Origin of the sequence: Wenzhouxiangella sp. XN201 (assembly GCF_011008905.1) — a bacterium.
Lineage (GTDB): Bacteria > Pseudomonadota > Gammaproteobacteria > Xanthomonadales > Wenzhouxiangellaceae > Wenzhouxiangella.
In genome coordinates this window covers 1-115,343 of record NZ_JAAIVI010000020.1, presented here as the reverse complement: position 1 = coordinate 115,343, position 115,343 = coordinate 1, and the positions used below count along the sequence as shown (strand labels likewise).

Sequence of the window (115,343 nt, the reverse complement as noted above, 5' to 3'; positions counted from 1 at the left end):
CGATGGCGAGCGCATCTGGACAGGACCGGCCGAGCGCGGCGAGATGCTGCACGAGGTCTCGGCTTCCGGCCGCCTGGTTGCACCGCGCATTCGTGCCGTGACCAACCGCAATGCCGGCGTGGTCGAGGAAGTCCTCGTCCTGCCAGGCGACCGGGTCGACGCCGACGACACTCTGGTGGTCATGAGCAGCCCGCAGCTGGAGGAAGAACTGACCCAGGCTCGCTGGGACCTGGCGGCGGCCGAGGCCGAAGAAGCCGTCGAGGAAGTCGAGGCCGAAAATCGCCAGCTCGACATCATCGCCCAGTTGGCCAGCGCAGAGGCCGAGTACACGGGCGCGCTAATGGAACTGCAGGCGCAGCAGGAACTGAGCGAGGCCCAGGTGTATTCGGCCATCGAACTGGAGCGACAGCGTCTGCGCGTCGAGCAGCTCAAGAAGCGACTCGAGGCCGAGCAGGCACGATTCGACCGTTCGCCCCGCTTCAGAGCGGCCAAGGAAAGTGCAACGGAGGCGCGCCTGTCACGGCAACGCGATCAGGTGGCACATCTGGAGTCCCTGGTCGAGCAGTTGCAAGTTCGTGCCGGCACGGCCGGCGTGATCCAGGAAGTCAACATCACCGAAGGCGAGCAATTGTCCGCCGGCGCGCTGGTCGCCCGCATCGTCGACCCCAGTCACCTCATCGCCCAGCTGAGCGTGCCCGAACGCGAAGCCGCCGATATCCTGCCGGGCTTCCCGGTCACCCTGGAACTCGGGCAGACGAAGATCTCTGGCGAGGTTGCCCGGATCGACCCGGTTGCGGCCGATCGCAGCATCACCGTAGATGTCGCCCTGACCGACGAGAACCTGCCCACCCTGCGACCCGATCAGAGCATCAGCGGCCGCATCGAGCTCGACCGACTGGATGACGTGGTGCACATTCCCCGGCCATCAAGTCTGCGCGAGGAAAATCAGTCAGCGACCCTGTTCGTGGTCGAGGACGACGTGGCCCGCCGCGTGACGGTGGAGATCGGTCGGCTGTCGGCCACCCGGGCGGAGGTGCGCTCGGGTCTCGCGCCAGGCGAGCAGGTCATCTTGGCCGACATGAGTGATTACGAGGATCGGGAAGTGGTCAGAATCGAGTAACGACATATCCTGGCCCAGGCGAGATCAAGAGACCCCTTCGACGGGGAGATTCAAGGAGATTGCGTGACAGAACAACAAACATTGATCCACCTGCGCAACTTGCGCCGCATCTACACCACTGATCAGCTCGAAACCCACGCCCTGGACGGGATCGATCTCGACATTCACGAGGGCGAATACGTCGCCATCGAAGGCCCGTCGGGATGCGGCAAGTCCACCCTGCTTTCGATCCTGGGCCTGCTCGACGAACCGAGCTCGGGCCACTACACGCTCTCCGGTGTGCCGGTGACCGAGATCGATGCCGAAGAGCAGGCCCGCCTGAGAAACCGCGAGATCGGCTTCATCTTCCAGAGTTTCAACCTGATTCCCGAAATGAGCGTGCGCGAGAACGTCGAGTTGCCTTTGCTCTACCGCGGTGGACTGAGCGCCATCGAGCGCCGCGTCGCCGTCGATGAGGCGCTTGAACGCGTCGATATGAGCGCGCGCGCCGATCACCAGCCTGGGCAGCTCTCCGGCGGCCAGCAGCAACGTGCCGCCATTGCCCGGGCGCTGGTGGGCAAACCGTCGCTATTGCTGGCCGACGAGCCAACCGGCAATCTGGATACTGAAACCGGCGAACAGGTCATGGATCTGCTCGGCGAATTGCATCAATCCGGGGCGACGCTGGTGATGGTCACCCACAATCCCGACTACGCCAGCCGCGCCGGTCGCCGCATCCAGCTCAGGGACGGGCGGATCGAGCGCGACGGAGCCCGCGCGGCATGATGTCCGGCCTGATCGCGGACCTGCGACACGCCTTCCGTGTCTACCGCAGAACGCCCTGGCAGAGCGCGCTGGCGATCCTGATGATGGCCGCCGCCATGGCCCTGGTCGCGGCCACGGCCACTTTGTGGTCGGACCTGTACCTGAGCGCCACGCCTGGCGTTGAAGACGATCGCGGCCTGGTCACCATCGGTCTGCGCCGCGACATCCCCACAGGGCTGTTCGACCACACTGCGCTGGAAAACTTCGAGACGGTGACGCAGACGCTCGAGTCGGTGGCTGCCGCGGCCCTGTTCGGCAGCTTCAGCAACGTCGACTTCGAGGGCGAGCCGCTGACCCAGATTGCCGAACCGGTGCGCTCGGGTTATTTCAAGACCCTGCGCCCGCGCATGCATCTGGGTCGGGCGCCGACCACCGCCGAACTCGAGGGCGAAGGCGACCGGGTGTTGGTTCTCAGTCACGACTTCTGGGAGGAACACCTCGACGCCGATCCGGGCATCCTTCAGCGCGAACTCGATCTGGCCGGCGAGCGCTGGCGCGTAATCGGCGTGGCCGACCCGGATTTCACCGGCCTGCGCGGGCGGACCCCCGCCTTCTGGATACCGTGGCGACGCTTCTTCGCCCACGTGGTGCCGAACTTCCCCGAAAACATGATCGATCGCTTTGCCATGTGGCAGGTGGCCGGGCGCAGCGCCACCGGTGCCAGCCCGCGGGCCGTGGAGGCTGAAGTCAACCGCTTCGTGGCCGACTACGATTTCTCCGCGCGCCTGGGCTCCGCTCTCCGCGCTGGGGAGGTTCTCGTCCTGCCTGGGCTTGTTGCCCGTCCCCAGGCGCGCCAGGCCGCCCAACGCCAGGTGTCGCTGCTGCTGGCCGCCAGCGTGCTGGTCGCCACCGTGGCCGCCGTAAACATCGGCATCTTCCTGTTGGCCCGCGCCCCCGCCCGACGCCGCGAGCTGGCGCTGCGACAAACCTTGGGTGCGACTCGCAGTCGCCTGGCCCGACAGTTGATCACCGAGGCCGGACTGCTGGTCTTTCTGGCGACCGCGGTCGGCATGCTGCTGTCGATCTGGCTGACCGCCTTGATGCGCGAGCTGGCATTTCTCGAGCGAGCCGGCTTTTCCGACGCGGTGCTGAACCTGCCCGCCTTGGCCATGGCCGCCGGCCTGGCGGCGCTGTTTACCGTGCTGGTCGCCCTGGTGCCGATATTCATGGTGCGCGGCCGCCGCCTGGGCCAGATGGGCCGACAGACCAGCGCCCGACCGGGGCCGTTCCAGTTCGCCGCCGGGCTGATCCAGCTGAGCCTGGCCGGCCTGGTCGGCGCCGCCGCCCTCGCCTTTCTGGCTCATGTCTGGATGATGGAGCGGCGCGACCTGGGCCTGTCGACCGAGGGCGTGCTGGTCGCGTCGGTCACGTTCAGCGAGCAGCCCGGCGGCGGCTACGAGCATCCTGGTCCGGAAGCCGTGCAGGCCTACCGAGAGGCCGTGCGCGAGCGACTGGAGGGCATCGCAGGCATCGAGCGTGTCAGCTTCGGTGCACCGGTGCCGGGCCAGATCATGCGCGCGTCAATGAGCCTGGACATCGAAGGCCGGAAAATGACCGCGCGGATGATCAACGTCGACGCCGGGTTCTTCGATCTGCTCGACATTCGGTTACTGCACGGGCGCGGATTCGAGCATCACGGTGAACAGGGCGTGGTCGTGTCGAGAACCCTGGCCGAGCAGGCCTGGGGCGAAATTGACGCGATCGGTCGCTTCATCTTTCGTACCGACGATCCGGACACCGGCCAGCGCGGGCAGGTGATCGGTGTCGTCGAAGACGTCCACTACGACCATCCCGACCGTCCGCACGAGCCTTTGCTGTTCAGCACCCACAGCGGCGTGGTTGGCGTCACCGGTTCGATCCTGATTGAGGGATCGCCCGATGTCGACGCGATCGAGACCGCGGTAAACGAAATCCTGGCCGCGCGCTTCGACATCCTGCACGTCCACCAGGTCACGGCCCTGACCGAAATCGTGGGCGAACTGACCGCCCCCGACCGCGCCCGAGCCATGCTGACCGGACTGTTCGGATTGGTGGTCGTGCTGATGGCCGGCTTCGGCTTTTTCGCCATGCAGCGTTTCCTGGTCGACGCCGGCCGGCGCGAGACCGCCATTCGCATGGCCCTGGGCGCCGGGCCGCGCCTGACTCGCCGGCATGTGCTGGTTCAGGGCCTGAAGCTCGGCCTGCCTGGCCTGGTAATCGGCTCGCTGCTGGCGCTGATCACCGCCGGCTGGCTGAGCGACGATCTGATCAGCGCCGATGTGTCCGTGATCCTGATCGGCACCGCGGTCAGCATCACACTGCTGTTGCTGATGCTGACAGCCAGCCTGCAACCGGCCATGCGGGCCGCCCGATCGCAGCCGGGGGAGCTGCTCGGGGAAGATTGATCGAGACGCCTGGGGCGCGGCTGGTCCCTTGAACTAGCGGCGATATTCGAGCTGGTCGAGCAGGCCTTCGAGCAATAACGCTGTACGCCGGCGCGTGGCGCGGAAGTTGCGGCTCATCATGAATGGCGCCAGGACGGCACCGACCACTGCGGCGCCGAACAACAGCGCACCCAGCCAGGTCGACTCCGTCCAACCCAAAACGACGGCGACGACCAGTAACGACGCCAAGCTCCAGCCCCAGCCCTGCAACAGCTTTGAACGATCCTCGGATTGATCGGCACTGAGCGTGACCATGGTCTGATCATCACCGGCCGGCGCGGTCACGATGCTCAGAGACTGAACCTCTGAGAGCGCATCATTGCGACCTTCCTCATCCAGCATCCACGACAGTCCCTTGCGCAGGGTAGTGGCCAGCCCGTCGATTGGCTCCCAGAAGGATTCATTGGCCCGCATTCGAATCGGCCGCATATGCTCGGTTTCGCGGAGGTGTCGTTCGAACCGGCGATGTACGGCGGCCGCCTCCCCTTCGATGACCCGGCGGACCCGGACATGGGCCGGGCCGACCAGGCGTGTCGCGATCGGATCATCTTCCGGTGCCGGTGGTGCAAGCGTGTCGGCGCGCCACTCGGCCAGGGCACGGCGGACGTGACCGGGCGACAGCCCTACCTCCTCACCGATGCTGATCACCTCCTCCTCGCTCAGGCGACGCTGCTCGCCCTCACCGCTGGCGTTTTGAAACACCGCGGCGCGGGCGATGATGCGCTCGAGCTGATCGGCCGGGACCTCGAACGCGTCGCCGGAGCGACCGCTGCCCAGCTCATGAATATTCGACGAAGATTTCCCGCTGTCCATGTCATTCCTTCGATTCAGGTCATTTGCGTCCAGAAGATGCTATGCAAGACGCGCGCCAGCTTCAGGGCCTGGATATCTGTTTGATTATAGGCCACTTTTCTGACAACAGAACCAATCCTGAGTCGGCATTGGCCAATACTGCCAAGCTACTTGGTAAAAAATACCGAAATTCAAAACCAGAAGGTCAACACGCTTTCCATCTTCAGTCATCGCGCCGGTCCAGGCGCCGGAGCCAGACAGTGATCACCTTTTCAGCCTGCTTGTCGCCGTTGGCCCCGGCCGCTTTCAGGCCCCGCTCCCAAGCTGCACGGGCACCATCCGCATCACCCGACTCGTTGCGGGCCTTGCCCAATTCCTGCCAGGCCATGGTTTGTTCGGGCTTGTGAGCCGTGGCCTTTTGAAGGTGATCGATGGCCCTATCGAGATCGCCTGCCTTCAGCCGCGCCTGCCCGGCAGCCAGGCGGGCTTCGTAGGAATCGCGGCCCTGGTCGATGAGTTTTTCAATGACTTTTGGATCCATCAGGATAGTGTGAAGTGATAAGCGTGAAGTGTGAAGGGGTAGTCTTGGGGTTCTGTACTGCTTAACACTTCACACTGAACACTTCCCACTTGTTTCAGTGTTTCCAATAGGTCGGCGTCAACAACACCAGGATGGTGAAAATTTCCAGCCGTCCGAGAAGCATTGCGAAACTCATCAGCCACTTGGTCATATCGCTCAATCCGCCCCAGTGCGGGCCAGCCTCTCCCAGCGCTGGGCCGAGGTTGTTCATAGCCGAAAAAACCACCGACACAGCAGTGACGAGGTCGTACTCGAGGCCGGAAACAATGAGCGTCAGTACGACGATGCATAAAATGTAGAGCGAGACGAAACCCCAAACGGCATTGGCCACTTCCTGATTGAGAGTACGCCCACCGAGCTTGAGAGGCACGACGGAACGAGGATGGATGAGTCGTTTGAGTTCGCGGATACCCTGCTTGGTCAACAGGTAGACGCGGATGATCTTGAACCCGCCCGTGGTCGCACCCGCACAGCCGCCCAATGCACTGATCAGCAAGAGCAGCAGAGGTAAGGTGCCAGGCCATAAATAGACGGCATCTGTCCCGTAACCGGTCGTCGTCATGTAGGAAACTGTCTGAAAAACCGCGTGCCGCGTAGACTCCCAGAAATCATCAAAAACGTGCTGCTGCCACAACAGAACGGTCGCAAGGGCCCAAACCACCAACAGCAATCCCACGAACAACTTCAGTTCAGGGTCACGCAAATAGACTTGAGCGGTTGCTTGCCTGAGCGCGAGAAAATGCAATGTGAAATTGATGCTGGCAACAAACATGAAGAGGACGACAAGCCATTCAATCAGCGCCGACTCAAAAAAACCAATGGAAGCATCGTGCGGTGAAAATCCAGCAGTCGAAACGGTCGAAAAAGAATGCCCAATAGCGTCAAAGAGATTCATGCCCGCCGCCCAGTAGGCAGCTGCACATATAACCGTCAATCCAATGTAAATCAGCCACAATGCCTTGGCCGTCTCGGCGATGCGAGGCGTCAGGCGACGCTCTTTGACTGGCCCTGTCACTTCTGCCTTGTAAACCTGCATCCCGCCGATGCGCAGCATCGGCAGGATGGCCACAGCCAACACAATAATGCCCAGACCACCCATCCACTGCAGCTGCTGGCGATACCAGAGGATTGAAATAGGCATCTTGTCCAAGCCTGTAAATACTGTTGCTCCGGTCGTGGTGATGCCAGACGTCGATTCAAAAACTGCATCGGCCGGACTAGCGCCAATGGCGAGCATGAACGGTAAAGCACCGGCCAGACATACTGCCCCCCAACACGCGACCACGACCAGAAAGCCGTCGCGGATTCGCAACTCCCGCCTTGAACTGCGAACGGGTAGGTACATCAACAAGCCGGCTATCGCAACGAAGACCAAGCTCACGAAAAACGCGATTTCCGTGCCATCGGCCGAAAAAATGGCAAACAGCAAAGGCGGGACAAAACCGAGGCTGAGAAACAGCAGCAGCACCCCGACGATGCGCTGAACCGGTGCGTAAGTTCGCAAGTTCATCGACGATCTACACGAACACGGCGTCGACCGCGAACAACCGCTCGACGCGCTTGATGGAGCGCTGGTCGGCGACGAACAGAATGACATGATCGTCGGTCTCGATCGTCACATCGTGATGGGCGATGATCACCTGTTCGCCGCGGATGATGCCGCCGATAGTGGTCGCCGGCGGAAGTTCGATCTCCTCGATGCGCTTGCCGACCACTTTCGACTGCCCCGGTGTGCCGTGGGCGACCGCCTCGATCGCCTCGGCCGCACCACGCCTGAGCGAATGCACGCGCACCATGTGACCCTTGCGGATATGCGTCAGCAGCGCACCGATGGTGACCTGCTGCGGGCTGACCGCCACGTCGATGCGATCGGACTCGACCAGGTCGACGTAGGCCGGGCGATTGATCAGCGCGATGACTTTGTCGGCGCCCATTCGCTTGGCCAGCATCGAAGAGAGGATATTGGCTTCGTCGTCGTTGGTCAGGGCGCAGTAAACATCGGTCTCGTCGATCCCTTCCTCGTGCAGCAGATCCTCGTCGGCACAGTCTCCGACCAGCACGATGGCGGTATCGAGATCCTCAGCGATGCGCTCGGCCCGGACCGGGTCGCGCTCGATCAATTTGACGTGATGGCTGCGCTCCAGCCGGCGCGCCAGGTTGGCACCGATGTTGCCACCGCCGGCAAGCAGAATACGGTGGCCCGGTTCGCTCATGCGCCTGAGCTCTCGCATCACCACGGGAATGTCGTCGCGGGCCGCCAGGAAGAAGACGGTGTCATCGACCTCGATGACCGTATCGCCCTCGGGAATGATCGGCACGTCGTTGCGGAAAATTGCGGCCACCCGGGCATCGACCCCGCGCGGCAGCTTGTCGCGCAGCGCCCTGAGTTCATGGCCGACCAGCGGCCCGTCATGAAAGGCGCGCGTGCCGACCAGCTGGGCGCGGCCGTCGGCGAAGTCGAGCACCTGCAGGGCGCCGGGATAGTCGATCAGTCGCTGGATGTGGTCGGTAACCAGGCCTTCCGGGCTGATCAGCAAGTCGATGGGGGTATTTTCGCGATTGAACAGCTCGGGGTGGGCGAGGTAGTCGGCAGCGCGCACCCGCGCGACCTTGGTCGGCGTGTTGAACAGCGAGTAGGCCACCTGGCAGGCGACCATGTTGGTCTCGTCTGAATTGGTCAGCGCGATCAGCAGGTCGGCATCCTCGATGCCGGCGCGAATCAGGGTTTCCGGATGCGCGGCGTGCCCCAGCACGGTGCGGATATCGAGCTTTTCCTGCAGCTCGCGCAGGCGCTCCGGGTCGGTGTCGACGACGGTGATGTCGAAATCCTCGGCCGACAGGCTGCGGGCCATGCCGGTGCCGACCTGTCCCGCTCCGAGAATGATGATCTGCATGGTGCGACTCCCCTCGGTATCCCGTCCCTAGAACTGCTTGGGGTCGATGCCCAGCTGCTTGAGCTTGCGATAGAGATGGGTGCGCTCCATCTCGACGATTTCCGCCAGCTTGCCGACACTGCCTTCCACCGACTGCAACTTGAAGGTCAGGTACTGGCGCTCGAACTCCTCGCGCGCTTCTCTCAGCGGCAGATTGTAGAGGGCCGGCACCTTGCGGTCGCCGACGGTCTCGCCGGTATCGGACTGAGCCAGGGCCTCTTCGACCTCAGCCACGGTCACTTCCTCGCCGCCGCCGAGAATCAGCAGGCGCTGGACCAGGTTGCGCAGTTCGCGCAGGTTTCCAGGCCAGTGATACTGCCTGAGGCGGTTCTGCACCGCCACGGGAAAGTGTCGGTAGGGCGTGCCGTCGCGACCCGGATAGAACTCGGCATAGAAGCGCACCAGGTCGGGCACATCCTCCTGTCGTTCCCGCAGCGGCGGAATCTCGAGCGGCAGGACGTTGAGCTGGTAGAACAGCGACTCGTCGAAGCGGCCTTCACGTACCAGTTTCTCGAGCGGCTGGCCGGTGCCGGCGATCAGGCGCAGATCGAGCTCGGCGCTGTCGCTCTGGTCGGGCGACAAGCGGCCCGACTCGAGCACCTTGAGCAGCACCGTCTGGGCGCTGCGGTCCAGGCGCGAGACGTCGTCGATGAACAGCACTCCGCCCTGGGCTTCGGCCAGCAAGCCGCCGGAGCCGTTCTCGCCGACCAGCATGACCTGGAAGGACTGACCGTCGACGCGGGTGGCGGCACTGACAAAGGGGCCATCGCTGCGGCGCGAGTGGGCGTGAATCCAGCGCGCGGCCTCGAGCTTGCCGACCCCGGGTTCGCCGGTGACCAGTACGGGTGCCTCGTGCTGGGCCACCCGTTCCAGCCGCTGGCGCAACTGCTGCACCACCGCCGAGCGGCCGATCGGCTCGAGCACGGCCGGCTGGCTGCGCTTGAGTCCCTCGTTCTCGCGCTTGAGGCGACCGGCCTCGAGCGCGTTTTCGATGGTGACCATCAGGCGCGCCATCGACACGGGCTTCTCGATGAAGTCGAAAGCGCCCAGGCGCGTGGCCTCGACCGCGGTCTCGACCGAGCCGTGGCCGGAGATCATCACCACCGGGCAGTTGAGGACGTCGGCATCGCGCCACTCACGCAGCAGGCTGATGCCGTCGGTGTCCGGCATCCAGACATCGAGCAGGATCAGTTCCGGTGCGGATTCGCGCAGTCGCTCGCGCGCCTCGCCGGCGTCGGCCGCAAAGGCCACTTCATGACCTTCATCGGCCAGGATTTCGCCGATCATCTCGCGGATATCGGGTTCGTCGTCGACGATGAGAATGCGGGCGCTGCTCATGTCGTTATTGTGTCACCGATCATGGCCGCAAAGGATAACCCAGGCGCACGTCGATCACCCGGCCGGCAACCAGATGCGGACTTCGGCGCCGCCGGCGGCGGAATTGGCGACACGGATGCGGCCACCGTGATCCTCGACAATGCGGCGAACAATGGCCAGACCCAGACCGGAACCGCGCGGCTTGGTCGTGACATAAGGCTCGAAGATGCGCGCGAGCACTTCGTCGGAAAAACCGGGGCCGTCGTCGTACAACAACAGCTCAACGCCGCGGCGCCCACCCAGATCAGCCAGGCGCAGATCGAGCCGGATATGCGGCTGGCCCTCCGGTTGCGCTTCCTGGGCGTTACGCACCAGGTTGATCAACAGCTGGCGGATCTGTCCGGCATCGGCCAGAACGAAGCCGGCCTCGTCATCGGCATGCAGCTCGAACTGGATCGGCATGTCGCCGGTGGCGTAGAGGTCGATGACTTCGCTGATGACCTGGCGGAGATCGATGCGCTCGACCTTCAGCCGGGACGGCCGGGCGTAATCGCCGAAATTGTCGACCAGGCGCCGCAGGGCATCGACCTGGGCGCGGATGGTCGAAGTCGAGCGCATCAGCAGGTCGCGCTGTTCGGACTCGAGCACGGGTTCGAGCTTCCAGGCCAGGCGTTCGGCCGCCAGCTGAATCGGTGTGAGCGGGTTCTTGACCTCGTGCGCCAGGCGCCGCGCCACTTCGGCCCATGCCGCCTCGCGCTGTGCCTGGTCGAGCACGGTCACATCGTCGAATACCACGACGTGGCCACCGGTCTCGGCGGGCAGGTCGGAGCCGCGACAAACCAGCACCAGCGGCTGCTCGGCCGTGCCCAGCTTGATCTCCTGGCGCCAGTCGGCGCCCGGCGCGGCGTGGCGTCCGATGATCAGTTCGAACAGCGGTGCCAGGTCCGGACGTCCGGCCGCCAGCTCTGAGAGTGCATGACCGCGGCAGGCTGCCGGATCGAGCGAGAGAATTCGGGTAGCCGATTCGTTGAACGCGCTGATGCGGTCTTCGGTATCGATTGCCAGCACCCCGGCCGACAGCCGGCCGAGCACGATCTCCAGGTAGCGGCGCTGGGCTTCGAGTTGCTGGCGGCTCGAGGCCAGCTCGCGCGTCATGGTGTTGAACGAGCGCACCAGGAATCCGAGCTCGTCGCGGGTCGTGACCTCAAGGTCCTCGGGGAAGCGACCTGCGGCCAGTTCCTCGGTCGCCTGGGCCAGCTCACGAATCGGCTGGGTCAGACGCCGTGCGGCATTGAATGCCAGCAGCATTGCCAGCAGCACGGTCAGCAGCAGCACGAGTGACAGGATCAGGACCAGGCTCTGCTGCAGGCGCACCCGCAGATAGGCCACGTTCTGATAGCGGTGATAGGCCGACTCGATGCGGCCGGCCAGTTCACTGAACTCTTCCGGCAGCGGATAGAGCGCCTGCAGGATCAGGGTTTCACCGTCGAGCGTCTGGCGTCCGAGATCGTTCAGGACGCGAATGCGGATGCCGCCCTCGACCGGCTCGGCCGCAGCGTATTCCTGGTCGTCCAGGGCCTGACTCAGGGCAAAATCGTTGGGCCGGTCGGTGACGATCCGACCGGGATTGATGCTTGCACTCACGCGCGCCGATCCGGAGGCGTCGAGCACCGAAAGCTCGGTCGGACCGGAACTGCTGACCTGGCTGAGCAGCTGACGGAACAGGCGATCCTCATCGCCCATGTCGAGTCGCCCGGAAATGCGCGCGATTTCGTCGCGCGCATCGCGCGTTCGAAGATCGAGAAACATCTGCCCCAATTCTATCGAGTCGGCCAGCGCCTGCTCGGCGGCAATATCCATCCAGCCATCGATGGTGTCACTCAGGAACTGGATGGCGAACAGATAGAGAATGACGACCGGCGGCAAGGTCAGGGTCACGAACACGGCGACCAGTCGCGCGGTCAGCCGCGCGCCGGGCTCGTCCCGTCGCAAACGTCGGAACAGGCGCACGACCCGGCCGACGATTACGCCCAGCAGCACCAGCACGGCCACGCCGGTCAGGGCAAAAATCCACTGCGCCAGGCGGCCGAGCTGGGTTGCCTCCTGCTCGACCGTCGAGACCAGGTAAAGCGCGGTCAGCAGCATCAGCAGGACTGCGGCGATGGGAATGGCGCGCAGGATGCGCAGTCGGCCGCGCTTACCGATCACTTTCAGTTGCCTCCGGCGGCACCAGGGTCTGCCAACCGCTGCCCAGCCGCCACTGTTCCTCGAACCAGGTCGGCAGGCGCATTGGTGATGGCAGGCGTGTGCGGTCGAGCTGGATGCGCGCCCGAACACGGCTGACCTCGTCGCCGGGTTCGAGCGGAATCGACCAGGCCCGTGGCGCCCGCAGGGCCTCGGTGAGCATGCTCAGCCGCGGAAAGGTCACGCGCGTGTCGTTATGGAAATCCACCAGCTGGAAATGCTGGCTCAGCGGCAGGTAACTGATCTCGAAGCGGTGCCGACGGCGCTCGTCCAGCCCGGGCAGCCAGACCTTGCCGGAGGAGGCGCGCAGCGCGACCAGAAAGGTCAGCGCCACGCCGCGGTCGAGTGCGTCCAGCATGGCCGGGCTGGGCTCGAGATCAACGCCGGCGATGAAATCCAGGCCTTCCCCGGTTCGGACCAGGCGCGGCTCGATGAAATCGACCTGCCACTGACCGCGATCGGCGTCACGGCACCCGGCGAGCGGCAAGGTAATAAAAACCGTCGCAATCACGCTCGCCAGGCAGAATCTGGCGGCCCGGCCGAGCCGGCCGACCGGGCATGTCGGGATTGTCGATTGCGCGGGCATCGGCATGGCGCTCCAGAAAGGCACGGGCCTGTTCGTCGTTTTCGACCCTCAGCAGCGAACAGGTCGCGTAGACAAGGATACCGCCGGGACGGAGCAGGGACCACAAGGCGTCGAGGATTTCGCGCTGGGTTGCGACCAGGTGCTCGATATCCTCCGGCCGCCGCAGCCAGCGGATATCCGGATGGCGCCGGATGACCCCCGTGGCCGAACAGGGTGCGTCGATCAGGATGCGATCGAAGTGCCGGCCGTCCCACCAGCTGTCGGGGCTGGCTGCGTCGCCTTCGACGAGGCGAGCCTCGAACCCGAGCCGGTCGAGTGTGCTGCCGATCCGAACCAGTCGCTCGCCGTCGATATCCAGTGCGGTGAGCTCGACCTCGGCGCGCTCGAGAATATGCGCGGACTTGCCACCGGGTGCGGCGCAGGCGTCGAGCACGCGTTGACCCGCTTCCAGCTCGAGGTAATCGGCGGCCAACTGGGCAGCGCCATCCTGGATCGACACCAGGCCCTGGTCGAATCCGGGCAGGCGGCTGACGGCGATCCGTTCGGCCAGTACCAGGGCATCGGCAAAGCCGTCGACGGCACGGGCCTCGATCCCGGCCTGCGCGAGCTGCTCCCGATAGGTCTCGCGCGCGATGCGCCGACGATTGACCCGCAGCCACAGCGGCGGCGACTGGTTGCCGGCGGCCAGGATGGCTTGCGTCTTATCGCCCCGATCCGCCTCGATCGCCTCGACCAGCCAGCCCGGATAACCCAATCGAAAGGCGGCGGTGTCGGGCAATTCGGCCAGCAGCGCCTCACGCCGGCGACCGAAATTCCGCAACACGCCGTTGGTCAGTCCAGCCAGACGCGACCCGCACAGGGAACGCGCAGCAGCAACGGCTGCATGCACGACAGCATGATCGGGTTCGCGCCCATCGCGCAGCTCGTGCAGGGCGACAGCGAGCAGGAAATGCAGGCGGCGATTGCGGCCCTTCAGCGGCTTTTCCACCAGCCGCCCGATCAAGCGGTCCAGCGCCGGCCAGTCGCGCAGAACCCCATGGCACAAGCGACGCGTCAGCGCCCGGTCGCGGGCCTCGCCAAGCGGTTCGAGCAGCGGCGCCAGCGTGGCATCGAGCGCGCGACCGTTGTCGAGTACGGCCGTCAGTGCGCGTGCAGCCAACTGCCGGGGCAGTGCACCGTCACTCGCCATGGCACCAACTCCGGTTACCCATTCACGCCTTTCCACGTCGGGCATTGAACCAGTCGCGCGCCGCCACCGGCTTGCGACCCGGGCCCTGCAGTTCCAGAATTTCCAGCACCCCTTCACCGCAACCGATCGCCACAACATCCGGCCCCCGCGCAGGCAGCAATTCGCCGGGAGCGGCCCGACCCTCTCCGGGGCGGGCACGGTGAATGCGCCAGGTCACGCCCTCGATCTCGCCGAACGCCACCGGCCAGGGATGATAGGCGCGCACCATCCGGGCCAGTTCCACGGCCGGGCGCTGCCAGTCGAGCCGGGCATCATGCTTGTCGATCAGGGGCGCATGGGTGGCCGCGGCTTCATCCTGCGGCTGCGGCGACGGCAACCGGCCCTGCTCCAGGCGACTCAGGCCTTCGACCAGCACTTCGGCGGCCAACTCGGCGAGGCGATCGTGCAGTTCACCGGCGGTCTCATCGGTGCCGATCGGCGTCGCACGCTGCAGGATGACCGGACCGGTATCGAGGCCGGCTTCCATTTGCATCAGCGAAACGCCGGACTCGGCATCGCCGGCGAGAATGGCCTGGTTGATAGGGCTGGCGCCGCGCCAGCGCGGCAAGAGCGAGGCGTGCAGGTTCCAGCAGCCGTATTGCGGCAGGTCGAGCACCGCCTGCGGCAGGATCAGGCCATAGGCCGCCGTGACCAGCAGGTCGGGGCGACACTCGGCCAGCAAGGACTGCACCTCGGGTTGCTTGAGCGAAACCGGTTGCAGCACCTCGATGCCGGCATCCAGGGCCCGCTGCTTGACCGGGCCGAAGCGCACCCGGCGCCCGCGTCCGGCACCGCGGTCAGGCTGGGTCAGGACCGCTGCCGGCCGCCAGTCTGCGGATTCGATCAGCACTTCCAGAGCCGGAACGGCGAAGGCCGGGGTTCCGGCATAGAGAATCCGCATACCCGTTCCGGATCAGGCCGTGGCTTTTTCGCGCTGCTGCTTGCGCAGGCGCTTTTCGACCATGCGCCGCTTCAACGGCGACAGGTAGTCGATAAAAACCTTGCCGTCGAGGTGATCGATTTCGTGTTGAATGCAAACCGCCAGCAGGCCATCAGCCTCGAGCTCCCGGGATTCACCATCCAGGTCGAGCGAACGTACCGTGATCTTTTCGGCCCGCTCGACCTCGGCATACACACCCGGCACCGACAGACAGCCCTCTTCGCAGGTCTGGCTGCCATCCCGCTCGACAATCTCGGGATTGATGAACACACGCGGCTCGTCGCGCTCTTCGCTCAAGTCCATGACGACCAGGCGGATGCCCTCGTTGACCTGGGTGGCCGCCAACCCGATACCACGGGCCTCGTACATGGTCTCGAGCATGTCTTCGGCCAGCTGGCGCTCGCGCTCACCGACCGTTTCGACCGGTCGGGCGACCCGCCTCAGGCGAGGATCTGGGAATTCGAGGATATTCAGTTTTGACATGGAAATTCAAGAATCCGCGTTAAGGGTGCGTTTTGCAATGATAATGTTTATGATAGTCTGCGAAAAATCAAGCCTGTGGGCATTGCTGGAGGGAGTCGCTCCGTGAAACGCATAATCATATTGACCGTCATTGTACTGGCGGCGTTCACCGTACAGGCTCAGGACGTGGAACTGCGCGATGATCATCCGCGCGAATACGTGGTTCAGGAGGGGGACACGCTCTGGGACATCGCTGGTCGCTTCCTGACCCGGCCGTGGCAGTGGCCGGCCATCTGGGACGCCAATCCGGAAATCGAGAATCCGCATCTCATATACCCCGGTGACGTCATCTCGCTGGTTTTCGTCGGCGGCGAGCCGCGACTGCGAGTCGACGATTCGGTCCGGCGGCTGTCACCGGAGGTGCGCCGGGAACCAATCGAGGGCCCGATCTCGACCATCCCGTTCGATGCCATCGAGGCTTTCATCCGTCGGCCGCGTATCATCGGCGCGGAAGAATTCGAGCAGTTGCCCTACGTCATCGCCAACAATGAAGAGCGCATCTATGCCGGTCCGGGTGACCGCACTTACGTGCGTGGCTTGGAAGACGCCCGGGTCGGCGAAGAGTTCGTTCTGGCACGCGTGACCTACCAGTTCGAGGACCGCAGCGTCGATCCCGACAGCGAGATCAAAATCAAGCGCAACCGCATTCTGGCGACCAAGGGGCAGGTTCCCTCGGACGTGCGCCCGCCGAGCGCCATCTGGAAGGCCACGATCGGCCGGATGGATCGTTTCAATTACCCGATCATCGGTTACGAGTTGTGGGAGACGGCGCGGGCGCGTGTGCTCAAGGCCGGCGATCCGGCCATTCTGGAAATCGTGTCCGGTCGCCGGGAAACGGTTGCCGGCGACTTCGCGCTGCCGATCGACGACTACCAGTACGACCCGCACTTCTACCCGCGCGCCATGGATTCGGTGCCGGATCACGCGCGCGTGCTGGCGATGACCGAAAGCAGCTACGGCGCGGGTCACTACCAGATCGTGGCGATCAATCTGGGTGCCTCCGACGGCGTGGAAGCCGGGCACGTATTCTCGGTCTTCCGGCCGGGTTCCACCGTGCGCGACGAGCGCGGATACCCGGCCTGGTCCAGGAAGGCCGCACAGAACCGCGACGAGCGCTACGTCGACCTGCCTGACGAGTTCGCCGGCCAGCTCATGGTGTTCCGGGCCTTCGATCGACTCAGCTATGCCATCGTGCTCGAAGGCAGCGCCAACACCGTGAGAGTCGACGACCACCTCGATCACCCCGACCGGCGTCTCTGAACGCGGGCCGTGCCCGCACCGGAGCAAGCACGGCAGTGGCTGACACTGGTCCTGGCCGATGGGCTGGGACCAAAGCGTCTGGCCGGTCTCTACGAGCATTTTTCCGGCCCGGGCGAGTGGCTCTCGGCCAGTGACACCGAACTCGCGCGCGCCGGACTGTCGGCCAAGCATATTCGGCAGTTGCGCCATCCCGACGACGAGCGCCTGGAACGCTGCCTGGCCTGGCTCGAGGGCGACGACCGCTGGCTGATCACCCAGGACGACCCCTACTATCCGCCGCTGCTCAAGCGCATCCCCGACGCGCCGGTGGCGCTGTTCGTCACCGGCCTTCCGGAAACACTGGTCAGCCCGCAGATCGCCATTGTCGGCAGCCGCAACGCCACGCGCGGCGGCCTTGACCACGCCCGCTCCTTCGCTTCGACGCTGGCGCGCGCGGGCTTCGTGATCACCAGCGGCCTGGCCGCCGGTATCGACGGTGCGGCGCACCAGGGCGCCCTGGACGGGGGTGGCCGCACCCTGGCGGTGGCCGGAACGGGCCTCGACCAGGTCTATCCGGCCCGGCACCGGGACCTGGCCCGGGAAATTGCCGCCTCCGGCGCCCTGGTCAGCCAGTTCCCACCGGGTTTTGGCCCCCTGCCCGGCAACTTCCCGGCCCGCAACCGCATCATCTCGGGCATGAGCCTGGGCGTGCTGGTGGTCGAGGCCAGCCTCAAGAGCGGATCGCTGATCACCGCCCGACTGGCCAATGAGCAGGGTCGGGAAGTCTTCGCCATCCCCGGATCGGTGCACAATCCGCTCTCGCGCGGCTGTCACCGACTGATTCGCGACGGCGCAAGGCTGGTCGAGACGGCCGACGAAGTGGTCGAGGAACTCGCGCCGCTGGCGCAGGAGCTGGCCGGTGAGATCGAGCACCTGCTGGCTCCACAACCAAATCCGGTGGCGACAGGGCTTGAGGAATCGACTGAATTGCCGCATATGGAGAATGACCCCGAATATTCGCGCCTGCTCGATGCGATCGGATTCGACCCGACGCCGGTCGACGTCATCATCGAGCGTTCACAATTGACACCCGCCGCTGTATCCTCGATGCTGCTGATGCTGGAACTGGACGGCAGAATCAGCGCCCATGCCGGTGGACGCTACAGTCGAAACGCCTGAGGAAGGTCTCTGAATGAAGGAAAACGTGCTCGATCTGCTGATGTACCTGTTCGAGAACTATATCTACGACGAGCCGGAAGAAGAGCCGGACCGCGAGTCGCTGAGCCAGAGCCTGGAAGAAGCCGGCTTCTCCAGCGGCGAGATCGATCGGGCCTTTCGCTGGCTCGACGGCCTGGCCGAACAGCGCAAGTTGCCCGAGCTCGGCGGCCACGAAGACAATCCCATCCGGATTTTCACCGATGACGAAAGCCAACGGCTGGACGTGCACGCCCGCGGCTTCATCCTGTACCTGGAGAACGTCGGCGTGCTCGATCCACTGCGCCGCGAAATGGTCATCGACCGCCTGGCCGCGCTCGAAACCGAGGACATCAGCCTCGAGGACGTCAAGTGGGTAGTCCTGATGGTGCTGTTCAACCAGCCCGGACAGGAAGCCAACTACGCCTGGATGGAGGATCTGGTGTTCGACGAAGAGGGAGAGTATCGGCACTGAGAACGCCGATCGAACGTATCTGATGTCAAAAAACCTGCTGATCGTCGAGTCGCCTGCAAAGGCGACTACCATCAACAAGTATCTGGGGCCGGACTTTCAGGTCCTGGCCTCCTACGGGCATGTGCGCGACCTGGTGCCGAAAGAAGGCGCGGTCGACACGGAAAATAACTTCGAAATGCGCTACGAAATCATCGAGCGCAACAAGAAGCATGTCGACAAGATTGTCGCGGCGGCCAAGAAAGCCGATGCCGTCTACCTTGCGACTGACCTCGACCGCGAAGGTGAAGCAATCTCCTGGCATATTGCCGAGATTCTGAAACAGCGCGGTGTCAACTCCGGCATACCCGTGAAACGGGTGGTTTTTTCCGAGATTACCGAGCGCGCCATCAAGAAGGCAATGGACGAGCCGCGCGACCTGGCGGTATCCCTCGTCGATGCCCAGCAGGCACGCCGCGCGCTCGACTACCTGGTCGGCTTCAATCTCTCGCCGCTTTTGTGGAAGAAGGTTCGGCGCGGCCTGTCGGCCGGCCGCGTGCAATCGCCGGCGCTGCGCATGATCGCCGAGCGCGAGGAAGAGATCGAGAAGTTCGATCCGCAGGAATACTGGACCATCGAGGCGGACCTGGGCCAGAACGAAGACGAGGCCTTCAACGCCAACCTGGTCAAGATCGACGGCAACAAGCTCGAGCAATTCGATATCACTGCTGCCGACCAGGCGGACAAGCTCAAGACCCAGATCGAGCAGGCCGCTGACGGCCGCTTCAAGGTCGCCCGTGTAAAAAAGAGCCAGCGACGCCGCCGGCCGCAGCCGCCGTTCATCACCTCGACGCTGCAGCAGGAAGCCGCGCGCCGGCTGCGCTTTACCACCCAGCGCACCATGCGCCTCGCCCAGCAGCTCTACGAAGGCGTGGATACCGGCAGCGGTACCCAGGGCCTGATCACCTACATGCGTACCGACTCGGTTGCCCTGGCCGGAGATGCGATCAGCGAGATCCGCCAGACCATCGCCTCCGAGTTCGGTGAGAAGCTCGCGCCGGAAAAGCCCAACTTCTACCAGTCGAAGTCGAAAAATGCGCAGGAGGCCCACGAAGCCGTCCGCCCAACTTCGGCGAAGCTGACCCCGATCAAGCTGAGAAGCCATCTCAGCGACGACCAGTACCGCCTCTATGAGCTGATCTGGAATCGCACGATGGCCAGCCAGATGATTCCGGCCGTGTACGACACGGTCAGCGCCGAGTTCGACGTTGGCGACACCACCTTCCGCGCCTCGGGCTCGACCCTGATCGAACCGGGCTTTCTGAAGGTCTATCGCGATGCGCGCGCAGAATCCGACACCCGTCTGCCCGAAATCAACGAGGGCGACGAGATCCCCCTTATCCAGATTCGACCCGAACAGCATTTCACCGAACCGCCGCCGCGCTACTCCGAAGCCAGCCTGGTCAAGGCGCTGGAGGAACACGGCATCGGGCGGCCCTCGACCTACGCCTCGATCATCCAGACGCTCAAGGACCGCGAATACGTCGAGCTGGAAAACCGCCGATTCACGCCGACTTCCACCGGCCGCGTGGTCGCCAAGTTCCTGTCGCAGCACTTCGAGCGCTACGTCGATTATGACTTCACCGCCCGGCTCGAAGACGAACTCGACGCCATCTCCCGCGGCGAGCACGACTGGGTACCCCTGCTGAAAGAATTCTGGCAGCCGTTCATAGACCGTGTCCGGGAAAAGGACGAGACCGTCAGCCGCAAGGAAGCCCAGCAGGCGCGCGAGCTCGGCACCGATCCGAAGTCCGGCAAGCCCGTGATCGTGCGTCTGGGCCGCTACGGGCCGTTTGCCCAGATCGGCAGCGCCGAGGACGATGAAAAACCGGAATTCGCCGGCCTCCGACCGGGCCAGAAGATGGACAAGATTACCCTCGAGGAAGCGCTGGAGCTGTTCAAGCTGCCGCGCCATCTCGGCGAAACGTCAGAAGGTGAACCCGTCCAGGCCAATATCGGCCGCTTCGGTCCCTATGTGCGCTACGGCCAGCGCAATTTCGTCTCGTTGAAGGAACACGATCCGCACGACATCACCCTCGATCAGGCGCTGGAGCTCGTCGCCGAGCACAAGCAGAAAATGAAGGAACGCATCATCCGGGAGTTCAGCGACGAGGGCATCCAGATCCTCAAGGGCCGCTACGGCCCGTTCGTCACTGACGGCAAGCGCAACGCCAGCGTACCCAAGGATGTCGAACCGGAGAATCTGACGCTCGAGGAATGCCAGAAGATGCTGGCCGAGGCCCCGCCGAAAGGCCGTCGCGGCAAGTTCGGCAAGAAAAAGGCCGGCGGCAAGAAGGCAGCGGCCAAGAAGGCGGGCAAGAAGAAGGCTTCGAAGAAGAAAAAGAAGAAGAAGTCAAAGAAGAAAAAGGCCGCAAAGAAAAAGACTTCGGTCTGACGGGGATCAGGGGCAGGCAGCAGATGGCGGGCACAGGCACGGACGTCAAACAATATCTCCTCGACCTGCAGAACCGCCTGTGCGCGGCATTCGAGGCCAGTGATGGCCAAGCGCGCTTCCACGAGGACGCCTGGGATCGTCCCGAAGGGGGCGGAGGCCGCACGCGCGTCATCCAGGACGGCGCGGTGTTCGAAAAGGGCGGCGTCAACTTCTCGCATGTCCACGGCACGGAACTTCCGGCAGCCGCGAGCGCACGACGACCCGAACTGGCCGGCCGCAGTTTCCAGGCCCTCGGGGTCTCGGTGGTCATGCACCCCATCAACCCCTTTGTTCCCACCAGTCACGCCAACGTACGCTTCTTCATCGCCGAGAAAGACGGCGAAGCGCCGGTCTGGTGGTTCGGCGGCGGTTTCGACCTGACGCCGTACTACCCTTTCGACGACGATTGCCGTTTCTGGCACCAGACAGCCCATGACCTGTGCGCACCCTTCGGCAAGCACGTCTACGCCGAACACAAACGTTGGTGCGACGAGTACTTCTATCTCAAGCATCGTGACGAGACCCGCGGCATCGGCGGGCTGTTCTTCGACGACCTCAACGACTGGGATTTCGACACCTGCTTCGCCTACATGCGCGCCGTCGGCGACGGCTATCTGGCCGCCTACCAGCCGATCGTCGAGAAACGCAAGGATCATGACTACGGTCAGCGGGAGATCGATTTCCAGCGCTACCGCCGCGGTCGCTACGTCGAATTTAACCTGGTCTACGACCGGGGTACGCTGTTCGGACTGCAGTCCGGTGGGCGCACTGAGTCGATTCTGATGAGCCTGCCGGCTGTGGCTCACTGGCGTTATGACTGGCAACCCGAGGTGGGGTCGCCGGAAGCGCGGTTGAAGGAATACCTTCAGGCTAGGGAGTGGGTTTAGTAGTCGGCGCGTCCTGCCCGCAGGCGCTAGGTTTTTCTTTGTTGTTCCACGCTGTGGAGGCCTCGACAAGTCAAAGGCGGTTTCGCCCGGCGCGCTTCGCGCGCTCTTGCGGCGAGGTACTTTTTTGTCGCGCCAAAAAAGTACCCAAAAAATGCGCTTAAAAGATGACGGTCACGTTTCAGGAATACCTGGTCGGAGTGGCTTCACGGACTGCGACTGGGGCTTTGCTTGGGCCCGGCTGCGGAACATGCTGGCGTGCGATGACGCCTGTAGAGGCCCGCATCTGGCACTGTGACTTCGGGTGGCGTTCCACCGTGGGGGTTTGTCCCATCCTCAATCGAAGCCGACCCCGATCGAAGTCGTGCTGTCTGGGTGCGGGCTACGCCAAGCCTTTATCGAGAACGCCATGTTTCACGACCGAGCATTAGCGAAGGCAAGAGCAGTATCTCCGTTAAGCCCCGGAGCCATCTGGTGCTGCGCACCAACCGCGTCTTCTAAGAGCGTTTTTGGTGACTTTTGTCGCGACTGACAAAAGTTACTCGCCATCAGCCTGCGAAGCAGGCGGGCGAAATCGCTTTTGACTTGTCGAGGCCCGCGCCGCGACCAGTGGCGCCCACCTAGTACCAAGCCTCGTCAGGGAGACACTGCAGCCTCCACAATCCTCGCCACCACCCGCTTGATGCGAGAAAAATAGCTACCGTTCGATGGCGGCGAGGGGTCGGAGATGACCACAATGGTCAGCCCCGCCTCCGGGATCACGAACAGCGCCTGTCCACCGTAACCGCGGCCATGATAGGACCGCGTTCCGGCCAACTCGGTAATAAACCAACCGTAGCCGTAGCGGTCACCGCTCCAGGGCGAGCGCCCCCGCGGTGTCCAGGAGGCCTCGATCCACGCTTCGGGAATCACGCGCTTGCCGTCGATGACGCCGCCTAGCCGATAGGTTTCTCCAATTCGAGCCAGTGCACGTGGACTCAGGCGCATTTCGTTGCCGCCGAAATGAATACCTTGCGGATCCTGCATCCAGTCGGGAATTCGGATGTTGAGCGGCTCACCCAGCCATGCTCGCGCCAGTGCCAGGAGCGATTGACCGCTGGCCTCGACCAGCGCAGCACCGGCCAGGTGCGTCGAACCGGTGGAATAGATCATGCGCCCGCCGGGCTCGGCCACCATTGGGCGTGTCAGTGCATGCGCGACCCAGTCGTCGCTCTGTACCCAGGTACCGTAATGACGTCCGGAGGTTTTTCGCAGGCCGGCCTGCAGCGACAGCGCATGGCCAAAGGTAATGTTACGGACCTCGGGAGCGATGCCATCGGGCACGCGTGATCCGAGCAGATCCACCAGCGGTTGATTTGGGCCATCAACATAGCCTCTCTCGATGGCAATACCGGCCAGCGCCGAGAGCACTGTCTTCGACAGGGATTTGAGGTTGGCCGGCGCAGACAGCCCTGGCCCCTGGCGCACATACTCCACCACTGGCTCGCCTTCATGCAGCACCAGCAGACTGTGCAGTCGGGAGAGAGAATCCGTGCGATCGATGATGTTCTGCCGCTCGCTTGCCGAGATTTCGCCGGCGTGAAGCCAAGCGGCTGGCCCCAGCGCTAGAATGGCGAACAGGCCCAGCATGGACACGACCGGCCGCAATTGAAAAAGACGAGTCATGGATTCCAGCATGCACGTTTCAGGTCAACTTTTTGACAACACTGACGCAAGAGGTTCGGCCGAATGGCTCTCGGAAGGCGCTGTGCTGTTTCACCGCCGGGTTGCCGAGCAGGCCGAGGCGATCGTCGAGGCCATCCGCGACATCAATCGCGACGCACCCTTTTGGCACCTGGTCACTCCGGGCGGCCACACGATGTCCGTGTCGATGACTTCCTGCGGTGAGCTGGGCTGGATGACGGACCGCAAGGGTTATCGCTATACCTCGACCGACCCGAGAAGTGACCAGCCCTGGCCAGCGATGCCCAAACTGTTTTTCGAACTCGCGCAATCCGCTGCTGCAGACGCGGGCTTCCCCGGCTACGAACCTGATGCCTGCCTGATCAACCGCTACCGACCCGGTGCCAGACTGTCGCTGCACCAGGACAAGGACGAGCAAGACTACGCCCACCCGGTCGTGTCGTTTTCACTCGGACTGCCGGCTACGTTTCTCTGGGGCGGGTTTCGACGCAAGGACAAGCCGAAGCGACTGTTGCTCGAACACGGCGATGTCCTCGTCTGGGGCGGCCCGGACCGCCTGCGTTACCACGGTATCCTGCCGCTACCCGAGGGCGAACATCCGCTGCTTGGTGCCCAGCGCATCAACTTGACGTTCCGTAAAGCCGGATAGGGAATTGCGGGCGATGGTGGGTGGGGGTGGCTTTTCCGGAAAGCACAGCGAACGCCCTCGTAAGCTCATCGAGAATCGGGGGCTCTTGGGTGCTGATCGAATGGGCGAATCTCGATTTCAAAGCGGACAGGCTCCGAACAGCCCGGCAAAAAATCCGAGTTCGGATGGCTTGCAGCTCATTCCCGCGCTGCACTTTCCGGAAAAGCCACCCCCACCCACCATCCGGAAGGGTTGGAGTTTTATAACACCCGTCAGAACGGGTGGTGCCGGGCGTGAGGGGGCAGAAGTCGGCCCGGCGGCGGGCACAGTTTCAACCGCAATCTCAGATGCGGCAAGGCCAGATCGATGCCTGGCATCGATGGTCGGCACTCCGTCAATTTCACCGGCACCAAGGCGCCACCTCATTTGGAGAAGACGGAGTGGGCGTTGGCCGACTGGCGCCCGCTCACGCCCGGCACCACCCGTTCCAGCCACCCTCAGTCGAGGTCGGCCGGATACGCACCATCCTCGCCGTGGACTTCGCGGCCGGAAACCGGCGGGTTGAACACACAGACCATGCGCATGTGCGAGCCCTTGTTGGCACGCAGGATGTGCTTGTCGTGCTGGTCGAGGGCATAGATGGTGAAGGCTTCCAGCGGGTAGACCTTGCCGTCCTCGACCGTCTCGATCTCGCCCTTGCCCTCGATCAGGTAGACCGCCTCGAGATGGTTTTTGTAGTGCATGTGCAACTCGGCGCCTTCCTTGATCACGGTGTCATGCACCGAATAGCCCATGCCGGCGTCTTTCAGCAGAAGCCGGCGGCTGTTCCAGCCTTCGGTATCGACGTCGTCCTTGGTGCCTAGAATGTCCTGCAGTTTCTTGACGATCATATTGGGTATCTCCTGAAATTCGATAAAAAAGTCGCGCCGGTCGTCCCTGACGCGACTGTTATCAATTGGCGTACGTCAGAGGGCGCGGCCTGCTAGCCGCCTCGACTGGCAGATCAGGCGACCTTGCGGTCCGTCGAAGCTTCGTTCGCCACCTTGGTCACTGCTTTCTCGATGATGCTCAGACCCTTTTCCAGGTCTTCATCGGAAATGGTCAGTGGCGGCAGCAGCTTGAGCACCTGGTCGTCGATGCCGGCGGTCTCGATCACCAGGCCCAGCTTGAAGCACTCGGCCGAGGCCTTGCCGGCCAGCTCGGCATCGTCGAAGGCGATACCCTGGATGAATCCCCGACCACGCAGCGTTGCGTCGACCGGGATGCGCTCAGCCAGCGCGCCCAGACGTGACTCGATGATTTCGGTCTTGCGCCCGACCTCATTGGTCAATTCGTCATCGGTCCAGTAGTCGAGTGCCTTGGTCGCCGTCACGAAAGCCAGGTTGTGGCCACGGAACGTGCCGTTGTGCTCACCCGGCTGCCACTGATCAAGCTCGGGCTTGAACAGGGTCACGGCGAAGGGCAGACCGAAGCCGCTCAACGACTTCGACAGGCAAACGATATCCGGCTTGAGGCCAATCGGCTCGAAGCTGAAGAACGGCCCCGTGCGGCCGCAGCCGACCTGGATGTCGTCGACGATCAGCAGCACATCGTGACGCTTGACGATCTGAGAGAGTTCCTTGAGCCATTCCATGCGCGCAACGTTAACGCCACCTTCGGCCTGCACGGTCTCGAGAATGACCGCCGCCGGCTTGTCGATACCCGAGCCCTCATCACTGAGGATATGCTCGAGTAACTCCAGGCTGTGGTCGCTGCCCTGCTCCAGATAACCGTCGAAGGGCATCTGCGAGGTATTGCCGAGCGGGACGCCGGCACCGGCGCGCTTCATGGCATTACCCGTCACCGCCAGCGAACCCAGGGTCATGCCGTGGAAACCGTTGGTGAACGAAATCACGTTCTGCCGCCCGGTCACCTTGCGTGCCAGTTTCAGCGCAGCCTCGACCGCATTGGTACCGGTCGGCCCCGGGAACTGGACCTTGTAGTCCATGCCGCGCGGCTTGAGGATGACCTCCTCGAAACGCTCCAGGAACTTCGCCCGGGCGCTGGTGGCCATGTCCAGGCTGTGGACGATGTGATCCTCGGCCAGATAGTCCATCAAGGCGGACTTGATCTCGGGATTGTTGTGCCCGTAGTTGAGCACGCCGGCGCCGGCAAAGAAATCGATGAATTCGCGACCGTCTTCGTCTGTCAGGCGTGCGCCGCGCGAATGCGTGAATACGGTCGGGAAGTTGCGCACATAACTGCGCACATCCGATTCGAGCCGATTGATTGTGTCGAGATGATGACTCATGTCTTTACTCACTTACTTCAAGTTTGAATTCGTTTTGAACGGTCCGATTCGGAATAGCTCTTCCGGCTCGTGACCGTCGGGAAAATGTTCGGCCAGCATGAAATCGCTCACCTGGCATTCGACGCCGTGGTCGCGGGCGACTGATCGGAACAGCTTGCGCGACGCCGTATTGCCCGGCGTCACCGACGCTTCCATCCAGCGAGCGTCCGGATTCTGCTCCAGGAACGCTTCCAGCAACCGGCGCGCCATGCCCCGCTTGCGCATGAAGGGTGCAACGCCCACTTGCCAGACGAACACCGCATCCTGGCGCTCCGGCGGCCGGTGGCCGAGCACGAAGCCGGCCAGCTTGCCGTCGACCTCCGCGACCACGCAGGTGTCGGCAAAGTCGATGCAGAACAGCACGTAGAAATAGGCGGTGTTCAATTCGAGACCACCCATCTCGCGCACCAGTTCGTACATGCGGGCCCCGTCTTCGGGGCGCGCCCTGCGGAATTCCGGTTCAGCGAGGACTTGTGCGCCTTCAGGCGACATCGGCCACCTCGGTGTCGGTAATCTCGAAGCGATCGTGGAAGATCCGCATCGCCCGTTCGACGGCATTGCAGTCAATCAGGCAGGTGACTGCATGTTCAAAGCGCATCGACTCGTGCACGGCGATACCTTCGGCTTCCAGTTCCTCGCGGGCGATGACCTCGGCCCTGGCGTCTGTGCCGGCCTTGTAGCCGACTGCCGAGACGCTGGCCAGCGGTCCACTGACCACCACACCATGATCGAACTCATCGCGGATGGAATTGGCCAGGCCTTCGTCGTCGGCCAACTGCCCGATCGAAATCAGATAGCGACCGGATTTGCCTTCGGCCAGCTCGGGCACGAACACGTCCAGATCATCAAGACGCTCGGACAGCGTGGCATGGTCGGCCGTCTCATCGAACTCGACCTGCATCAGTTCGTCGTGGCAGGCCACGCCGACAATGCGTGAACGGCCCAGGCCGGGTTCGGCGCGAACGATGGTTTCGCCACCCTCCCCATGCGCCTTACGGCAAACGATGGTCACCCCGTGCTCGATGGCATAGTCGATGGCCCGCTCATTGAGCACGCCGGCGCCGTGGTGCGCCAGGGTCTTCATCTCGGCCAGGCTGATCATGCTCAGCCGTGTCGCGTCGGGAACCTTGCGCGGATCGGCGGTGTAGACACCATCCACATCGGAATAGATCTCACAACGTCCGGCGCCAACGGCAGCGGCGATGGCCACGGCCGTCGTATCCGAACCGCCCCGGCCCAGGGTGGTGATGTCGCCTTCCGGGCTTTCACCCTGGAAGCCCGCGATCACGGCAATCTTTCCTTCCTCGAGCGTTTCGAGCATGCGTTCGGGGTCGACGCACTTGATGCGCGCATTCAAGTGCGCATCACAGGTCTTGACGCCGGCCTGAGGGCCGGTCAGGGCCATGGCTTCGTGGCCCAGGTCGTGCAGGGCCAGGCTCAGCATCGACGCCGAGGCCTGCTCACCGGCAGCCAGCAGCATGTCGAGTTCGCGATGCTCGGGATTGGAATTGAGCTTGCCGGCGCGCGCGAGCAGCTGGCTGGTGGTCTTGCCCCGGGCCGAGACCACGACCACCACGCCCTTGCCTTCCTCGCGACAACGCGCCACGCGTCGGGCAACGTCCCGCAACTGTCCGTCTTCTGCCAGCGAGGAGCCGCCGTATTTCTGAACGATAATCTCCATTTCTTCCTGTCTTCTCGATTTGAGTGTCTGAATTTGTTGTTCTGTGCCGGCGTTGCGGCAATCAATCCTTGCCCGGATGCATGGGCGACATCGCCGAGCCTTCGTCCTTGGTGTGCAGGATGTCGACCAGCGCTTCCAGGCCCTGACTGAGCTCGTCAAGCTCGTCATTGCGCAGGCGGGTGAGCGCATCGAGCAACGCGCCCTGGGCCGGCAATGGCGCGGTCGCCAGCAGCTTCGCACCTTCTTCGGTCACGAAAAGCTGCACCACGCGCTGATCCGGACCTTCGCGCGAGCGTCGCAGCAAGTCCTTGCCTTCGATCTTGTCGAGCAAGTTGCTGGCCGTGGCCGGCTTGATCGAAAGGCGGCGCGCGATCTCGGAAACACTGATGCCCGGCGCACGATCGACTTCCCACAGCGCCCAAAGCTGGGCAGCACTCAAGCCGCACTGGCGTTCGACCCACGCCGAGTGCGCCTGGACGGCACGCACGGCGACGCGGAAATTCCGCACCACGCCGATGACGCGCGTGTCGTCGGGTTCATTGACCACCGGCCCTTCACCCGCGGTTCGCAATGCGGGATTTCGACCGTTGGCCGCTGTCATTTTTACGTCGTCTGATCTCATTTGCAGCTAATTATATGCCAAAAAACAGCTTTGCGGCTAATCATTTGCCGAAAAAGTACCTCACAACCGCAGAATCCGGAAATAAATCTTCACTATCAGTAGGATATGGGCTTTCTGATCAAAGCCCTCGCAGCGGTCAGCGAGACCGCTTGCCCCGGCTTCCCCAGTAGAGGATCAGGCCGAAACCGAAAAGCATGCCGCCGAGATGGGCGAAATGCGCCACGCCGGCCATCGTGCCGGTCATGCCGAAAAACAGGGTCAGCAAACCATAACCGACCACGAAATACTTGGCTTTCATGGGGATCGGCGGAATCAGCAACATGATGGTGCTGTTGGGAAACATCAGGCCGTAGGCCAGCAACAGCCCGAATACCGCACCGGAGGCGCCGATGGTGGGATAGACATCCCCGGAGATCGCGGCCACCAGCAGCTGGATGATGGCAGCCCCAACCAGACAGACGAAGTAGTAAATCAGGAAACGCCGGGCGCCCCAGGCGCGCTCGACCGGCAGGCCGAACATGTAGAGCGCGAACATGTTGAAAAACAGATGCATCAGGTCGCCGTGCAGGAAACCGTAGGTCACCAGCTGCCAGGGCGCAAAACCGGTCTCAATGGCCCCGGTATCGGCAAAGCGGATCATCTCGGGGGTGGCCAGCGGCCACAGGGCAAACAGGCGAATCACATCGGTCAGCGCAGTCATCTGCACGAAATAGGCCGCCACCGTGATGCCGAGCACGATCATTGACGCCGGTGGCCCGTTGCGCTGTCCCTGGGGAAACGGCTGATTCATGGTCGTTCCCCGATCAATTCGTCAAGCCCCTCGCGCCCTTCCAGCGGCCCGCGGCCGGCAAGGCTGGCACGCAGCTCGGCGATGTCGGCCGGCGCCAGCTCCGAGCCGGAATCGGCCCACTGTGCGGTCATGAAGTTGACGATGGCAGCCAGTTGGGCATCGTCGATATGCTTCAGCGGCGGCATGAAACCCCGATAACGTTCGCCCGCGACTTCGATTTCGCCGCGCAGGCCGAGCAGCACGATGGCCGCCAGTCCCTCGGGCGCAAGCTCGGTCCATTCCGAGCCCGCCAGCGGCGGAAAGCTTGGCGGCCGGCCCTGCCCCTGATTGCCGTGACAGGAGGCACAGTAGCGCAGGTACGGCTCCTGTCCCGGCGCCAGCGATTGTTCTTCATCGGACTCGGGCTGGCAGGCGGTCAGGCCGACTACGACCAGCAGCGTTATGAAGAGAGTCTGTTTACAATGTGTGCTCATTGCGCCGTCCGTTGCGGGGAATCCATGTCGATCAAGTCCGTCACCGTCTATGCCGCTTCCAGCCAGGCGCTCGACCCGGTCTACGTCCAGGCCGCCGGTCGTCTCGGCCGCACGCTGGCCGAGGCCGGCCTGGAAATCGTTTACGGCGGCGGCAGCACCGGCCTGATGGGCGCGATGGCTGACGGCGCCCTGGCCGTTGACGGACGGGTTCACGGCATCATCCCCGAGTTTCTCACACGTGTCGAGCGCGGCCACCAGCATTTGCACACACTCGAGGTGGTGGGCGACATGCGTGAGCGCAAGGCCCGCATGCTCGAAAAGGCCGATGCCGTCGTTGCCCTGCCGGGCGGCTGCGGCACCTTCGAGGAACTGTTCGAGGCCATGACCCTCAAGCGCCTCGGACAATTCCTCGGGCCGATCGTTCTGGTCAACACGGCCGACTACTACGACGGTCTGATCAAGTTCCTGCGCTACAGCACCGAACAGCACTTCATGAACCCCGCCCATCTCGACCTCTGGCAGACGGTCGACGAGCCCGAAGCGGTGATCGAGGCGATACGCCGCGCAACCAGCTGGTCGGCACGCGAGGCCCTGGCAACCGCATCGGTCAAGCCCGTCCGATGAACTCGTTTCCCTATCACAAGGCCGGGTTCCTGCGCGGCTTGCGCTGGCTGCCGGCCGCGGCCGAACGGCTGTTTTCCGCTTTCGGCCCGATGGCCGGGCTGGCCGCCTTGTGGATGCTGATCAGCCTGCTGGCGGTCGTACCGCTGATCGGCCAGCTGCTGCTGATGCTGATCACACCGAGCCTGACAGCCGGCGCCATGGCGGCTTTTTCCGAAGTCGAGGCCGGCCGGCGACCCGTGCCCACGGCGCTGGTCTCGGCCTGGCGCCACCCAAATCTGCGCAGCCGGCTGCTCGGCATTGGTGGTTTCTTCCTGGTCGGCAGCCTGATCGCCCTGGTCCTGCTGGCGGCCTGGCTCGGCGGTCAGGCAACGCCCGAACAGATCGAGGCTGCCCAGACTTCACCGGAAGCCATGGCCGAACTGTTGAATGCCATCTCGTTCGGGCCGGTCCTGCTGCTGGCCGGCGTGGCCATGGCGATCGTACTTTCGGCGATGTATTTCGCCATCCCGCTGGCGGCCTTTGCGGACGCCCCGGTCGGGCAGGCACTGTGGATCAGCCTGCGCGCCGTACTGGCCAACTGGGCAGCCTTTCTCGGACTGGGCCTGGCCCTGATCGCCCTGGTGTTCGGGCTGGGACTGATATTCGGGTTACTGACGCTGAGCCTGGGCCTGGCCCTGGGCGGTGCCGGCCAGATGATCGGCCAGGTTCTGTTCATGCTGATGGCCATGCTGGTGCAAGTGCTGATGGCCGGCACTCAGTGGGTGGCCTTCCGCGAGATCTTCGGTTCGGATGATAAGCGGCCGGATCCGCCCGAAGACGATCAGCTGCTGGCCTGATCGCCCGAATCTTCGGGCTGCCGGACCAGAAGCCGGGCAGCCACCAGGCCGAGTTCGAAAAGCAGCAACACCGGTACCGCCAGCAGGGTCTGGGAAATCAGGTCGGGCGGGGTGATCAGCATGGCGATGGTGAACGCACCCAGGGCGATATAGCCGCGCATGCGCCCCAGGGCCCGGGGGGTGGTCACACCCAGAGCGACCAGGATGACCGTGGCCACCGGCACCTGGAAAGCCAGGCCGAAGGCGATGAATAAGGTCAGCACGAAATCCAGGTAGCTGTTGATGTCGGTCATCACTGTCACGCCTTCAGGCGCAACGGCGGTGAAGAACGCGAACACGACTGGAAAGACGACGAAATAGGCGAATGCACATCCTGCATAGAACAGCAGCACTGCCATGGCCAGCACCGGGCGCGCCAGGCGCTGCTCGTGCCGGTACAGACCCGGCGCAACGAACGCCCAGAGCTGGTAGAGCACCACCGGCATGGCGAGCAGCAAGGCCAGGACCAGCGCCAGCTTGAAGGGCGCCAGGAACGGCGAGGCGACATCAATGGCGATCATGCTGGCGCCTTCGGGCAGGTGGCGGGCAAGCGGCTCGGCCAGCATGGTGTAGAGAGTCCGGGCGAAAGGCGCCAGCACGAGCAGTACGACTACGACCGCGACCGCCGCCTTGAGCAGCCGGGAACGCAGCTCCAGCAAGTGGTCGATCAGGGTCGGCTCCGGCTCAGTCGGCGTCGGTTCGGTGCTCATTCGATCCCTTGGCATCGGCCGAGGCGGATGATGCCGGATCGCTGCCGGTCTGCTCGGCCTCGAGAATACGCCGGTTGTGATCGCGATCCATCTCGGCGTCGAACTCGGACTTCAGGCCGTCCCAGGCACGACGCGCCTGGCGCGTCCAGCGGCCAATCGTCCGGGCCGCCTCGGGCAGGCGGCGCGGTCCCACCACGAACAATGCAATCAGTGCCAGCAGCAGCAGCTCGCTGAAGCCGATGCCGCCCACGAATCAGGAATCCGGGTCCGAGGCCGAACGCTTGCGCGTTTCCTCGGCGGACTTCTTGTCTCCCGATTCCTGTTGCGAGTCGTCCTCCTTGTCATCATCGTCGCGCACACCTTGGCGAAACTCGCGGATCGCACCGCCGAGATCGCTGCCGATGTTGCGAATGCGCTTGGTGCCGAAAATGAGCAGGACGATCAGGAGAATGATCAGAATCTGGGGCAGACTGATACCGCTGATACCCATGCGCCGCGACCTCTGCTGGAGCCTAAGCCCCGTGAAAACCGGACCCTGAGTTTATCAGTTTGTCGCCCGGAGGCGAAGCTGGCGCATGGCCAGGATCAGCATCAGGGCAGCGAGAAACAGGAGGCCGGCCGGTGACAGCAGCGGTACATCGACCGAGCCCGTCGGTGGCGCCAGCCCGCGGTCACAGGCCCCGGGTGATGCAATGGCCAGCGACTCGATGCCGACCAGGGTCTCGGCGACCCGCGTCGCTTCACCCGAATGAGGATCGATGCGCAGGATTTCGCTGGGCAGCCGGTCCTCGGAAGGTGGAACACTGTTGCGGTCGGTAATTGCCCAGAGCTGGCCGTCTTCGTCGGCGGCCAGCCCGGCCTGGATGTAGGGGCTGGCATCCGGGCCAAGCGCCCCGATCAATTCGGCTGCCGGTGCTTCCGGATCAATCCGGTAGAGGTTGGGCGCGGCCACGCCACCTGCCCCATCGGTCCCCAGGCCGATGCCGAAGACCGTCTCGCCGATGACGGTCAGGTCGACGATGGGCACGCCCAGCGAACCAATCAGCTCGACCTCCCCGGTATCCGGGTCGGCGCTGTAGAGCGACTCGGTGCCTGACGAGGAGACCAGCAGATCGCCCTGGCAGGTGAATGTCAGCCCGAAATCCATGCTGGTGCCGAGCCGGATCCCCATATTGGAACGCGAGCCCCCCACGGGAATGGCGTTGCCGGTCTCGGTTCCGATCAAAACAAGGGTGTGGGTGCTGTCGTCGGCACCGTAGAGCCGACCGTCTTCACTGAAACCGAGGCCCTCGACATCGATGAAGTCGCCCCGCCCGGTCCAGCCGATATACTCTTCCGCGCCGGTGGCCAGATCGATGCGCCACAACGCTGCCACGCGCGAGTCATCGAGATCGTAGCCCTTGGAATTGATCGCGTAGCCGTAGGGCTGCGCCCACGCCGAAACGCTGGCTGCCATAGCGACAACCAGGATCACACTTCTCCAACAGAGAGGCGTGCAGACGCGCATTCTTCTTTTTTATCCTTCTACTCCGACATGACCGATCATAGCAGAATTGTCCAGAAATCCCCACTCGCAAGCTCTTCGGGGATATTTCGTCCCTGCCCTCACGCCCACTCAGTACACTAAGCCAATTGTCATGCAACGGGGAGCCCCCATGTCCGGTTCACGCGAGCACCTGGTCGAGTCGATCGATGCCACCCGCCAGGTCAAGCCCCACCGCGAGGCCGCCAGGGCCGCCGTGCTGATGGTCAATCTCGGCACACCCGAGGCGCCGACTGCCAAGGCGTTGCGACCCTACCTCAAGCAGTTCCTGTCCGACCGGCGGGTCATCGAGGTGCCGAAATTGTTGTGGTGGTTCATCCTGCACGGCATCATCCTGCCGTTTCGTTCACCGCGTTCGGCCAAGGCTTACGCCCGCGTCTGGACCGAGCATGGCTCGCCACTGCTGGTCACCAGCCGCAATCTGGCCCACAAGCTCGAAGCCGAATTCCGCAAGGATCTGCCCCGGGTCAAGGTCATGCTCGCCATGACCTACGGCCAGCCCGACATCGACTCGGCCATCGACCGGATCCGGCGCGAGAACATTCAGCGGCTGCTGGTTCTGCCGCTGTATCCGCAGTACTCGGCCACCACCACCGCCTCGGTCTTCGACCGGGTAACCGACTCGCTCAAGCGCCTGCGCTGGCTGCCGGAAGTTCGCTTCGTCAACGACTTCCATCACGACCAGAACTGGCAGGCGGCGGTGGCCGGATCGATCCGGCGATTCCGGCAAGCGCGCGGCGCGCCCGACAAGCTGCTGTTTTCGTTCCACGGTATTCCCAAGCGCAACCTGCTCGCCGGCGACCCCTATTACTGCCAGTGCCAGGCCAGCGCGCGGGAGATCGCCGGGCAGCTGGGGCTGGCCGACGAGGCCTGGACGCTGACGTTCCAGTCGCGCCTGGGCCGGGCCGAGTGGCTCAAGCCCTATACCGACCAGACCCTCAAGGCGCTGGCGCGGCAGGGCGTGAAGAAGCTGCAGGTGGTCTGCCCGGGATTCTCGGTCGACTGCCTTGAAACGCTCGACGAGATTGCCGTCGAAGGGCGACAGGAATTCATCCAGGCCGGCGGCGAATCGCTCGAATACATTCCCTGCCTGAACGACTCGCCTGAGCACGTCAAGGTATTGAATGGGCTGTGCCGGCGGCACGGTCAAGGCTGGCCGGAGTTTGCCGGCGGCCGCGACGCCGGTGAATCGACGCTCGAGGCCCGGGTCGAACGCGCTGCGGCCGCCGCCGAGCAGCTTGGCCTCGAGTAGCCGTAACGTTGCGTTGCAGGCGCTGGCCACGCTGGCGCTGGCCGGCGCGCCGCTGTACTGGCTGCAAGGGCGGCATGTACGCCGCAAGACACCGCACCTGGATGAGGCGCCCGGCGAACGATCCGGAAGCGTCGCCGGCCCGGAGGCAGTCATGCGGATCGCCGGCCTGGGTGAATCACCGATGGCTGCCGTGGGCCTGGCCGACCAGGCCGAATCCGTCGTGCCGCGACTGGCGGCCGAAGTGGCCTCCCGCAGGAACCGTGGCGTCGATTGGCAAACCGCCGCCCGCAGTGGCGCCACGATCGATTTCACGCGCACCAGGCTGCTGCCGCTTCTCGATGCCGACCCGACCGATGTCGTGATCGTCGCCCTGGGAGTCAACGACTGCCTTCGGCTGAGCTCCGTGCGCCGCTGGCGTGTCGAACTGGCACGATTGATCGATGCCATCCGGTCCCGGCTCGAACCGGGCCGGATCGTGCTGGCCGGCGTCCCGCCGATGCAACATTTCCCGGCGCTGCCGATTCCGCTCTCGGCCATGCTGGGCTTGCGGGCCACCCTACTCGACGCGGCCACCCGGCAATTCGCCGAATCCGAAGATGATGTTTTGCATGCGCCGATGAATTTCGTCGAACATCCGGACGGGCTGTTCTGCCGCGACGGATTCCATCCCAACGCCCGCGCCCACGCGCTTTGGGCCCGACAGCTGGCGGACCTCCTCAATACGCCATAGCGGTTTTCCCACAGCCGGACGAGTCGAATTACCGACCCCGAGGAGATTGCTTTGTGGCAGTCTGTGACGCGTGATGGTCACTCCCCGCACCCCCAGAAGATGAGCGCCGCAGTCGAGGCCGGAATGCCCGGAAACCCCGAGGACCTGTTGCGCCAGGTCTTCGGCTACAGCGCCTTCCGCGGGCGCCAGCGCGAGATCATCGATCACGTCGGCGACGGCGGCCATGCGCTGGTGCTCATGCCCACGGGTGGCGGCAAGTCACTGTGCTACCAGGTTCCGGCCCTGATGCGACCGGGCACGGCCATCGTCGTCTCGCCGCTGATCGCCCTGATGCGCGACCAGGTCGAAGCGCTCAGGCACAACGGCGTGGCGGCGGCCGTGCTCAACTCCTCGCTCGACGCCGAAACCCGGCGCCGCACCGAACAGGACCTGATCGAGGGACGGCTCGACCTGCTCTACATCGCGCCCGAGCGACTGCTGCGCGAGTCGACCCTGCGCATGTTCGAACGCTGCGAGATCAACCTCCTGGCCATCGACGAGGCGCACTGCGTCTCCCAGTGGGGCCATGATTTCCGCCCCGAATACCTCAAGCTCGACGTGCTCGCCAGGCGTTTTCCGCAGGTACCGCGCATCGCCCTGACGGCCACCGCCGATCATCGCACCCGCGGCGAGATCGTCGAGCGCCTGCTCGGGCGCGAGGCGCGCGTGTTCGTCGACAGCTTTGACCGGCCCAATATTCGCTACACCGTCGGCCTCAAGCGCAACGCGCGACAACAACTGCTGTCGTTCATCCGTCGACGACACCCCGGCCAGTCCGGCATCGTCTACTGTTTCTCGCGGCGCAAGACCGAGGAGACGGCCGGCTTCCTGGTCGAGCAGGGTCTCGACGCACTGTCCTATCACGCCGGCATGGGGTCAGCCGAGCGCCAGGCCGCCCAGGACCGCTTCATCAACGAAGATGGCCTGATCATCTGCGCGACGATCGCCTTCGGCATGGGCATCGACAAGCCCGATGTGCGATTCGTGGCGCATCTCGACCTGCCCAAGAGCATCGAGTCCTACTACCAGGAAACCGGCCGGGCCGGCCGCGACGGCCTGCCGGCGGATGCCTGGATGGTCTACAGCCTGGCCGACGTGGTCCGCATTCGCCAGCTGCTGGAACAGTCAAATGCCGGCGACGAGCAGAAGAAACTCGAACGCGAGCGCCTCGAAGCCCTGCTGGCCTACTGCGAACAAGCCGGCTGTCGCCGTCCCGCCCTGCTCGGTTATTTTGGCGAGAACCATCCCGGCAACTGCGGCCACTGCGACAACTGTCAGGACCCGCCCGAGACCTGGGACGCCACCGAAGCAGCACGCATGGCCTTGTCCTGTGTCTACCGCACCGGCCAGCGCTTCGGCGCCGGTCACGTGATCGATGTGCTCACCGGCAAGTCGACCGAGCGCGCCGAGCAGCTCGGACATGACCGTTTGAGTACCTGGGCAATCGGCCGCGACACCGATCGATCAACCTGGCACTCCGTGCTGCGTCAATTGCTGGCGGCCGGCTACCTGGTGCCCGACCCGGAAGGCCACGGCGGGCTACGTCTGGGCGCCGACTGCCGCGCCCTGCTGCGTGGCGAGACCGACATCGAAATGCGCCGTGACGCCGTTCCTTCCAGCCGCAAGAGTCGTTCGAAGAAAGCCGTCGATATCGATACCGAGTCGCCCCTGTGGCAGGCGCTCCGACAATGGCGGCTGGAGACGGCACGCAGCGAAGAAGTGCCGCCGTACGTGATCTTCCACGACGCCACCCTGGCGGCCATCGTCGAGGCCCGGCCGCAAACGCTCGACGAACTTGCCGATATCAGCGGCGTGGGCGAACACAAGCTGGCGCGCTACGGCGAGGCCGTCATCCGAACACTCGACGGCGCAGATGACTGATCAGCCGGCCAGGCGGAAGAACACGACCAGCGGCGCGAACAGCACCATCAGCACAAAAATGCTGCCGAGAACGATCAGGGTGATTTTCAATGGGTGCCGACGAGCGACCGAAGCCAGCGTTTCTGTCTCTCCCCGATCGCGCGTGGCCTGCCACTCGGCACGTACACGCTCTCTGCGCTCGTCCTGGTAGCTGTCCATGAGTTCGCGGGCGCGCGTGTAATCGTCGGGGTTCTTCAGCCAGATGCCACCGGCCGTAATCCCGAAGGGCCCCGGCGGCGTGTCGTAGCACTCGATGCCGTGCGCGTCCATCAGGGCGCGCACCTCGTCGATCTCGTCGTCGGGAACGTGACGCAGATTGAGCAATAGACGGGGCACAGTTCGGATCTCCGTGTAGGGGTCGAGCGGACCGAAACACCCTGTGCGTATAATTGATCGGGTCGTTTCGCAGGCTTGTAGGTCGTGCGCACGACCACCGCAAGAAGGGAGCCTACCATGTCGGAACTCGGCCAATCACTCAAGCAGTGGGGGATCCCCGACTGGCTGAATTTCAACGGCAGCGTCAAGATTTGCGACTGAACCGCCGCCTTCAAGCCTCGCGACCGGGTGCTCTCCTCGCCCGGCGATTCCTCGCGGGCATTGCACTGGCCCTGGGCGTCCTGGTCAATGCCCAGGCCACAGGCGAGGACTCCCTCGGTCGACAACTCGAGCGGGCTCACGAACTGAGCATCACGGCCCCGTGGAACGAATCGGAAGCCCTGCTCGAAGAAATCCAGACACGCCTGTCGGAAGCGACACCAGAGCAACGCGCCCGTTTCTGGCTGATCCGGGCGCGCAACCAGTCGCTTTCGGGCCGGATGGAAGCGGCCCTGGAGACGCTCGAGTCCCTGTTCAACGAGCCGATGACGCGCAAGCAGGAGGTCCGGGCCTACTCACTGGCGGCCAATGTGGCCATGCTGCTGCGCCGCTGGGAGGAGACCTTCGACTACCTGAACCGGGCCCTTGAACTGAGTGCGGAACTCGATCCCTCGGAGTTTTCTGATCAGCCCTTCAGCCTGGCTGCCTACGTATACGCCAAGATCGGGGAGACGGATCAGGCCATCGACTACGGCAAACGAGCGGTTGCCATCGCCAGGGAGCACGGCACTGCACGCGATCTGTGCGTGAGCCGGGGCCGTCTCGCCTTCGTCTACAAGACGGCCCGGATGTTCGAGCTGGCGCGCACCGTCTACCGTGAAGCCGTCGAGACCTGCCGGGAATCGGACGACGAATTGATCACCGGCATCGTGGAGAGCGGCCTGGCCGACCTGCTGCGCGCCACCGGCGAGTTGGAGCAGGCCGAAGACCTGTTCCGTCAGGCCCTGGCCAGACTGAAGGAAACCGACTACCACTTCGGCCTGGGCGAAGCCCGCTTCTACAAGGCCCGGCTCCACTGGGAGCGGGGCGAACAAGAGATGACCGAGAATCTGCTCGAGCAGGCGCTGCCCCCGCTGGTACAGGATCAGGCCTGGGACTATGTCGCCGAGGCGCACCAGGTGCTGGGCGAGATCGCCATGGCTCGCGGCAATCATGAACGGGCCCTGGAACACATGAGCCAACAACTCGAATCGCGCGAGCGCTACCTCGACCTCGACCGCGCCCGCCAACTCGCTCACCTGCAGGTCGCCTTCGACATGAGTTCGCGCGAGCAGGAACTGGCCCTGCTGCGCGAGCAGCGCAGGGCCGACGAACTCGAGAACGAGTCCAGGCACAACCGTGACCGGTTGCGCTGGCTGGTTTACGCGGTCACCGCCTTCCTGGTCCTGATCCTGGCCCTGCTGCTCGCCCATGTGCTGCGCGAGCGGCGGCATTTCCGGCGTCTGGCCGGACTGGACAGCCTGACCGGACTGAGCAATCACACGCGCCTGTTCGATACGGCACGCATGATGGTCGACAAGGCCCATCAGGATCATCGTCCCATGGTGTTCGCCGTCGGAGACATTGACTACTTCAAGCGGGTCAACGACGAGTTGGGGCATATCGCCGGCGACCGGGCACTGATCGAAGTGGCGCGCGTTCTGGAGGAAGCCTTCCCGGAGCCCGGGCTCATCGGCCGAATCGGCGGCGAGGAGTTCGCCATCTGCCTGCCCGGCAAGACCGCCGGCCAGACGATGCCTAAACTCGACGAAGTCCGTGCGGCGCTGGCGCGAATCGACTACGGTGGAAACCAAAGCCCGCTGTCGATGAGCTTCGGCTTGGCCGAATTGCAGCCGAACGAGCCGCTGGAAAAATTGCGCCAGCGCGCCGACGACGCGCTCTATCGCGCCAAGCACGGCGGCCGCAACGTCGTGGTCGTCGCCGATCCACGTTAGCGGGCGGCTAGAATCGACGCTGCCAGGGAGGGAGACGGCTATGGATGCATTTCAGGACGGGAAGAGATGCGGGGACTGAGTCCACGCGGCAATCGCTTTCTCATGTGCACGATTCCAAGGCTGCTCCCGGCGTGCCTGACACTGACACTGGGACTCCTGACGGCACAGGCCTTCGCCGACAACGATGACGATCTCGAAGCGGCCATCGAGCGGGCCCGCCAGCTGAGCGTCACCGAGGCAGTCAATGCCTCCCAGCCGAAGATCGACGAGCTGATGCGACGGCTGGACGAGGCGACGCCTCGCCAGCGAGTCGAGATTCGCCTGCTCGACATCCGCAACCAGGCGCTGCGAGGCGGCTATTCCCAAGCCATCGATCGGCTTGCAGCGCTGCTTGATTCGAAGCTGGACAAGGACCAGAGGCTGCGCGCCCTTCGCCTGGCCGCCAACCTCGATATCAACATCGGGCGTTATGAGTCGGGCTTCGGCCACCTCAAGGCGGCACTCGGCCTGGTTCCGCAAACGGACGATCCCGTCGAGGCATCCCGGATCTACAGCCTGGCCGGTTTCACGCACAGCCTGGCCGGCGACCATCAAAGAGCCATGCGCTACGCAACCCGGGCCTATCGGATCGCCGTGGATTCCGGGGACATCTCCCAGCGGTGCTCGGCCGGACAGCGGCTTTCGGTCGCCTATCGCTATGCCGAACGGTTCGACCTCGCCGAAGAGGCCGCGAAGAGGGCGCTGGACGATTGCAGGCAGGCCAACGATCAGGTCTACCTGGGCACGGTGGAGCTGGAGCTGGCCTACCTCGCCCTGGAGAACGATGAGCTGGAAGCCGCGGAAGCCCGGATCGACCGCGGAATGCAACGTCTGCGCGATGCAGTCTGGGCAGACGGCATCCTGACGGCCGAACAGCTCCGCACCCGCCTGGCCGCCGCCCGCGGCGAACACCAACGAACGATCGAATTGGCCGAGCGTTTGATCGACCGCGTCGGTGACCGCGAATTATGGGAGCGAAAGGCTTCGCTGCACCGTCTCGCGGCAACAGCCCACGCGGAACTCGGGGAGTACGAAGCCGCATACAACCATCGGATCAAGCAAGTCGAATCACGTCGTCGGTTCCTCGACAAGGACCGCAACCGGCGGATGGCGATGCTGGAGGTTGCATTCAACGTTGACCGCCATGAACAGGAGCTGGCGCTGCTGCGCGAACAGCAGCGAGTGAGCAAACTCGAGGCAGAATCGCGCCGCCAGCAGGCCCGGTTCCGAATGCTGCTCACGGCGCTGGCGATAGGAATGGTCCTGATGCTAGTAGTCATCCTCAGGCGCGTCCTGCGCGACCGGCGGCATTTTCGCCGCCTGTCGCGAATCGACGGATTGACCCGGGTAAGCAACCACACCCGGTTCTTCGACACCGCTCGCACGACGGTGAATGACTCGCATCGAAACGGAAAACCACTGGTGCTCGTGCTGGGCGATATCGATCACTTCAAGCGGGTTAACGACCGGCACGGTCACATCGCGGGCGATCGCGTGTTGCGCGCAGTCGCTCGACTCCTGTGCGACCACTTCCCCGGCGACGGAAAGGTAGGCCGCATCGGTGGCGAGGAGTTTGCCGTTTGCCTGCCCGGCGCAGACCTGAACACGGTGCTGGCCGGACTTGAAGTTTTCCGGAGAGCACTTGCCGCCATCGAGTACGGCGATGACGCCGATCGGCTGACCATGAGTTTCGGCATCGCCCAACTGGCTCCTCACGAGTCACTGGAGCAACTGCGAGAACGCGCCGACGCGGCCCTTTACCGCGCCAAGCGCGGCGGGCGCGACACCGTCGTCGTCGCCGACAGTTTCGGGCGATGATGCGTGTCACCGAAGGCTGGTGTGGCGCGACAATTGATTCGTCATGGCCGGGGCCAGGTGATGATCAGTCGCCGGTAGCGCCTGTCCGCGGACGGCATTAACGACTACAATCGGGACGGTTCGAATCAGAACACTCGTGGACCCGCAGCGGCCGTGATGGGCTTTCATGGGTCATCGCCGTCGGGGGAGCCCCGCGACACGGCACCAACAGAAAGGGAGTTAAGTTATGTCCAAGCTTGCAGATCTGCTCATCGACCTGGGAAAGAACGCCGACCTGAAGGATGCTTACGAAAGCGACCCGAAGGAAGTCATGGCTCGCTACGGGCTCTCTGACGAAGAAATGCAGGCCATGCTCGAAAAGGACCTCGACAAGATCAAGAAACTGAGCGGCCTGGATAACCTCAAGAGCAACGGCAACGTCCACGCCTACGATTCCTGAGCGCGTCGAAACCCGGCAGTCATGAAATCGAATCGCGAAACTGCCGGCAGCCCACGAAACCTCGAAGCGGATGCCGGCTCGCCCGCCGGCTCCGCACACCGGTCGAAACGGTGCCGAGAACGCGGTCTGCGCGCGGCAGTTCTTCTGGCAGCGTGGCTGCTCGCCGCGCTGCCGGGGCTCGCCGTGACGGACCAACTCGATCCCGCTGACTCACGGAGGCTCCTGCAGGAACGGCTCGATCAGGCAGCCAGGCTCAACGTCACGGCACCGTGGCCGGAATCCCAGGCCATCCTCGATGAGATCGAACCGCTGCTCGAATACGCCACACCCGATCAGTACGCCACCTACAAGCATCTCAGGATTCGTAACCTGGCGCTGGACGGGGACTTCCAGAAGGCGCTCGAACTTACAGAAGAATTGCTCGAACAGGACATTCCCGACCACCAACGCCTCAATGCCCTGATGCGCGGCGCCAACCTTGCAATGAACCTCCGCCGCTTCGAGGAAGCCTTCGACTATCTCGATCGCACGCTGAAGCTGGAGCCGCAAATCGACCATCCCGACCTGCCGGCCGACGCCCACAGCTTGGCAGCCGATATATTGCGTTCGATCGGCAAGTTCGATGCCGCCATCGAGCACGGCAACAAAGGGGTCGAAGTCGCGGCGGCACGTGGCAATGTCCGAACTGACTGCGTCGCGCGAATGCGCCTGTCGGCTGCCTACAAGGCCAACAACGATCTCGAGTCCGCCATGCGTGAGTACCGCCGGGCAATGGAACGCTGTCAAGACGCCGGTGACCCGGTCTACATCGGGATTGTCGAATTCGGCCTGGGCGACACGCTCAGAATGACGGGGCGATTGGACGAAGCGCGGGAGCTGCTGGAGTCGGCGCTCGAGCGCCACCGCAAGAACGATTACGCCACGGGCGTGGCGGAAACACGCATGGTGCTCGCCCGCCTGCATCTTGAACGAGGCGACCTCGATCAGGCCGAGGCAATGCTGCCCGAGCTGGTCGAACATTTCACAGAATCCGAACGTTGGGACGATCTGGCGAAAACCCATGAAACACTCGGCACCATCGCGGAAAGGCGTGGCGATCATGAGCAGGCCCTGCGTCACCTGAAGTCACAGAAGGCGGCACGTGAACGTTTTCTCGACATGGACCGGGCTCGACAGCTGGCCTACCTCGAAGTCGAATTTCAAACGCAGATTACCGAGCAGGAACTGGCACTCCTGCGGGAGCAGGCGCGCGTACGCGATTTGCAGGAAGAATCTCAAAAACAGCAACGCCGGCTGATGTACATGGGCTATATCGTCGCCGCCTTCCTGGTCCTGATCCTGATACTGCTGCTGGCCCATACCACGCGCGACCGCCGCCGCTATCGCCGGCTGTCCCACCAGGACGGCCTGACCGGTCTGAACAACCACACGCGGTTTTTCGAGATCGCCGATCCGGCGTTCTCTTCGGCCCGCGCGAACGGTAATCCTTTCACGCTGATCCTCGCTGACATCGACCTGTTCAAGCGCGTCAACGACGAACACGGTCACCTGACCGGCGACGAGGTGCTTCGCCGGGTTGCAGCGCGCTTGCGGGAGGTGTTCGGCGACACGGGCATCGTAGGCCGTATCGGGGGCGAGGAGTTCGCGATCGCGCTCCCCGGCTATGAACTGGCGGATGTTCGCGAACCACTGGATGAGTTGCGTGAAAAATTGCGATCGAGCCGGAGTGAAGATGACCGCATCAGAGTCTCCATGAGCTTCGGGGTGGCACAGTCCAATGATGAGGCGTCGCTGATCGAGTTGCGCCGCCGTGCCGACGAAGCCCTCTATAAGGCCAAGCGGGAAGGGCGCGATCGCGTCGTGTTCGTCGATGCCTCGTCCTGATCGCCGGCACGGGAAGTTGATCGTGGTCGGCTGTGGCCTGCAGCCTTCACGTCATACCGGCGAAAGAACGATCTCCGAGATTCGTCGCGCCGATGTAGTATTCGTGCTCGCCGATCCGTTCGCCATCGACTGGGTTCACTCACTCAACCCCAACACCCGCAACCTGAGCGAGTACTACGACGATCAACGCGACCGGCGCGACAGCTACCGCGACATGGAACAGGCCCTGCTCGACGAGGTCAGGGCCGGCTCGCTGGTATGTGCCGTGTTCTACGGCCATCCCGGGGTGTTCGCCCAGGTTCCGCACACGGCCATGCGCCAGGCTCGGGCCGAAGGATTCGAGACCCGCATGGAACCAGGGATTTCGGCGGAAGCATGTCTGTATGCCGACCTGGGAATGGATCCCGGTCATCGCGGTGTGCAGTCAATCGAGGCGACGCGATTTCTGGTCTTCAAGTACGCGCTCAACCCAAGCTCGCTGCTCCTACTGTGGCAGGTCGCCCTGGCCGGCAGCCTCGACTGCACCGGCTTCACGGCCAGACCCGATCGTTTGCAGGTTCTGGTGGACAAGCTCGGCCGTTTCTACCCGCCCGATTCGGAAGGGATTCTCTACGAAGCCGCCTGGCTGCCGATCGAGGACTTTCGGGCCGAACGCCTGGCTTTGTCCGAGTTGCCGAGCGCCGAACTGCACCCGCATACCACCCTGGTCATCCCGCCGGTACACGAGGCCGAGCGAGACGAACGCTGGATTACTGCCCTCGAGGCGCTCGACTGAGCCAAACGCTCAGTCACCCCCCTCGGCTTCCGCTTCCTCGGCAAGAATGGTCTCGCCCGAACCAAAGGACACTGGCGACTGGGCGCCCAGCCACGCCAGCACCGCATAGGCCGCGGCATTCTGCTTGAGCGCCTCGGGCTCGATCTTGTCGAGGGTGTCGTTGACTGTGTGGTGGTAATCGAAATACTCGGTGCCGTCCTGATGCAGATCCACGGCGGCCACGCCAAGCGGCCGGGCCGGCGAGAAATCCGGTCCGCCGGAAGCCTGGCGCCGTCCCAGTTCGATTCCCAGGGGTTCGAGTTCGGCCTGAATCGCCTCGATCATCGGCCAGGCTTCGTCGCGCACGCGGGCGCTGATGGCGTAGATCTCGCCGGCACCGAAATCCGATTCGGCCACGAGCTGGTAGTCTTCGATGTCTTCGGCGCGCGCCTCGGCCCAGGCGCGACCGCCCCACAGGCCGATCTCCTCGGCGGCAAACAGGATGACGCGAATCGAGCGGTCCGGACGCTGCTCCAGTTCATGGATCAAGCGCGCCGCTTCGGTCACGATGGCCACACCGGCGCCGTCATCAATGGCACCGGTTCCAACATCCCAGGAATCCAGGTGCGCGCCCAGCGCCACGATCTCTTCGGGCTTTTCGGCACCGGTTATCTCGGCAATGACGTTTTGCGAGGTGTAGGACTCGACCGTCTCGGCATCGACCTCCACCTGGATGCGCACCGGCTCGTCACCGCCCATCAGGCGTTCGAGCAGGTCAGCATCGGGGTTGGAAATAGCCACGGCCGGCAGCAACCGTACGTCGGAATCGAAGCGCTGCATGCCGGTGTGGGCGAAGCGGTTGTTGGAAGTGCCGATCGAACGGATGACCAGCGCCAGGGCGCCCTTCTCTTCCGCCACCCGGCTGCCGACCGAGCGCGCGCCCACCGCGCGGCCGTAACCCGCGCCCGTTCGCGTGCGCTCCATGCGGTTGCGGATAAACACGATGCGGTCGGCAACCTCGGACTCGTCGGCCGCCTCGAGCGCGGCCAGGTCGTCGAACATCGCCACTTCGGCCTCGATGCCGCCCTCGGGGGTCGCCGGAGAAAACCCGAGCGCCAGGGTGACCAGTTCGTGATGTGCCGGCGACACGATTTCGGTGCGCTCCAGCCCCCGATGCCAGGTCGGAAAAGTCGCCGGCTCGGTCCAGACGCGGTCGAAGCCCATTTCCTCGAACATCTTTACGGCCCACTCCACCGCCCTTGCGTCGGCCTCGCTGCCGGCCAGACGCGGCCCGATGCGGGTGGTCAGGTCGGCGACGATCTCGTAGCCACCGTCACCGGCCAGTGCCGCCTCGCGCAGCTCCCGCGCGACGACCAGATCATCTTTGGGAAAAGTTTCGGCAGCCAGCGGACCGGCCAATAGCAGGCCGGCGGCCAGCAAAAGCGTGAAATTCATTTCGCTCCTTCTCCTTGGAAATAGACTTTGGACTTCAGGGAACCGCAGATTCGCGCAGATTGAATGAGACTTACCCCAACACGCAGGTGGTTTATCTTCTTCAAGCAGACACCATCGTGAAAATGACCCCGAGTGTTCGCTGATCACACAGTCGCCCTGCACACAGATCAGGTTTTCAACCAGCAGATAATCGCCATTCTCAAAAATCTGCGTCCATCTGCGAAATCTGCGGTTTCACGAACACTCAGCCAAAATTCGACTGCCCCGGAACATCGGGCAACATCGGCTCGAGATGCCGCAATGCCCGGACATAAACACGCCGTTTGAACGGAATGACATGACGCACGGGATACCAGAAGTCGACCCAGCGATAGCGATCGAACTCCGGCCGCTCGCCGGCGCTGAGGTCAAAGGCATCATCGTCGGCCAGAAAGCGCAGCAGGAACCAGACCTGCTTCTGGCCCACGCACATGGGCTTCTGGTGGCGTCGCCGATAGCGCCGCGGCAGGCGGTAGCGCAGCCAGCCGGGCGTCTGTCCGAGCACATCGACGTGGTCCGGGGTCAACCCCGTCTCCTCGCCGAGTTCGCGATACATGGCTTCGATGGGCGTTTCGTCGGTGTTCATGCCGCCCTGGGGAAACTGCCAGCCATCCTTGCCGGCACGGCGCGCCCAGAAGACGCGCCCGTCATCCCTGGCCAGCACGATCCCGACGTTGGGTCTGAATCCGTCCGGATCAATCATGGTGATGGTCAGCGCGGCCAGCTATCATGGCGGACCGCGAAATATTCAACTACCCCGAATGGTAATCAATTCATGCGCCACACACCAGCCAAACGGCGGCTGATTATCTGGCCGGCGCTGCTGGCCCTGCCGCCGCTGGCCCTGCTGCTGGCGGCGAGTTGGGGCAGCGGCGGCTGGGTCTGGCCGTTTGCCGCCGACGGTGCCATGCAGCGCGTGGTGCTCGAACTGCGCCTGCCGCGTGCGATTGCCGCGCTGGTCACCGGCGCAATGCTGGCCCAGGCCGGTTGCCTGATGCAGGTGCTGTTGCGAAACCCGCTGGCCGATCCCTACGTGCTGGGCCTTTCGGGCGGGGCCGCGGCCTTCGCCCTGATCGGTATGAGCCTGGGCCTGAGCTTTCTGCCGGTGCCGCTGTTGGCCTTCGCCGGCGCCATGCTGACGATGATCATCGTCTTCGTCCTGGCGCGCGGCCGCGGGCCGTGGAGTACCACCCGCGTGCTGCTCACCGGCGTGGTGATCGCCGCCGGCTGGGGCGCGCTGATTTCGCTGATCCTTGCCACCGGACCCGATGCCAGCCTGCGCTCGATGCTGTACTGGCTGATGGGCGACCTGAGCCAGGCCGGGTTGTCGGCACTGTGGCTGCTGCCCTTGGCCGCCGGCGTGGGTCTGCTGTGGCTGCGCGCCCGCAGCCTCAACGTGATGAGCGGCGGTGAACTTCAGGCCGCGCTGTTGGGCGAATCGGCCCGGGCGCGCTTCTGGGAAATCTACGTGGTCGCCTCGCTGCTGACCGCCCTGGCCGTGTCGCTGGCCGGAGCAATCGGCTTTGTCGGCCTGATCGTGCCGCATCTGATGCGATTGCTCGTGGGTGCCGATCATCGTGTCCTGCTGCCAGCCTCGGCGCTGTTCGGTGGCGGCTTCCTGGTGCTGGCCGACACCGCCGCGCGCAGCCTGCTGGGACCAAGACAACTTCCCGTGGGCGTACTCACCGCCTTGATCGGTGTCCCCCTTTTCCTGCTATTGCTCTATCGCGCGGCCAGGATTCGCTAGGCATGAACGCCGCAGCCATCAAACCGTTGATCGTCGAGGATCTCGATGTACGCATCGGCTCGGTGCAGGTCGTACGTGATCTCAACCTGGCCGTCGGGCAGAGTGAGTTCTGGGGCCTGCTCGGGCCCAACGGTGTCGGCAAGACCACACTGTTGAAGACCTTCGCCGGCGTGTTCGAGCCCGAACGCGGCGGGATTCGTCTCGACGACCGCCGCCTCGACGAACGCAAGCGCCGCGCCATCGCCCGTCGCCTGGGCATGCTGCCCCAGCACACACACTACGCCTTCGACGCCACCTGCCTGGAGACCGCGCTGGTCGGTCGCCATCCGCATCTCAAGCCCTGGGCACGGGAAACCCGGGCCGACCGTGAGCGGGCCAGCGATGCGCTGGCCGACCTGGACATGCTGGACCTGGCCGGGCGCAGCTGCATGGATCTTTCCGGCGGCGAGTCGCGGCGCCTGGCCCTGGCCACGCTGCTGGTCCAGGACCCGGCCGTGATGCTGCTCGACGAGCCGACCAACCACCTCGACCCTGCCAACCAGGTGACCATCCTCAACGTGCTCCACCGACAGGTGTGCGAACAGCGCAAGTCAGCGGTGATGGCGCTGCACGAAGTCAACCTGGCCACCTGCTACTGCACACACGTGCTGCTGCTCTATGGCAACGGCGAATGGGAAGCGGGCCCGACACCGGAACTGCTGACCGCCGCAAACCTCTCGCGCCTGTACCGCTGTCGGGTCCGATTGGTCGACGACGGCCGACAGCGGGTATTTGCTGTCGCCGGAGGCGCAGGACAGAGCCGCGATTGAGTGGTCGGCCGGGGGCGCGATTAGCCGTTGGCGATTTCCACCGTCTGGCCGTCCCTGAGGCGTTCGTTGCCGCGGATGACGACCCGGTCGCCCGCCTGAACGGGGCCGGCCACTTCGATCCAGTCGCCCTGACCGATGCCGGTCGATACAGTGGCGCGCCGGGCGGTACCGTCATCCTCGATCACGAACACGGCCGTTCCCGACCCCCGCAGTACGAGGGCGTCGCGCGGCACGGCGAGCACTTCGCGCAGCTCGGCGGTGGGAATGGTCACACGCACGGTCTGACCCACCGGGAGCGGCTGCTCGATATCCAGCCTGAGCTCGAACACGTGAAGATCCTCATTGCCCACGCTGACGACGGTCCGAAGCGGCGCTTCGAAGACCTCGTCCTCGGCGTCGATCGCGAGCTCATCGCCCGGCTGGACATAGCGGTAGTAACGAAGGGGGGCACGCGCCACGACCTCCAGACTGTCCGGGTCGACCAGGCGCAGGATGCGCGCGCCGACACCGACCCGCTCGCCGGCCCGGGCGACACGCTCGACCACCACGCCGGAAAACGGCGCGCGGACACGGGAGCGCTCGATCTGATCCTTGAGCTGAGCCAGGCGCGAGCGTGTGACCGCCAGGTCGCTCTGCGCCATGTCGCGCTCCGAGCGGGTCTGATCGATCTGACTTTCTGCGGCCAGATTGGTCTCGGCGAGTCGCTCGACGCGGGCGAGCTCGGCATCGAGAAATTTCAAACGAGCCTCGCCGCGGGAAATTTCGGCCTCGAGCTCCGAAAGGCGCAGGCTGAGCACCGTGTCCTCGATCCGCGCGATCACGTCGCCTTCGGCCGCGCGCGTGCCCACGTCGGCAACTTCGACCAGGCGGCCCTCGACTTCGGCCGACAGGCTGGCATCGGCGCGCGACAGCACCGTGCCCGAGACCTGCATCGTCGGCGCCATTTCGCGTTGTTCGGCCACAGCCACTTCCACCGTCGGCTCGCCACCGAATTGAGCCCATAGCGGCGCAGCCAGCAGCAGACCGGCTGCGGCAACCATCAATCGTTTCATTCGATCATCCCTTGTCATGCCGGCACCACCTCGCCTTCGGCGGCGCCTTGTGTGTCCTCATTGGTTCTCAAAAGCGACGGCAGCAGCACCAGGGTAAACAGGGTGCTGACCGCCATGCCGCCGACGATGACCGCGGCCAGGCCACGATACAGTTCGGTACCCGCGCCCGGCAGCACCAGCAAGGGCATCATGCCGAATACGCTGGTGGTAGTGCTCATCAGGATCGGGCGCAGGCGCAGGCGCACGGCCGTCTCGACCGCCTCACGCCGGCTCAGGCCTTCCTCGCGCTCGCCTTCGCGGGCGCGATAGACCAGCAGGATGGCGTTATTGACCACCAGGCCGAGCAGGATCACGAAGCCGATCATGGTGAGCATGTCCATGGCCTGGCCGGTGATCCAGCCGGTGATGCGCAGCGCGACGATGCCGCCGACGGTCGCCATCGGAATGGTCATCAGGACCAGGATCGAGTCCTTGAACGAGCGGAACAGCGCCGAAATCAGCAGGTACAGGATCACGATTGCCAGCAGGAAGCTGCCGGCCAGGTTCGACAGCGTCTCACCCAGGGCTTCGGCCGTCCCACGGTAGGTGATCACGCCATCGGGCGGCAAAGCACTTCGAATCTGTGGCTCGACCTCTTCCTGCAGGAAGGCGAGCGCGGTCTCCATCGGCATGCCCGACGGCGGCGTGACCTGCAGCGACAGCGTGCGGCGCCGGTCGACGCGGCGGATCTGGTTGGGCCCGGCCGTGCGTTCCAGGTCGGTCAGTTCGCCCAGCGTGGCGATTCGTCCTGACGGCGTGGCCAGCGGCATGCTCATCAGTTCTTCGGGCGTGACCCACTCGGTGCCACGCAAGATCACATCGAGGCGCCGGTCGCCATCGAAATAGTCGCCCAGGTAGGCACCATTGCCGAAAGCGCGCATCAGGGTGGCGACGTCGCCGCGGGTCCAGCCCATCTCGGCGATGCGCCGGTCGTCAGGCTTGAGCCGCAGTTCCGGCTCGGCCAGCTCCAGCCCGGGCTGGGGCCGGATGGTGGCACCGGGCATCTTCTCCTGGATCAGCCCGAAGGCCAATTGCCCGGCGCCGAGCAGCTCCTCGACGTCGGCCGCCTGCAGGTCGATGTCGATCTGCCGGCTGCCGCGGCCGCCGAAAATCGGCGAACGGTTGGCGCGGCCGAAAGTATCGGGAAACCCGGTCAGGATCTCCTCGTTGACCACGTCGATCAGTTCATCGACCTGATCCTCGTCGGCAGCCCGCATACCCAGGAAGGCGCCGCTGCCAAAAAAGCCGAGGAAGGTGTTTTCGATCGCCGGCTCCTTTTCACCATTGATGTACGGAATCAGGCGTTCGTTGATCGGTTTGATCAGCTCTTCCTCGGCGGTATCCGGCCCCATCCCCGAGGGCGTCTGCAGGAATCCGAAGATGAAATTGCGCTTGCCCTCGGGCAGGTAGTCGGCCGGCGGAATCAGCAGCGCCCCAACCAGGATCGGCACGATGGTCAGGCCGGCGATCCAGCCCCAGCGCCGCCGCGGTGTATCGGTCAGCGACATGATGAAGTCCGAGCCGCTCTGCCACCAGGACGCGTGCCGGTCCGCCAGCGAAGCCTTGCCCAGCAGGCGATAGCTGGCTGTAGGGAGAACCACGATAGCCACCAGCAGGGAACAGACGATGGCGGCGGAAATGACCACCGCCAGGTCGGCGAACAACTGGCCGGCCTCGTCCTGCAGGAACATCACCGGCAGGAAGATGGCCACGGTCGTGGCGGTGGAGGCCAGCAAGGCACCCCAGACCTGGCCGGTGCCGCGATCCGCGGCTTCCATCGGCGCGCGGCCCTGTTCGCGCTGGCGCACGATGTTCTCGAGCACGACGATGGCGGCATCGAGCACCATGCCGGTGGCAAACGCCAACCCGGCGAGCGAGATCACGTTGAGCGTGCGCCCGACCCCGCTGAGGACCAGGAACGCGAAGCAAAGACACAGCGGAATGGCCAGCGCGACCATCAGCGTGGCGCGCAGCTTGCGGAAGAACCACCACAGCACGAGGACCGCCAGACTCATGCCCACGATCAGGTTGGTGGCCACCATGCTCACGGACTGACGGATGTAGACCGTGTCGTCACTGACCTGCTCGATCTCCAGCCCGGCCGGGGTGAGATGGCTGCGTCGCAATTCCTCGACGGCCGACTGAATCTCGCCCATGACATCGAGGACGTTCACGCCCGGTTCGGCGGTCACGTTCATGGCGATCGACGGGCCGCCATTCTGGGTCATCACGCCCGAGGAGTCGCGCATGACACGCTCCACGCGGGCGACGTCACGCAGGTAGACCGGCCGTCCCTCGCGCCAATCGAGTACGAGATTCTCGAGATCGGCAATTTCGTACTGCCCGGCAAAGCGCAGGGTGTACTGTCGCCGCCCGACTTCCTGGAAGCCACCGGAAACATCGTTGTTCTGACCCAGGCGCTGGCCGATGCGGGTCAGGTCAACACCAATGGCGGCCGCCTGGTAGGGGTCGAAGGTGATGCGGACTTCGAAGGGCCGGCCGCCACGCGGATTGGCCGAGGACACGCCCGAAATCCGCTCCAGGCGCTCCTTGACGACTTCATCGATAAAGTCCTGGTACTCGATGATCGACCGGTTGTTGTCCGGCATCGGCCGGATGGCGAACCAGGCGACCGTGTCGCCGAACTGATCGGAACCCACCCGCACCGTCGGCTCGGTGACGTCGGCCGGGTAGCGTGGCACCTGGTTGAGCCGGTTGATGACTTCGATCAGGGCGCGATTGAGATCGGCGCCGACGTCGAACTCGAGGTTGATCGAGCCGTTACCCTGTCCGGCCGACGCGGTCATGCGTTGCAGACCCGGGACGTCGCGCAGCTGGTTCTCCTGCGGTTCGATGATCTCCGACTCGACCTCAGACGGCGCGGCCGCCCGCCAGCCGGTGGAAATCGAGATCGTCGGCCGGTCGATATTGGGCGTCATCTGCACCGGCAGGCGCGACAGGCTCAAAAGCCCGAAGATCACCAGCAGGATGCAGCCCACGGCCACGGCTACCGGGTTGCTCAATCCGAGTCGAGTGAGAGGCAAGGCGGGTTCTCCGATGTTGTTCTTGTAACGAGGGCGGGCATCATGCCGCACTCGCGATCAGTAAATTGACAACGAACAGAACAAATGGTGCCGGCGGATTGATGAGATTTTCACGCTCGTGAGAGGGCGGCTATACGCCGAACACGTTCGGTGTGGACCGCCTGCGCGATGGCGGGGCCTTCCAACCCTTGCTCGACGAAGGGCCGGGCCTCGACCGCGGCAGCCTCGGCGTGGGCACGACGCAGGAAATCGGCCTGCGGATAGGCTTCGTCTTCGCGGCCCGTGCGGCCGCGGCGATCGGCCTCGCAGGCCAGCAGGAAGGGTTCGAGGCGTTCGGGACGACGAAAGGCATCGAGGCGCTCGAACAACCGCACCACCGTCTCCGGCCGCAGCTCGGCCGCCCGATGGGCGACGAGATGATGTTCACCGACCTGCAATGCCAGGTCGCGGCACTCGACGCTCACCCGCAAGCGCTCGCACACGGCGCGAATCGGCGCCAATCCGGCCTTTTCGTGGCCGACGTGCCGGGGCAACTGGTCGGCCGGGGTCAGACCCTTGCCGAGATCGTGCACCAGCGCGGCGAACCGGGCCGGCAGGGAACCATTCATCCGCGCAGCCTGATCGACCACCATCAGGGTGTGAATGCCGGTATCGATCTCGGGATGGTGCTCGGCCACCTGCGGCACACCGAAGAGCCGGTCGAGTTCGGGCAGCAGCACGGCCAGGGCGCCGCATTCACGCAGCAGTTCAAAAAAGCGCGACGGCCGTGTGGCCATCAGCGCCCCGGACAGTTCCTGCCAGACACGTTCGGGCACCAGGTGCTCGACTTCGCCATCGGCCACCATGGCCCGGCACAGTTCGCGTGTTTCGTCGGCGATGCGAAAATCCGGCAATCGCGCGTGGAAGCGGCCCAGGCGCAGGATGCGCACGGGATCCTCGCGAAACGCCGGCGAGACATGGCGCAGTACGCGGGCTTCCAGATCACGGCGACCGCCATGCGGATCGATGATCTGCCCGTCTTCGGTCTCGGCCATGGCATTGACGGTGAGATCCCGGCGCGCCAGATCGTCTTCCAGCGAGACGTCGGGACCGGTGTGAAAGACAAATCCGTGGTAGCCGCGCCCGGACTTGCGCTCGGTGCGCGCCAGGGCGTATTCCTCGCCGCTGTCGGGATGCAGGAACACCGGGAAGTCCTTGCCGACCGGCCGAAAGCCGCGCGCGCGCATGTCCTCGGGCGTGGCACCGACGACGACATGGTCGGCATCCTGCGAATCGCGCCCCAGCAGGCGGTCGCGGACGACCCCGCCGACCCGGTAGACGGTCAGGCCGGCAGCCGGATCCTGGTCGCGGTCAGGACCGCTCACGCCGGGCCTGGCGCCGGTAGTGCTGGTAACGGGCCTGCTTGCCACGCCCTTCCAGCCAGCTCGGCGCCCGTTCGGACAGCCCCCACGGTTCGATGCCCAGGGCCGAGAAACCGTTGGATGAACAGACACTGTCGAGCTTGAGCGAGCGGAAATTGTCGCTCGAGAACGGCTTGCCGGGGACGAAATCGAAGGCCAGGCCCTGGGCTCGCCCAAGGATGTCCGGCAGGCCGATCACCGCCCGTCTGAGCGAAAGCTGATCACGCAGCCAGCGCACCAGGTCGACAAGGGCCCAGGTCTCCGAACCGCACAACTCAAGCGTCTTGCCGGCATGGCGACCCTCGAGCACGCGCGCGAAAGCCTCGACCACGTCATCGACATAGACCGGTGCGAACTTCGCCTGCGGCCGCGCCAGCGGCAGTACCGGCGAGAGCTTGAGCAAGGTGGCGAAGCGATTGAGAAAACTGTCGTCGGGCCCGAAGATGGTCGAGGGCCTGAAGATGGTGCCCGTTATCCAACCCTCCTTGGCGGCCGCGCGAACCCGCGCTTCGCCCTCACCCCGAGTTCGCAGGTAATGGCTCTCACCGCGCCCGGCGTTGAGCGAACTCATCTGGACCAGTCGCTCCACGCCGGCCTCGCGACAGGCGCGAAGCAGGCAATCGATGAGCGTGACATGCGCCCGCTCGAAGCCCTTGCCGCCGAATCCGCGCTCGTTGAGGATGCCCACCAGGTTGACGGCGGCATCGTGACCGGCCAATTCCTTGGCCAGGCGACCCTCGTCGTAGGGATCGAACTGGCGGATGGTGGTCTGCGGGACCACGCTCAGATGCTTGCAGCCCGGCGCGTAACGGGTAACCACGGTGACGGCGTGCCCGTCCCGGGAAAGACGGCGCGTCAGATGCGAGCCGACGAAACCCGAGCCACCCAGAATCAATACCTTCATCAGTCAGTCCAGCAGAGACCTGGACTCATTCTACTGGTCCCGGCCTTACGGCGGGCAGGCAAAGCCCGAGGGCGCCGGCTGGCCGGGCAGGACCTGGCCAGGCAGAAGCCCGGGCTGACGCTCGAGCTGCCACTCATAGATGGTGGCGAAGGCCAGTACCCGCGGTACGTAGTCACGTGTCTCGTAGTAAGGCAGGGTCTCGATCCAGACGTCGGGAGCCAGTGCCGGACGCTCATCGAGCCAGCGCCGGACGGCGTTGCGCCCGGCATTGTAGGCGGCGGCCACGCGCACCCAGTCGCCATCGAATTCTTCCTGCAGTTCGGCCAGATGAGCGACCCCGAGGGGCACGTTGGTCTCGGGATCATGCAGGGAACCGGCGCCGCGCCATTGCAGTCCTTGCCGCCGGGCCACAGCCTGTGCCGTGGTCGGCATCAGCTGCAACAAGCCCATCGCCCCCGCCGAGGAGCGGGCATCGGCCTGCATCGCAGACTCGGCCCGCATCAGACCATAGACCAGGGCCGGATCGACGCCATGGCGGCGCGCCTCGGCCAGCACCGTACCCTTGGCCGCCATCGGAAAGCGCCAGGAATAGGCCTGTCGGCGACCGGTCTGGTTGAGCGCGGTGATGGCCAGGTGGTGCCAGCCCTGGCCAGCCGCGATCAGGGCTGCCTGTTCGAACTCGCGCGCGATCAGGCGCTGCGACAGGTGGCGCCAGGTACTGCGCCCATGCCAGGGCAGCCCGACATGGAACAATTCGAGGACCCGCTCGAACTCGGCATCGCGCAACAGGCGACGCTGGATGGCGGCGTCCGGCTGGATGGTTTCGGGACAAATCACCAGCGACTGCCCCATCAGGCTTGCGGCGAGAAAACCGTAATAGTCGGCCTCGGCACTGAGCGAGCTGAAGGCGATCAGGGCATCCGGACGGCCGAGTTCGGCCAGCGCACGACCGCGCCAGTAGCGCCAGCGTGAGCGACCCTGCTCGCGCAGGGGCATGGCTTCGATGCTGGCCAGCACTTCCCGCCACTCGCCCTCGGCCATGGCAGCGCGCGCACGCCAGGCCAGCATCTGCTCGTCGCGGCCGGACTCGGATAGCGCATCGATGGCCGACAGGGCATCCCCATCGAGTGCCACGGCCCGGAACAACGCGATCTCGCGCTCGATCGGAGTCCGTTCGGACTCGCTCCAATCGAAACTTCCTGACAGGGCTTCCCAGTGATCCTGCGCCATGGCCCAATCACGGCGCGCCAGGCGCATCAAGCCCCAGCTCACCAGGTTGCGCGCCTCCTCCAGGTCGCTCCAGCGCCGCGCATCGCGCAATGTTGTCGGTATACCGCTGGCCATCGACAGCCAGCGATCGGCCCAGGGCTGCGCCGACTCGGGCAGATAGCGTTTCAGATAGCGGGCCAGGCGCAGCTCGCCAGCATCGATGGTAAGGCGAAACCGCTGCCAGGCCGCCTCGGCATCCAGGTGCCCCTGGCGACGCCACCAGGCAAAGACCGGATCGCAGGCGTCGGGTTGTGACCTGCCGGCAAGCCAGAGCTCGAGAACGTCCTCGGCCAGACCCTCGGTCTGTCCGCGTTCGATGCGAGCGCGCGCCAGGTGGCAGCGGACTTCAACATCACGACTCTCGCCGCCGTGCTCGATCAGCAAGTCGAAACGATCGTTCTCGCCCAGGCTGCGCAGCCAGGCGCGCTCAAGCGCGGGCGAAAAAGACCAGTCACGATGGCGGGCCAGGAACTGCGTAACAACCGCGGTGGGAACGCGGTCGATCCGTTGCCGGAACAGCTCGAACTGCAGATAGGGCGTGAGCGGGTAATCGGGCAGTTGCGAAATGGCCCGGACGATACCGGCCTGGTCGCCGCGTTCGGCCGCGGCCCAACCCGAACGGAAGGTTTCGCGCTCGCTCGGGCGATCGGCCATGGCTGTCGCGCTCCATGCCAGGACGACCAGGATCGCGGCCAGGGCCTGCTTCACGCTTGCTTTCATCGCGCCGGCCCGCCAACATGCCCAGCACGCGCCCCTGTCACGGCTGGCCTGAATGTGCTGATCTCCATTGCCATCCTCGTTCTGATCGGCCTGGTTGCCGGCACCCTGGCCGGATTATTCGGTATCGGCGGCGGCCTGGTTATCGTACCGGCCCTGACCGCCTTGCTCATCCACCGCGGTTTTGCCGCGGACCTGGCCGTGCCCGTCGCGGTCGCAACCTCACTAGCTACCATGTTGCTGACTGCCGCGAGCGCCGTCTGGTTCCATTATCGGCGCGGTGCGGTCGATATGGCGACACTGCTTCGCCTCGGCCTGGGCGTCGCCGTCGGCGCTGTCGCCGGGGCGGCCCTGGCAACGATCATGTCGGGCCAGGACCTGGCGCGGGTGTTCGCCGTGATCGCGGCGCTGATCGGTCTGCGCATGATGCTCAGCAAGACGCCCCGTCCGCGCCACCAGCAGGCCCGCCCACGGGGCTGGTGGCTGATCGGGCCCGTCATCGGCGCGGCCTCGGCGTTGGTCGGGATCGGCGGCGGTACTTTCAATGTGCCCTACCTGGTCTACAACGGCTACAGCATGGTCCGCGCAGTGGCCAATGCCTCGGCCTGCGGCTGGCCGATCGCGCTGGCCGGAACCGCAACCTTTGCGCTGGTCGCGCCGGCGGGCGCGCCGCCGAGCGCGAGCATGGGGCACGTCTGGTTGACCGGCGCCTTGCTGGTCGGGCTGGGGGGGATGCTGGCGGCGCCGGCCGGCGTAGCCCTGGCTCACAGGCTGCCGGCCGCCGGGCTACGACGTCTGTTCGGCGTCGTGCTGGTACTCGTTGCGCTGCGCATGGCCTGGTAGTTCGACCTCATCACCCAGGTCTACAATCATGGACAGGGGCTGGTGATCGGAGTAGGTCACCGGCAGAGCACGCAGTTCACTGACATGCATGTTCGGCGAGACCAGAATGTGGTCGATGGCGCGCTGCGGCTGCCAGGAGGGAAACGTCAGAACCGGTTCACCCGGCAGGACCAGTCCGGCGCGATCGCAGAAGGCGCGCACCTCACGCGAGCCGGGCCCGCTGTTGAAGTCGCCCATGACGACCACGTGCGGATAGGTCCGGACCAGCGAGGCCACGTAGTCGAGCTGTTGCCAGCGCGCCCGGCGTCCCAGCGCCAGGTGCAGCACCACCAGCCATAACGCACGATCGCCTTCACCGAAACGCACCACCATGGCGCCTCTGCCCGGAATGGCTCCGGGCAGGCGGTGCTCGTCGATCCAGCTCGGCTCGATCCGACTGAGCAGGCCGTTGCCGGCATGGGCAACGATGCCGACCTTGCGGTTGCCCTGGTGATTCCAGTGGGGAAAGCGGGCGTGGGTGGCCAGGTACTTCGCCTGGTTCAGGAACCCCGAACGCAGGCTGCCACAATCGACTTCCTGCAGCGCGACGATGTCGTAGTCCTCGACCAGGTCGGCAATGGCGTCGAGATTGACGACACGCTGGTTGTTGGGCAGGACCTGGCGCCAGCTACGCGTTACGTACTCGCGATAACGTCCGGTGGAAGTCCCGGCCTGGATGTTGTAGCTCAGCAGCTTCAGCTGCCGGCGCGGCCCGCCCACGAGCTTCAGGCGTTGTCGTCAGCCTGTTCCGGCTCGACGACCTCCTTGTGCGCGTCGGCAGTCTCATTACCGGCATCGGTGAGCCCGAGCGCCTCGGCTTCACGCTCGACCAGGAATTCAATGACTTCGAGCATTTCCTCGTAGCTGCCGAAGCCGTTGGGGCTGACACGCCACTTGCCCTGCACGATCACCGTGGGTGTACTGCGAATACCGTAGGTGCGCACGTCGTTGCGGTTCTGTCGCAGCTTGGCGTCGACCGCAAACGACTCGGAGGTGTTGCGGAAGCTCGAGGCTTCGACCCCGTAATCGGCATAGAAACCGGAAATATCTTCGAAGCTCCGGAACTGGCGGCGTTCGTCGTGCAGCGCCTTGAACATCGCTTCATGCGTCTCGTCGGCAATGCCCATGACTTCGGCGGTGTAATAGGCCCGCGCGAACAGGTCCCATCCCGGCTGCAGTGCGATCGGCAGATGCTCCACCTCGACATAGTCGGGCTGGCCTTCCTTCCAGGAATCCATGAAGGGCAGGAAGCGCCGGCAGGCCGGGCAGGGATAACCGAAGCCGTCGGTGACGACGACCCGGTCCTCGGGCATGGAAACCGGGCTGCCGATCTTCTCGTAATGCTGCCCCTCCTCGAAAGGCTGGGCGAGTACCGAGCCGCTGGCCAGCAGGGCCAGGCCCGAGACGATGTTCACCAGGTTGCGCATAGTGATCTCCGAGATAATGTCATTAGTCGAGCCTGTCAGACCCACAGGATTCGTGCGAGTTCCAGCACGGCACCCTGACTGAAACGGTTTCCTACCTTACCACCGAGCCTGGTGGAGCCCCTCGATATAGGAGCTGACGGCTTCGATTTCCTCGTCGCTGAGGTTCTTGGCCACCGCCACCATGATGTTGCTGTAGGCATCGTCGTCGCCGCTGTTGACACCGTCGCGGTATTGGTTCAGACGCTTGGCCGTGTAGTCGGCATGCTGACCGGCCACGCGCGGATAGTACGCGCCGGGAATCCCCATCCCCGCCGGTCCGTGACAGGCCGTACAGGCCGGTACGCCGGTCTCGTCATTGCCGGCGTTGTAAACGGCTTCGCCGGCATCGACCAGGGCCTCGTCGGCGACACCCGGTTTCAGGGACTGTTGCTCGTAGTAGGCGGCGATGTCGGCCAGTTCCTGATCGCTCATATCGGCCACGATCGGATACATTTCCGGCACCTCCCGTTGCTGCTCGCGGATCAGAATCGACTGGCGCGTGGCATAGTCCTCGTGCTGCCCCGCCAGCTTCGGCCAGATCGGAACCTGGGAATTGCCGTCCATGCCGTGGCAGGACGCACACACGGCGGCGTTCTCCTCACCGGCCTCCGGATCGCCGACCAGCTGCGCCTGGGCCAGAAGCGGCACCGATGCCAATAGCATCACCAAGAATCGAGCCATTTCACTACTACTCCTGAGTCAAAGTCTGAACCTGATATTATCGCCTCTACGCTTCTGCCGTGCCAGCCTGAATCCCGATGCAAGCCATCCAGACGCTGCTCCAGCGTGCCGAATACCTGATCAGCGTCCACAACCCGTCGCAATTGCCGGCCGATCGCGGCGTGGAAGTGGCGATCGCCGGGCGATCCAATGCGGGCAAGTCGAGCCTGATCAACCGCCTGTGTCGGCAGAAATCGCTGGCGCGCACCAGCCGTACGCCGGGTCGCACCCGCCAGTTGGTGTTCTTCCAGCTCGACGAGGACCACCACCTGGTCGACCTGCCCGGCTACGGCTTCGCCCGCGTCGGCGGCGAGCTCAAGCGTCACTGGAAGGGATTGATCCAGGGCTATCTCGAAAAGCGCCAGGCGCTGGCCGGCCTGGTGATCGTCATGGATGTGCGCCACCCGTTGAAGCCCGGCGATGTCGACCTGGCCAACTGGGCAGGCGCCCAGGGTCTGCCGCTGCACCTGGTGCTGACCAAGGCCGACAAGCTCGGCCACGGCAAGCAGAAGGAAGCCTTGATGACGGTGCGCCGTTCAGTCGACGCTTCGGTGGGCGTTCAGCTGTTTTCGGCCACCACCGGCCAGGGACTGGAAGAACTCGAGGCTGTGATGAGCAACTGGCTGGCGTGGGTCGACCATCACGGCGAGTCGTCGTCGGGAGAGACCAGCGGCCAGTAGTCGAGCTGGGTCAACTCCCGGTCGAGCAGCGAGATGTCGCCGAGGTTGTCGGCCACCAGGGTTTTGAGATGGTCGAAACTGTCGGCATCCATTCCCGAGAACCGGCAGGCAATACGATCGCCCTGCACGCGCACGGCGCGGACCAGGGAAGATATGTCGACCCGGTCTCCGCGCACCAACCCGGTCAGGTGCAGTTGCAGATCGCTTTCGCGGGCTTCGTCGAAGAGCTCGGGGTGTTGCAGGGACACCAGCGCGCCGTTGATCGACAGGTCCAGCAACTCGCAGTCATGCCGGCTATTGTCTGGCAGAACAAGTTCGCATTCGGCTTCGAAGGGAAACCGGTGGAAGCGGCGACGTTCGGATTCGTTGTTCATGATGGCGACTTGCTCCCTTCACTTGGCGCCCGCGTGGAGTCTCCCTGACGCTCATCGTACAATGAAATGCTCGGGACTTCGCGGGCACTTGAATGACTCTTGATTTTCAAATCGGCCGCCACCGGATCGCGCCAGGACTTGGCCTGGCGCCGATGGCCGGCGTGACCGACAAGCCATTCCGCCTGCTGTGTCGCCGGCTCGGGGCCGGCATGGCAACCTCGGAGATGACCAGCTCCGATCCTTCGCTGTGGCACACCCGCAAGTCACGCGAGCGCATGGATCACGCCGGCGAGCCGGGCCCGGTCAGCGTGCAGATCGCCGGTACAGTGCCCGCGCGCATGGCCGAGGCGGCCCGCTTCAATGTCGACCACGGCGCCGAGATCATCGACATCAACATGGGTTGCCCGGCCAAGAAGGTCTGCAAGGCCTGGGCCGGCTCGGCCCTGATGCGCGACGAGCCGCTGGTCGCTCAAATCCTCGAAGCGGTGGTCGCCGCCGTCGAAGTGCCGGTCACGCTCAAGATCCGCACCGGCTGGGATGGCGCGCATCGCAACGGACCGGCCATCGCCCGCATCGCCGAGGAATGCGGCATCGCCGCCCTGGCCGTCCATGGCCGCACGCGCGACCAGAAATACCAGGGCCAGGCCGAGTACGACACCATCGCGCGCATCGTTGCCGAACGGCGCATCCCGGTCTGGGCCAACGGCGACATCGATTCGCCGGAACAAGCGCGGAAGGTACTCGCCTACACGGACGCCGCCGGGCTGCTGGTCGGTCGCGCTGCCCAAGGGCGCCCCTGGATCTTTGCTGAAATCGCGCACCATCTCGCGACTGGCGAAACCCTGCCGGAACCGGACCCGGCGGCCGTCCGCGACATTTTGCTGGGACATCTGGAAGCGCTTTACGCATTTTACGGCGAGCCTCGGGGCGTAAGGATCGCACGCAAGCATCTGGGCTGGTACGCCAAGGACCGGCCCGAGAATGCCGGATTCCGACAGATCGTCAATCGCGCCGAGTCGACCCGCGAGCAACTGGCGCTGACCCGCGACTACTTCGACGCGCTGGCCGCCGGCATCAATCCGACACTGTCGGCCGCCGCCTGAGCAAGCCTTCAGCCTGACAGGGCCCGAACCGCTTCGGACAGCGCGCGCTCGCACCCGGTATCCACCTTGAAGCTCAGCAAGGCATCAGCTCGCGTACGCCCCTGGTTGACCGCCGCCACCGGCAGGCCGCGACGGGCAGCATCGCGCACCAGGCGGTACGCCGATCCCACCACCAGCGAGCTCCCCACCACCAGCAAGGCGGAGGCTGACTCGAGTGCTTCAGCCACGGCCTGACGGGTGGCCGCCGGCACCGACTCGCCAAAAAACACGACCTGTGGCTTGAGCGTACCGCCGCAGGACAGGCAGTCGGCCACCCGAAACCCCGGCCAGTGCTGATCATCGAGCCGCGCATCGCCGTCGGCGTTGATGCCGCGCACCTGGGCCGTCCAGCCACGATTGAATTCCAAGAGGCGGTCCTGAAGCTCGGCGCGGCAACCGCGGGTCCCGCAATCGAGACAGCCGACACGATCGAGCCGGCCATGCAGCTCGATCAAGTGCTGCTGACCAGCGCGCCGGTGAAGGCCGTCCACGTTCTGCGTGATCAGGCCGGCAAGCCGGCCCGACCGCTCGAGGGCGGCCAGCGCCTGGTGCGCAGCATTGACCGAGGCCTGCGCCATGACCGGCCAGCCAAAATAGCTGCGCGCCCAGTAGCGCCGGCGCGTGTCCCGGCAGCGGACAAAATCCTGGTAGAGGATGGGACGCCGTTGCAGCCAGCGCCCGCTCCCATCGCGGTAAGCCGGAATACCCGACTGCGTCGAAACGCCCGCCCCGGTCAGAACGAGCAGACGCTCGTGCCCGGCAATGAACTTGACCAGGCGTCCGACATCCCCGATCGGTACGTCGACGGCATCGTCGAGGCGCATTTCAGGAATGCGGATGGTGGTGACCATGCCGGGGAGATTAGCATCTCCCCGATGATGCTTTCATCGGTGGTGGGGATGGCCTGCTTCGCAGGCGCTAGATTGGCTGTTGCCACGGGTCGCCGTGGTGGCCTCGACAAGTCAAAGGCGGTTTCGCCCGGCGCGCTTCGCGCGCTCTTTCGGCGAGGTACTTTTTTGTCGCGCCAAAAAAGTACCCAAAAAATGCGCTTAAAAGATGACGGTTGCGTCTCAGGAACCCCCGAGCAAAGTGGCTTCACGGACTGCGACTGGGGCTTTGCTTGCGCCCGGCTGCCGAACATGCTGGCTTGCGATAACGCCTGCAGTGGCCCGCGTCTGGCACTGCGACTTCGAGTGGCGTTCCACCCCGACCGCTGTCCCACCCTCAATCGAAGCCGACCCCGATCGAGGCCGTGCTGTCTGGGTGCGGGCTACGCCAGGCCTTTATCGAAAACGCCATGTTTGACGACCGAGCCATCGCGAAGGCAGATGCGGTATCTCCGTTAAGCCCAGGAGACATCTGGTCCTGCGGACCAACCGCGTCCTTTTAGCGCACTTTTGGGTACTTTTGTTGCAACCGACAAAAGTACCTCGCCCAAAGAGCCTGCGAAGCAGGCCGGGCGAAACGCCTTTGAAGTGTCGAGGCCCGCCACACGGCCGGCGATCGCATGCCAACTAGAGCCGCCTTTATAATGACCTCACTGCAAACACCGGCCAAAACGATGAGTTTTCCTGCAACCCGCATGCGCCGCACTCGCGCGAGCCACTTCGCCCGCGAACTGGCGCGCGAGACGCGCCTGAGTCCCGCCAACCTGATTCAGCCGGTGTTCGTGCTCGAGGACGACAAGGGACGTGAGCCGGTGGCATCCATGCCGGGGGTGGAGCGGCTCGGTGCCGAGGGCTTGTTCGAGCTGGCCGGGCGCTGCCTGGAACTCGGGATTCCGGCACTGGCGCTGTTTCCGGTCGTACCGACCGAACGCAAGGACGCCGAGGCGGCCGAGGCCTGGAATCCGGAAGGCCTGGTGCCGCGTACCGTGGCGGCGCTCAAGAAACGTTTCCCCGAGCTGGGCGTGATCACCGACGTCGCGCTTGACCCCTACACCAGCCACGGCCTGGACGGCATCGTCGACGAGGACGGCTATGTGCTCAACGACCGCACGGTTGATGCACTGGTCCGACAGGCATCATGTCATGCCGCCGCCGGTGCAGACGTGGTCGCCCCCTCGGACATGATGGACGGTCGCATCGGGGCGATTCGCGAGGCGCTCGAAGCCGACGGCCACGTCAATACCCTGATTCTCAGTTACGCGGCCAAGTACGCCTCGAGCTACTACGGCCCCTTCCGCGACGCCGTCGGGTCGGCCGCCAACCTGGGCAAGGCCGGCAAGGAAGGTTTCCAGATGGATCCGGCCAACAGCGACGAGGCGCTCAGGGAAGTCGAACTCGATCTCGACGAAGGCGCCGACTGGGTGATGATCAAGCCCGCCCTGCCCTACCTCGACATCATCCGCCGCGTGCACGAAACCTTCGGCGTGCCGACCTTCGCCTATCACGTCTCGGGCGAGTACGCCATGCTCAAGGCGGCCGCGGCCAACGGCTGGCTCGACAACGACAAGGTGTTGCTCGAAACCCTGCTGTCGATCCGCCGCGCCGGCGCCTGCGGCATCCTCACCTACGCCGCGCTAGAAGCTGCGGAGCTGCTTCGGGCGTGAAAGCAAAAAACAAGAAATACGGTCCACAGATGAACACAGATAAACACAGATTTTGAAAACAACAAGTCCGGCAATCGAGATGCAGGATCTCACTCAAAGAATTGAGTTGTCATTTCTTGCTTTTCCTTCTTTCATCTGTGTTCATCTGTGTTCATCTGTGGACAATTTTTTCTTTTCTTTTCACAAAGCTCGATGAGCACTCCAAGATTCAAGCTGGCGGTATTCGGACAGCCGGTGGCACACAGTCTGTCGCCGCGGATTCATCGGCTCTTTGGCGAGCAGCTTGGTATCGACGTCGACTTCAGCGCGATCGAGGCCGGCGTCGACGAACTGCCCGATCGGCTCGAGGCGTTTCGCACCGGCGGCGGCACCGGCGCCAATCTGACCGTGCCCCTGAAGTCGGCCGGGCTCAAGCTCTGCACGCGCGTCGATCGCGCCGCCCGACGGGCGCACGCTGTCAACACGCTCAAGCGCGAGACCGACGGCTGGCACGGCTTCAATACCGACGGCGCAGGGCTGATACGCGACTTCGACCGCCTCGGCATCGACCCGGCCGGCCGTCGGGTGCTGATCGTCGGCGCTGGCGGCGCGGTCGCCGGCATACTCGGGCCACTGCTGGAACGCCGGCCCGAACGGGTTCACCTGATCAACCGTACGGCCGAACGGGCCCATCGCCTGGCCGACAAGTTCGCGCATCTCGGCTGTATTCACGGCGACGGGTTCGAATCCGACCCGGGGAGCCAATTTGATCTCCTGATCCAGTCCACCAGCGCCGGCCATGCCGGCATGTTGCCGGCCATCCGGCGCGACTGGCTCGACAATGACGTTGACGCCTACGACCTCAACTATGGCGCCGCCCACCAGGACTTCGCCCGCTGGTGCCGCGAACACCGACTGACCTGTCACGACGGCCTGGGCATGCTGGTCGGCCAGGCGGCCCTGGCCTTCGAGATCTGGACCGGGCAGACACCCGCGACCGATGCAGTGGTCGAACAGCTTCGATCAGGCTAAGGAAGCTCTGAACAGTCGACGACTTCGAATCGTCGCTCGCCATTTTCGAACACCAGTGCCGTCAGCTTCCCGCCCCACACGCAGCCGCTGTCCAGACAGGTCACCCGCTCGTTGTCGAACAGGCCCAATTGCGACCAGTGACCGAACACCAAGTGCCAGCCTTTCCAGTCGGGATGCAAATGATCGTACCAGGGTGCAAAGCCAAACGGCGCATTGTCAGGTCCTCCCTTGGTGGCCAGGTCCAGTGCGCCGTCGGCCCGGCAAAAACGCATCCGGGTGAACACGTTGGTAATTGTGCGTAAACGCTCCCGACGCGGCAGGTCGGGTTGCCAGCGATCGGGCTCATCGCCGTACATGTGCTCGAAGAACTCGTGCGGTTCGCGCTGCAGAGCCTGCTCGATTTCCCCGGCCACGGCGCGCGCACGGTCGGGGGCCCAGCGCGGATCAACCCCGGCATGTACCAGCCCGAGTCGGCGCGATTCATCAAGCCACAGCAGCGGGCAGGCGCGCAGCCAGTCAAGCATCACCTGGGCGTCTTCGGCCGCCAGAATGGCTTCGAACTCGGCGTTGGCCTTGCGTCGATTCCCGAAAGCGTAGGCCAGCAGGTGAAGATCGTGGTTGCCGAGTACGCAGGTCACCGCTTCGCGCAGGGAATACACCAGGCGGAGCGCGGCCAGGGACTGACCGCCACGATTGACCAGGTCGCCGGCCAGGCGCAGGCGATCGCGGCTGGAATCGAAATTCAGGTTCTCCAGCAGCCGCGCGAGTGGCTCGCAGCAACCCTGCAGATCGCCGATAAAGATATCGCGACTCATGACCGAGCGCTCGTACCCGAGTCACAGTGCGGGGCAATACTGACGACCACGTCGGTCACCTCGGTGGATTCGTCGAGCAAGCGACGGCGTACGCTGGCAGCAACACGGTCGGCTTCGGCCAGCGGTATCTGCGGATCGAGCAGCACGCACACGTCCATGACGATGCGGCCGGCCATGCGGCGGGTGCGCAGGTTGCGGTAGCTGCGGACACCGTCGACCGACTGGATGATGCCGCCGAGTTCCTTCTGTTCGCGCACCGGCACTCCGGTATCGACCAGTTCGGCCATCGCCTGCAGCACGAACTGGCCACCCATCCAGCCGACCATTCCGGCAACCACGATGGCGGCCAGAGCGTCGAACCAGGCCAGGCCCGAGATCACGCCGACAATGCCGACGATCACGACCAGCGATGAGAACGCATCTGAACGATGGTGCCAGGCGTTGGCAGCAATCAGTCTGGAATTGGTCCTGAGCGCGACCGCGCGGGTGTAGTGGTACAACCCTTCCTTGATGACCACCGAGGCCACTGCCGCTGCGAGCGCCAGCCAGCCCGGCCGCAGCAGCCGTTCGGGGTTGAGCAGGCGCGTGATCGCGTCCCAGACGAAGGCCAGCGCCACCCCCACCAGCAACAGGCCGACCACAGCCGTGGCCAGTGTCTCTATGCGGCCGTGACCGTAAGGATGATTATGGTCGGGGTCGATCGAACTCCAGCGCGCGGCGATCAGCACCACGGCATCGCTGATCAGGTCCGAGAAAGAATGCACGCCGTCGACGACCAGGGCCTGCGACTGGCCGACGATTCCCGCAGCAATCTTGCCCACGGACAGCAGCAAATTCCACAACGCACCGACCACGGTAACCCGCCGCTTGGCCGGCCAGTGGTTGTTGTCATTGTCTGTGGAAGCAGGCTTCGTGTTCATGGCGCGGGATTCACATCCTCCGCGTACATTTTCGCACGCCAGACTGTGCGGGCGTGGCTCAGTTCCGTCGCTCGAAACTGCAGAACACCAGGCCGTGGGTATTGCGTTCGTCGGGCGGACGCGACGTCATGGCGGTCAGTCGCCATTCGGCCGAGCGCCACTCGGGGAAACGCGTATCACCGCTGATGACCGCATCAATCAAGGTCAACTCGAGGCAATCAGCATGCGGCAGCGCCTGCTGGTAAATCTCGCCGCCGCCGATGACCATGGCGGTCTCGCTCGCGACCTGTTGCAGCGCCTCCTCGAAACTGCCCGCCAATGCCACGCCTTCAGGCAAATCCGGATGACCGCGGCTGATGACGATGTTGCTGCGCTCCGGCAATGGCCTGCCGATCGACTCGAAGGTTCGCCGGCCCATGATCACCGGGTGACCCAGCGTCAGCGCCTTGAAGTGCTTAAGGTCGGCCGGCAGATGCCAGGGCATGCCGCCTTCATGACCGATGACACGATTGCGCGCCATCGCGGCCACAAGCACGACCCGGGTCATCTCGAGCCCTTCCGATGGCTGCTCTTGAGTCTCATCTCAAGCGGCGCGCGCCAATCAAACCGCGATCGGCGCCCGGATACCCGGGTGCGACCGATAACCCCTGAGCTCGAAATCTTCATAGCCGAAGTCTTCGAGGCTGCGGCGGGCCGGGTTGAGTTGCATTTGTGGCGGCTCCAGCGGCTTGCGCGAGAGTTGCTCGTCGACCTGCTCGAGATGATTGAGATAGATGTGCGCATCGCCGAAAGTGTGGATGAACTCGCCCGGCTGCAGGTCGGTCACCTGGGCGACCATCAGCGTCAACAGGGCGTAACTGGCGATGTTGAAGGGCACCCCCAGAAAGCAGTCGGCCGAGCGCTGGTAGAGCTGGCAACTGAGTCGGCCGTCGGCAACGTAAAACTGGAACAGGCAGTGGCACGGCGCCAGCGCCATGCGGCCGGCGCGAGCATTGTCCTGTGGCGACATCGACTCGTCGGGCAGGTCGACCGGATTCCAGGCCGACACGACATGCCGGCGCGAATCCGGGCGGCGCCGGATCTGATCGATGACCTCAGTCAGCTGGTCTATCTGGCGACCGTCCGGCGTCGGCCAGGCGCGCCACTGAACGCCGTAGACGGGGCCGAGGCTGCCCCGCTCGTCGGCCCACTCGTTCCAGATGCTCACGCCGTGCTCATTGAGGTAGCCGATGTTGGTATCGCCGCGCAAAAACCACAGCAGTTCGTGGATGATCGACTTCAGGTGCAGCTTCTTGGTGGTCACCAATGGAAAGGATTCGGACAGATCGAATCGAAGCTGGTGGCCGAACACGCTGAGTGTGCCGGTGCCGGTGCGATCATCCTTGCGGGTGCCGTTTTCGCGAACGTGGCGCAGAAAATCGAGATAATTCTTCATGTCCGGCTCCGGTAGGCCCAGGTCATGAGGACGATACCGATGATGAACATCGGCAGCGAGAGAATCTGTCCCATGGTCATCCAGTCGAGCGCCACGAAACCGAGATGCGCGTCGGGCTCGCGGAAAAACTCGGCGATGAAACGAAACAGGCCATAACCGACCAGGAAGGCCCCGCCCACCGCACCGGTCGGACGCGGCCGGGCCGAATACAGCCACAGCACGATAAACAGGGCCAGGCCTTCGAGTGCGGCCTGGTAGAACTGCGAGGGATGCCGCGCGAATTCGTCCAGCGCACCCGTCAGATACTGCTGGTAAAGCGCCTCGGATGTGCGCTCACCGCCCGGGATGGAATCAGGAAAGATCATCGCCCACGGCACATCGGTCTTGCGGCCCCACAGCTCACCGCCGATGAAATTGCCCACCCGACCGGCTGCCAGGCCCAACGGCACCAGCGGCGCGCCAAAATCGCACAGCCTGAGAAAACCGCAGCCGAGATGACGGCCGTATGCCCAGAGGGCGACCAACACACCGATCAGACCGCCATGGAAGCTCATGCCGCCGTCGCGGATCCGGAACAGGAACAGCGGATCGCCCATCAGCTGATCGAAGCCGTAGAACAGGACGTACCCGAGCCGCCCCCCGACGATCACCCCGATCACGCCCCAGAACAGCAAGTCGCCAACCTGGGGCGGCTCGAGCGGAGTATCCTCGCGCTGGGCGCGAATTCGGCCCAGCAACCAGAAGGCGCCAAAGGCCACCAGGTACATGACGCTGTACCAGTAAATGGCGAAGCCGCCGATATCGATCGCCACCGGATCGATGCGGTGAAAGTAGAAATCCGACTGGTTCATGGTCACCGATTATCGCAGATCAACCCCGCCGGGCGTCCGCGTCTTCACACTGCACGCTGAACACTTCACACTTGACCCTCGTTCCCATCCCTTACCATGAAGCCATGACCGACACCCCGACCGAAAACCGCCTGGGCGACGCCCTCAGCCCCTATCTGCTCCAGCACGCGGACAATCCGGTGGCCTGGCAGCCGTGGGATCGCGAGGCCCTGGCGATGGCGCGCACGCTGGATCGTCCGATTCTGCTGTCGATCGGCTACAGCGCCTGCCACTGGTGTCACGTGATGGCGCACGAAAGCTTCGAGAACGATGCGATCGCCGAGCGCATGAACGCGTACTTCGTCAATATCAAGGTTGATCGCGAGGAGCGCCCGGACCTGGATCGCATCTACCAGCTCGCCCACCAACTCCTGACCGGGCGCGGCGGCGGCTGGCCGCTGACCGTCTTTCTCGACCCGGCCAGTCAGGCGCCGTTCTTTGCCGGTACCTATTTTCCACCCGAGCCGCGTCACGGCATGATTGCATTCGGCGACCTGCTCGAGCGCATTCACCAGGTCTGGACCACGCGTCGCGAAGAACTGCGTGCCCAGCACTTGCAGGTACAGGAAGCCCTGCAGGCCATCTCGTCACCCCAGGGGAGTGATGGACCCGGCTCCTTCGAGGCGGCAACCGAGGCACTGACGGCCGAGGCAGCCGCCCGCTTCGACGCGGACAACGGCGGCTTTGGCAGCGGCCCGAAGTTTCCCCAGGCGCCTCTGCTGGCTGCCCTGATGGACGCCGAAGACGACGAGCAGGCGGGCCAGATGGTGGGCGATTCGCTCACGGTCATGGCCCGCCATGGCCTGCACGACCACCTGGCCGGAGGTTTCTTCCGCTACTGCGTCGATGCCGCCTGGGAAGTCCCCCACTTCGAGAAGATGCTCTCCGACAACGCCCTGCTGCTCGGGCTGTATGCGCGGGCGGCCGAGCGCTGGGACCGCAGCGATTTCCGAATCGTCTGCGAGCGCCTGGTCGACTGGCTTGATGCCGAAATGACACTCGACGGCGGCGGCTTCGCCGCCAGTCTCGACGCCGACAATGAAGACGGCGAAGGCGCTTATTACGTCTGGCAGCGCAGGCAGGTCGAGGCGGTCCTGGCGCCGGACGAGCGCGAGCTGTTCGCCGAGCGCTTCGGGCTCGATGGCCCGCCCAATTTCGAGCGCCGCCACTGGCACCTGGTAGTGGCGCGCTCGATGGGAGAACTGGTCCGGCCAGAGCGCCCGGCCGATCAGGTCGACCGACTGCTGGAATCGGCCCGGCAAAAGCTGCTGGACGAGCGCCGGCAACGATCCGCACCGGGCCGCGACGACAAACTGCTCGGCGCCTGGAACGGAATGCTGGCCGAGAACCTGGCCCGCGCGGGACGGTTACTGGAGCGCGAGGACTGGCTCGAACGCGCCGGCGAGACCCTGGATGCCCTGGCCGTGCGCCTGTTCGGGCAGGATCCGCCGCGCGCGGTCTGGCGCGAGGGCCGGAGCACTGCCAACGCTCTGCTCGACGATCATGCCGCGGTACTGTCAGCCTGCCTGCAACTGCTGCAGTGGCGCTTTGAACCGCGCTGGTTCAACCTGGCCCGCCGCGTCGGGCGGCGGATCGTCGAACAGTTCGCCGACCCGGTCGGCGGCGGCCTGTATCTCACCCCGAGCGAGCACGAACCGCTGCTCACCCGCCCGCTGGCGCATGCCGACGATGCCACGCCGGGCGGTGCCGGCCACGCGGCGCTGGGACTCATCGCCCTGGGACACCTGACCGGGGACGCCAAGCTGCTCGATGCCGCTTTCAATGCCGTGAGCGCCGCCGGGGGCGAAATCCGCCGCTCGGCCAGCGCCCACGCCACCCTGGTTCGTGCCTGGCGGCAACTGGAAGTTCCGGTGCCGCAGGTCCTGCTGGCCGGGCCGGAAGACCCGGTCGGCGGCTGGCACGCCCGCCTGCTGAACCGGCCCGAACTGAACGTGTTTCGCATTCCCGAGGCATCGCCCGTCGAAGAACTGCCGGATCTACTGGCGCCCCTGCAGGCGGCAACCCGGCCGACTGCCATTATCTGCCGTGGGCGCGAGTGCCTGGCACCCATTCACGATCTGGTGGCACTGGAAGCCGAATTGGCTTCGCCTCCGGCTTGAGGTGCCAGGGCGCATTTCCGCGTAAAATCGGCGACCTATGACTCTGGCCCTGCCGAATTACCATGCCCTGGGCGTGCTGCTACTGGTGTTTCTGGCACTGGTGCTGTTTTCGCGCGACCGGATTCCGCTGGAGACCAGTTCACTGGTCGTGCTGGCGATCCTGACCGTGGCCTTCCAGGTCTTTCCCTACGTCGGTCCGGACGGGCGGGAACTGAGCCCGACCGACTTCTATGCCGGATTCGGCCACCAGGCCCTGATTGCCGTGTGTTCGCTGATGATCCTCGGCCACGGGCTGATCCGATCCGGTGCGCTCGAACCCGTGGGCCGCATGCTGTCCATTTCCTGGCGCAAGGCCCCGGCCCTGTCCATGCTGGCCACCCTGCTGGTCTGCGCGGTGCTGAGCGCCTTCATCAATAACACCCCGATCGTGGTCATGCTGCTGCCGATTCTCATTGGCGTGGCGTTGCGTACCGGTCACTCGCCTTCGAGCATGCTCCTGCCGGTGGGCCTGATCAGCATCGTTGGCGGCATGGCGACGACCATCGGCACCTCGACCAACCTGCTGGTGGTCACGGTGGCCGCCGACATGGGCGTGGCCCCGTTTCGCATGTTCGACTTCCTCGTGCCGGCCGCCATCGCCGGCGCCGTGGCCACGCTCTATCTGTGGCTGGTGGCACCGCGCCTGATTCCGATCCGGCAGGTGCCCATGCAATCCAGCGTCAAACGCCTCTACACCGCGCAGATCCGCCTGGGCAAGTCCAGCGGCGTAGTGGGCATGACGCTGGCCGAAGCGATCGAACGCTGCAACGGCAATCTCAAGGTCGAAAAAATTCAGCGTGGTCCGGGCGTATTCGTCACGCCCCTGCCGGATGTGGTGCTCAAGGCCGGCGACCGCATTACAACCACCGACACGCAGGACAACCTGCGCGAGTTCGCCCACCTGCTCGGCGGCCGCCTGTTCTCCGGCGATGTCGAGGTCGACGATGCCCACCCCCTCGGCCCGGGCGACCAGAAGATTGCGGAAGTTGCAGTCACGCCCCAGTCACGGCTGCTCGGCTCACGCATCAGCGAGGCCCGGCTGCTGTCGCGCTACGGGCTTCGACTGCTGGCCCTGCACCGCTTCAACCGTGAGGACCAGACCCGCAGCACTGGCCTGGACAACACCGTGCTGCGCTCCGGCGACGTGCTGCTGGTGCAGTCGTCCGGCCCCCGTCTGGGCCAGCTCAAGGACGGCGGCGACCTGCTGGTGCTCGACGGTTCGGTCAACCTGCCCAAGACCTCCAAGGCGCCCGTCGCACTGGGCATCATGGTGCTGGTCGTCCTGATCGCCGCTTTCAGTATTCTGCCGATCGCCATCAGCGCCGTCGCCGGCGTGCTGGCAATGATCCTGACGCGCTGCCTCAATTGGAAGGAGGCGATGCAGGCCCTGTCCATCCAGGTCGTGATGATCATCGTTGCCTCGCTCGCCCTGGGGGCGGCCTTGATGCGCACCGGCGGTGCCGACTGGCTGGCGCAGGCCTTCCTGGTGGCCAGCTTCGGCATTCCATCCTGGGCCATCCTCGGTCTGCTGATGCTGGCCATGGCGGCATTGACCAACGTGGTCTCGAACAATGCCGCCGCGGTGATCGGCACGCCGATTGCCATCAGCCTGGCTCAGCAATTGATGCTGCCGGCCGAACCCTTCGTGCTGGCCGTGCTGTTCGGCTCCAACCTGAGCTTTGCCACGCCCATGGCCTACCAGACCAACCTGCTGGTGATGAATGCCGGCGGCTACAAGTTCAACGACTTCGTGCGTGTGGGGCTGCCGCTGATGTTGCTGTTGTGGGTTGTGCTGACGGTAACGCTGGCGTATGCGTATCAGATTTAGAGGGCGGGACTCGGGACTCGGGACTCGGGACTCGTGGCTCCCGTGGGCTACGCGGGCAATGTCAGCATTGGTGCTGCTGGCATGTTCTGTGCAGTCGGTCGCAGAGGAACGACTACGAGTCGTCAGCCTGGCGCCGCATCTGACGGAGCTGGCGTTTGCTGCGGGTGCGGGTGAATCGCTGGTCGGAGTCGTGGCCTATAGCGACTGGCCGGAAGCGGCGCGGGAGTTGCCGCGCATCGGTGATGCCTACCGGTTTGACATGGAGACCATTCTGGGGCTGGATGCCGACCTGGCCCTGGCGTGGCGTGGCGGTACGCCGGCTGGCGTGGTGCGCCAGCTTGAAGACTTGGGTATCGACGTGTTGTGGATTGAAACGCGCAGTCTCGCCGAGATCGCATCGGCCCTCGAACGGATCGGGTCGAGATTGGGAAGCCTGGAGACCGCTCGTGAGGCGGCCAGGAAGTACGAACAGCAGTTAGCCGCGCTGCGCCAGCAGAACGACGAGCAGGAAGGCATTTCGATCTTTTACCAGGTTTCTGCACATCCGCTGTTCACCCTGGGTGGGCGGCACGTGATCACGCAAGTGTTCGAAGCATGCGGCGCCCGCAATGTTTTTGCCGACCTCGATGTCGAGGCGGCCGCCATCGACCGTGAAGCCGTGCTTGCCCGGACACCGGAACTGATCATTGCCGGCATCAATGAAGGCAGCAACGATCCGCTTGCCATCTGGCGCGATACTGGCATGGTCGAACAGGGTCATACCCGGCTGGAAGCGGTCGACCCCGAGCGCCTGGTGCGCCCCACCCCCCGCATCCTGGAAGGCATCGAGTACGTCTGCGATCTGGTCCGGGATGTGGACGCCGGAACCTAGGGAACCTCTGGCGGCTCAGGCCGGTTTCAGATCGATCATCAGGTAGCGTTCGTGCACGAGGACGCGTTCGCCCGGCACCACGTCGATCGGCTGGGCGAATCCCGGACCATCACAAACGAAACTGTGAAACTCTCCGTTCTCGCCACAGGGATCAACCCCGTCCGGCAATGCCTTGAGGAAGTTCTCATCGATGCTCTGCCCAAGTAGCGACTCGGGCAGGCGATGCGTGTCGATGCAGGTGATCATGATCCGCCACGGCGCCTCGACGAGCCGCCGCGCCAGGTCTTGTGTAGGCGTGCCCCAGATCGGGAAGATGGATTGCCAGCCCATGCTTTCGAAACTGCGCTCCCGCCAGCGTCGGATATCAGTCAGAAAGAGATCGCCGCAGGCAACTCGGTCGATGCCGGCCTGGCGAAATGGCTCCAGCCCCGCCGCCAGGCGTCGTTCATATTCGGCGTTGTCACAAGTCTCCGGCAAGCCGATTACCGTCAGCGGCAGGCCAAGCGACTCGGCCTGGCTGCGCAGCAACGCCTCGGAAGTGCCGTGCATGGCCACGCGGCGATTGGTCTCGTTGACGGTCGTCACCAGCGCTTCGACCCGCCAGGCCGGGTCGTGCATGAGCGTGTCGAGCATGAACATGCTGTCCTTGCCGCCGGAGGACAGAACGACGACGGATGCTGCTTCGGTCATTGGTACGAGACCTGGTTGTCAGTTCTCAGTTGCAAGTTGCAAGTCCCTTCGATAAAGGCACAACGCCATCCGACTGGACTTACAACTTACAACCGACAACTTAAAACCATCAGGCCGCCTTGCGGCCCTCGCGCCAGGCCAGCAACACGCGCGCCAGGGCCGGCAGAAGCAACACGGCGCCGATCATGTTGAAGATGAACATGAAGCCAAGGAGAATACCCATATCGGCCTGGAACTGGAGGTCGGAGAACAGCCAGGTTCCCACGCCAACCGCCAGAGTCACGGCAGTGTAGAACACCGCCCGGCCGGTCAGCCGAAGCGTGCGGTAGTAGGCATCGTCCAGGCCGACCCCGGCATCCAGGAAACCCTTCATCCGGCTGAAGATGTAGATACCGTAGTCGACACCGATACCGACGCCAAGCGCCACCACGGGCAGGGTGTTGACCTTGAGGCCGATGCCCATGAAAGCCATCAGCGAATAGGCCAGATAGCTGACCAGCACCAACGGCAGCACGATGCACAGGGTGCCGAGCACGGTACGGAAGGTAATCAGACACAGCACCACGATGGCGGCATAGACATAGATCAGCATCGGCGTCTGTGCCTTGGCCACTTCCTGGTTGGTGGCAGCCATCACACCGACGTTACCGGTCGCCAGGCGGAAGACCAGCGGCGGATGATCGCCATCCTCGGACCAGTGGCCATGCGCCGGCTCGCCGACAACCTCATAATCGAGTTCCTCGACCGTGATCTCATCCTGGAGTTCGTGCGCCCGGCCGACCACTCGATCAATGGTCTCGGCACGGTGGTCCTCGGTAAACACCATCACCGGCATGGCGCTGCAATCCCGGTTCAGCAGACCGGAGGAGGTCTCGATACCCTGCGTGGTCAGGGCCAGGGTCGAGGGATTGCGCGGCAATACCTGCCAGCGCAGATTGCCTTCGTTCCAACCGGCATTGACGATCTTGGCGACCATCGGCAGCGCAATGACCTGTTGCACACCCTCGACATTGCGCATATGCCAGGCAAAGTCGTCGATTGCGTTCATGACCTCGAATGAGCCGGCACAGGCGCCGGACTCGGTCTGGGCGATGATGCTGATCACGTCGGTGCCGAGCGAGAAGCGATCGGCGATCAGCCGGGCGTCCTGGTTGTAGCGGGCATCTTCACGCAACTCGGGCACACCGGGTTCGGAATCGCCAATCTTCATGTCTTGCGCCTTGACCCAGGCCAGCGCAAACACCAACACGCCCACCAACACTGCCGAGACGGCAACGCCCCGACGGGTGAAGCGCGCCATGAAATCCCAGATCATGCTCGGCTTCTGGCTATGTTCGTACTGCTTCCGACGCTTCTTGTCCTCGTTTCTGAGCTTGATGTAGGACAGCAAGACCGGCAGCAGCAGCAGATTGGTGAAGATGATGACCGCAACACCGATACTGGCGGTAATCGCCAGTTCCTGGATGATCTGGATATTGATCAGCAGGATGGTCAAGAAGCCAATGGTATCGCTGAGCAGGGCGATAGCGCCCGGCGCGAGAAGGCGCGAGAAAACGGCCTTTGACGCTTCCAGGCTGGAAACCGGCTTGACCTCTTCAAGGGGAATGCCTTCCTGAACCAGCCCGATGGGCGAATGCCCGCCAAAGAGCTTCTCGGCGTTCCAGCCGCTGATCATCTGCACGCCGTGACTGACACCGATGGCAAAGACCAGGAACGGCGTCAGGATATTCATCGGATCGATGCCGAAGCCCAGCAGGCTGAGCAGACCAAGCTGCCAGACCACGGCCGTGACCGAACAGACGAGCGGCAGGATCGTCAGCCAGACAGAGTGGGAATAGAGGAACAGCAGGATGGCCGTGATCAGAAAGGCGACACCGAAATACATGACCACGCCGCGGGCACCATCGGCAACGTCACCTACGATCTTGGCAAACCCGATGATGTGGACGCTGTGATTCTCGTTCTCGAACTCGCCGCGAATGGCTTCAAGCCGCTCGGCGACGTCCTGGTAATCGAGCGTCTCGCCGGTCGAAGGATCTTCCTCGAGCAGGTTGGCCCAGACCATGGCGCCTGAAAAGTCCTCGGCCACCAGGCGCCCGACTTCACCGGACTTGATGATGTTCGATCGGACTGTTTCGAACATTTCCGGCGAGGGCGAGAAGTCAGCCGGAATGACGTTGCCACCAGCAAACCCGTCTTCCACCACCTCAACGAAACGTACGTTGGGCGTAAAGATGGACCGGACACTCGCGCGGTCGACGCCCGGCACGAAGAACACACGGTTACTGACCTGTTCGAACGCCCCGAAGAAGTCGGCGTCGAACATCTCACCGTCTTCGGCCATGAGCGCGACCATGATGCGGTTGGCGCCGCCGAATTCACGCTCGTAATCGAGGAAGGTCTGCATGTACTCGTGTTCGAGCGGCAGCTGCTTTTTGAATCCGGCGTCGACACGAAGCTGCATCGAGTAATACACCATCGCCGCCGTACCCAGCAGGAACAGCAGGAGAATGAGCGGGCGAACGCTGAAGACGAAATCAGCAATCCGGCGGGGCACTGTTCTGGATTCACTCATGCTTGAGCCCTTCTTCTCCGGCCAGAATCATGCCGCCGTCCACAGTGAACAGGACGGCTGCATAGTCGCTGCCAAGGCGATCCTCGCTGACGCGAAAGTCACCTGTCGGCGGGTGAAAAGTCAGAATCGTTGCGCCCGAGCCCACCATGACGGGTTTGCCATCCGGATCGAGCGCGCCACCGAGCAGGGTTGAATCGACTCCGCTATCCAGCACCTCCCAGCTATCACCAAAGTCGCTGCTGAGCTGAACGTTTCCTCGCAGCCCGAAGGCCAGTACGCTGTCCCGTACCGGCAGCAACCCGAACATCGATCCCGGGTACGGAAAACGGAAACTCTCCCAGCTTTCGCCGCGGTCGCTGCTACGAAAGCCGTAGCCACGCTCGCCGGCCAGCATGATACGTCCGTCGTCGTTCACCAGAATGGCATTGAGGTGACACTCGATGAATTCGTAACAGCCGCGATCGAAATCCTGCGAGGCGTCGTAGAACTCGTCGCTCGGGTCCGTCTCGTCTTCCGGCGTGTCGGCGAGCTCGTAGGCTGCCGCTGCCGCATCACTCCAGTCGATGGCCTCGGAGGTCATGACATCGACCATGTCCATCGACTCCCAACTCTGCCCGCCATCGCCGGTTTTCATGATCAGACCGTATGCACCCACCGCCAGGCCTTCGCTGGAATTGAAGAAATGCACGTCAAGCAGCGGCCGCTCCCAGGCGGGTTCGAAATGCTGCAGGTTCCAGGTCCGCCCGAGGTCGCTGCTGTGGATGATGGTCGTGTCATGACCAACAGCCCACAAGCGACCGCCAGCGAAGTCGACGCGCGTCAGCGCAGCCTGAACCGGCACCTGCTCGGCCTGTTCCCATTCGATACCGTCCCGGGAAATCAGCACATGGCCGCGCTCACCAACGGCGACATAACGCTCGCCCGCGCGGGTAATGTCGAGAATCAGCGACTCATCGGCCAGCGGCACCTGTTCGGCCGGCTGCGGCTCGATATCCTGGGCCAAAAGCGGTGCCGGAACGGCAAACAGAACCAGCACCAACGATCTGAAAAGAGACATGGATGGATACTCCGAGACGCCAGGGCCGACCTTACGGCCGGCCCTGGTTGCTGGCTTGTCTACGGCTTAGCGCCGGCCCCGCGTCCGCAGCGCCTGCGGCGTGTAATTGCTCGGGCTGAGCTCGACGTTGAAGCTCGGCACCGGATCCTGGTTGTCCAGACCCGTTGCCACGTAGCGGCCCGACTGCAGGTCCATATGCGACAGCATGCTCGACCAGTAGGTGGGCAGTTCGTAATAGTTGATGGTGTGTGCCTCGGACACGCGCCACAGGTTGCCGCGCTGATCGTAGTGGTCGGTCAGCGCGATCTGGTAGCTGTCCTCGTCGAGGTAGAAGGTGCGCCGCGGATGGATATGGCGTGTACCTTCCTTCAGGTTCGCCTCGACGATCCAGACACGATGCAGCTCGTAACGCATGTATTCGGGATTGAGATGGCCCGGACGCACGATGTCATCGGCCGTCAAGTCACCGCTGTGAACGTCGTAGGAATTGTACGGAATGTACATTTCCTTCTTGCCGACGATTTCCCAGTCGTAGCGATCCATCGCACCGTTGAACATGTCGGTCATGTCATTGGTACGCAGGCCGTCGGAAGCCGTGCCCGGATTGTCGTAGGCCACGTTGGGTGCGCGCCGCACGCGCCGCTGACCCGGGTTGTAGATCCAGGCCTGGCGCGGCTGCTCGATCTGGTTGAGGGTTTCGTGGACCAGCAGGATGTTGCCGGCCAGGCGCGCCGGCGACTCCACTTCCTGGAAGAAATAGAGCAGGATGTTGTTGGTTTCCTCAAGCGTCATGCCTTCCTTGTAATAAAGGCCGAGCAGTTCCTCGCGCAGGCGAATGAGCTGGAAGTTGCCGCTTGAAGTCGGCACCACCTGGTTGTTGTAGCGCGCACCGCCGATTCCCTTGTACTTGAGCTTGTGGTTCCAGATCAGCTCGTAGGCATTCTGTGGCAGCGCGAAGGGGAAACCTTCGGCGACGTCGGCAACACCTTCGCCATTGGCCACCAGGCGCCCGGTTTCGGCGTTCTCACGCGTCTTCTGGTAGATGCGCTCCGGGAACGATGCGCTGCGGCGCGTCGGGTAGACCTTCATGTAGTAGGTTTCCGGATAGCGCTCGAACACGGCGATCTGTCCGGCCGACAGTCGGTCGGCGTATTCCTGATAGTTGTCGCCGGTGATGGTGAACAGTGGCTCGTCATCCGGGTAAGGATCGGGATGACGATCGCCGGGCTGATAGCCGGCCGGCCAATCCTCACGTGTAAGTCCGCCATCCCAGGCCGGGATCGTGCCGTCTTCGTTGCCGGCGCGAATCGATCCCATCGGGGTCAGGTCCTGGCCCAGGCGTTCGATGTTCTCAGGCGTGCGCGGAATGATATCGGGCGCGTCCTCCAGGTTGACGAATGCAGCCGATTCGTCCGCTGAGTCCGATGCCTGCTCGGCCTCGGCTTGTTCTGCAGCAGCCTGTTCTTCGGCTGCCCGACGCTCAGCTTCCTCGGCCGCCGCCTGCTCGGCGGCTTCACGTTCAGCTTCCTGCCGCGCCGCTTCCTCTTCGGCCGCCTGGCGCTCGGCTTCTTCCGCAGCGGCTTGCGCTTCGGCTTCTTGCCGGGCCGCTTCCTCCGCAGCCGCCTGTCCGGCAGCTTCACGTTCGGCTTCGGCTTCTCGCCGGGCCGCTTCTTCCTCGGCCGCCTGGCGCGCAGCCTCTTCCTCCGCCGCCCGACGGGCTGCCGCTTCCTCGGCCGCCTCACGTTCAGCTTCGGCTTCCCGCCGGGCCGCTTCCTCAGCAGCCGCCCGCTCAGCCGCCTCACGTTCAGCTTCGGCTTCCCGCCGGGCCGCCTCTTCCTCGGCCGCCTGGCGCTCGGCTTCTGCCTCGGCCCGCTCGGACTCGAAGCTGTCCGACATGGAGGCCTCTTCGTCGGCTGCCGCTTCCTCGTCGGCAACCGGTGAGGTACCGCAGCCGACCAGTACGGCAAGAGCCAGTACTGCGGCGAAGATCTTCAATCGGTAGGTGATGTCTTTGTCTGTCATGGAGGACCTCCGCTCAGAATGAGTAGCTCAGGGACGCCGCAACGAAATCGCGGTCTCCCAGCAGGTTGTTGGTGCCCGCGCCAAAGAAGTTGGTATAGGAAATACCCGCCTGCCAGCGCGACAGATAGCTGAAGGTCACACCCAGCGTTACCTGCTTACGACCTTCGATGAAGTTGCCGCCCGGCCCCGGTGTTACGCCGTCGACGTCATGATTGAAAGCAATGCGGGGGGTCGCATTCCAGGGCGTGCCGAACACATTGTTGTAAGTCGGCGCGATCAGCAGGCGATAACCCCAGCTGGTGTCCGTCGCGTAGCCGCTGGTCGTGGTGATGGGGCTACGCGAGTTGCCACCGGTCTGGCGCGACGGGCCGCCGAAGGTGTCCGTCCCCGGCCCCTCGAAGCGCAATTCGCTCTCGGGCGGCAGGTCCCAGACGTGGGTGACACCGAACTCACCGACGACCGCTACCTGATCGGCGCGCAGGGGATTGCCCGGACCGAACAGCTTGGTCAGGGTGAACTGTGCCTGCGAAACTTCGCGACGTTCGTAGCCTCGAACATACTCACCGGGTGCGTAATCACCGAGCTGGCTGATGAAGCGATTGTAGGGCTCCGGAATGAAGGTATTGAGCGGCGAAAGACCTGCGTAGAGCAGCTCGACATCGTCGATCTGAAGCGGCAAGTTCTCTCGATAGCTGACTTCACCGCCCAGCGACCAGCCACCCACCGTGGTGTTGAAGCTCACGCCCCACAGGTCGATGTCTTCCGGATACTCAACGATCACCGCCCCCGAAGATGGCGCCGTTGTAGACACTGCCCGTCCTGAGAGTACCGGCAGTCGGCTGTGGTAGCGCAGATAGTAGAACCCGAACTCGGTTTCATTCAGCGCCGGCGCGTAGTAGCGAAACGCCACCCCGTACTGGCCATCATCGTCCGGCTTGTTGTCAGCCGCCCTCGGGAACGAGGCGCCACACCCAGCGGCAATGAGCGGCAAGGGCAGATCCCGGTCGCTGACATGGAAGTTACCGTTGCGGCAGACCGTTTCGTAAAGGTCCGGATTGTTGACCGGCTGCGGCACCATGCCGAAATTGAGCATGGCGTAGCGACCGCCGGCGGTCGCGAAATCGTTGGTGGCGAAGAATGTACCCGAGGGCTCCGCCTCGACTTCGCCCCATTCGCCCAGCACGACCGCTTCGACCGACAGTTTGGGCGTCAAGTCGATGTTGGCCCAGAGCATGTTCTGCGGCAGGAAGGCATCCCTGAGTTCGGCACCCGCCGTCCGCAAGGCGGTGACGTCGACCGGATTGATCGTGTTGATGCCGCCGGCCAGGAAGGTGCTCTCACCCCAGCTGACGACCTGGCGACCCAGGCGCAGCGACAGCATCCTCTCGCCCACGTCAAAGTCGCCATAGATGTAAGCGTCGAGCAATCGGGCCCGCTCGGCGGCCTGATCCTTGGCACCATCGGGCAACTCATCCATGTCACTGAGGGTGACGTCGTAGAAATAGTTGCCGCGGACGAACGCCCCGAAGTTGTCGAAGTTGATCGCCAGTTCAGACGTGATGCGGGCCTGGTTGAAGATCGGGTCCCACTGATCGAAGTTGAGATTGCCATCATCCGAGTTGGCCGAAAAACGGCCCGGCGTGGCGATCTGCTGCTCTAGCGAGCGCTGCGAGACCAGGGGATCGAACTGTGACTTGGCGATGAGGTCGTCGTCGCGATCGGAGACGCGCATCCCGACGCCGTAACTGATGGTGGAATCGAGTCGGATCTCGACTTCATCGGTACTGAAGTCGATGGCCTGGGCATGCTGGGCCGCCAGGGCAAGACCGATGGCGCCGGCCAGAATGCCGGGCCGGAGGCCGAGACCGCGCCGACGTGCGTAAAGTGCTTGGCGTTTCATGTTCGAATTCTCCCTGTCAGTCGGTCTGGATGAGTGACGGATCGCCGATGACGACCAATGCGCCACCGGATGCAACCATGCTGGCCGCCTGTCCCTGCATTTCGGCCGTGGCCGCGGGTGATGCCGCCGGGCTCAACAACGAGCCGTGATCTCCCTCGATCATGCGCACGGCACCGCGAATTCCCATCGGATCCTGCGTGGTCTCGACGATCGCGTCCAGACCCATGATCCGGATGAGTGGCTCGGTACCCGAAAGCGGTGCACCGGCGACGGCATTTGGAACGACTGCATCACCGGCAACCTGCTGCAGCAACACCGTATTCTGAGCGGCTGCCACCGCGCCCCAGTTGATCGGGTCGGCGGCATCGATCACCGTCTGCGCAGCGAAAAGAAACTGGAAGTATTCGGGTGAGAAGGGTTCCACGCCGGCTTGCTGGAGTCCGGCCCGGATGCGCGGCCCGAAAGTTTCGGAGCCGGACAGCAGGTTGGCAATGCCGCCGCCCGGCACCGACAGGACCCCGTTGCCAACGGTCGGCTCGACCGCCAGGAAGGGCACACCCGCCATCGCACCGAGCGAGATGCCGACGAAATTGATGTTCGAACCGTCAAGGTCGGAGATCCCATCACCGTCGATGTCCATCTCGGGGATGTTCAGCGCCAGAGTCGACAGGTCGACCTGAGCCTGGCGCAGGTTGTCGCGTGAGGTCAGCAGGCTCTGCAGATTGATGAACCAGGCGCCGGAGCCGTCGATCATGCCGTCGGGTCCCGGAGCAGACGTTTCGTTGTCCTGCAGATCGAGATCGAAGGTGCGCTCATTGGCCAGCGGGGCGAACGGCGTGTTGTCGATGTAGAGCGGACTGGACTGATCGGTAATGCCGTGCAGCGGCATGTCGATGGAGACCACCGCAAAGCCCTGAGAGGCCATGGTGTCAGCCAGGGCAAGCATCTGCGAACGGTTGCCGGTGATGCCGTGCTGGAAGATCACCACTGGCCAGCCGGCGGCCGGGCGCGTCTGGCCCGACATCGAGTTGGGTACCGTAATCAGCACCGGTACAACCTGGCGATCGGTCTCGACCGGAATCGGGTTGGCGACCGTGATATTGGTCGAGGTCGGGTCCAGGCCGAACTGGTCGAAAGGCGGCACGTAGTTGCCCGGTGCGGCGCGCCAAAAATCATCCAGAGGTGCAGTCGGATCCTGGGGCGTTGGGACGCCGAGGAAGTACGGCAGTTCAACCACACCCATGTAAAGATCGGCAATGCCCGGCGATGCACCCGGCGGCAGGACGTCGGCCGTGGTCAGGCAGCTGCCTGGTGCCAGGCAGGCCTGCGCAATCTGGCTCGAGGTCGGCCCGATCAGCGAACGCACGGTGTTGAGAACGGGCGTAATCGACTGCGTGGTGGCGGTCGACGAGAGCACGACGCTGTCGCGGGCCACGCCCTGTGAGCCGGCGGCCGCCAGATGGGTATTGATGAGCTGACGCAGCGGCTCGAGCGCCTGCGCGGTCTCGTCGTCGAGCAGCGGATCGGTGCTGTTGCCCTCCGCGTCGACCAGGGGGTCGGGGCGCTTGGCCAGGAAGTAGGTCTGCGAAGGCGTGGCCGGATTGCCGTCGAGGTCGCGGATTCCGTTGGTCACAACCGCCATGTAGCCGGTCATCTCCTGCAGCGGGCGCAGCGGAACGATCGCCACGGTCTGTCCATTGGGGTCGGATGACGCAACCGCGGCCACGTAATCCTGCCCCGGAACCAGCTCACGATTGACACCGGTGACCGCAGCCGTCCCCTGCTGGAACTGAACTTCGTAAAAACGCACGGTGCTGCCCGGCACCACCGTATCGGGATCGACCGAGGCGGTGAAGCTGAAGGTCCAGGGGGCCACGGTGCTGAACCCATCCAGCGTGCCCAGTGCCGCCAGCGGGTCACTGAAGTCTTCCGGGTCCGCGACTGGTGGGTTGAGTGTCAGGTCGGTCGTGCCGGACAGCAACAGGCTGTTCGGCAATGGAATATTGCCGTTGCCCGGGTCGAACACGGCGGTGATCACGCCGTCAACGGGCTCCCCATCAGGATTGGTGGCGGGTTCTTGCGGTACGGTGCGGTCCACACTGGAACTGCCGCCGCAACCGGCCAGCAACAGTAGTGCGAGTGCGGGCGCCAGGTATCGGCATGACTTCATCAGATTTCTCCCCAAGGCAGAGGTGGTTTATTCATCGATCAATACCGTCGAGTATGGTGCTGGTTCGACTGATCCAGATTGTATGATATGAACATGTTCTTTACTTTTGCAAGCAAACGCCATGCGCGGCTGCTCGCAGCGCTCGGGCCGGGCCTGTTGATGGCCGGCGCCGCTGTCGGCGTTTCTCATCTGGTGCAGTCGACTCGCGCTGGTGCCGACTACGGTACCAGCTTGCTGGCGCTGGTCATACTCGCTTGTATTCTCAAGTTCCCATTCCTGGAATTCGGCCCACGCTACGCGGCCGCCACCGGCGAGAGCCTGATCCGGGGCTACCGTCGGCTCGGTCGATGGGCCCTGGCGTTGTTTGCACTGATCACGCTCGGCACCATGTTCATCGTCGAAGCCGGTGTCACGGTGGTCGCGGCCGGACTGGCCGGAGTGGTGTTCGGGCTGGAGGCATCGATCACCCAGCTTTCCGCCGGCGTACTGATCAGTTGCCTGCTGGTGCTGGCCATTGGTCGCTATCGCGGGCTCGACTTGCTCATGAAGATCATCATGACCGTGCTGGCGATCTCGACGCTGCTGGCCGTGTTGCTCGCGCTCGGCTCGGGCCCTGAATGGCGGGCACTCGACCCGCTGGCCAATATCGACCGCGTCTGGACGGCGGGTGGCATCGCCTTCACCCTGGCCCTGCTCGGCTGGATGCCCATACCGCTGGACGTGGCGGCCTGGCATTCGCTGTGGACCCTCGAGCGGGCGGAGCAGACCGGCCAGCGTCCCAGCGTTCGCCATGCCGTATTCGACTTTCATCTTGGCTACGTCGGTGCCACCGTCCTGGCGATCCTGTTCCTGCTGCTCGGCGCCCTTCTGCTGCACGGCAGCGGCGAACCCCTGCCCGCCTCGGCCGTGGCCTTTTCCGGGCGCCTGGTCGATCTCTATGCTCTCACCCTGGGAGAATGGTCGCGGCCGGTTATCGCCGTGGCCGCACTGACCACCATGTTTTCCACCACGCTGGCGGTGACCGATGGCTTCCCACGGGTTTTGCGCGCCCTGATCGAAGTCACGGGAAAGGTCGAAGCGTCGGAAGACGCGGTGGCCGATGCAGGCCGGCACCGCACCCGCTACGTCGGCGCACTGCTGCTGGTGACGATCGGTGCGCTGGTGGTCATCCACTTCTTCGGCCACCGCTTCACCGCGCTGATCGACTTCGCCACCACGGTCTCGTTCCTGGCCGCGCCGATCCTGGCCTGGATCAACCTGAAGCTGTTGACCAGCGAGCACACGCCGGTCGAATACCGGCCCCGCGGACTGCTCCTTGGACTGGCCTGGACCGGCTTCGTATTTCTCGTCGTCTTTTGCCTGATCTGGCTCGGCTGGCGGCTGCTATAGGACCGACCCGAGCGAAGAACGCGAGCTATTTCTTCGGCATGTAGAGGTCGGTAATCGTGCCCTCGTAAGCCTCGGCGGCCATCATTACCGACTCCGACAGGGTCGGATGCGGGTGGATGGTCAGGCCGATATCGGCAACGTCGCAGCCCATCTCGATGGCCAGGGTGAGTTCGGCAATCAGGTCGCCGGCATGCAAACCGACCACGCCGGCGCCGATCAGGCGGCCGTTTTCGGTATCGAAGATCAACTTGGTGAAGCCTTCGCTTCGGTCCATACCCAGCGCCCGACCCGAGGCGGCCCAGGGGAACTTGCCGACACCGTAGTCGATGCCTTTGTCTTTCGCCTGCGCTTCGGTCAAGCCGACCCAGGCAACTTCCGGATCGGTGTAGGCCACCGAGGGGATCACACGTGCATCGGCCGCGCGCTTCTCGCCAGCGGCTACTTCCGCGGCCACCTTGCCTTCGTAGGAGCCCTTGTGTGCCAGCATCGGCTGGCCGACGATGTCGCCGATGGCATAGATGTGGTCGACATTGGTGCGCATCTGCCCGTCGACGGCGATGAAGCCCTTGTCATCGACCTCCACCCCGGCGGCCTCGGCATTGAGCTGATCGCCGTTGGGCCGCCGCCCGACGCAGACCAGCACGCGATCGAAATCGGCCGAATCCGGTGCATCCTTGCCGTCGAACTGCGCGGTCAGCGCCTTGTCGCCGGCCTCGACCTTTTCCACCTTCGTTTCCAGGTGGAATGTCACGCCCTGCTTTTTCAGGTGCTGATGGAGCGGCTTGACCAGGTCGGCATCCGCGCCGGGCATGAGTTGCTTCATCATTTCGACCACGGTGACGTCCGAACCGAGCGCGCGGTAGACACAGGCCATTTCCAGGCCGATGATGCCGCCGCCGATGACCAGCAGGCGCTCGGGCACGTCGGCCAGTTCCAGTGCACCGGTCGAGTCGATCACCCGATCATCGTCCCAGGGCACATTGGGAATCTCGATCACGCGCGAGCCGGCAGCGATGATGCACTGATTGAAGCTGATGGTCCGATCCTTGCCTTCATGTTCGACGGCCAACTCGTGTTCGCCGCTGAACTGACCCATACCCTGGATCACTTCGACCTTGCGCTTCTTTGCCATACCGGCCAGGCCGCCGGTGAGCTTACCGACCACGTCGTTCTTGAACTCGCGCAGCTTGTCGATATCGAGCTCCGGCTGGCCGAATTTCACCCCGTGTTCGCCCAGGTGCTCGGCCGCGTCGATGACCTGGCCAACGTGCAGCAAGGCCTTGGAGGGAATGCAGCCGACATTGAGGCACACGCCGCCAATCGAGTCGTAACGCTCGATCAGGGCGACCTTCAAACCCAGATCGGCCGCACGAAAGGCGGCCGTATAACCGGCCGGGCCGGACCCTAGTACGGCAAGGTCGAAGTCGTAATCGTGATCCGTGGGATCACGATCGGTTTCAGGTTTCAGGTTTCGGGTTTCAGGGCGGGCTTCGTCAGCTCCATCGGAGGACTCAGATGCTTCAGCCTTCTCCGAGTCGTCCGAAGGCTCTCCTGAACCCTGACCGCTGAAACCTGAACCCTTTTCTTCCTCCTCCCCGGAGCCGCCTTCATCAGACTCGCCGTTTCCGTCCTCGGATTCCACCTCGACCACGCCGATAACATCACCTTCTCCGACCTCGTCCCCCTCGGAGACCTTCAGCTCGACCAGCTTGCCGGCTGCCGGCGAAGGCACTTCCATGGTCGCCTTGTCCGATTCGAGCGTGACCAGCGACTGCTCCTTCTCGAGCTCGTCGCCTTCCGATACCAACACCTCGATGATCGGCACCTTGTCGAAATCGCCGATGTCGGGGACCTTGATTTCCTGCTTCTTGCTCATGGCTTACTCGCTTCCTGATTCAAAGTCTGTGAAACCGCAGGTCTTAATTAGCCACCAGACGCAATTGCCCATCCGACTGGTTCAATTCCAGGCCACGCAGGAAACTCATGCCCAGGAGCACCGTCTCGTGGCGGCCCGGGTTGATGGCGGCGCGCACGTCACGCTGGACAATCTCGCCCAGGCGCACCTCGTCGAGCCGGGTCAGCCAGCCCTGGACAGCGCCGGCCGCCGTTTCCAGTCCAATCGGCGCCAGTCGTTCCAGGCCGAGACGGTCGGCAAGACCTTCGGGCACCGACACCAATGTGGCACCCGTATCGACCAGAAAGGTGACTTCGCGGCCATTGATCGCACCGGTGGCCACGAAATGCCCCTGGCGATCGGCCTCGAGTACCACCTCGATACCTCCGTCGACGCGCTGGCTCTGCACCTGCCGGTTGGGGTTGCCACGCTCTTCGAGCAGGCCTGAGAACACAAAGGTCAACAACAGCAGCGTACCGAGCGCCGCAACCAGCATCATGCCGAAGCCGGTGCTTCGGGTGGTCAAAGCAGCAACCGCCTCAAATCCTCGAGCTGTTCGGCCAGAAAGCGCGTGAATCGCGCTGCATCCGCACCGTCGATAACACGGTGGTCGTAGGACAGCGACAGCGGCAGCATCAGCCTGGGCTCGAACTGCTCGCCGTCCCAGACCGGTTTCATCTCTGAACGCGACACGCCCAGGATGGCCAGCTCGGGGGCATTGATGATGGGCGTGAACGCCGTGCCACCGATACCGCCCAGGCTCGAAATCGAAAAGCAGCCACCCTTCATTTCGTCACCCTTGAGCTTGCCGTCGCGTGCTCGCGTCGACAGGTCGGTCAGCTCCTGTGCCAGTTCGATCAGGCCTTTCTGATCGGCGTCGCGAATCACCGGCACCATCAGACCGTTGGGCGTATCCACCGCCACGCCGATATGGAAATAGTTCTTCCGGATCAGCGTCTTGCCATCGTTCGACAGCGAAGCGTTGAATTGCGGGAACGCCTTGAGTGCCGCCACCACGGCCTGGATCAGAAACACCAGCGGCGTCATCTTGGTGCCGGCTTCTTCGGCCTGCATCTTGCTGGCCTGGCGGAAGGCTTCCATCTCGGTGATGTCGGCTTCGTCGAATTGGGTGACGTGCGGAATCGAGACCCAGTTGCGGTGCAGGTTGGGCCCGGATATCTGCTTGATGCGCGAAAGCTTTTCTTCCTCGATTTCGCCGAACTTCGAAAAATCGATCTTCGGCGGCGCTGCAATGTTCAGCCCGGCACCGGCCCCAGTGCCACCGCCGGATTCCATCGCCTGCTTGACGTGGCCCTTGAGGTCTTCCTCGGTAATGCGCCCCTTGCGGCCTGAGCCCTCGACGCCGGACAAGTCGACACCAAGCTCACGCGCCAGCCTGCGCACCGCCGGCGAGGCATGTGGCAGTTGCGAAGGATCCTTGCCCATCCCTTCGAATGGCACAGGCGGTGCCGGGAGATCGTCGCTGCGCGACGAGGTTTCGGGTTTCCGGTTTCCGGTTTCAGGGCGGGCTTCCTCAGCCTCATCGGATGACTCAGACGTCTCGGCCTTCCCGTTGTCTTCCGACGACCCCTCTGAACCCTTTTCCTTCTCGTCCCCGGAGTCGCCATCGTCAGCAGCCTCCTCACCGTCGTCGGCCGCCACCTCGACCACGCCAATGACATCGCCTTCCCCGACTTCATCGCCCTCGGAGACCTTCAACTCGATCAGCTTGCCGGCCGCCGACGACGGCACTTCCATGGTCGCCTTGTCCGATTCGAGCGTGACCAGCGACTGCTCCTTCTCGATCTCGTCGCCTTCCGACACCAGCACCTCGATAACCGGCACCTTGTCGAAGTCACCGATATCGGGGACCTTGATTTCCTGCTTCTTGCTCATGGCGTACTCGCTAAGTGATTCAAAGCCTGTGGAACCGCAGATTTCGCAGATTGACGCAGATTGGAATTGCGAATCGACTGGATGCTCGCCGCTCGCGACTCGTTACGGCAGCCGGACAGCCGATGACGCATTCCGACTCTCTCGTTCATCGAATCTGCGCAAATCTGCGTAATCTGCGGTTTCATAAACGCTTTGCACCCTACACTGAAGTGGGCAGCGGCTTTTCGGGATCGATACTGAGCGCACTCCGGGCCTTGACCAGCTTGTCGTCATCGAACCGGCCCTGCCGATTGAGACCGACCAGCGCAGCCCAGGCGACCTGGTAGCGGTCGACTTCAAAAAAGCGGCGCAGGTTCTCGCGCGTGTCCGAACGGCCGTAGCCGTCGGTACCGAGCACGATGTAGTCGTCCTGGGGCACGAACTCGCGCACCTGGTCGGCGAAGGCGCGCACGTAATCAGTAGCCGCCACCGCCGGCCCGTTTCGGTCCTTGAGCAGGCCGGTAATATAGGGTGTTTTCGGCGACTCGTCGGGTTTGAGCCGGTTGCGCCGGCTGACTGCCTGGCCTTCGCGGCGCACCTCGTTGAAGCTGGTTACCGACCAGATATCGGACGCGACGCCGTAGTCGTCCTTCAGGATATCGGCCGCGGCAATCACTTCGCGCAGGATGGAACCCGAACCCATCAGCTGAACCACCGGCTTTTCCCAGTCCCGATTCCCGAGTCCCGAGTCCCGCAACAGATACATCCCCTTGCGGATACCGTCCTCGGCGCCTTCGGGCATCTCCGGGTGCTGGTAGTTTTCGTTGAGCACGGTGATGTAGTAATAGACATCCTCGCCGTCGGCGTACATCCGCCTGAGGCCATCTTGCAGGATCACCGCAAGCTCGTAGGCGAAAGTCGGGTCGTACGACACGCAGTTGGGAATCAGGCCCGCCTGGACCTGGCTGTGGCCGTCTTCGTGCTGCAGACCCTCGCCGTTGAGCGTGGTCCGACCCGAGGTGCCGCCAATCAGGAAACCGCGCGCACGCATGTCGCCGGCCGCCCAGGCCAGGTCGCCGATGCGCTGGAAACCAAACATCGAGTAGAACGCGTAGAACGGAATCATCGGCACACCGGACGAGGCATAACTGGTCGCCGCGGCGATCCAGGAGCTCATCGAACCGGCCTCGGTGATGCCTTCCTGCAACACCTGGCCCTCCTTCGCTTCCTTGTAGTAGGCCAGCTGGTCGGAGTCGACCGGTTCGTAGAGCTGGCCGAAGGGCGCGTAGATACCGATCTGGCGGAACAGGCCCTCCATGCCGAAGGTGCGCGCTTCATCGCAGATGATCGGTACCACGTGGTCCTTGATCTTCTTGTCGCGCAGCAATACGGCCAGGCAGCGCACGAAAGCCATGGTGGTCGAAATCTCGCGCTCGCCGGTCGACTCGAGCATCTTGGAAAATGCATCGAGTTCGGGCACCGCCAGTGCTTCGTATTCAATCTTGCGCTGTGGCAGGAATCCGCCCAGTTCTTCCCGGCGCTTTTTCATGTAACGGACTTCTTCGGAGTCCTCGCCCGGATGGTAGTAGGGCACGTCCGAGAGCTTTTCGTCAGCCACCGGAACATTGAAACGGTCGCGGAAGTACTTCACGCCCTCGTCGTCGAGCTTTTTCTGCTGGTGCGAAATATTCTGGCCCTCGCCCGACTGGCCCAGACCGTAGCCCTTGATGGTCTTGGCCAGGATGACCGTGGGACGGCCCTCATGGTTGGTGGCGGCATGGTAGGCCGAGTAAATCTTGTGCGGATCGTGACCGCCGCGGTTGAGCCGCCAGATGTCCTCGTCGGACAGGTCGGCGACCATCTCCTTCAATTCGTCATAGGCGCCGAAGAAGTGCTCGCGCACGTAAGCGCCGTCGTTGGCCTTGTACTTCTGATAGTCGCCGTCAACGGCCTCTTCCATGCGCCTTCTCAACAGGCCCTTGGTGTCGCGTGCCAGCAACGGGTCCCAGTAGGATCCCCAGATCACCTTGACCACGTTCCAGCCCGCGCCCCGGAAATAGCCCTCCAGTTCCTGGATGATCTTGCCGTTACCCCGCACCGGCCCATCGAGACGCTGCAGGTTGCAGTTGACCACGAACACCAGGTTGTCGAGTTTCTCTCGGCCAGCCAGCGAAAGCGCACCGAGCGATTCCGGCTCGTCCATCTCGCCGTCGCCGAGAAAGCTCCAGACCTTGCGCTTGCCGGCGTCGGTGATGCCGCGGTTGGTCAGGTACTTGAGAAAACGTGCCTGGTAGATCGACATGATGGGACCCAAGCCCATCGACACGGTCGGGAACTGCCAGAAGTCCGGCATCAGCCAGGGATGCGGATAGGAACTGATGCCCTCACCATCGACCTCCTGGCGGAAACCGTCGAGTTGTTCCTCGGTCATCCGGCCCTCGAGGAAGGCGCGTGCATAGATGCCTGGCGAGGAATGGCCCTGAATGTAGACCAGGTCGCCGCCGTCCTCGTGATCGGGCCCCTTGAAGAAGTGGTTGAATCCGACGTCATAAAGCGTCGCGGCCGACGCAAAACTGGCGATATGACCGCCCAGCTCGCCGCCGCGGCGCGCGGCGCGCACGACCATGGCCATGGCGTTCCAGCGGATGATCGAACGGATACGCCGTTCCATCGCTCCGTCGCCGGGCATGTTCGGCTCGCGATGCGGCGGAATCGTATTGATGTAAGCGGTGGTCAGGTCAAACGGCAGGTGCGCCCCTGACCGACGGGCCAGCTCGACCAGGCGCTCGAGGATGAAGTGCGCCCGCTCCGGGCCGTCGCGATCGACGACCGCCGCCAGTGACTCCAGCCACTCCTGGGTCTCGTGCGAATCGATGTCGTCGGGATGCGGATACTGTTGCACCATGCCGGTTCTCTCCAGGACCAGATTCAGAATTCGGACCGGCTATTGTACCGACTGCCTACAGCCCTGTCCGAACTGGGAACTTGAACGAAATCACCATACTACGGCGCATGGTGAAGCGACCGCCGTCGTCATGTGAGCGAATTGCCGACACGGTGCAACCTTTTGCGCTCCGTGGACGTCTTAAGATCAAAATCGGCAAGGAGCCGAATCATGCGCATCATTCTCGTCGTCGTTCTCGTGGTGCTTTTCACCGCTGCCAGCGTTCGTATCGATGGCGTCTGGCCTCCGGCATCGATCTATCACGAGGCCGAGCAGGTTGCACGGCAGGCGGGTTCACCCGGCCTGATTGCCCTGGCACTGCTGAGAGAGCTGGTTCTCGAACAACAAGGAACCAGCCGTATACCAAAAGCTCCCCGGGCGCCCTCGACAGCCCGGTTCATTGCCGACAGTCACCCGGATGCAGCGCCTTCAAGACGCGAGTGCGGATAATCGTTCAATCGGCCGCCATGTTCGAGTAGAACGACCGGGTGCGCTCGAACAAATGGTCCAGCCGCAGGATATAGCGACCCTCCCCCACTGCGTGCAGCTCAAATGGATGAACGGCGTCCTCGGAAAGACTGTTCCAATATTCCGGAATATCCAGATCGCTCAGGTCGAGGGCCGGGTGGCGTGCGTCGAGCGGCTGGAATCGGCCGGGGGCATCGACAAGGTATTCGACCAGTACCGGATCCTCGCCGGTCAAGGCAAGAAAGCGCGCGGTAAGCGGATGGGCCAACAGGGCAACGGTGATGCCCAGCAGCAGCGCGACCACGGTTCTTTCCCGGGCAGGCGCCGCTCTGGACAGCATTGCGGCAAGCGCGAAAACCGTGCAGCCACCGAACGCCAGCACGCCGTAGTTCGGCGACCACAGCGCGCGAATCGGCGGCAGAACGGTGAAATGCAGGGCCACGGCCACCCCAAGCACGCACATCAACGCCAACATGATGGCCAGCGATGGAAAGGACAAAAGATCGACCGGCACCTCGCCTTCCGTTTCGGTCTGGTCGGCCTTGGGCCTGTTCAGGCCCCAGCGCCTACGAAAGCCGAGCGGGCGATACTCGACCGGAATGTCGCGCTGCTCGAGATGCCGGATGAGCGGGTGGGTCTCGGTTAGTCGATGCAGGCGCTTGCCCGGACGCAGAGCCATGATGTCGGGTCGTTCCAGCGGCTCGTCGAGCGGCTCCCAGTTCAGCAGCGCCAGGTCGTAGCGCCCGCCCTCGCTTTCGAGGGTCAGGGTTGTGAAGAACCAGCTTTGCAGCCGGTGAGACCTGGGACCGGGACGCTGAACGATGGCCTTGTCGATGCCCGACCAGGACAATTGCCAATCGTGGCGCAGCCATCCCGGACCATGTTGGCGGTGCGGTGAACAGCGAATTCCATCGGAATCAGTCACCAGCCAGGCGTCGCGCGCCATCGACGCGATCCGGACCATCATGAGCGCCAGCAAAACGATTCCGATCACCACCAGCGCCACGGCCCAGGGCGGTTGTGCCCGAAGGTCCTCGAGGATGGTTTCGGCCAGGCTGGCGTCGGAGGCCAACGTGGCCAGAATCAACAGGGACACCAGAGAAGCCGCTACGACCCACAAGCCGCGACGCGTGTTGACCGGGCTGAGCCGATAGCGAAACCGGGTTGGCAGCACACCACTCGAGACAGCCATTACTTCCCGCTCAGACTCCAGGCGTCCAGCCACTCTACGCGCTCGAGTTCGAAGCCGTACTCGGCGGTCAGGCGCCGGTGAAAGTCGGGCAAATGACCGGCGCCGTAGAAGAGCGCCAGATCTCGGGCGCCTTTGTCCAGTTCTCGCTTGAGCACCGACAGGGCCTTGCGATTACGCTCGGTAATCAGCACCGACCCGTCCTCATCGGCCAGTACCTCGAGAACATGAGCCTGGTCGACCAGGGACTCGGCCATCATGCGCTTGAGCGCCATCTGTCGATCCCTGGCAAACATTACTTTCAGAAGCTGCGCTTGCTGCGCGGCGGGGTCCTGGGTTACCGAAGAAACTGCCCATAACTGCAAGAACGTGCCCATCCAGGATTCCTCCCGGCGCTTCATGCTGTCGCTGAACTCCGCCGGCGTCATGTCGGCGTGCACGAAGTTGCGGCGATCGTAATCGATTTCCTCGAGTTGGAAGGCCAGGCCCAGGGCGTCCTTCATGCCGCCCTGGAGCAGGCCGACCAGATTCAGCCCGATACTGGCCGGAGGCCCGCCCGTGCCGCCTGGATCGCCCACCATCTCGTAGAGCACCACGTCGTAGTTGTCGAATCGATCCTGCAGACCCTCGAAATACCCGCGATCAGCCACATGGACGGCACCGACGAGATCAAGCGTGCGCCCCCGACCATCCCGATAGTGTGCCAACGCCACCTGCAGGGCCCGGGGCTTGGCGCCGTCACCTTCGGTCAGGCGCATGAAACTGTCGGGAACTTCACCCAACGCAAGCGCAGGCCAGATCAGCAGCAAGAAGAACGGCACTGGCCAGTAACGTGAATGTCGAATCGTGCGCTTCATCGAGAACAACCCAAGCGGAGTAGCACTCCACTATAGCGACGGGCGCCAGTAACGCCAAGCATGCCCATGGTCACTGTTGCGCGAATGCGGTAATCGGTATAGTTCAAAACCGAGCCCAATGACAGGATCCGCCATGAGCCCGGCAATCACCTTCTACACCAACCCGATGTCGCGCGGCGGCATCGTCCACTGGATGCTCGAGGAAATCGGCGAGCCCTACGACATGCAGGTCATCGAGTACGGACCGGCCATGAAGTCCGACGACTACCTGCGTATCAACCCCATGGGCAAAGTGCCGGCAATCGTGCATGACGGAAGAATCGTCACCGAGGTCGCCGCCATATGCGCCTATCTGGCCGACGCCTTTCCCGACGCCAACCTGGCCCCGCCGCGAGCCGAGCGGGCCGACTATTACCGCTGGCTGTTCTTCGCCGCCGGGCCGCTGGAGGCCGCCGTGGGCGCCAAGGCCTGCGGGCTCGAGCCGACCGAGAAGCAGCAGGCCATGCTGGGGTTCGGCTCACTGGACAGAACGCTCGACACACTGGCCGGCGCGGTTCGCGATCGTCGCTACATCGCCGGTGAACACTTCAGCGCCGCCGACGTCTACGTGGGCTCGCAGATCGGCTGGGGCATGCAGTTCGGGACGATCGACGAACGCCCGGAGTTCGTGGCTTACTGGACCGGCCTCAAGGACCGTCCCGGCCGACTCGTGGCCGAGCGCTTCATGCAGGAAGCCATGCAGAAAGCCGGCATGACGTGACAATTGTCATAAGCGATTCCTGAGGGCCGTCACTGGGCCGAGGGCGTCGGCTTGTCCACACTGTCTCTGACAATGGATCGGAGAGACCAATATGGACAAGCCAGTGGTTGCCGAATGCTCGGCGCTGCATCATCAATACGGAACGACGCCGGCGCTGGCCGGCATCGACCTGGCGCTCCGCGGCGGCCGGGTCACCGCCCTGCTCGGCCCCAACGGTGCCGGCAAGACCACGCTGATTCACCTGCTGCTGGGCGTACTACCGATTCAGCAAGGACGGATCGAACTGTTCGGATCACTGGTGCCGGGACAACGCGGGGCGCAACAGCGCATCGGCGTCATGCTGCAATCCAAGGGTGTGCAGGGCAACCTGACCGTGGCGGAGTTATTGGCCCTGTTCGCCAGCTTTTATCCCGAGCCGGACTCGCAGATCGGCTTGCTTGATGAACTCGGCCTGGCCGACCTGGCTGACCGGCGTTTCGACCGCCTGTCGGGCGGCCAGAAGCAGCGCGTGCTGTTCGCCCTGGCCGTCATCGGCCGGCCGGACTGGCTGATCCTCGATGAACCGACCACCGGCCTCGATCCGGGTGCGCGTCGCATCCTGTGGCGCGCCATCGAATCGCGACGACGAGCCGGCGTCTCCATTCTGCTTTGCACGCACTTCATGGACGAGGCGCAGAAGCTCGCCGACTACGTAATCGTGCTCGACCACGGACGCATTCTCGATCAGGGCACGCCCGACGAAGTACGTCGGCGCGTACCCAGCGACCGCATCCGGGTGCGCACGGCGCTGAAGCCTGAACGGATTCGGACCATGCCGGCCGTGCAGAACGTGACCACCAGCGACGAACGGACCGAAATCCTGAGTCGGAACGGCACCGAAACCGTTCGCGCACTACTGGCCGCTGACGCGTCCCTCGACGAGCTGGAAGTCGCCGGTGCCGACCTGGAAGCCGCCTTCCTCGCCCTGACCTGTATCGACGCCGATGAGCAGGAGGCCGCATGATCGCCGCCAACCCTTCCGCCCAGCTTATCCGCGCACAATGGCTCAACCTGCTGCGCACCCCGGCCTACACCCTGCCGACCCTGCTTTTCCCGGTGATGTTCTACGTCTTCTTCGGCCTGCTCATGCTGCGCGGCCAGTCGCTGTGGCTGCTGTGCACCTTTGCCACGTTCGGCATCATGGGTGCGGCCCTTTTCTCCTTCGGTGTCAGCATTGCCACCGAACGCGCCCAGGGCTGGCTGCTGCTGCTGCGGGCCTCGCCTGCGCCGGTGTCGGCTGTTATCGCCGGCAAGGCCTTTGGCGCCATTGTCTTCGCGATCATCATTGTGGTCACCCTGAGCACGCTGGCTGCCGGCTTCGCCGATGTGCGCCTGGAAAGCTGGCAGTGGCTGGGCCTGGCCGCAATCCTCACCGTCGGCGCCCTGCCTTTCTGCCTGATGGGACTGGCGCTCGGCTTGTGGCTCGGCCCCAACGCCGCCCCCGCGGTTCTCAATATCGTGTACCTGCCGATGGGCTTCCTGTCCGGCCTGTGGATTCCGTCCACGATGTTCCCGGGCTGGCTGCAGGCCGTGGCCGAGTGGCTGCCGCCCTACCACCTGGCCGCGCTGGCGCTCGACATCACCGGTGTCAAAGCCGCGGACTGGGGACATTCGCTGGGCGTACTCGGCCTCTTCGGACTGGTCTTCGCGCTGCTTACCGCCCGGGGCTGGCAACGCCTGGACGGCGTGTCCTGACCCTACACACCGATTACTCCGGAGGACCCCCAATGAAATCCCAACCATCACTCAATATCGCCATCGCTGTCCTGCTGATCGTCGTATCCCTGGCATCCCTTGCCAATGGAAACCCTGCCGGTGCACCGGAACAGAAGCTGCACGCCATGAGCCGCCTGCACGACTGGGTCGGGCTGTGGCAGGGCAGCGGATGGGCCATGACCGGCCCGGACCAGCGCGAATCGTTCGAGATCACCGAGCAGGTCAGCCGGAAACTCGACGGATCGGTTTTGCTGGTCGAGGGACGGGGCACGAGCACCGGCGAGGACGGACTCGAGTACGTCACGCACGAGGCGCTCGGCGTGGTCTACTACGACAGCGCGGCACGGCGCTACAATTTCCAGACGCATGATCTTCGCGGCCGGTCCAACGAGGTCGAGCTCGAAGTGGAAGATGGCGGCGTCATGCGCTGGTCCTTCCAGGACGAAGATTCGGGGTCGCTGCTGCAATTCGAGATCCGCATCGATGACGATACCTGGCACGAAACCGGCCGCGTTTCGCCCGACGGCGGCCACCACTGGTACCCCATGCTGGACATGACACTGAAGCGACAATCCGTACCGGACGAGGAAAAATGACCCTGCGCCGGCACCTGCAGCAGGTTCACGAACGACTGGTTCCGCCGGAATCCGCCCAGGGCTGGACCGCGTACCTGTGGCTGGTGTATTTCGTATTCTTTTTCGTCGAGTGGTATTTCCGGCCCGTCGGCCCGCTCGAGCTGGGCCTCGGCCTGGCAACCGTCGCGGTCTTTCTGGTGCTCTACTTCAGCGCTTTTCGCCGCGTCGGGGGCGCCGCCCTCTTGCACATCCTGGCGATGGCGGCCCTGGCCGCTGCATGGAGTTTCACCAATGCCGGCGCCAGCGTGCTGTTCATCTATGCTGCGGCCTTCGCCCACCTGGTCGGCCCGCCCCGGCGCGCCGTCTGGGTCGTGCTCGGCATCGCCGCGACCGCCGCGGTGATCGCACCACTGGCCCGACCCGAACCCTTCTACTGGATGCCGGGCGTGTTCATCAGCATCATGATCGGCATGGCCAACATCTTCTTTTCCGAGCAGGGTCGCAAGAACGCCGAACTCAAACTCGGCCAGGCCGAGATCAAGCGCCTGGCCCGGGTCGCCGAACGTGAGCGTATTGCCCGCGACCTGCACGATGTGCTCGGCCACACCCTGTCGGTGATCGCCGTCAAGAGCGAACTGGCCGAGCGACTGGTCGATCGCGATCCGGACCGCTCACGCGAGGAAATCCGCGCCATGGGCGAAAGTGCCCGCGAGGCGCTGGCCGACGTGCGCAAGGCAATCAGCGGTTACCAGCAGCAGACCCTGGACGAGACGCTCGAGCACATGTGCCTGAGCCTGCGCGCTGCCGACATCGACCCCCAGATCGACGTTGATGCGAATCTCGAACTCCCCACCCGCACACAGGGCATGCTGTCACTGGTGATTCGCGAAGCCGTGACCAATATCATCCGTCACTCCGGCGCGCGTCGCTGTCAGCTCACGCTAGCGCCGGTGGGCAATGATGTGCGACTGGCCATCAGCGACGATGGCGGCGGCCGCATCCGCATGGACGGCAACGGCATCCAGGGCATGCGCGCGCGCATCGAATCCCTGGGCGGCACCTTGAGCATCGGTTCACACGGTCCTTCCAGCCTGGTGGCCAACGTTCCCCGGGAGGCTGCATGATCCGGATCGTGCTGGCAGAAGACCAGACCCTGCTGCTGGGCGCGCTTGCCTCGCTGCTCGAGCTGGAAGATGACATTGAAGTTGCCGGGCGTGCTGCCAACGGCGACGAGGCCCGACGCCTGATCGAAGTCGAACGGCCCGACCTGCTGCTGACCGACATCGAGATGCCCGGGTCCACCGGGCTGGACCTGGCCGAATGGGTTCGCAGCAAAGCCCCGCACACGGCCGTGGCAATTCTTACGACTTTCGCGCGGCCCGGCTATTTGCGGCGCGCGCTGGAAGCCGGCGTTCGCGGCTACCTGCTCAAGGAGACGCCGGCCGAGCAACTGGCCGATTCAATCCGACGCATTCATGCAGGCCAGCGGGTGATCGACCCGGAACTGGCCCTGACCGCCTTCGACAGCCAGGACCCCCTGACCGACCGCGAACGCCAGGTCCTCAAGCTGGCCGGCGAGGGTCTGGGCAATGCCGAAATCAGCCGGCGTCTGCACCTGGCCGAAGGCACCGTCCGCAACTACCTATCCGAGGCGATCGGCAAGTTGCAGGCTGACAACCGCATCGAGGCCTACCGTATCGCCCGTGACCAGGGTTGGCTCTAGCCGCGAGGCATGGCTCCGCCCTTAGTGTTCAGAGGTCTCGATCGCACCGTGCGCTTCGAGTAGCGGCACCACTTTTTCGAGCGGAATCGCCGGCATGGTTCGCCCCTCGTGACCGGTCATGGTCTCGGCCATGAACAGGGAGTTGAGAATGGCTTCTTCGGTGGCCTCGACCACGGCCAGGAACAGCGGAGACATGGCCGCGTTCGAAAGCTCGCTGACGGTCCGAACGTCGGCATCATCGACATGGATGCGCACCGCTTCGTGGGTGGAAAAGGCGATCACATAGTCGCCGCTGCCGTTGGAAGAAAATCCGCCGGTGCGGGCCAGACCGAGCATGGCGCGCCGGGCCAGACGTTCGAGGTTGCGCGAGGTCAGCGGTGCGTCGGTGGCGACGACGATCATGATTGAACCGTCGACATCCGGATCGTAGCCGGTCGTGCGCTCATCGGCCGGCTCGGAATCGCTGGCAGGTCGTTCGTACGGCACCTCCCCGACCATGAAATGCTGACCCAGGCGCTCGCCGACCGGCACGCCGTCGATACTCAGCACTCCGCCAAAATTCGACTGCACCAGCACCCCGACGGTGTGGCCGCCGCGTTCGGCCGGCAGTACCCGCGACGACGTTCCGATACCGGCCTTGAAGCCGAGCGCCCGCGTGCCGGTGCCGGCACCGACGTTGCCTTCGGCCACCGGTCCGGACGAGGCCGCCTCGATGGCCCTGGCGACCGCGTCGCCGTCGATGACCCGCGCACGGATGTCATTGAGCCAGCCGTCGTTGGTCTCGCCAGCCACGGCATTGACCGAACGCACGTCCTCGTTGCCGGGCAGCTCGAGTACGTAATCGGCCACTCCATGCGCGACCTGATAGACGCTGAGCGTATTGCTCAGGGCGATCGGGGTCTCGATCTCGCCGAGTTCGCGAATCTGGGTGAAGCCGACCGCCTTGCCGAAACCGTTGCCGACATACACTGCCGCCGGCACGCGCTCGCGGTAGGGATTGGCACCATGTGGCAACACGGCCGTGACACCGGTACGGATGCTCTCACCCTCGATCAGGGTGTGGTGACCGACCGCCACGCCCGCCACATCGGTGATGGCGTTCCAGCGCCCGGGCGTAAGAATGCCGGGCGAGAGCCCGAGGTCACGGGCGCGCCCCTTGTCGTCATGGGGCGCACTGGCATTGGCCTGCGACGGGATCAGCAGGCAAGCGAGAAACAGCGGAAGGCAGAACACTCTCAACATCGCGGATCACCAGGGATTGTGTGGATGCGAAAATCGGCACGCGTCACGGGTTGACCGTTCCGGCAACCAGTCTACCCTCGGTGTCGCCCATTCGCGGAAGCCCTGACGGGTTGCTAAGATGGTGGTCCAATACGAGGGAGGAACAACCATGAAGGCGATCGGACGCTTTATCCGAACCGTGCTCATTCTCGCCGTCATCGTCATCGGCGGCGCCATTGCTTATGCATTCAGCGGCCATTACGACGTGTCGGTCGGATCAGGTCACACGGCCGTAACCAATTGGTACCTGGAAACCTTGCGCGATCGCTCGATCGAGCGTCGGGCCGCCGAACTCGAGGTCCCCGACCTCGACGATACCGGCATGATCGAGGCCGGTGCGGTTGCCTACGACGGTTCCTGTTCCGGCTGTCACGGCCGACCCGGCCGGGATCCGAGCGACAGCTTCGAACCGCGGCCACCGGCCCTCACTCGGGGGCAGCCCGATCCGGCCGGCGTCTTCTGGGTCACCCGCAACGGCATCAAGATGTCGGCCATGCCCGCACGCGGCGAGGATCGCATGAGCGACGACGAGATCTGGACCATCGCCGCCTTCCTGCAGACCGCATCGAGTCTGACCGAGGGCGAATACCGCGAGATGATCGAACCCGAAGAGGAGCCTGAGCCCGAACCCGCACCGGAAGAGGATGCGGCGACCGAACAAGAAGCCGACGAGGCCGAAGGCGAAGGAGAGGAAGAAGACACCGGGGCCGACGAGGGCAACACCGACAACGAAGAATCGGAAGAAGAGCAGGACAACGAGCCCGATTCCGAGAGCGACGGCCCGGCTTGATTGCGGGCCCCGCACAGGGAGAAGACCCTCTGCGGTGAATCTGGCGGCCCCGGGTCGTCGCTTCAGTCCCGAAGCAGGGGAGACCGCTCGGCCAGCGCATCGGCCGCTTCGCGTACGGCCGGGAGACCGATGCGGCTGCGCTGCAGCGGCGGCAGTTCACAACCGGGGTTGCCGAGCATGCGCAGGCCGTGGGCCAGCCCTTCGCGCATCGGTTCGAGGTGATAACCACCCTCCAGGGCCATGGCCAGGCGACCGTCGCACAGTTCAGCGGCCAGGCGCTGCACGCGGTCGGTCAGATGCGCGAAGAGCTCCGTGCTGAACTTGCAGGCGAGGTGTTCGCGCGTTCCGTCGAAACCCGCAGAGACCAGGATCAAGCCGGGCTGGAATCGACGTGCCGCCGGAATCAGGATGCGATCGAATGCTTCCAGGACCGCCAGGTCGCCGGTTTGGGCCGGCAGGGGCACGTTCAAATTCGTGCCGCGCGCGCGTCCCCGTCCGACATCCTCCAGCGCGCCGCTGCCGGGATAGCAGGGTGCGCCGCGGTGGACATCGAAGAAAAGCACATCCGGATCGTCCTCGAAGATCGAGGCCGTACCGTTGCCGTGGTGAACGTCCCAGTCGACGATCAGCACGCGCTCGACGCCGTGCACGGCCATCGCATGCCGGGCCGCAACAGCGACGTTGTTGATCAGGCAGAAGCCCTGGTAATGCGCCGCGTTGGCGTGGTGGCCCGGAGGACGCACCAGGGCGAAGGCAGTGGCCGCCCGGCCATCGAACACCGCATCGACCGCCGTACAGACCGCACCAGCGGCACGAAAGGCGGCATCGACACTGCCCGGTGATACCGCCGTGGAGTCGATCGAAAGCATGCGCTTTCGCCCCCTGAGCTTGTCGAGGCGCTGCATGTGACCGCCGGTGTGGGCGCGACGGACGGTCGTTTCATCGGCCCGCTCGGGCGTCAGCCACAGCAAGCTGCCGTCATCGATTTCATGCACGTGTTCGACCAGCGATGACAAGCGCTCGGGCCGTTCGGGATGGAGCCAGATCTGGCTGGCAACCAGTTCACCGAGCCGGGCACGCAGCTGGCGCGAGTGATAGTCGCGCATCTCCGGTTGCAGCCCCGGAGGCTGGTGCTCGAGCATCTCGTCGTGATAAACCACCGCCAGCGGTGCTGCCATCAGGTCAGAACCACCTCCTGCCAGGCCCGCTCCCAGGCCCAGCTTTCGCGCACGCTCTCGGCGATGGCCTCGACCGCCTCGTCGGGTACCGTCTGCGGGTCGCCGAGTTCGCGTTCGTTGTAGTGGAACACGTAGAGACGCGCACAGAACTGCTCGAACGGCAGCGAGGACTCGCCGGGAATCTCGCCGTGGCCGCTGGTCGAGGTGACGATATCCTGCCCCCAGTCCTGTCGGCCCTCGTTGTTGGGGTTATAGAAGTAGACCCGCATGACGCCTTCGGGGTCGAGCGCGACACGCTGAATGGCGATGGCATGCAGGCCTACGTAGACGCCGAAGGGATCGGTCGCGACGATCCCGGCCGGCTGGGGGTAGATCAGCTCGGCATCGCCGTTGTAGTCGGGATGATAGGCGGCGTAGAACTGTCGAATGAAACCGGCGAAATCGACGACTGCGCCGGTGGCGTAGTCGATGGTGGTGGCGAAACTCCGGTGCACCCACCAGCCATGGAACTCGGGATTGATCCAGCGGTGCCCGTCCTCGCCGCGGCCAACGATGCGCCGTCCCATCTCCCAGTAGATCTTGTCGAGGTGCGGCACCAGCACCAGCGAAACCGTGTCGAGGTCGGTGTGCAGGCTCTCGATCAGGCCCTCGGTCAGCTCACTCGAGCGAATCAGGTCGCCCTCGAAATGCAGGTCGATCTCGTCATCGCGTGCGGCCCACATCACCAGCTCAAGCAGAAAGCCGGGATCCACCTGCGCCCAAAGACTGATGGCCCGGGCGGACTGGCAGGTAGGGTTGTTGCCCTGGCTCACGCCCAGCGGCAGTCCGAGCACGCTGATCACGCCGGCCAGCAGCAGGCTGTGACCCGACGGCGGATCGGCATGCGCGAATTCCTCGCGCAGGAGGGCCGAGACCTCCGGCAACGGTTCGAGCCGGGTCAGGCGCCACAGCGCGCCCGGAACCGGCGGAAAAAACAGCATGCCCCGATCGAGCAGGTTGCTTAAACCCAGGATGCACTGGGCAGTCGCCGGTCCGACCGCTTCGCGGATCAGGGTCCGGATCAGCGCATTGAATGCGTCGAGACTGTCGCTGCCAACCGAATCCAGGTCCATGGCCAGGCTCAGCTGGCGGTCACTGCCGGACTCGGCCAGCAGGGTCAGGATGGCGCCGTGTGCCGGGCAGACCAGGCCGGTCTCGGTCATGGACTGCCCGAGGGCTGCCAGTTCCTCGTCACGCTCGGCCTCCGACATCGCCTCGAAACCGGCCACGCAATCCACTACCGCCGAGCGGGTCAGCTCGGTCGGCCCGCGGTAGGCGGCCAGCAGCTTGCGACCACGCTGCAGCGCGTCACTGTCGGGCAGGCTTTCCCGCTCGAGCAGGCGCTCGACATGGCCGAGCAGGCGACGCGGGACTGCCACGTCGATCGGCCGTTGCTCGAGTACACGATCGGCCTCGGCGACCAGGGCTTCGATCACGCTGGTGCCGCCGAGCCGATCGAGCTCGAACGACAACAGCTGCCGGACAGCCTCGCGCTGACCCGCGCCGGTCCGCCCGGCCTCGGAAAGATCGGCCTGCAGCAAGTCGAGGTTGAAGACCAGGCTGCGCTGCAGAAAGTCGCGGGCGTCGTCGGCGCTCACTTCGGGGTGTTCGTACGTTCCTTCGGCGATGGCGAGCATGCGCAATCGGCTCAGGGCTTCCACGGCCACGCTCTCGACCGCACCGGTCAGCGAGCCGCGAGAAAGCTCGGGCTGCAACCGTTCGGGATGATTCCAGTCACTGCCCTCGAATACACCGGCTTCATCGAAGCGCCCGGCATAGCCGTGCAACCGCTCAGCGCCACCGGGCAGCTTGAGCAACCTGAGCGTGGCATTGAACAGACGCGGGAGATGCCCCGGCCGAGCAATCGCCGTCACCCGGGCGATGCTTTCGAGGGCATGTTCGAATTGTTCCTGGGCCCGGGCCAGGTCCGGGTTGTCGTTGCCGGATGAATCCTGCAAGCGTTGGTACTCCATTGGCGAGCTCTCGGGCCGGGGCCAATCGCGGCCTTATGCCGCGATTATGGCCCGGGGAAGCCCTGTTTCCTAGATATAAAAGTCCAGCTCTTCCTGGTGCTTGAGCAGATCCCGCATCTTGTGCGGATCATCGCCAAAGAAGTAGACCAGGCCCCAGTGGGTACCGAAGGCTTCGCGTTCGGCCACCACCTCTTCTTCCAGGGGATAGAGCTCGTGGCTTTCGAAGTACGGATGCTCGGCCGTCTCTTCCGGGAACGCCAGCTGGCTGACCACGCGCCGACGCGGGAACACGCCGAAGCAACCGGCATGGCCCTTGGCGCCCTTGACCGGCTCGGGGAAGAAGGCGTCGACTTCTTCCTTCGTCGACTTGGGGTCGAACACCAGCGCCGTGGCCTGGTAGGCGTTGAATCCGTAGGCGCGCTCGATCAGCTCGAAGGCCTTGAAACCCGGCGGACGATAAGCGACCTCGCCAAAGTACATGGTGCCGTCGGCGGTCACGAAGTACTCGGGATGGATCAACCCGAACTTGATGTCGAAGGCCTTGATCAGTTTCTCGACTTCCTTGGTGATGGCGTCCCGCCAGCTCTCAAGTTCGGGTGTGGCCGGCACGAACACCGAGTAGCCGAGCGTGACGTATTCGGAGATGTTGAGGAACTTGATCTCGCCGTCGTGAATCCAGGCTTCGACGGCGAACTCCCAGCCGTCGAGGTGGGACTCCATCAGCAACGGGAAATCCGTGTCCGGAATGGTGTCGATTTCCTGCGGCCTTCGAATCACCCGATGGCCCAGACAGCCGGCCTGGTCGAAAGCCTTGAGGTGAATCGGATCGTTGGGATCACCGTCGAGCTTGAGCAAGGTCTGGTTGACGCGGCGCAAAAAGCGGTAGACATCGTCGCGATCATGCGCTTCCTCGAAGACCCCGACACGAATGCCGCCGAGGTGCGCACGACGCTTCATCAGGGCCTTGTCGCGAAACAGCACGGACTGGCCGTGCAGGCGCGGCTGGTCCATCAGGACCGAGTTGATGGCGCCGGCCCATTCGACCACCTCCTCGAACAAGGGGATCGAGACATCCACGCCCTCCTTCTTGAGGGTCTCGGCGATCTCGAGCGAACGCTCGTTGAGCCGCTCGAAATCCCATTCGATGAACGGGATGTCGTTCTCGCGGGCATAGTCCGCCGCCCACGACGGCGCGACGACAACATAGCGACGGTCGAATCGCGCCATGGCGTCGATGGCATTGAGGCTCCAGCCAAGCAGGGCGATATAGCCCTTGTCGGGGTTCTTGTCCTTTTTCCCGGAATCGCCCAGTGTGGCGCCGGTCTCGGTTGGTGCGGACTGATTCTGCTGAACCATGCTCATGCCTCCTGTGGAAGGATTGTTGTGACCCCTTTCACAATCAAATCTAACACACGCACGTAAGTTTTTTGAAAAATGGCGTATTTTAGCGATCAATCACGAAAAATGCCGACATTTTCCAGCACCAAACCGCAGTAACGAACGTCCGACCCCGGCACCACCAGGCTTCAGGCCGACCCGCGCGCGCGACGTCGCTGCATGCTTTCATGAATATCCTCGAGCATCATGTAAAAGCACGGCACGACCACCAGCATGATCGAGGTCGCGAAGACGATGCCGAAGCCGAGCGAGATCGCCATCGGCACCAGGTGAACGGCCTGCAGGGAAGTCTCGAAGATGATCGGAGACAGCCCGCCGAAAGTGGTCACGGTAGTCAGCACGATCGGCCGGAAGCGGCGCGTGCCGGCGGCGACAATGGCGTCATGCGCCGACAGCTCACCCCGCTTGCGATTGGCAAAATGCACCATGATCAGTGCACCGTTGACGACCACGCCGGACACGGCGACGACCCCGAGCATACTCACCAGCGACAGGTCGTAGCCCAGCAGTATGTGCCCGATGATGCCGCCGACAATGCCGAAGGGAATGGCCAGCATCACGATCAGTGGCTGGATGTAGCTGCTGAAGGCGATCGCCAGTAGCGCGTAGACGGCGAACAGGGCCAGGCCGAAGCCACCCCACAGTGCAGCCGTGGATTCACGCAGTTCCTGGTTACTGCCTTCATAAGTCCAGGTCAGGCCGGGAAAATCGGCCTGGAGTTGCGGCATCACCTCTGAATCCATAGCCGCCTGAACCCGGCTGATCGCGCTCTTGGGCTCGACGTCGGTACCGACATTGATGATGCGACGCCCGTCACGGCGGTTGATCGAGGTGAACGACTGACCTTCCTCGATCCGCGCGACGTCGGCCAGCGCCACCTCGACGCCGTTGGGCGTCCTGAGCATGAAGTTTTCGAGCGTGCGGATATCCTCACGTTCTTCTTCCGGCAGCTTGACGCGCACTTCGATTTCGTTGGTGCCGCGCAGGTAGCGCAGCGCGATATCGCCGTAGAACGCGCCGCGCAACTGCCGCCCGACCGCCACCGGCGTTAGCCCGAGCGCCCTGCCTTCGGGCAATAGCGTGAAATCGAGCTGCGCCTTGCCGGCCTCGTAGTTGTCGTTGACGTCACGGGTATTGCCGAAGGCTTCCAGGCGTTCGACCAGCTCCGCCGAGGCGCGCTCGATCACCTCGATGTCGTTGTGACTGAGATCGATACTGATATCGTCGCGCCAGCTTCCCGGGCCGCGCTCGGCCTCGAAGGTGATCTGATCGACGCCCTTGATGTCACCAATCTGTTCGCGCCACAGCTCGATCACTTCCTGCGTACTGATGTCGCGCTCGGCCGGCGGCAGCATCACGATCTCGACGTCGATAAAGGTTCGGCCGCGGACGTTGGTCTTGATGCCCTCGGCTGCTTCGTACAGATCGTTCTCCTCGAACATCCGGTGCGTGGCCTCGGTGATCTGGGCGGCCATGTCGGCGGCCACATCGCGCGTCGTGCCCACCGGCAGGCGAACGCCGGCCTCGATTTCGTCGGCCGGCTGCTCGGGCATCATGATCATGCCCAGGTGGTCGCTGAGCGCGTACCCACCGGTGACCGCAAGCAGCGCGAGTGCTCCGGTCAGCGTGACATAGCGGTGGCGCACGCTCAGTTCCAGAAACGGCTTGTAGCGGGTCTCGATCCAGTTGCTCACACCGCGCGCGAAACTGCGCTGAATGTTGTGCAGGCGCTCGCCCACCGCCGCATGCGAGCGCTCGCGGATATTCGCCAGGTGCGATGGCAGGATGAACAGGGCCTCCAGCAGGGAAAGCGCCAGCACCGTCACCACCACCACCGGCATTGGCCACCAGTACTGCCCCATGATGCCGGGGATGAACATCACCGGCAGGAAGGCGACGATATTGGTCAGGATGCTGAAGGTCACCGGCCAGGCCATCTCACGGGCGCCGACAACGGCCGCATCGGTCATGCTCAGTCCGCGCTCGCGCTGCTCGTAGACATTCTCGCCGACCACGATGGCGTCATCGACGACGATGCCGAGCGCCACCAGGAACCCGAACATCGAGATCATGTTGATGCTGATCCCCAGGCTCGGCAGGAAGTTGATCGCGCCGACGAAGGAAATGGTCATGCCCATCATGATCCAGAAGGCCAGGCGCGCCTCCAGGAACAGCGCCAGGATCAGCACGATGATGACGATTGCCAGCGCCCCGTTCTTGAGCAGCAGGTTAAGTCGGTCACCGAACTCCTCGGCCCGGTTGGAATCGATGCGCCAGCTCACGCCCTCCGGCAGGGTGTGATCGAGCTCCTCGAGCACTTCCTCCACCGACTCGGCCACATCCAGCGGCGACTGCGTGCCGACGCGAAAGATCTCGATCTCGATCGAGGGCTGGCGATTGAATTGCGAGTGAAAGCCGGCTTCCTCGAAGCCGTCGCGCACCTCGGCAATATCTCCCAGTGTCAGCGCTGCGCCGCTTTCGGAACTGGCGATGACAATGTCGGCAATGTCGCGCGCCCACACCTTGCGCTCGTTCAGACGCAGCAGGATCTCGCCCCGGCTGGTGTCGATGGCACCGGCCGGCACATCGCGGCTGGACTGCTCGATGATGTCGGCCACCTCGCTGAGCGTCAGACCGTACTCGCGCAAGGTCTGCTGAGGGATCTCGACATGCGTGACATAGGCCGGAACATTGCCGAGCTCGACCTGCGTGATGTTGGGCTTGTTGAGCAGGCGGTCACGCACCCGCTCGCCAAGCTGGCGCAGCGACCAGATGTCGATATCGCCGAACAGGCCGATTTCCATGACGTCACGCTGCCACGAGCGCAGGCGCACCCGCGGCTCTTCGGCATCAATCGGGAAGGTACGGATCTGGGCCACCGCCTGGTCGACGTCCTGGTAGACGCGCATGCGGTTGACGCCGGCAACCAGCTCGAGATTGATCGATCCCGACCCCTCGCGCGCCGTCGACGTCAGTTCCTTGATCCCCTGCACGCCACGAACGGCTTCCTCGACCGGCAGCAGGATGCCCTGCTCGACCTCTTCCGGCGCCGCGCCCGGGTAGGACACGTTGACGTCGACGTAATCCAGCTCGTAGCGCGGCTGGACTTCCTTCTGCATGGTGATGGCGGTGTACACCCCGCCGGCAAGCAGGATGATCATCGCCAGGTTGGCCGCGATCGGATGGGTGGCCATCCATGCGATCGCCCCGCCGGGATTCGGGCCGGGACCGGGTGGCGTCGAACTCATGGGCCGACATCTCCGCCGGTGGCGTCCTCATCGCCCTCGACCCGCAGCCTCAGGCCCTCGCGCACAGTTGCCAGGCGCGTGGTCACGACGCGGTCGTTTTCGCTTAAGCCCTCGTCGATGTAGGCATAAGTCGCATCCTGGAAGACGATCGATACCGGCTGGATCACCAGCCGCCCGTCGGCCATCAGCCAGATGGTCTGGTCGGCGCGGATGTATTCGCGTTCGATGCGCACGACGTCGGTGATTTCGCGGCCCTCGATCAGGCACTGAACGTATTCGCCCAGCATCAGGCGGGGCGTTCCCGCATCGGCCGCGCGCGCCAGGGGATCGTCGACGGCAACCAGAATCCGCGCCAGGCGGGTATCGCCCTCGAGCTCGCCGATCATGCGAAACACCTCGCCCTGGCGGCTCACGCCCTCGGGCCAGGCACTGCGATTGCGGACGGCCACGCGCGATCCCGGCGATTCGCCATCGGGAATCGTCAGCCAGGCCAGGCGTGTGACCGGAACAGTCGCCTCGATCCAGTAGGTGTCCCGGCCGACCAGGCGGGCCAATTCGCTACCCGGGGAGACCTGCGAACCGACATTGACCGCCCGGTCGAGAACATGGGCCGCAAACGGTGCCTCGACGGTGGCGCGTTCCAGGTCGAGTTCGGCCTGCCGCAGATCGGCACGGGCCGATTCGACGTTCGCCTCGGCCGAGCGCAACTGCGGCTCGCGCAGCACCAGCGCGCGGCGCTCCGGCGGCAGTTCGCGATTGAAGGATTCGTAGTCGGCACGTGCAGCTTGTTGCTGGCCGCGTTCGATCTCGAGTTCGGCAATCGCCTGCTCGAGCGCGCTGCCGCGCTGCTCGACGGCGATCCGATAGTCGGCCTCGTCGATCGCCACCAGCAACTCACCGGCATCGACGAAACCGCCGGGCTCGAAGCCATCTCCCAGGGAGACCACTTCGCCCTCGACCCGCGCGCTCAGTGAAATCTCCCGCGCCGGTCGCACCGTGCCCATGGCCTCGATGGTGGGCCTGAACGTGCCGTACTCACCCTGCACCACATCGACCAGTGAGGCGGTCTGGCGCACGGCGCCGTCGCGGCGCGCGGTCGGTTCCGTACTGAAGATGAGATAGAGCAGAATCGCGGCCCCTAGCACCAGGGCGGCGCAGATCAGCAGGGTGATCCTGAGGCGTCGATTGTCATCGTCTTTTCTGACTGCAGGTGTTTCAGTGCTCACGGGGTATCCGCCCTCTCGAATCCGTTGATCGGTGCCGGCCACCGGACCAGCGTACTAGGGAGCCGACAACGACCCGCCCGGATGGTTTCACTGGAAACTAACAAATCCGTCGCGAAAGCGTTGTCAACGGGGCCATGTCAGCGCTATTCTCATAGTCTGCCACTATACGAATGATGACGCCGCTGCGACTTGGCGTACCGATCGCATCGACGACACTCAGTCAAGCACGCCGCGGGCGAAGGCCTCGGGCCATAACCTCCCCTCCCGGGCCGGACTGTTCGGTACCGCACATAAGCGACGGCGCCCACTGCATCATAATGGGGAGCGGACTTGAAGCGGAGACGGAGAATTCGGCCATGACGACCGGATCGGAACGAAAGGAAATGGGCGCTGACATCGCCCAGCAGGAAAAGGACTGGAAATCAGGTGCGAACACCGGTCCGGAGCGCAATGAACTGCTCGCTCTTTTACCTCAGAAGATAAAGGATCGGGTATTTCCACAGTTGCGCGAAGTCGACCTGCCGCTGGGCAAGGAGATCTATGCCGCCGGCCAGGATGTGCGCTACGTCTATTTCCCGGCCGACTGCATCATCTCTTTGCTCTACGTCATGCTCGACGGCCACTCGGCCGAGATTTCGGTCGTGGGTCGCGAGGGCATCGTCGGCATCGCGGTATTCATGGGCGGGGACAGCACGCCCAGCCGGGCGGTTGTCCAGAGCGCCGGCACGGCCTACCGGATGCCGGCCTCCGACCTCAAGCACGAATTCCACAACGATGCGGCCATGCGCATGCTGATGCTGCGCTACACCCAGTCCCTGATCACCCAGATGGCCCAGACCGCGGTGTGCAACCGGCATCACTCCATCGACAAGCAACTGGCTCGCTGGCTGTTGCTGTCCCTGGACCGGCTGCCGACCAACGAACTGACCATGACCCAGGAGCTGATCGCCAACATGCTGGGCGTGCGCCGGGAAGGGGTAACCGAGGCGGCCCGCAAGTTGGCAAAGATGGAAGTCATCAGCTACCAGCGCGGGCGGATCACCGTGCTCGACCGTGAAAAGCTGGAAGAACAAAGCTGCGAGTGCTACGCCGTGGTCAAGGAAGAAACCGACCGCCTGGCATCCTACTCGAAGTTCCTGTAAGCAGCCTCTGGACATTGGGGACGCGACCAGCCTGCCTCGAGCCACCAGCTGCCGGGAACCGCAAGTGCCTTTCGACGGCTACCTGGAATAGACCAGGCCGAGGCAAGTGGTTATTCTATCCATCTGAGTTGCCGGCATCAGGTGGTGGCTGTGAAAACCGGACCGGAACGCAACGACTTGCTCGCCCTCTTGCCTGATCCAGTAAAGGATCGGGTGTTTCCAATGCTGCGCGAGATCGAGCTGCCGCTGGGCCAGGAAATCGATGCCTCCGGCCAGAAAGTGAAGTACGTCTATTTCCCGGCCGACTGCATCGTCTCTTTGCTCTACGTCATGCTCGACGGCCACTCGGCCGAGATCTCGATTGTGGGCCACGAGGGCATCGTCGGCATCGCGGTGTTCATGGGCGGGGACAGCACACCCAGCCGGGCGGTTGTCCAGAGCGCCGGCACGGCTTACCGGATGAGGGCGACCGACCTCAAGCACGAATTCCACAACGATGCCACCATGCGCATGCTGTTGCTGCGCTACACCCAGGCCCTGATCACCCAGATGGGCCAGACCGCGGTGTGCAACCGGCACCATCACATCGACCAGCAGCTGGCCCGCTGGCTGCTGCTGTCCCTGGACCGGCTGCCAGGCAACGAACTGACCATGACCCAGGAACTGATCGCCAACATGCTGGGCGTGCGCCGCGAAGGGGTGACCGAGGCGGCTCACAAGTTGCAGGATCTGGGTATCATCCACTACCAACGCGGGCGCATCACCGTGCTGGACCGCCCGCGCCTGGAGGCGCGCTGCTGCGAGTGCTACGCCGTGGTCAAGCAAGAAACCGACCGCCTGATGGATTACGCGAAGCATCTTTAGGCAATTCCTGATTCAGGATGCGCGACGCATTGAACAGGTAATGCGCCTCGCTTAAGCATTCTGGAAATGTGCCGTAGCGCACAGACCATGGCATGCCTGACGGCGAGTATTGGGCCGAGCCAAGGATGCCGCAATGCCTGACACCAATCAACTCATCGATCGACTACCCGCTGACGCCGCCCAGTCACTACTGGCCGCGTCTCTCCAGATTGACCTCGAATTCAATCAGGTTATTGCCGAAGCGGGTGCGCCGATTTTCCAGGTACTGTTTCCGACGACGGCGATCATATCGGTCATGGCCGAGGTTCATGGCCACAAACCCCTGGAGATGAGCATGATCGGCCACGAGGGCATGCTAGGCGCCTCGCTGGCCCTGGGCGTCGACCGCCATCCCATGCAGGCCGTCGTCCAGAGTTCCGGTGCCGCCCTCCAGGTTTCGGCCACCCGGTTCCGGCGCCTGCTCACCAACAGCCCGGCACTGAAAAGCATCGTCGATCGCTACCTGTTCGTGCGGGCCGAGCAACTGGCCCAGAACGCTGCCTGCAATGCCTTCCACGAAGTTTCCGCCCGCCTGGCTCGCTGGCTGTTGACGATGGACGACCGGGCCCATGGCCAGCCCTTGATGCTGACCCACTTGTTCCTGGCGAACATGCTGGGCGTGCGCCGAAGCGCGGTCACGATCGCGGCCGGCAAACTGCAGAAAAAGCAGTTTATCTGCTATGCTCGCGGTCGTATCCAGGTACTGTCGCGCTCCGGTCTGGAGTCGGTCGCCTGCGATTGTTACCCGGCGACCCTGGCCGCCTATCAGCGCCAGTTCGGTCTCGAGATCACAGACAAGAAGAGTCCCTGACCGCGCGAGCGGCCAGGGTCGTCTCTCTAGGGAACCTCTGAACAACTATCTTCGATTCAGATCGAAATACCGCAGGAATACTGCGGCGATGACCATCATCATCAAGACAAACAGTGCAATCCCGCCCTGTGAAAAGATCGGCACACTCCGCGACTCCACCTGCTGCGAATTGATAAACGTGCAGGTAACGCTCTCGCCAGCCCCAAGATCGATGGCATTGACCGGCGAGCCATCGTCGCAAGTCGCGCTGTCGAGCTGCCAGCCGTCCGGTACGATTTCGCTTACCGCGTAAACGCCGGGTGTCCGTGTCTCCACGACGAACTCGCCGTGCATCAGGCTGAAGTTGCCCAGATCACCGCTGAAGCCGAAAGAGTCGCCCGTATCAGAAGGGTTGGCCTG

At 64.0% G+C, this 115,343-nt stretch carries 100 protein-coding genes (1 of these 100 running past the window's edge); 41 read left to right on the top strand and 59 right to left on the bottom strand.

Annotated features, from left to right (window positions below):
* From G4Y73_RS09965 to G4Y73_RS09955, 3 genes are all read left to right on the top strand, one after another.
* Positions 1-1,120: the 3' portion of an efflux RND transporter periplasmic adaptor subunit gene (locus G4Y73_RS09965; protein WP_164231490.1), read on the top strand. 128 nt of this gene lie to the left of the window's left edge; the window shows 1,120 of its 1,248 coding nt (coding positions 129-1,248); the start codon falls outside the window, past its left edge; its stop codon occupies positions 1,118-1,120.
* Between the two features lie 63 nt (positions 1,121-1,183).
* Positions 1,184-1,885, top strand: a complete 702-nt coding sequence (locus tag G4Y73_RS09960) for an ABC transporter ATP-binding protein (protein WP_164231489.1) — start codon at positions 1,184-1,186, stop codon at positions 1,883-1,885.
* Entirely contained in the window at positions 1,882-4,308 is a 2,427-nt protein-coding gene (locus G4Y73_RS09955; protein ID WP_164231488.1) for an FtsX-like permease family protein, read from the top strand. The genes G4Y73_RS09960 and G4Y73_RS09955 overlap by 4 nt, the downstream gene beginning before the upstream one ends.
* Positions 4,309-4,341: 33 nt before the next feature.
* Here the strand turns inward: G4Y73_RS09955 and G4Y73_RS09950 are convergent, their stop codons facing one another.
* The 10 genes from G4Y73_RS09950 to def form a co-directional block, all read right to left on the bottom strand.
* On the bottom strand, positions 4,342-5,160 hold the full coding sequence (locus G4Y73_RS09950) for a hypothetical protein (RefSeq protein WP_164231487.1): 819 nt from the start codon (positions 5,158-5,160) through the stop codon (positions 4,342-4,344).
* A 202-nt stretch (positions 5,161-5,362) separates the two neighbouring features.
* A complete protein-coding gene (locus G4Y73_RS09945) occupies positions 5,363-5,680 on the bottom strand; it encodes a tetratricopeptide repeat protein (protein ID WP_164231486.1) in 318 nt (105 codons plus the stop codon).
* Positions 5,681-5,774: 94 nt separating this feature from the next.
* Positions 5,775-7,229: a TrkH family potassium uptake protein gene (locus G4Y73_RS09940; RefSeq protein ID WP_164231485.1), complete on the bottom strand. Its 1,455-nt coding sequence runs from the start codon at positions 7,227-7,229 to the stop codon at positions 5,775-5,777.
* A 7-nt stretch (positions 7,230-7,236) separates the two neighbouring features.
* Positions 7,237-8,613 (bottom strand): Trk system potassium transporter TrkA, encoded by a 1,377-nt coding sequence (gene trkA, locus G4Y73_RS09935; RefSeq protein WP_164231484.1) that lies wholly within the window; start codon positions 8,611-8,613, stop codon positions 7,237-7,239.
* A 27-nt stretch (positions 8,614-8,640) separates the two neighbouring features.
* A complete protein-coding gene (locus G4Y73_RS09930) occupies positions 8,641-9,990 on the bottom strand; it encodes a sigma-54 dependent transcriptional regulator (RefSeq protein WP_164231483.1) in 1,350 nt (449 codons plus the stop codon).
* 54 nt (positions 9,991-10,044) lie between these two features.
* On the bottom strand, positions 10,045-12,177 hold the full coding sequence (locus G4Y73_RS14280) for an ATP-binding protein (RefSeq protein WP_164231482.1): 2,133 nt from the start codon (positions 12,175-12,177) through the stop codon (positions 10,045-10,047).
* Complete coding sequence (locus G4Y73_RS09920; protein WP_164231481.1) at positions 12,167-12,700, bottom strand: DUF4390 domain-containing protein; 534 nt, start codon at positions 12,698-12,700, stop codon at positions 12,167-12,169. The genes G4Y73_RS14280 and G4Y73_RS09920 overlap by 11 nt, the downstream gene beginning before the upstream one ends.
* Entirely contained in the window at positions 12,678-13,988 is a 1,311-nt protein-coding gene (rsmB, locus tag G4Y73_RS09915; RefSeq protein WP_164231480.1) for a 16S rRNA (cytosine(967)-C(5))-methyltransferase RsmB, read from the bottom strand. Before rsmB ends, G4Y73_RS09920 begins: the two co-directional genes overlap by 23 nt.
* A 22-nt stretch (positions 13,989-14,010) precedes the next feature.
* The gene (gene fmt / locus G4Y73_RS09910) at positions 14,011-14,928 is read right to left on the bottom strand and encodes a methionyl-tRNA formyltransferase (protein WP_164231479.1); all 918 of its coding nucleotides are present in this window, start codon (positions 14,926-14,928) and stop codon (positions 14,011-14,013) included.
* A 12-nt stretch (positions 14,929-14,940) separates the two neighbouring features.
* Entirely contained in the window at positions 14,941-15,450 is a 510-nt protein-coding gene (def, locus tag G4Y73_RS09905) for a peptide deformylase (RefSeq protein ID WP_164231478.1), read from the bottom strand.
* A gap of 102 nt (positions 15,451-15,552) precedes the next feature.
* Between def and G4Y73_RS09900 the strand changes: the two genes are divergently transcribed.
* From G4Y73_RS09900 to hemF, 5 genes are read left to right on the top strand one after another with little or no spacing between them, the layout of a single operon-like run.
* Positions 15,553-16,749: a LysM domain-containing protein gene (locus tag G4Y73_RS09900; protein WP_164231477.1), complete on the top strand. Its 1,197-nt coding sequence runs from the start codon at positions 15,553-15,555 to the stop codon at positions 16,747-16,749.
* Between the two features lie 9 nt (positions 16,750-16,758).
* Entirely contained in the window at positions 16,759-17,907 is a 1,149-nt protein-coding gene (dprA, locus tag G4Y73_RS09895) for a DNA-processing protein DprA (RefSeq protein ID WP_346426848.1), read from the top strand.
* A gap of 13 nt (positions 17,908-17,920) precedes the next feature.
* Positions 17,921-18,397 carry a DUF494 domain-containing protein gene (locus G4Y73_RS09890; RefSeq protein WP_164231476.1) on the top strand — a complete coding sequence of 159 codons (477 nt, stop codon included), beginning with the start codon at positions 17,921-17,923 and terminating at the stop codon, positions 18,395-18,397.
* 22 nt (positions 18,398-18,419) lie between these two features.
* Positions 18,420-20,828 carry a DNA topoisomerase I gene (locus tag G4Y73_RS09885; protein ID WP_164231475.1) on the top strand — a complete coding sequence of 803 codons (2,409 nt, stop codon included), beginning with the start codon at positions 18,420-18,422 and terminating at the stop codon, positions 20,826-20,828.
* Positions 20,829-20,851: 23 nt separating this feature from the next.
* On the top strand, positions 20,852-21,754 hold the full coding sequence (hemF, locus tag G4Y73_RS09880) for an oxygen-dependent coproporphyrinogen oxidase (protein ID WP_164231474.1): 903 nt from the start codon (positions 20,852-20,854) through the stop codon (positions 21,752-21,754).
* 633 nt (positions 21,755-22,387) lie between these two features.
* Here the strand turns inward: hemF and G4Y73_RS09875 are convergent.
* Complete coding sequence (locus G4Y73_RS09875) at positions 22,388-23,416, bottom strand: serine hydrolase (RefSeq protein ID WP_205596594.1); 1,029 nt, start codon at positions 23,414-23,416, stop codon at positions 22,388-22,390.
* Positions 23,417-23,426: 10 nt separating this feature from the next.
* Here G4Y73_RS09875 and alkB point away from each other — a divergent pair, with 10 nt between their 5' ends.
* On the top strand, positions 23,427-24,083 hold the full coding sequence (gene alkB / locus G4Y73_RS09870; protein ID WP_205596593.1) for a DNA oxidative demethylase AlkB: 657 nt from the start codon (positions 23,427-23,429) through the stop codon (positions 24,081-24,083).
* A gap of 476 nt (positions 24,084-24,559) precedes the next feature.
* Here alkB and G4Y73_RS09865 read toward each other — a convergent pair whose 3' ends face one another.
* The 7 genes from G4Y73_RS09865 to G4Y73_RS09835 all read right to left on the bottom strand — a co-directional run bounded on the left by G4Y73_RS09865 (position 24,560) and on the right by G4Y73_RS09835 (position 29,957).
* Positions 24,560-24,952 (bottom strand): ectoine synthase, encoded by a 393-nt coding sequence (locus G4Y73_RS09865; RefSeq protein ID WP_164231472.1) that lies wholly within the window; start codon positions 24,950-24,952, stop codon positions 24,560-24,562.
* 113 nt (positions 24,953-25,065) lie between these two features.
* A complete protein-coding gene (ectB, locus tag G4Y73_RS09860; protein ID WP_164231471.1) occupies positions 25,066-26,352 on the bottom strand; it encodes a diaminobutyrate--2-oxoglutarate transaminase in 1,287 nt (428 codons plus the stop codon).
* A gap of 12 nt (positions 26,353-26,364) precedes the next feature.
* The gene (gene ectA / locus G4Y73_RS09855) at positions 26,365-26,883 is read right to left on the bottom strand and encodes a diaminobutyrate acetyltransferase (RefSeq protein WP_164231470.1); all 519 of its coding nucleotides are present in this window, start codon (positions 26,881-26,883) and stop codon (positions 26,365-26,367) included.
* Positions 26,873-28,072 (bottom strand): aspartate kinase, encoded by a 1,200-nt coding sequence (locus tag G4Y73_RS09850; RefSeq protein ID WP_164231469.1) that lies wholly within the window; start codon positions 28,070-28,072, stop codon positions 26,873-26,875. Before G4Y73_RS09850 ends, ectA begins: the two co-directional genes overlap by 11 nt.
* A 61-nt stretch (positions 28,073-28,133) precedes the next feature.
* A complete protein-coding gene (locus G4Y73_RS09845) occupies positions 28,134-28,673 on the bottom strand; it encodes a MarR family transcriptional regulator (protein ID WP_164231468.1) in 540 nt (179 codons plus the stop codon).
* 157 nt (positions 28,674-28,830) lie between these two features.
* Positions 28,831-29,436, bottom strand: a complete 606-nt coding sequence (locus G4Y73_RS09840) for a rhomboid family intramembrane serine protease (protein ID WP_205596616.1) — start codon at positions 29,434-29,436, stop codon at positions 28,831-28,833.
* Between the two features lie 44 nt (positions 29,437-29,480).
* Complete coding sequence (locus tag G4Y73_RS09835; RefSeq protein WP_164231466.1) at positions 29,481-29,957, bottom strand: cytochrome c; 477 nt, start codon at positions 29,955-29,957, stop codon at positions 29,481-29,483.
* 24 nt (positions 29,958-29,981) lie between these two features.
* Between G4Y73_RS09835 and G4Y73_RS09830 the strand changes: the two genes are divergently transcribed.
* Together G4Y73_RS09830 and G4Y73_RS09825 are read left to right on the top strand one after the other, a co-directional pair.
* Positions 29,982-30,581, top strand: a complete 600-nt coding sequence (locus G4Y73_RS09830) for a TIGR00730 family Rossman fold protein (RefSeq protein WP_164231465.1) — start codon at positions 29,982-29,984, stop codon at positions 30,579-30,581.
* Positions 30,578-31,417: a BPSS1780 family membrane protein gene (locus G4Y73_RS09825; protein WP_164231464.1), complete on the top strand. Its 840-nt coding sequence runs from the start codon at positions 30,578-30,580 to the stop codon at positions 31,415-31,417. The genes G4Y73_RS09830 and G4Y73_RS09825 overlap by 4 nt, the downstream gene beginning before the upstream one ends.
* On the opposite strand, the gene tatC is transcribed toward G4Y73_RS09825, so the two are convergent.
* The 4 genes from tatC to G4Y73_RS09805 are packed head-to-tail and all read right to left on the bottom strand — an operon-like array spanning position 31,402 to position 33,622.
* On the bottom strand, positions 31,402-32,166 hold the full coding sequence (gene tatC / locus G4Y73_RS09820) for a twin-arginine translocase subunit TatC (RefSeq protein WP_346426847.1): 765 nt from the start codon (positions 32,164-32,166) through the stop codon (positions 31,402-31,404). The genes G4Y73_RS09825 and tatC overlap by 16 nt on opposite strands.
* A complete protein-coding gene (gene tatB / locus G4Y73_RS09815) occupies positions 32,141-32,416 on the bottom strand; it encodes a Sec-independent protein translocase protein TatB (protein WP_164231462.1) in 276 nt (91 codons plus the stop codon). Before tatB ends, tatC begins: the two co-directional genes overlap by 26 nt.
* Before the next feature lie 3 nt (positions 32,417-32,419).
* Complete coding sequence (gene tatA / locus G4Y73_RS09810; protein WP_164231461.1) at positions 32,420-32,656, bottom strand: twin-arginine translocase TatA/TatE family subunit; 237 nt, start codon at positions 32,654-32,656, stop codon at positions 32,420-32,422.
* Positions 32,657-32,710: 54 nt separating this feature from the next.
* Positions 32,711-33,622 carry a hypothetical protein gene (locus G4Y73_RS09805; RefSeq protein ID WP_164231460.1) on the bottom strand — a complete coding sequence of 304 codons (912 nt, stop codon included), beginning with the start codon at positions 33,620-33,622 and terminating at the stop codon, positions 32,711-32,713.
* A 199-nt stretch (positions 33,623-33,821) separates the two neighbouring features.
* Here G4Y73_RS09805 and hemH point away from each other — a divergent pair, with 199 nt between their 5' ends.
* From hemH to recQ, 3 genes are all read left to right on the top strand, one after another.
* Positions 33,822-34,961: a ferrochelatase gene (hemH, locus tag G4Y73_RS09800; RefSeq protein WP_164231459.1), complete on the top strand. Its 1,140-nt coding sequence runs from the start codon at positions 33,822-33,824 to the stop codon at positions 34,959-34,961.
* Positions 34,948-35,691: an SGNH/GDSL hydrolase family protein gene (locus G4Y73_RS09795; protein WP_164231458.1), complete on the top strand. Its 744-nt coding sequence runs from the start codon at positions 34,948-34,950 to the stop codon at positions 35,689-35,691. Before hemH ends, G4Y73_RS09795 begins: the two co-directional genes overlap by 14 nt.
* 99 nt (positions 35,692-35,790) lie before the next feature.
* Positions 35,791-37,611, top strand: coding sequence for a DNA helicase RecQ (gene recQ / locus G4Y73_RS09790; RefSeq protein ID WP_205596592.1), 1,821 nt, complete (start codon positions 35,791-35,793; stop codon positions 37,609-37,611).
* On the opposite strand, the gene G4Y73_RS09785 is transcribed toward recQ, so the two are convergent.
* Positions 37,612-37,986 (bottom strand): DUF6164 family protein, encoded by a 375-nt coding sequence (locus G4Y73_RS09785; protein WP_164231457.1) that lies wholly within the window; start codon positions 37,984-37,986, stop codon positions 37,612-37,614. It abuts the gene before it with no gap.
* A 191-nt stretch (positions 37,987-38,177) separates the two neighbouring features.
* Between G4Y73_RS09785 and G4Y73_RS09780 the strand changes: the two genes are divergently transcribed.
* The 5 genes from G4Y73_RS09780 to G4Y73_RS09760 all read left to right on the top strand — a co-directional run bounded on the left by G4Y73_RS09780 (position 38,178) and on the right by G4Y73_RS09760 (position 44,914).
* On the top strand, positions 38,178-39,959 hold the full coding sequence (locus tag G4Y73_RS09780) for a diguanylate cyclase (RefSeq protein WP_164231456.1): 1,782 nt from the start codon (positions 38,178-38,180) through the stop codon (positions 39,957-39,959).
* Between the two features lie 102 nt (positions 39,960-40,061).
* Positions 40,062-41,816 carry a diguanylate cyclase gene (locus G4Y73_RS09775; protein WP_164231455.1) on the top strand — a complete coding sequence of 585 codons (1,755 nt, stop codon included), beginning with the start codon at positions 40,062-40,064 and terminating at the stop codon, positions 41,814-41,816.
* Between the two features lie 226 nt (positions 41,817-42,042).
* Positions 42,043-42,255: a hypothetical protein gene (locus G4Y73_RS09770; protein WP_164231454.1), complete on the top strand. Its 213-nt coding sequence runs from the start codon at positions 42,043-42,045 to the stop codon at positions 42,253-42,255.
* A gap of 21 nt (positions 42,256-42,276) precedes the next feature.
* Positions 42,277-44,139, top strand: a complete 1,863-nt coding sequence (locus tag G4Y73_RS09765) for a GGDEF domain-containing protein (RefSeq protein WP_164231453.1) — start codon at positions 42,277-42,279, stop codon at positions 44,137-44,139.
* Complete coding sequence (locus G4Y73_RS09760) at positions 44,126-44,914, top strand: SAM-dependent methyltransferase (RefSeq protein ID WP_164231452.1); 789 nt, start codon at positions 44,126-44,128, stop codon at positions 44,912-44,914. The genes G4Y73_RS09765 and G4Y73_RS09760 overlap by 14 nt, the downstream gene beginning before the upstream one ends.
* Positions 44,915-44,923: 9 nt before the next feature.
* On the opposite strand, the gene G4Y73_RS09755 is transcribed toward G4Y73_RS09760, so the two are convergent.
* Positions 44,924-46,348 carry a M20/M25/M40 family metallo-hydrolase gene (locus G4Y73_RS09755; protein ID WP_164231451.1) on the bottom strand — a complete coding sequence of 475 codons (1,425 nt, stop codon included), beginning with the start codon at positions 46,346-46,348 and terminating at the stop codon, positions 44,924-44,926.
* A 244-nt stretch (positions 46,349-46,592) separates the two neighbouring features.
* Complete coding sequence (locus tag G4Y73_RS09750; protein ID WP_164231450.1) at positions 46,593-47,090, bottom strand: RNA pyrophosphohydrolase; 498 nt, start codon at positions 47,088-47,090, stop codon at positions 46,593-46,595.
* A gap of 72 nt (positions 47,091-47,162) precedes the next feature.
* Between G4Y73_RS09750 and G4Y73_RS09745 the strand changes: the two genes are divergently transcribed.
* Positions 47,163-48,134, top strand: coding sequence for an iron ABC transporter permease (locus tag G4Y73_RS09745; protein ID WP_164231449.1), 972 nt, complete (start codon positions 47,163-47,165; stop codon positions 48,132-48,134).
* Between the two features lie 2 nt (positions 48,135-48,136).
* On the top strand, positions 48,137-48,943 hold the full coding sequence (locus G4Y73_RS09740) for an ABC transporter ATP-binding protein (protein WP_164231448.1): 807 nt from the start codon (positions 48,137-48,139) through the stop codon (positions 48,941-48,943).
* A gap of 20 nt (positions 48,944-48,963) precedes the next feature.
* Here the strand turns inward: G4Y73_RS09740 and G4Y73_RS09735 are convergent, their stop codons facing one another.
* The 5 genes from G4Y73_RS09735 to G4Y73_RS09715 all read right to left on the bottom strand — a co-directional run bounded on the left by G4Y73_RS09735 (position 48,964) and on the right by G4Y73_RS09715 (position 57,371).
* Complete coding sequence (locus G4Y73_RS09735; RefSeq protein ID WP_164231447.1) at positions 48,964-49,995, bottom strand: efflux RND transporter periplasmic adaptor subunit; 1,032 nt, start codon at positions 49,993-49,995, stop codon at positions 48,964-48,966.
* A gap of 14 nt (positions 49,996-50,009) precedes the next feature.
* Entirely contained in the window at positions 50,010-53,078 is a 3,069-nt protein-coding gene (locus G4Y73_RS09730) for an efflux RND transporter permease subunit (protein ID WP_164231446.1), read from the bottom strand.
* A gap of 110 nt (positions 53,079-53,188) precedes the next feature.
* Positions 53,189-54,403 (bottom strand): multifunctional CCA addition/repair protein, encoded by a 1,215-nt coding sequence (locus G4Y73_RS09725; protein WP_164231806.1) that lies wholly within the window; start codon positions 54,401-54,403, stop codon positions 53,189-53,191.
* Between the two features lie 25 nt (positions 54,404-54,428).
* The gene (locus G4Y73_RS09720; RefSeq protein WP_164231445.1) at positions 54,429-55,382 is read right to left on the bottom strand and encodes a complex I NDUFA9 subunit family protein; all 954 of its coding nucleotides are present in this window, start codon (positions 55,380-55,382) and stop codon (positions 54,429-54,431) included.
* Between the two features lie 45 nt (positions 55,383-55,427).
* Positions 55,428-57,371, bottom strand: a complete 1,944-nt coding sequence (locus G4Y73_RS09715; RefSeq protein WP_164231444.1) for a transglycosylase SLT domain-containing protein — start codon at positions 57,369-57,371, stop codon at positions 55,428-55,430.
* 54 nt (positions 57,372-57,425) lie between these two features.
* Here G4Y73_RS09715 and G4Y73_RS09710 point away from each other — a divergent pair, with 54 nt between their 5' ends.
* Positions 57,426-58,211 carry a sulfite exporter TauE/SafE family protein gene (locus tag G4Y73_RS09710; protein WP_164231443.1) on the top strand — a complete coding sequence of 262 codons (786 nt, stop codon included), beginning with the start codon at positions 57,426-57,428 and terminating at the stop codon, positions 58,209-58,211.
* Here G4Y73_RS09710 and G4Y73_RS09705 read toward each other — a convergent pair.
* From G4Y73_RS09705 to G4Y73_RS09695, 3 genes are all read right to left on the bottom strand, one after another.
* The gene (locus tag G4Y73_RS09705) at positions 58,155-58,970 is read right to left on the bottom strand and encodes an endonuclease/exonuclease/phosphatase family protein (RefSeq protein ID WP_205596591.1); all 816 of its coding nucleotides are present in this window, start codon (positions 58,968-58,970) and stop codon (positions 58,155-58,157) included. The two genes, G4Y73_RS09710 and G4Y73_RS09705, sit on opposite strands and share 57 nt — an antisense overlap.
* A 5-nt stretch (positions 58,971-58,975) precedes the next feature.
* Positions 58,976-59,677 carry a thiol:disulfide interchange protein DsbA/DsbL gene (locus G4Y73_RS09700; RefSeq protein ID WP_164231442.1) on the bottom strand — a complete coding sequence of 234 codons (702 nt, stop codon included), beginning with the start codon at positions 59,675-59,677 and terminating at the stop codon, positions 58,976-58,978.
* A gap of 96 nt (positions 59,678-59,773) precedes the next feature.
* Positions 59,774-60,397, bottom strand: coding sequence for a c-type cytochrome (locus tag G4Y73_RS09695; protein WP_164231441.1), 624 nt, complete (start codon positions 60,395-60,397; stop codon positions 59,774-59,776).
* Positions 60,398-60,474: 77 nt separating this feature from the next.
* On the opposite strand from G4Y73_RS09695, the gene yihA reads away from it, so the two are divergent.
* A complete protein-coding gene (gene yihA, locus G4Y73_RS09690; protein ID WP_205596590.1) occupies positions 60,475-61,116 on the top strand; it encodes a ribosome biogenesis GTP-binding protein YihA/YsxC in 642 nt (213 codons plus the stop codon).
* Here the strand turns inward: yihA and G4Y73_RS09685 are convergent.
* Positions 61,077-61,490 carry a PilZ domain-containing protein gene (locus tag G4Y73_RS09685; protein WP_164231440.1) on the bottom strand — a complete coding sequence of 138 codons (414 nt, stop codon included), beginning with the start codon at positions 61,488-61,490 and terminating at the stop codon, positions 61,077-61,079. The genes yihA and G4Y73_RS09685 overlap by 40 nt on opposite strands.
* A 92-nt stretch (positions 61,491-61,582) precedes the next feature.
* Between G4Y73_RS09685 and dusB the strand changes: the two genes are divergently transcribed.
* Positions 61,583-62,593: a tRNA dihydrouridine synthase DusB gene (gene dusB, locus G4Y73_RS09680; protein ID WP_164231439.1), complete on the top strand. Its 1,011-nt coding sequence runs from the start codon at positions 61,583-61,585 to the stop codon at positions 62,591-62,593.
* Between the two features lie 8 nt (positions 62,594-62,601).
* Here dusB and G4Y73_RS09675 read toward each other — a convergent pair whose 3' ends face one another.
* Positions 62,602-63,483, bottom strand: coding sequence for an NAD-dependent protein deacetylase (locus G4Y73_RS09675; protein ID WP_205596589.1), 882 nt, complete (start codon positions 63,481-63,483; stop codon positions 62,602-62,604).
* 710 nt (positions 63,484-64,193) lie between these two features.
* On the opposite strand from G4Y73_RS09675, the gene hemB reads away from it, so the two are divergent.
* Positions 64,194-65,183: a porphobilinogen synthase gene (gene hemB / locus G4Y73_RS09670; protein WP_205596588.1), complete on the top strand. Its 990-nt coding sequence runs from the start codon at positions 64,194-64,196 to the stop codon at positions 65,181-65,183.
* 192 nt (positions 65,184-65,375) lie between these two features.
* A complete protein-coding gene (aroE, locus tag G4Y73_RS09665; protein ID WP_164231437.1) occupies positions 65,376-66,194 on the top strand; it encodes a shikimate dehydrogenase in 819 nt (272 codons plus the stop codon).
* Here the strand turns inward: aroE and G4Y73_RS09660 are convergent.
* Genes G4Y73_RS09660 through lgt form a run of 5 tightly spaced genes read right to left on the bottom strand, consistent with a single transcriptional unit; the run spans position 66,191 to position 70,215 of the window.
* Positions 66,191-67,009 carry a symmetrical bis(5'-nucleosyl)-tetraphosphatase gene (locus G4Y73_RS09660; RefSeq protein WP_164231436.1) on the bottom strand — a complete coding sequence of 273 codons (819 nt, stop codon included), beginning with the start codon at positions 67,007-67,009 and terminating at the stop codon, positions 66,191-66,193. The two genes, aroE and G4Y73_RS09660, sit on opposite strands and share 4 nt — an antisense overlap.
* Positions 67,006-67,929 carry a cation diffusion facilitator family transporter gene (locus tag G4Y73_RS09655; protein ID WP_164231435.1) on the bottom strand — a complete coding sequence of 308 codons (924 nt, stop codon included), beginning with the start codon at positions 67,927-67,929 and terminating at the stop codon, positions 67,006-67,008. Before G4Y73_RS09655 ends, G4Y73_RS09660 begins: the two co-directional genes overlap by 4 nt.
* A 58-nt stretch (positions 67,930-67,987) precedes the next feature.
* Entirely contained in the window at positions 67,988-68,476 is a 489-nt protein-coding gene (locus G4Y73_RS09650) for a dihydrofolate reductase (protein WP_164231434.1), read from the bottom strand.
* A 54-nt stretch (positions 68,477-68,530) separates the two neighbouring features.
* On the bottom strand, positions 68,531-69,364 hold the full coding sequence (locus G4Y73_RS09645) for a thymidylate synthase (RefSeq protein ID WP_164231433.1): 834 nt from the start codon (positions 69,362-69,364) through the stop codon (positions 68,531-68,533).
* Entirely contained in the window at positions 69,361-70,215 is an 855-nt protein-coding gene (gene lgt, locus G4Y73_RS09640; RefSeq protein ID WP_164231432.1) for a prolipoprotein diacylglyceryl transferase, read from the bottom strand. Before lgt ends, G4Y73_RS09645 begins: the two co-directional genes overlap by 4 nt.
* Before the next feature lie 104 nt (positions 70,216-70,319).
* Between lgt and G4Y73_RS09635 the strand changes: the two genes are divergently transcribed.
* The 3 genes from G4Y73_RS09635 to G4Y73_RS09625 are packed head-to-tail and all read left to right on the top strand — an operon-like array spanning position 70,320 to position 75,112.
* Positions 70,320-72,374 (top strand): thioredoxin domain-containing protein, encoded by a 2,055-nt coding sequence (locus G4Y73_RS09635; RefSeq protein ID WP_164231431.1) that lies wholly within the window; start codon positions 70,320-70,322, stop codon positions 72,372-72,374.
* A 37-nt stretch (positions 72,375-72,411) separates the two neighbouring features.
* On the top strand, positions 72,412-74,241 hold the full coding sequence (locus G4Y73_RS09630; RefSeq protein WP_164231430.1) for an SLC13 family permease: 1,830 nt from the start codon (positions 72,412-72,414) through the stop codon (positions 74,239-74,241).
* A 58-nt stretch (positions 74,242-74,299) separates the two neighbouring features.
* Positions 74,300-75,112, top strand: a complete 813-nt coding sequence (locus G4Y73_RS09625) for a cobalamin-binding protein (protein WP_164231429.1) — start codon at positions 74,300-74,302, stop codon at positions 75,110-75,112.
* 15 nt (positions 75,113-75,127) lie between these two features.
* Here G4Y73_RS09625 and G4Y73_RS09620 read toward each other — a convergent pair whose 3' ends face one another.
* The 6 genes from G4Y73_RS09620 to G4Y73_RS09595 all read right to left on the bottom strand — a co-directional run bounded on the left by G4Y73_RS09620 (position 75,128) and on the right by G4Y73_RS09595 (position 85,526).
* Entirely contained in the window at positions 75,128-75,802 is a 675-nt protein-coding gene (locus tag G4Y73_RS09620) for an adenine nucleotide alpha hydrolase (protein WP_164231428.1), read from the bottom strand.
* A gap of 109 nt (positions 75,803-75,911) precedes the next feature.
* Complete coding sequence (locus G4Y73_RS09615) at positions 75,912-78,377, bottom strand: MMPL family transporter (protein WP_164231427.1); 2,466 nt, start codon at positions 78,375-78,377, stop codon at positions 75,912-75,914.
* Positions 78,370-79,434 carry a YCF48-related protein gene (locus G4Y73_RS09610; protein WP_164231426.1) on the bottom strand — a complete coding sequence of 355 codons (1,065 nt, stop codon included), beginning with the start codon at positions 79,432-79,434 and terminating at the stop codon, positions 78,370-78,372. The genes G4Y73_RS09615 and G4Y73_RS09610 overlap by 8 nt, the downstream gene beginning before the upstream one ends.
* Before the next feature lie 66 nt (positions 79,435-79,500).
* Positions 79,501-81,456 carry a DUF1329 domain-containing protein gene (locus G4Y73_RS13950; RefSeq protein WP_205596587.1) on the bottom strand — a complete coding sequence of 652 codons (1,956 nt, stop codon included), beginning with the start codon at positions 81,454-81,456 and terminating at the stop codon, positions 79,501-79,503.
* 13 nt (positions 81,457-81,469) lie between these two features.
* The gene (locus G4Y73_RS09600; protein WP_164231425.1) at positions 81,470-83,356 is read right to left on the bottom strand and encodes a DUF1302 domain-containing protein; all 1,887 of its coding nucleotides are present in this window, start codon (positions 83,354-83,356) and stop codon (positions 81,470-81,472) included.
* 16 nt (positions 83,357-83,372) lie between these two features.
* Positions 83,373-85,526: an Ig-like domain-containing protein gene (locus G4Y73_RS09595; protein WP_164231424.1), complete on the bottom strand. Its 2,154-nt coding sequence runs from the start codon at positions 85,524-85,526 to the stop codon at positions 83,373-83,375.
* A 93-nt stretch (positions 85,527-85,619) separates the two neighbouring features.
* On the opposite strand from G4Y73_RS09595, the gene G4Y73_RS09590 reads away from it, so the two are divergent.
* Positions 85,620-86,915, top strand: a complete 1,296-nt coding sequence (locus G4Y73_RS09590) for a divalent metal cation transporter (RefSeq protein WP_240451275.1) — start codon at positions 85,620-85,622, stop codon at positions 86,913-86,915.
* 25 nt (positions 86,916-86,940) lie between these two features.
* Here G4Y73_RS09590 and lpdA read toward each other — a convergent pair whose 3' ends face one another.
* The 4 genes from lpdA to aceE all read right to left on the bottom strand — a co-directional run bounded on the left by lpdA (position 86,941) and on the right by aceE (position 93,589).
* Positions 86,941-88,791, bottom strand: coding sequence for a dihydrolipoyl dehydrogenase (gene lpdA, locus G4Y73_RS09585; RefSeq protein WP_164231423.1), 1,851 nt, complete (start codon positions 88,789-88,791; stop codon positions 86,941-86,943).
* A 43-nt stretch (positions 88,792-88,834) separates the two neighbouring features.
* Positions 88,835-89,335 carry a TIGR02281 family clan AA aspartic protease gene (locus tag G4Y73_RS09580; RefSeq protein WP_240451274.1) on the bottom strand — a complete coding sequence of 167 codons (501 nt, stop codon included), beginning with the start codon at positions 89,333-89,335 and terminating at the stop codon, positions 88,835-88,837.
* A complete protein-coding gene (locus G4Y73_RS09575; RefSeq protein ID WP_164231422.1) occupies positions 89,332-90,705 on the bottom strand; it encodes a dihydrolipoyllysine-residue acetyltransferase in 1,374 nt (457 codons plus the stop codon). Before G4Y73_RS09575 ends, G4Y73_RS09580 begins: the two co-directional genes overlap by 4 nt.
* 199 nt (positions 90,706-90,904) lie before the next feature.
* A complete protein-coding gene (gene aceE / locus G4Y73_RS09570; protein ID WP_164231421.1) occupies positions 90,905-93,589 on the bottom strand; it encodes a pyruvate dehydrogenase (acetyl-transferring), homodimeric type in 2,685 nt (894 codons plus the stop codon).
* Positions 93,590-93,799: 210 nt separating this feature from the next.
* Here aceE and G4Y73_RS09565 point away from each other — a divergent pair, with 210 nt between their 5' ends.
* Positions 93,800-94,078 (top strand): hypothetical protein, encoded by a 279-nt coding sequence (locus G4Y73_RS09565; RefSeq protein ID WP_164231420.1) that lies wholly within the window; start codon positions 93,800-93,802, stop codon positions 94,076-94,078.
* A 4-nt stretch (positions 94,079-94,082) separates the two neighbouring features.
* Here the strand turns inward: G4Y73_RS09565 and G4Y73_RS09560 are convergent, their stop codons facing one another.
* Together G4Y73_RS09560 and G4Y73_RS09555 are read right to left on the bottom strand one after the other, a co-directional pair.
* Positions 94,083-95,288: a hypothetical protein gene (locus tag G4Y73_RS09560; protein WP_164231419.1), complete on the bottom strand. Its 1,206-nt coding sequence runs from the start codon at positions 95,286-95,288 to the stop codon at positions 94,083-94,085.
* Positions 95,288-96,142, bottom strand: coding sequence for a hypothetical protein (locus G4Y73_RS09555; RefSeq protein ID WP_164231418.1), 855 nt, complete (start codon positions 96,140-96,142; stop codon positions 95,288-95,290). The genes G4Y73_RS09560 and G4Y73_RS09555 overlap by 1 nt, the downstream gene beginning before the upstream one ends.
* Positions 96,143-96,275: 133 nt before the next feature.
* Between G4Y73_RS09555 and G4Y73_RS09550 the strand changes: the two genes are divergently transcribed.
* The 6 genes from G4Y73_RS09550 to G4Y73_RS09525 all read left to right on the top strand — a co-directional run bounded on the left by G4Y73_RS09550 (position 96,276) and on the right by G4Y73_RS09525 (position 100,955).
* Positions 96,276-96,902, top strand: a complete 627-nt coding sequence (locus tag G4Y73_RS09550; RefSeq protein WP_164231417.1) for a glutathione S-transferase family protein — start codon at positions 96,276-96,278, stop codon at positions 96,900-96,902.
* A gap of 91 nt (positions 96,903-96,993) precedes the next feature.
* On the top strand, positions 96,994-97,905 hold the full coding sequence (locus G4Y73_RS09545; protein ID WP_164231416.1) for an ABC transporter ATP-binding protein: 912 nt from the start codon (positions 96,994-96,996) through the stop codon (positions 97,903-97,905).
* Entirely contained in the window at positions 97,902-98,636 is a 735-nt protein-coding gene (locus G4Y73_RS09540) for an ABC transporter permease (RefSeq protein WP_164231415.1), read from the top strand. The genes G4Y73_RS09545 and G4Y73_RS09540 overlap by 4 nt, the downstream gene beginning before the upstream one ends.
* A gap of 32 nt (positions 98,637-98,668) precedes the next feature.
* The gene (locus G4Y73_RS09535; RefSeq protein WP_164231414.1) at positions 98,669-99,253 is read left to right on the top strand and encodes a DUF1579 domain-containing protein; all 585 of its coding nucleotides are present in this window, start codon (positions 98,669-98,671) and stop codon (positions 99,251-99,253) included.
* Positions 99,250-100,356 carry a sensor histidine kinase gene (locus tag G4Y73_RS09530; RefSeq protein ID WP_164231413.1) on the top strand — a complete coding sequence of 369 codons (1,107 nt, stop codon included), beginning with the start codon at positions 99,250-99,252 and terminating at the stop codon, positions 100,354-100,356. The genes G4Y73_RS09535 and G4Y73_RS09530 overlap by 4 nt, the downstream gene beginning before the upstream one ends.
* A complete protein-coding gene (locus G4Y73_RS09525) occupies positions 100,353-100,955 on the top strand; it encodes a response regulator transcription factor (RefSeq protein WP_164231412.1) in 603 nt (200 codons plus the stop codon). The genes G4Y73_RS09530 and G4Y73_RS09525 overlap by 4 nt, the downstream gene beginning before the upstream one ends.
* 21 nt (positions 100,956-100,976) lie before the next feature.
* On the opposite strand, the gene G4Y73_RS09520 is transcribed toward G4Y73_RS09525, so the two are convergent.
* Positions 100,977-102,197: a P1 family peptidase gene (locus tag G4Y73_RS09520; RefSeq protein WP_164231411.1), complete on the bottom strand. Its 1,221-nt coding sequence runs from the start codon at positions 102,195-102,197 to the stop codon at positions 100,977-100,979.
* A gap of 148 nt (positions 102,198-102,345) precedes the next feature.
* On the opposite strand from G4Y73_RS09520, the gene G4Y73_RS09515 reads away from it, so the two are divergent.
* On the top strand, positions 102,346-103,026 hold the full coding sequence (locus G4Y73_RS09515; protein WP_164231410.1) for a cytochrome c: 681 nt from the start codon (positions 102,346-102,348) through the stop codon (positions 103,024-103,026).
* A 62-nt stretch (positions 103,027-103,088) separates the two neighbouring features.
* On the opposite strand, the gene G4Y73_RS09510 is transcribed toward G4Y73_RS09515, so the two are convergent.
* The 5 genes from G4Y73_RS09510 to G4Y73_RS09490 all read right to left on the bottom strand — a co-directional run bounded on the left by G4Y73_RS09510 (position 103,089) and on the right by G4Y73_RS09490 (position 112,088).
* Positions 103,089-104,204 (bottom strand): histone deacetylase, encoded by a 1,116-nt coding sequence (locus G4Y73_RS09510; RefSeq protein WP_164231409.1) that lies wholly within the window; start codon positions 104,202-104,204, stop codon positions 103,089-103,091.
* Positions 104,204-106,216, bottom strand: coding sequence for a hypothetical protein (locus G4Y73_RS09505; RefSeq protein WP_164231408.1), 2,013 nt, complete (start codon positions 106,214-106,216; stop codon positions 104,204-104,206). Before G4Y73_RS09505 ends, G4Y73_RS09510 begins: the two co-directional genes overlap by 1 nt.
* A gap of 69 nt (positions 106,217-106,285) precedes the next feature.
* On the bottom strand, positions 106,286-107,572 hold the full coding sequence (locus G4Y73_RS09500; protein WP_240451273.1) for a carboxylate--amine ligase: 1,287 nt from the start codon (positions 107,570-107,572) through the stop codon (positions 106,286-106,288).
* Positions 107,573-107,742: 170 nt separating this feature from the next.
* Positions 107,743-110,862: an efflux RND transporter permease subunit gene (locus G4Y73_RS09495; protein WP_164231407.1), complete on the bottom strand. Its 3,120-nt coding sequence runs from the start codon at positions 110,860-110,862 to the stop codon at positions 107,743-107,745.
* Positions 110,859-112,088 (bottom strand): efflux RND transporter periplasmic adaptor subunit, encoded by a 1,230-nt coding sequence (locus G4Y73_RS09490; RefSeq protein WP_164231406.1) that lies wholly within the window; start codon positions 112,086-112,088, stop codon positions 110,859-110,861. The genes G4Y73_RS09495 and G4Y73_RS09490 overlap by 4 nt, the downstream gene beginning before the upstream one ends.
* A 383-nt stretch (positions 112,089-112,471) precedes the next feature.
* Here G4Y73_RS09490 and G4Y73_RS09485 point away from each other — a divergent pair, with 383 nt between their 5' ends.
* The 3 genes from G4Y73_RS09485 (at position 112,472) to G4Y73_RS09475 (ending at position 114,944) form a co-directional block, all read left to right on the top strand.
* On the top strand, positions 112,472-113,230 hold the full coding sequence (locus G4Y73_RS09485) for a Crp/Fnr family transcriptional regulator (protein ID WP_164231798.1): 759 nt from the start codon (positions 112,472-112,474) through the stop codon (positions 113,228-113,230).
* 222 nt (positions 113,231-113,452) lie between these two features.
* A complete protein-coding gene (locus G4Y73_RS09480; RefSeq protein ID WP_164231405.1) occupies positions 113,453-114,094 on the top strand; it encodes a Crp/Fnr family transcriptional regulator in 642 nt (213 codons plus the stop codon).
* A gap of 133 nt (positions 114,095-114,227) precedes the next feature.
* The gene (locus G4Y73_RS09475; RefSeq protein WP_164231404.1) at positions 114,228-114,944 is read left to right on the top strand and encodes a Crp/Fnr family transcriptional regulator; all 717 of its coding nucleotides are present in this window, start codon (positions 114,228-114,230) and stop codon (positions 114,942-114,944) included.
* A 45-nt stretch (positions 114,945-114,989) separates the two neighbouring features.
* Here G4Y73_RS09475 and G4Y73_RS09470 read toward each other — a convergent pair.
* On the bottom strand, positions 114,990-115,343 hold a 354-nt coding region (locus G4Y73_RS09470), incomplete at its 5' end, for a hypothetical protein (RefSeq protein WP_164231403.1).

Coding starts and splice junctions, on each gene's coding strand:
- G4Y73_RS09840 (WP_205596616.1), bottom strand. CDS start 29,436: ATGATCGTGCTCGGCATCACGGTGGCGGCCTATTTCGTGCAGATGACT.
- G4Y73_RS09475 (WP_164231404.1), top strand. CDS start 114,228: ATGCCTGACACCAATCAACTCATCGATCGACTACCCGCTGACGCCGCC.
- G4Y73_RS09685 (WP_164231440.1), bottom strand. CDS start 61,490: ATGAACAACGAATCCGAACGTCGCCGCTTCCACCGGTTTCCCTTCGAA.
- G4Y73_RS09520 (WP_164231411.1), bottom strand. CDS start 102,197: ATGTTGAGAGTGTTCTGCCTTCCGCTGTTTCTCGCTTGCCTGCTGATC.
- G4Y73_RS09850 (WP_164231469.1), bottom strand. CDS start 28,072: ATGGAGATTATCGTTCAGAAATACGGCGGCTCCTCGCTGGCAGAAGAC.
- G4Y73_RS09530 (WP_164231413.1), top strand. CDS start 99,250: ATGACCCTGCGCCGGCACCTGCAGCAGGTTCACGAACGACTGGTTCCG.
- G4Y73_RS09630 (WP_164231430.1), top strand. CDS start 72,412: ATGACTCTGGCCCTGCCGAATTACCATGCCCTGGGCGTGCTGCTACTG.
- G4Y73_RS09610 (WP_164231426.1), bottom strand. CDS start 79,434: ATGTCTCTTTTCAGATCGTTGGTGCTGGTTCTGTTTGCCGTTCCGGCA.
- G4Y73_RS09660 (WP_164231436.1), bottom strand. CDS start 67,009: ATGAGTCGCGATATCTTTATCGGCGATCTGCAGGGTTGCTGCGAGCCA.
- G4Y73_RS09825 (WP_164231464.1), top strand. CDS start 30,578: ATGAACTCGTTTCCCTATCACAAGGCCGGGTTCCTGCGCGGCTTGCGC.
- G4Y73_RS09560 (WP_164231419.1), bottom strand. CDS start 95,288: ATGGCTGTCTCGAGTGGTGTGCTGCCAACCCGGTTTCGCTATCGGCTC.
- G4Y73_RS09890 (WP_164231476.1), top strand. CDS start 17,921: ATGAAGGAAAACGTGCTCGATCTGCTGATGTACCTGTTCGAGAACTAT.
- aceE (WP_164231421.1), bottom strand. CDS start 93,589: ATGGTGCAACAGTATCCGCATCCCGACGACATCGATTCGCACGAGACC.
- G4Y73_RS09480 (WP_164231405.1), top strand. CDS start 113,453: ATGCTGCGCGAGATCGAGCTGCCGCTGGGCCAGGAAATCGATGCCTCC.
- G4Y73_RS09755 (WP_164231451.1), bottom strand. CDS start 46,348: ATGAATTTCACGCTTTTGCTGGCCGCCGGCCTGCTATTGGCCGGTCCG.
- G4Y73_RS09695 (WP_164231441.1), bottom strand. CDS start 60,397: ATGGCTCGATTCTTGGTGATGCTATTGGCATCGGTGCCGCTTCTGGCC.
- G4Y73_RS09940 (WP_164231485.1), bottom strand. CDS start 7,229: ATGAACTTGCGAACTTACGCACCGGTTCAGCGCATCGTCGGGGTGCTG.
- G4Y73_RS09545 (WP_164231416.1), top strand. CDS start 96,994: ATGGACAAGCCAGTGGTTGCCGAATGCTCGGCGCTGCATCATCAATAC.
- G4Y73_RS09555 (WP_164231418.1), bottom strand. CDS start 96,142: ATGAAGCGCACGATTCGACATTCACGTTACTGGCCAGTGCCGTTCTTC.
- G4Y73_RS09950 (WP_164231487.1), bottom strand. CDS start 5,160: ATGGACAGCGGGAAATCTTCGTCGAATATTCATGAGCTGGGCAGCGGT.
- G4Y73_RS09620 (WP_164231428.1), bottom strand. CDS start 75,802: ATGACCGAAGCAGCATCCGTCGTCGTTCTGTCCTCCGGCGGCAAGGAC.
- lpdA (WP_164231423.1), bottom strand. CDS start 88,791: ATGAGCAAGAAGCAGGAAATCAAGGTCCCCGACATCGGCGATTTCGAC.
- lgt (WP_164231432.1), bottom strand. CDS start 70,215: ATGAACCAGTCGGATTTCTACTTTCACCGCATCGATCCGGTGGCGATC.
- G4Y73_RS09945 (WP_164231486.1), bottom strand. CDS start 5,680: ATGGATCCAAAAGTCATTGAAAAACTCATCGACCAGGGCCGCGATTCC.
- trkA (WP_164231484.1), bottom strand. CDS start 8,613: ATGCAGATCATCATTCTCGGAGCGGGACAGGTCGGCACCGGCATGGCC.
- G4Y73_RS09525 (WP_164231412.1), top strand. CDS start 100,353: ATGATCCGGATCGTGCTGGCAGAAGACCAGACCCTGCTGCTGGGCGCG.
- G4Y73_RS09700 (WP_164231442.1), bottom strand. CDS start 59,677: ATGCGCAACCTGGTGAACATCGTCTCGGGCCTGGCCCTGCTGGCCAGC.
- G4Y73_RS09865 (WP_164231472.1), bottom strand. CDS start 24,952: ATGATCGTCAAGAAACTGCAGGACATTCTAGGCACCAAGGACGACGTC.
- G4Y73_RS09735 (WP_164231447.1), bottom strand. CDS start 49,995: ATGAAACGATTGATGGTTGCCGCAGCCGGTCTGCTGCTGGCTGCGCCG.
- G4Y73_RS09955 (WP_164231488.1), top strand. CDS start 1,882: ATGATGTCCGGCCTGATCGCGGACCTGCGACACGCCTTCCGTGTCTAC.
- G4Y73_RS09500 (WP_240451273.1), bottom strand. CDS start 107,572: ATGGTTCAGCAGAATCAGTCCGCACCAACCGAGACCGGCGCCACACTG.
- G4Y73_RS09510 (WP_164231409.1), bottom strand. CDS start 104,204: ATGGCAGCACCGCTGGCGGTGGTTTATCACGACGAGATGCTCGAGCAC.
- G4Y73_RS09875 (WP_205596594.1), bottom strand. CDS start 23,416: ATGACTCGTCTTTTTCAATTGCGGCCGGTCGTGTCCATGCTGGGCCTG.
- G4Y73_RS09575 (WP_164231422.1), bottom strand. CDS start 90,705: ATGAGCAAGAAGCAGGAAATCAAGGTCCCCGATATCGGTGACTTCGAC.
- G4Y73_RS09835 (WP_164231466.1), bottom strand. CDS start 29,957: ATGAGCACACATTGTAAACAGACTCTCTTCATAACGCTGCTGGTCGTA.
- hemF (WP_164231474.1), top strand. CDS start 20,852: ATGGCGGGCACAGGCACGGACGTCAAACAATATCTCCTCGACCTGCAG.
- G4Y73_RS09590 (WP_240451275.1), top strand. CDS start 85,620: ATGTTCTTTACTTTTGCAAGCAAACGCCATGCGCGGCTGCTCGCAGCG.
- G4Y73_RS09845 (WP_164231468.1), bottom strand. CDS start 28,673: ATGACAGCGGCCAACGGTCGAAATCCCGCATTGCGAACCGCGGGTGAA.
- G4Y73_RS09765 (WP_164231453.1), top strand. CDS start 42,277: ATGAAATCGAATCGCGAAACTGCCGGCAGCCCACGAAACCTCGAAGCG.
- hemH (WP_164231459.1), top strand. CDS start 33,822: ATGTCCGGTTCACGCGAGCACCTGGTCGAGTCGATCGATGCCACCCGC.
- G4Y73_RS09485 (WP_164231798.1), top strand. CDS start 112,472: ATGGGCGCTGACATCGCCCAGCAGGAAAAGGACTGGAAATCAGGTGCG.
- recQ (WP_205596592.1), top strand. CDS start 35,791: ATGAGCGCCGCAGTCGAGGCCGGAATGCCCGGAAACCCCGAGGACCTG.
- G4Y73_RS09745 (WP_164231449.1), top strand. CDS start 47,163: ATGCGCCACACACCAGCCAAACGGCGGCTGATTATCTGGCCGGCGCTG.
- G4Y73_RS09535 (WP_164231414.1), top strand. CDS start 98,669: ATGAAATCCCAACCATCACTCAATATCGCCATCGCTGTCCTGCTGATC.
- G4Y73_RS09615 (WP_164231427.1), bottom strand. CDS start 78,377: ATGAGTGAATCCAGAACAGTGCCCCGCCGGATTGCTGATTTCGTCTTC.
- aroE (WP_164231437.1), top strand. CDS start 65,376: ATGAGCACTCCAAGATTCAAGCTGGCGGTATTCGGACAGCCGGTGGCA.
- G4Y73_RS09720 (WP_164231445.1), bottom strand. CDS start 55,382: ATGAAGGTATTGATTCTGGGTGGCTCGGGTTTCGTCGGCTCGCATCTG.
- tatA (WP_164231461.1), bottom strand. CDS start 32,656: ATGGGTATCAGCGGTATCAGTCTGCCCCAGATTCTGATCATTCTCCTG.
- G4Y73_RS09885 (WP_164231475.1), top strand. CDS start 18,420: ATGTCAAAAAACCTGCTGATCGTCGAGTCGCCTGCAAAGGCGACTACC.
- G4Y73_RS09830 (WP_164231465.1), top strand. CDS start 29,982: ATGTCGATCAAGTCCGTCACCGTCTATGCCGCTTCCAGCCAGGCGCTC.
- ectB (WP_164231471.1), bottom strand. CDS start 26,352: ATGAGTCATCATCTCGACACAATCAATCGGCTCGAATCGGATGTGCGC.
- G4Y73_RS09675 (WP_205596589.1), bottom strand. CDS start 63,483: ATGGTCACCACCATCCGCATTCCTGAAATGCGCCTCGACGATGCCGTC.
- fmt (WP_164231479.1), bottom strand. CDS start 14,928: ATGCGGATTCTCTATGCCGGAACCCCGGCCTTCGCCGTTCCGGCTCTG.
- dusB (WP_164231439.1), top strand. CDS start 61,583: ATGACTCTTGATTTTCAAATCGGCCGCCACCGGATCGCGCCAGGACTT.
- G4Y73_RS09805 (WP_164231460.1), bottom strand. CDS start 33,622: ATGGCAGCCAGCGTTTCGGCGTGGGCGCAGCCCTACGGCTACGCGATC.
- G4Y73_RS09740 (WP_164231448.1), top strand. CDS start 48,137: ATGAACGCCGCAGCCATCAAACCGTTGATCGTCGAGGATCTCGATGTA.
- ectA (WP_164231470.1), bottom strand. CDS start 26,883: ATGTCGCCTGAAGGCGCACAAGTCCTCGCTGAACCGGAATTCCGCAGG.
- G4Y73_RS09635 (WP_164231431.1), top strand. CDS start 70,320: ATGACCGACACCCCGACCGAAAACCGCCTGGGCGACGCCCTCAGCCCC.
- G4Y73_RS09540 (WP_164231415.1), top strand. CDS start 97,902: ATGATCGCCGCCAACCCTTCCGCCCAGCTTATCCGCGCACAATGGCTC.
- hemB (WP_205596588.1), top strand. CDS start 64,194: ATGAGTTTTCCTGCAACCCGCATGCGCCGCACTCGCGCGAGCCACTTC.
- G4Y73_RS09625 (WP_164231429.1), top strand. CDS start 74,300: ATGTCAGCATTGGTGCTGCTGGCATGTTCTGTGCAGTCGGTCGCAGAG.
- G4Y73_RS09775 (WP_164231455.1), top strand. CDS start 40,062: ATGTGCACGATTCCAAGGCTGCTCCCGGCGTGCCTGACACTGACACTG.
- yihA (WP_205596590.1), top strand. CDS start 60,475: ATGCAAGCCATCCAGACGCTGCTCCAGCGTGCCGAATACCTGATCAGC.
- G4Y73_RS09600 (WP_164231425.1), bottom strand. CDS start 83,356: ATGAAACGCCAAGCACTTTACGCACGTCGGCGCGGTCTCGGCCTCCGG.
- def (WP_164231478.1), bottom strand. CDS start 15,450: ATGTCAAAACTGAATATCCTCGAATTCCCAGATCCTCGCCTGAGGCGG.
- G4Y73_RS09645 (WP_164231433.1), bottom strand. CDS start 69,364: ATGAAGAATTATCTCGATTTTCTGCGCCACGTTCGCGAAAACGGCACC.
- rsmB (WP_164231480.1), bottom strand. CDS start 13,988: ATGGCGAGTGACGGTGCACTGCCCCGGCAGTTGGCTGCACGCGCACTG.
- G4Y73_RS09750 (WP_164231450.1), bottom strand. CDS start 47,090: ATGATTGATCCGGACGGATTCAGACCCAACGTCGGGATCGTGCTGGCC.
- G4Y73_RS09760 (WP_164231452.1), top strand. CDS start 44,126: ATGCCTCGTCCTGATCGCCGGCACGGGAAGTTGATCGTGGTCGGCTGT.
- G4Y73_RS09505 (WP_164231408.1), bottom strand. CDS start 106,216: ATGGAGTACCAACGCTTGCAGGATTCATCCGGCAACGACAACCCGGAC.
- G4Y73_RS09770 (WP_164231454.1), top strand. CDS start 42,043: ATGTCCAAGCTTGCAGATCTGCTCATCGACCTGGGAAAGAACGCCGAC.
- G4Y73_RS09565 (WP_164231420.1), top strand. CDS start 93,800: ATGCGCATCATTCTCGTCGTCGTTCTCGTGGTGCTTTTCACCGCTGCC.
- alkB (WP_205596593.1), top strand. CDS start 23,427: ATGCACGTTTCAGGTCAACTTTTTGACAACACTGACGCAAGAGGTTCG.
- G4Y73_RS09515 (WP_164231410.1), top strand. CDS start 102,346: ATGAAGGCGATCGGACGCTTTATCCGAACCGTGCTCATTCTCGCCGTC.
- G4Y73_RS09595 (WP_164231424.1), bottom strand. CDS start 85,526: ATGAAGTCATGCCGATACCTGGCGCCCGCACTCGCACTACTGTTGCTG.
- G4Y73_RS09930 (WP_164231483.1), bottom strand. CDS start 9,990: ATGAGCAGCGCCCGCATTCTCATCGTCGACGACGAACCCGATATCCGC.
- G4Y73_RS09655 (WP_164231435.1), bottom strand. CDS start 67,929: ATGAACACGAAGCCTGCTTCCACAGACAATGACAACAACCACTGGCCG.
- G4Y73_RS09495 (WP_164231407.1), bottom strand. CDS start 110,862: ATGAGTTCGACGCCACCCGGTCCCGGCCCGAATCCCGGCGGGGCGATC.
- G4Y73_RS13950 (WP_205596587.1), bottom strand. CDS start 81,456: ATGACAGACAAAGACATCACCTACCGATTGAAGATCTTCGCCGCAGTA.
- tatC (WP_346426847.1), bottom strand. CDS start 32,166: ATGAGCACCGAACCGACGCCGACTGAGCCGGAGCCGACCCTGATCGAC.
- G4Y73_RS09715 (WP_164231444.1), bottom strand. CDS start 57,371: ATGAAAGCAAGCGTGAAGCAGGCCCTGGCCGCGATCCTGGTCGTCCTG.
- G4Y73_RS09550 (WP_164231417.1), top strand. CDS start 96,276: ATGAGCCCGGCAATCACCTTCTACACCAACCCGATGTCGCGCGGCGGC.
- G4Y73_RS09650 (WP_164231434.1), bottom strand. CDS start 68,476: ATGACCCGGGTCGTGCTTGTGGCCGCGATGGCGCGCAATCGTGTCATC.